The sequence below is a fragment of the Acidovorax sp. GW821-FHT10E04 genome (assembly GCF_059415185.1).
In genome coordinates this window covers 390,601-504,214 of record NZ_JBWKMT010000003.1, presented here as the reverse complement: position 1 = coordinate 504,214, position 113,614 = coordinate 390,601, and the positions used below count along the sequence as shown (strand labels likewise).

Below are 113,614 nucleotides of genomic sequence, written 5' to 3'. Positions count from 1 at the left end.
GAGCTGGCGGGCGAGCTGTCGGTGGCATTCATGTACGTGCTGGAGCGCCTGGGGCCGGAGGAGCGCGCGGCCTTTTTGCTGCGCCAGGTGTTCGACTACGACTACCCCGAGATCGCCGCGCAGCTGGGCAAGAGCGAGGCCAGCTGCCGCCAGATGGTGCACCGTGCCAGCGAGCGCGTGCAGCAGGCGCGCACCCGGTTCGAGGTGCCGCAGGCCGTGCACCACCAGCTGCTGCAGCGCTTCATGCGGGCCGCCCAAAGCGGCGACCGCAACGCCATCGAGGCGCTGCTCAGCGAAGACGCGCAGCTGATTGGCGACGGCGGCGGCAAGGTGCCATCCTTTCCCAAGCCGCTGGTGGGGCCGTTCCGCATCGCCAACCTGTACTGGGCGCAGTTCCGCCGCCTGGGCGCGTTGGTGGTCTACCGCATGGCGCTCCTCAACGGCGAACCCGGCCTGCTGCGCTACGTGGACGGCCGCATCGAATCGGCGCAGGCGTTCGTGACGGACGGCGAGCGCATTGTGGCCATCTATGCCGTGCGCAACCCGGACAAGTTGGCGGGCATCCCGGACACGCTGGGGTGACGTGCTGAGGTTTTTTCGGGGCACCGTGTCACAGCGGCAGACCCGGCCACGTCTAACCAGTATGAAAGGCAGCAGCAGCAGCAACACCACCGCAGCCTTCATGCCCGACGTTTTTACCCCGGACCATTGCCATTCACATCCAAGGACCCGCCATGCCATCGACCACCCAACACACCGCCCGCCTGCCCTATCACAAGCTGTCTTCCAAGGCCTTCATGGGCCTGGTGAGCCTGTCGGAAACCCTCAAGAAGGGACCACTGGGCGCGCGCCTGGCCGAACTCGTCTTCCTGCGCGTCTCACAGATCAACGGCTGCGCGTACTGCATGGACATGCACTGGACCTACCTGGTCAAGGACGGCATGGAGCCGCGCCACCTGAACGCCGTGGCCGGCTGGCGCGAGGCGCCGTTCTTCGGCGAGCGTGAACGCGCCGCCCTGCGCTGGGCCGAGATCATCACCGCCACGCCCCACAGCGATGCGAGCGACGAGGAATTCGCGAAGCTGCAGGCGGTGTTCAACGAGACCGAAATCTCCGAACTGGGCTTTGCGATTGCCGTGATCAACGCCTGGAACCTGGTGAACGCCGGGATGCGCGCCCCGATCCCGGAAGCGGGCTGAAGCGTCCTCCCACGCGCCGCAGGGGCGGGCCTGGCGCGCGGGAGAGGGTTTCGGCCCCCACAACCCCTCTCCCGTGCGCAACTGCGGATTGACGCCGCAGTCCCGGTCGCTCAAACTCAAGTGTTTCCATGGGTAACTGGTGTCGCAAAGATGCCTTACCGGCCTTCCCGTGCGCTTCCACCCGCTTTTGAGACCACCGCCATGAACTTCCTGCACCGAACCGCGATGGCCCTGATGGCGAGCCTCGTCGGCGCCACCTGCGCCGCGCAGGCTCCCGCTGCGTCCATCACCACGACACGCCAGAGCGAGCGCATCACCTGGACCGCCAACGAACCCCACGGCGCGGGCAAGTTGCGGCTGGCACGCCCCGACGGCACCGTCAGCGACATGGCGTTCCCACGCGCCCCGATCGTGCTCGAGCCCCAGCGGGCGGGCCTGGCCGACGGACGCTATTTCTATGAGCTGAGCCTGGATCCCCCGCTCGTCATGGACCCCGCGCTGGCCCAGGCCACCCTGCACCAGCGCATCGTTTCCGGCTCCTTTGTCGTGGCCCAGGGCCAGCTGGTGGTCGGCGGCGCCGAGTCCAGCGCGCCCGTACCGCGCCCCAAGTCGGCGGCCACCACGTTCTCCACCAAGGACCAGTTGCTTGCGGACGACCTGATCGTGCAGGGCAGCGTGTGCGCGGGCCTCGACTGCGTCAACAACGAGAACTTCGGTTTTGACACGGTGCGGCTCAAGGGAGCCAATCCCATCATCCATTTCCAGGACACGAGCAATAGCCCGTTTCCCACCAACGACTGGCGGATCAAGGCCAACGACACCGCCTCGGGCGGCGCCTCCTACCTCGCCATCGAGGATGCGACCTCCGGCAACCAGGTCTTCACCGTCAGTGCCGGGGCCCCCACCAACAGCCTCTACGTCAGCTCCGGCGGCGACCTGGGCCTGCGCACCGCCACGCCGGTGCTGGACGTGCACGCCCTGACGGGCGACACGCCCGGGGTCCGCCTGGAACAGACCTCGGCGGGCGGCTTCACGGCGCAGACCTGGGACATCGCTTCCAACGAGGCCAACTTCTTCGTGCGCGACCTCACAGGCGGCTCGCGCCTGCCGCTGCGCATCCGCCCTGGAGCGCCCACCAGCAGCCTGGACATTGCCGCATCGGGCAACGTCGGCCTGGGCACCGCATCGCCGTCCGCCGCGCTGCATGTGCTGCGCAACGACGGCACCGCCCAGGTCCTGGTGCAGGAGACCAACAGCACAGCCGCCCCGCGCACCCTGCTGAACCTGGCCAACAACGGCCCCGCCACGCTGCGCTTCACCACGGCACCGGCCACCGGCTGGGACATGACCTCCGGCACGGCCCTCACCCTGGCCACACAGGGCGCGGGCACACCGCAGTTCACGCTGGCCGCCAACGGCAACCTGGCCATCACCGGCACGCTGAGCACCGGCTCCAGCCGCACGCTCAAGACGGGCATCGAACCCGTCAACGGCACCACCCTGCTGGAAAAAGTGCTGAGCCTGCCGCTCTACCACTGGCGCTACAAGTCCAGCCCCGCGCAGGAGCGCCACGTCGGCCCCATGGCCGAGGACTTCCGCAAGATCTTCCAGCTCGGGCAGGACGACAGGAGCCTGGCCCCCGGCGACCTCGCGGGCGTGACCCTGGGCGCCGTGCAGGCGCTGGCCCGCAAGGTGACCGAACGCGAAGCCGACATCGCAGCCATCAGGGCCCGCATCTCCCTGCTGGAAGCGCAGATGGCGGCCCCCGCCAAGCCCGCGCGCTAAGAGGGTGCCAGCCATGCCACACCACCCCAACGCCTTCCTGGACAGGCCGCAGCCGCGCGCCACGGCCTTGCTGATGATGGCCACCGCGCTCGCAGCGTTGCTGCTGTGCCAGAGCGTGCAGGCACAACCACCAGGCGACGCCGCGATCACGTCCCGCTTGCAGGCCCAGCGGCTGGAATGGACCCCCGCCGCGCCCCATGGCCGCGCCGTGCTGCGCATCGCGCGCGACGGCGGCATGCCCCAGGACTTCGCGCTGCGCAGCCCGCTGGTGTTCTCGCTGCAGGACACCCCCCTGCCCGACGGGCACTACACCTACGAGCTGACGCTCGCCCCCACCACCAGCGCCGTGCGGCACGACGACGCCACGGCGGCCCTGGTCCCGTCCGCACCCTCGGGGGCCGGCGGTGCCATGCTCAGCGGCAGCGTGTCCGTGGCGGGCGGCGCTTTCGTGCTGCCACCGCAGGTGCCGCCCCGGGGCGAGGTCGGCGCGGCAGACAGCGGCAGCGACAGCGCCACCACGCCCTCCACCCGCTCCACCCTGGCCAGCGCAAGCACGCGCATGGTGGCCAAGGACCAGCTGGTCAGCGACGACCACATCATCCAGGGCAGCGTCTGCGCGGGATTTGACTGCGCCATCAACGAGGGCTTTGGCGACGACACCCTGCGGCTGAAGGAAAACAACCTGCGCATCGGGTTTCAGGACACCCGCGTTGCACCGTTTCCCAGCAATGACTGGACGCTGGTCGCCAATGACAGTGCCAGCGGCGGAGCCAGCTTCATGGGCATCGAGGATGTCACGGGTGCCAAGTTCCCCGTGCGCTGGCTGGCCGGAGCGCCGGCCAACAGCCTGTACGTGAGCCCGCAGGGTCGCGTGGGGATACGCACGGCCGTGCCCGTGCTGGACCTGCATGTGGTGTCCACCGACACACCGGGGTTGCGGCAGGAGCAGAGCAACGTCAGCGGCTTCACGGCCCAGACCTGGGACATTGCCGGCAACGAGGCCAATTTCTTCGTGCGCGACGTCACGGGCGGCTCGCGCCTGCCCCTGCGCATTCGCCCCGGGGCTCCACACTCCAGCCTCGACATCGCCGGCAATGGCAACGTCGGCATGGGGACTCCGCGCCCCATGGCATCCCTGACCCTGCGGCGCGCCGACGGCTCCGGCAGCCTGCTGGTCGACAACACGGCGGGCGCTGCCCTGGCCCCGCGCGTGCAGATGGAACTGCAGAACAACGGCGCCATCGCCGCGCGCCTTGCGCACGGCACCGGCACGGCGTACTGGACCCAGCATGCCACCGCCACCGCCATGGGCCTGGCCCCCAGCGGCAGCGGCAGCAACGCGCTGTCGGTGCAGTCGAATGGCGGCCTGATGGTGGCCGGCACGCTCAGCCAGGGCTCCAGCCGCACGCTCAAGCACGACATCACCGCTGCACCGGTCCACGCGATCCTGGGCGAGGTGGCGCAACTGCCGCTGTATGCGTGGCGCTACCTGAGCGACCTCAACGCCAGCCTGCACCTGGGCCCCATGGCCGAAGACGTGCACCACCGCTTCAAGGTGGGCGAAAGCCCCCGTACGCTCGCGCCCAGCGATGTCGCCGGCCTCGCGGCCGCCACGGTCCAGGCCCTGCACCAGAAGCTGGCCGCCAAGGATGAGGAACTCCTGGCCCTGGCGGAACGCCTTTCGGCCCTGGAGCAGCAGCTTGCGCGCAAGCGCGGAGGCGCGCGATGATGGCCCGTGCAGCGCGGGCTGCAGCCACCTGGTGCCGGCACCTCCTCGCGGGAGCGGGCGCCGCCGGCCTGCTGCTGTGGGGTGCAGCAGCAGGCGCCCAGAGCATCAACGTCACACCTTCCACCATTCCCGTGCCGGTGCAGGGCGTGCCCTACAGCGTGACCTTCGTGGGCAGCAATGGTGTGGCGCCGTACCAGTTCCTGGTCAGCACCGGCATGCTGCCCGCCGGCCTGAGCCTGTCGGCCGGGGGCGCCCTCACGGGCACCCCCACCACCGCAGCGGCGTACAGCTTCACCATCACGGTGTCCGACTTCCTGGGCCGCGAGCTGGACCTGACAGGCACGGGCGCCGTGACCAGTGCGCTGGTCATCACCCCGCCACCCGGACTCGTCGTCAACACGCCATACAGCGGACAGATCCAGGTGACGGGCGGAACAGGCCCCTACACCTTTGTCATCAACTCGGGCGCCTTGCCACCGGGCATGTCGCTCAGCGCCAGCGGCATGCTGACCGGCACACCCACCACCCTGGGCAACTACATCCTGGTCATCCGGGTCACGGATGCCAACGGCCTGTCCTCCGTCATCACGCTGAACATCAGCGTCGCGGCCACTGCCACGATTCCGGTCAACGACCCCTGGATGCTGGCCCTCGCTGCACTGGGATTGGGCTGGCTGGGACGGCGGCAACTTCAGCAGCGGCAGCGGTACTGACACACGGGCACGGCCGTACGGGCAGCCAAGCGCGCCTGCGCCTGCTGCCCGACAAGGTCGGGTTGCCTGGGCTTCCTGCGCCAGCAGCGACACAGCACCGGCCGTCCCGCGTCACGGCCAGACCCATGCATGGCGGCTCCTGGGCCACAAGGCCGCCAAGCTGCTCCAAAGTGCGTCAGGTGTAGCCTGCCTGACAGACCCTGGCGCAACACCGCCCTACAGTGGCGTCTCCCATCCCCACAAAAAGCCGGAGACACCACCATGCTCAACATCCCTTCCCTGCAAGACAGCGTCAGCCCCGAAGAATGGCAGCTGCGCTGCGACCTGGCTGCCTGCTACCGGCTCGTGGCGCTGTACGGCTGGAGCGACCTGGTCTTCACGCACATCAGCGCCAAGCTGCCCGAGTCGGTGTCCGGCCCGGAGCACCACTTCCTCATCAACCCCTACGGCCTCATGTTCGACGAGATCACCGCGTCGAGCCTCATCAAGGTGGACATGCAGTGCAACAAGCTGCACGACTCGCCCTTTCCCGTGAACCCGGCGGGCTTCGTGATCCACAGCGCCGTGCACGAGGCCCGGCCCGAGGCGGGGTGCGTGCTGCACACCCACACGCGCGCCGGCGTGGCCGTGAGCGCGCAACAGGGCGGCGTGCTGCCCATCAGCCAGCAGAGCACCTTCGTGCTGGGCTCGCTGGCGTACCACGAGTACGAGGGCGTGGCCTTTCGCGACGAGGAAAAGCCGCGCCTGCAGGCCGACCTGGGCGAGGCCAACTTCCTCATGCTGCGCAACCACGGCCTGCTCACCGTGGGCAGGACGATCGCCGATGCCTTCCTGTCGATGTACACCTTCGAGAACACCTGCCGCATCCAGATCGACGCGCAGGCCGGCGGCGCGCTGACCTCGGTGAACCCGCAGATCGTGAGCGGCGTGGCCCAGGCCATGCGGGTGCAGACAGGCGGGCTGGGCGGTGCGTTTGCATGGCCCGCGCTGCTGCGCAAGGTGCAGCGCGACATGCCCGGCCACGACGTCTGAGGCGCCGTGGCGCGAGGGGGCGCGGGGCCGTGCCCCCGTGCCAGCAGAAAGACGGTGCAGCGCATAGCATCGGAGGGTTCCCACTTTTCACGAGGATCCGTCCATGAAGCTCTACTACTCCCCCGGCGCCTGCTCGCTCTCCCCGCACATCGCACTGCACGAGGCCGGCCTGGCCTACACGCCCGTGCTGGCCAGCACCAAGACGCACAAGCTGCAGGACGGCTCCGACTACTACGGCATCAACCCGCTGGGCTATGTGCCGATGCTGGAACTGGACGACGGCACGCGGCTGCGCGAAGGCCCCGCCATCGTGCAATACATCGCCGACCAGGTGCCACTCAAGATGCTGGCCCCCCAGAACGGCACGCTGCAGCGCTACCGCCTGCAGGAATGGCTCACCTTCATCGGCATGGAACTGCACCGCGGCTTCACCCCGCTCTTCAATCCTGCCACGCCCGAGGAATACAAGGTGATGGCGCGCGACAGACTGCTGCAGCGTCTGCAGTGGGTGGACGGCCAGCTCGCCGGCAAGCAGTACGTCATGGGCGACCACTTCACCGTGGCCGACGGCTACCTGTTCACCGTGCAAGGCTGGCACAAGCCCACCAGCATCGATATCTCCGGCCTGGCCAACCTGCAGGCCTACGCCGCCCGCGTGGCGGCCCGCCCCGCCGTGCAGGCCGCCATGAAGGTGGAAGGCCTGCTGAAATAGGGACACCCCCCTGAGGCGCTGCGCGCCTTCCCCCCAACTCCCGCTACGCGGGCAGGGGGACAACGCCCTCGCTGCGGGGCGGCCCTTGCCCGGCGTTCCTGGCCTAGGCCGCGCCAGTATCGATTGGGAGCGCCTAGCGCGGCGCACGGCCAAAATTCCAGATGCGCTAGAGCGGCTTCTGCCGCCACGCCACCAGCGCCCCCAACCACAGCGCGCAGGCCGAGAACACCAGCCCGCGCGCGAGGCCTCCCGGGCCATCGGCGATCCAGCCCACCACCGTGGGCCCCACGATCTGCCCGGCGGCGAACACGATGGTGAAGGCGCTGATGCCGCTGGCCCACAGCACCTGTGGCAGGTTGTGCCGCACCAGGGCGGTGGTCGATGCCACCACCGACAGGAACACGCCGCCAAACAGCAGGCCCGAGGCCAGCACCACCGGCCAGGCCGACGTCAGCGCGGGCAGCACGGTGGCCACGCCCAGCAGCCCGTTGAGCAGGCCCAGCGCCTGGCCGCCACGGCTGCGGTCCAGCAGCCCCGCCCAGATGCGCGACGACAGCACCACCGCCAGCCCCAGCAGCGCATAGAACCAGGTCACCGCCGTGCCGCTGGCGCCTTGCTCGCGCAGCAGCGCCACGACGAAGGTCATGTAGCCGATGTAGCCCACGCCGAACAGGCCGTAGCCCAGCAGCGCGGGCGCCAGCGCACGCCAGCGCACCCGGGCGGGCGGCGGCACCACATTGAAGGCCCGGGGGGCATCCGCGGGCACCGCCAGCCCGCGCAGCACACGCGCGGGCCACCACAGGGCCGCAGTCGCGGCCATGCAGGCCAGCGCCAGCGCCCACCAGGCCCACGTCCAGGCATGCGGGGACGGCGCCGCCGCCAGCACGGCGGGCACGAGCACGGCCGACAGGCTGATGCCGCAGCCCGTGCCCCCGTAGTACAGCCCCAGCAGCAGGCCGCTGCGCCCCGGCTCCTGCGCCCCCAGGCGCGCGGCGAGCAGGCCGCCGGCAATGAACACGAGCGCGCTCGCCCCGCCGGCCAGCAGGCGCTGCAGCAGGAGCGGCACCGCCTCGGTGAAAAAACCGCTGAGCCCCATGAACACGGTGGCCAGCACCGCGCCGGCCAGCAGCACGGCCCCCGGTGCGGCACGCCGCAGCAGCCAGGGCGTGGCCAGCGCGCCGACCAGGTAGCCCAGCGCATTCACGGTGTTCATCGCGCCCGCGAGGGTGTAGGACCAGCCCAGGTCCTCCCGCATGGGCGGCAGCAGCAGCGCGTACGCAAAGCGCGTGATGCCGAGCGACACCGCCGCCCCCATCGACAGCGCCACGGCCAGCCACAGCGCGGGCACGGGGCGGGGGGAAGGATGGCGGGGCGGCATGGCGTTTGATTCTGCCCCAGGCCGCGCCAGCGCGCCGCGGCCCCCCGCACACCGCCGGCCAGCCCCGGATAGCACAAAACCAGAGCCCTTGTTGACGCATGTGCGCTGCACGTTTTGCGCGGCAGCATTAACCTTCCGGGGTTGATCGATTGTGTGCAACCCGTTTTTGAAAGCCCCGCATGCCTTTTCTGTCCGACCCCGTCCAAGCCGGTGACCTGCAGCTGGCCAACCGCATCGCCATGGCACCGCTCACGCGCAACCGCTCGCCCAACGCGGTGCCCACCGACCTCGTGGCCACCTACTACACGCAGCGCGCCAGCGCCGGCCTGCTGATTTCCGAGGCCACCGCCATCAGCCACCAGGGACAGGGCTACGCCGACGTGCCCGGCCTGTATGCGCCCGAGCAGATCGCCGGCTGGAAGAAGGTCACTTCGTCCGTGCACGCGGCGGGCGGCAAGATCGTGGTGCAGCTGTGGCATGTGGGCCGTGTCTCGCACACCGACCTGCAGCCGGGCCATGCCGCGCCCGTGGCCCCGTCGGCGATCCAGGCCAAGACCAAGACCGTGCTCATCAAGGACGGCGTGCCCACGTTCACCCAGACCTCGGAGCCCCGCGCGCTCGAGATCGCCGAGATCCCCGGCATCGTGGCCGACTACCGCCGTGCCGCCCGCGCTGCCATCGAGGCCGGCTTCGACGGCGTGGAGGTGCACGCCGCCAACGGCTACCTGATCGACCAGTTCCTCAAGACCAGCGCCAACCACCGCACCGACGCCTATGGCGGCAGCATCGAGAACCGCGCCCGGCTGCTGGTCGAAGTGGTCACCGCCATCACGCAGGAAATCGGTGCCGGCCGCACGGGCATCCGCCTGTCGCCCGTGACGCCCGCCAACGACGTGGTGGACGCGGACCCGCAGCCCCTGTTTGACTACGTGGTGCGCCAGCTCGGCCCGCTGGGCCTTTCCTACATCCACGTGATCGAGGGTGCGACCGGCGGCCCGCGCGAACTGCCCGACCGCCCCTTCGACTACGCGGCCCTGAAGGCGGCCTACCGCGCGGCCGGCGGCCAGGGCGCGTGGATGGTGAACAACGCCTACGACAAGGCGCTGGCGGAAACCGCGCTCGCGAACGGCGCGGACATCGTGGCCTTTGGCCGGCCGTTCATCGCCAACCCCGACCTCGTGCAGCGCCTGGAGCGCGGCGCGCCCCTGAACGAGGTCAACCGCGCCACGCTGTACGGCGGCGGCGCGGAGGGCTACACCGACTACCCCGCCCTGTCGGCCTGAGGCGGGCGCGACGTCAGCCCAGCCCGATCGGGCTGGGCGCCCGCATCACGATGCGCGTGAACAGGCGATCGTAGGCGGGGTCCCGCGCCTGGCCGGGCGCCAGCGGGTTGGTATTGCCGGCAAACGCCGCATCGATCGCGGCCCAGTCGCCAGGCTGCAGGCATGCCTGGGCTGCTGGCAAGACCACGGTTTCCTCCAGGCGCATGTGCTCCAGGTAGAAAGCGACATAGCGCCGCAGGGCCTCGGAAAAGGTGTCGCGGCGCGCCTCGCCCATCAGCTCCCAGCCCAGCAGCAGATGCTGCAGCTCGCGCACGGCGGCCTCGCCGCCCGCGTGTTCGCGCTCCAGTTGCGCGATGGCGCCGGCCGCCTCCGGCGAACGCTCGGCCACCTTCGGGAACAGCCATTGCGATTCCTTCGGGTGGTGCTGGCGTTCGGGGAATTCGTCGATGTAGAACAGCATGGCCCGCATCACGTCGAAGAACGCGGCGGGCTCGTCGCCCGGCCCCTGGTCCAGCATCAGGCGCAAGGAATGCAGCACGGCCGCAAGCGACGCATGCTCTTCGTGGATGGTCCGCAGGCTGATCGACGGCATGGCAGTGCTCCCCAGGTCACAAGGCCTCCAGATTGCCATGCAGGCGCCCGCCCGCGCATGACGCAGGTCAACAAACCGTCGGGGACCGGGTGCGCATCGCGCGGCCGGTGCGCCTGCGGCCGCCGCACGCCGGGCATGAAAAAGCCCTGCATGCGCATCCGCCCGCAGGGCCCATTCCGGGTGTGATGGCGCGCGGGCGCCACCGGTTCAATCCATCATCAGCGCGCGAGCAGTGCCCTGGAAGGCTCCCCGGCAAGCGCCTGGTGCTGCGGCGCCTCCACGGGTGCGTGGTGGGCAGCGTGGAGCATGGCGTCGGCCAGGCGGAACTGCTGCACCACCTGCGACAGGCGCGCGGCCTGTTCGCGCATGGACTCGGCCGCCGCCGCGGATTCCTCCACCAGCGCCGCGTTCTGCTGCGTCATGCGGTCGATCTCGCCCACCGACTGGTTCACCTGGCCGATGCCGGCCGACTGCTCCGACGCCGCCGCCGTGATCTCGCCGATGATGTCGCCCACGCGCTGCACGCTGGCCACGATTTCCTTCATGGCCGTGCCCGCATCCTCCACGTGGCGCACGCCCCCGTCCACGGCCGTCACGCTGCTCTGGATCAGGCCCTTGATGTCGCTGGCCGCCGCCGCCGAGCGCTGGGCCAGGCTGCGCACCTCGCTGGCCACCACGGCAAAGCCCCGCCCCTGCTCACCGGCGCGCGCGGCTTCCACGGCGGCGTTCAGCGCGAGGATGTTGGTCTGGAAGGCGATGGAATCGATCAGGCCGATGATGTCGCCGATCTTGCGGCTGGAGGCCGAAATCTCCTGCATGCTGGAGACGGCCTGCTGCACCACCGAGCCGCCGCGCGTCGCGGTGCTGGAGGCCGATGCCGCCAGCTGGTTGGCCATCTGCGACGACGACGCGGTCTGCTGCACCGTCGAGGTGAGCTGCGAGAGCGAAGCCACCGCTTCCTGGGCATTGCTCGCCGTCTGCTCGGTGCGTTGCGAGAGGTCCTGGTTGCCCATGGCGATCTCCTGGCTGGCCGTGGCGATGTTGCCGCTGGCGTCCCGCACCTGCGCCACGAGCGCGCCCAGGCCCTGCTGCATGTCGCGCAGCGCGCGCTGCAGGTCGGCCACTTCGTCCTTGCCTTCGGCGGCAATGTTCTGGGACAGGTCCCCCCCGGCAATGGCCTGCGCCATGCGGCGCGCCTCTTCAAGCGGGTGGCAGATCGAGTTCATGTTCATCAGCGTGGTGGGCACCACCACCACCACGGTGATCACCACGGCCAGGACGAAGAGCCACTTGGTCTCGCTGGACACCCGGCCCTGCTGTTCGACCGACTTGGCCACTTCGGCCCGCAGCACGGTATCGAGCTCTCCCACCAGCTTGTCGGCCTGGTCGAACTCGGCCACGGCCTTGCCGCTCATGCGGTTGGCAATCGTGGCGGTGTCGTAGCCGCTGGCTTCCAGCTGCCGGGCCACATGGGCAAACAGCTCGCGGTAGCTGTCCAGCCTGGCGATGATGTTGCGCACCACCACGTTGTCCGCGTCGTCCTCGCCCTCCAGGAACTTCGCGGCGATCTTCTTGGCCTTGTCCTGGCTGGCCAGCCACTTGTCGTGCGCGGCCTTCACGGCTTCCGGCTTCTCGTAGCCAATGATCATGTCCTTCTCGTACTGGCGGACGGAGCCCATCTCGCCGCGCAGCTCCGCCATGTAGCCCACCTTGGCGAAGGAGTTGTCCATGAAGTTCTGGCTCATGTCATGGATGCGGAACATGCCCAGCATGCCCGCGCCGCCCAGCAGGCCCAGCAGGCCCAGCACCACCGCGATGGCCCCCAGCATGCGCATTCGGATGGTGAACTGCCGCATGAACGAGAAGAGATTCATGATGTGTCGTCCTTTTATGGGTATGGAGGGGCCGCGCCTGCATTCGAAGCCGCCGGCCTGCAACAAAGCGTTGCAGTTTGCCAGACATCGATGACCGCACTGTACGTATTTATCACATGCGCCAGCGCTTCAGTAAGAGGGCATTCGCCATCACGCTGACCGAGCTCAAGGCCATGGCCGCCCCTGCCACCACGGGGCTCAGGTAGCCCATCGCCGCCAGAGGAATCCCGGCCACGTTGTACGCGAACGCCCAGAACAGGTTCTGGCGGATCTTCATCACCGTGCGGTGGGAGATGTCGAGCGCCGCGGCCACCAGCATCGGGTCGCCCCGCATCAGCGTGATGCCCGCCGCATGCATGGCCACGTCCGTGCCGTTGCCCATGGCCATGCCCACATCGGCCGCCGCCAGCGCCGGGGCGTCGTTCACGCCGTCGCCCACCATCGCGACAATACGGCCCCCGCGCCGCGCCGCTGCGCCGGGTCGCTGCCCTCCGGGAGGGACTTCTTCGCTACCCCGTTGCAACGCAGCCACCCTGGCGGCCTTGTCACCCGGCAATACCTCGGCCATCACCTCACCCGCGTCGGGGTCCAGCCCCAGGCGCCGGGCCATGGCCTCGGCCGCTCCCCGGTTGTCGCCCGAGATCATCACGGTGCGGATGCCACGCGCCTTCAGCGCCGCCAGCGCCGCGCGCGCGCCGGGCTTGGGCTCGTCGCCAAAGGCCATCAAGGCACGCAAGACATAGCGTGCGCCGCTCGCCCCTTCGGTCGCACGCTGGGCCACGGCCGACACGGTGGCGCCCTCGTCCTGCAGCGCCCGGGCGCGCGCCGCCAGGGGGCCCATCTCCACGCCCAGCTCCTGCATCCAGCGCAGGCTGCCCACCAGGTAGCGCTGCCCGGCCACATCGCCCTCGGTGCCGCGACCGGGCACGGCGCGCACATCCTGCACCGCCGCCACGCGGACCTGCCGCTCGCCCGCGGCCGCCACCACGGCGCGTGCAAGCGGGTGTTCGCTGCCGCTTTGCACCGCCACCACCGCGGCCATCACGGCCGCGTCGTCCAGGCCGGGCACCACCTCGAACGCCGTCAGCCGGGGCTGGCCCACGGTCAGCGTGCCCGTCTTGTCGAAGGCCACCGTGTCCACCTTGTGGGCCAGCTCCAGCGCCTGCGCGTCCTTGATCAAAATGCCGTTCCTGGCCGCCACCCCCGTGCCCGCCATGATGGCCGCCGGCGTGGCCAGGCCCAGCGCACAGGGGCAGGCGATCACCATCACGGCCACGGCGTGGATCAGCGCGGCCTCGATGCCCACGCCCATCCACAGCCAGCCCAGCAGCGTGGCCAGCGCCACCACCAGCACCACGGGCACGAACACGGCCGACACCTGGTCCACCAGCCGCTGGATGGGCGCCTTGGCCGCCTGGGCGTCTTCCACCAGCCGGATGATCTGGGACAGCACCGTCTCGGCCCCCACCGCGGTCACGGCCATCACGATGCGGCCGTCGCCGTTGATCGATCCCCCCGTCAGCGCCGCGCCCACATCACGCGCCACCGGCAGGGGCTCGCCGGTCAGCATGGATTCGTCCACCTGCGTGTGGCCCTCGTGCACCGTGCCGTCCACCGGGATGCGCTCGCCCGGCCGCACCACCAGCTGGTCGCCCACCAGCACCTCGGCCACGGGAACGTCCACCTCGCCCTCCCTGCCCAGGAGGTGCACCAGGTCCGGCCGCAGGGCATGCAGCGCGCGGATGGCGGCCGTGGTCTGGCGCTTGGCGCGCGCCTCCAGCCACTTGCCCAGCAGCACCAGCGTGACCACCACGGCAGAGGCTTCGAAGTACAGGTGCGGCGCATGGCCTTCATGGGCCGTGAGCCACAGCCACACCGACAGGCCCCAGCCCGCGCTGGTGCCCAGGGCCACCAGCAGGTCCATGTTGCCCGCCAGGGCCTTCACCGCATGCCAGCCCGCCTTGTAGAAGCGCGCGCCCAGGACGAACTGCACCGGCGTGGCCAGCGCGAACTGCACCCAGGCCGGAAGCATCCAGTGCAGGCCGAACAGCTCCCCCAGCATGGGCAGCACCAGCGGGGCCGACAGCAGCAGGCCGATGCCCACCGGCAGAAAGCCCGCCCAGGGCGACAGATCCTCGGGCGCCTCGGCCGGCCCCGCGGCGCGCGGCTCATAGCCCGCATTGCGCACGGCGCGGCGCAGCAGCGCCTCCATGGCCTCGGCGTCGGCGGTGGCCGCGCCCGGTGCCCAGGCCACGCGGGCCGACTCGGTGGCGAGATTCACGGTGGCATCCTGCACGCCGGGCACCTTGCGCAGCGCCCGCTCCACGCGCGCCACGCAGCTGGCACAGGTCATGCCGCCGATGCCCAGATCCAGGGGCGGGAAAGCCATGGGCGTGGCGGAAGGACCGGCGGGAGAGGGAAGGTGTTGTATGGCCATGGGGAGCACGGTACACCTTGACATGATGGCAAGGTCAAGCACTTCGGCAGGCCCCGGCCCGGCACGCTGCCGATCACCCGCCGCCGACAGCCCACACGGCGCCTTGTCCGATACGCAGCCCCACGGGCTGGTGATCGAATGGCCGCATGACGACACGCCCCACGCCCCACGCTCCTCCCCCCGCCGCTGCCGCGGCTGCGGCGCCGCAGCCGCGCACTGGCCAGGCCCCCGCGCCCCTGGACCGCGCGGCATTCCGCGAGCGGTTCCTGCAGGACTTCCAGGACCCGCGCTTCGCCAGCGAGGCGGCCGACGCCATCGACCGCATCGAGGCCATCGCCTGGCGCAACTACGACGAGGGCCGCAAGGCGCCGCGCACCCGCAAGGCCGGCCCGGGCCATGCCGACCCGGACTACGACCTGTCGGTGGACTGGATCGAGGCCAAGGAGCGCATCGACGCCGCACGCACCCGCTGGGCCGACAAGGCATCGCCGCCCCGTGCGCTGCTGGTGTGCGGATCGGCCCGCAACGACGGCACCTGCCCCGGCGAAATCTCCAAGAGCTGGCGCCTGCTGCACACGGCGCGCGAGGCCCTGGCGGACGCCGGGGTCGAGGTGGACACGCTGGACCTGAGCCGCGTCACCTCGGACTACGGGCGCCACATCCACCCCTGCAAGGGCTGTGTCTCCACCGCCATGCCGCTGTGCCACTTTCCGTGCAGCTGCTACCCCAACCACGCCATGCGCCAGACCGGCGACTGGATGAACGAGATCTACGAGCGCTGGACCGCCGCGCACGGCGTGATGATCCTCACCCCCGTGTACTGGTACCAGGCACCGAGCCCCCTCAAGCTCATGATCGACCGCCTGGTGTGCGCCGACGGCGGCAACCCCGACCCCACCAGCACCCACGGCAAGAAGGCCGCCGAAGCCAAGGCGCTGGAACTGGCGGGCTGGGACTACCCCAAGCACCTGGCCGGGCGCGCCTATGCGCTGGCGGTGCATGGCGACGTGGCCGGCATTGAGAGCACGCGCCGGGGCCTGTCGGACTGGCTGGACTGGATGGGCTTCATCGACGCCGGCCCCGCCGCGCGGCTGGACCGCTACATCGGCTACTACAAAAGCTACGCCGACAGCCATGCCGCGCTGGACCGGGACACCGCCGTGCAGGACGAGGTGCGCGGCGCCGCCCAGGCGCTGGCCGTGGCCATCACCGCGCTGCGCGCCGGCCGCCTGGTGCAGCCCGACGCAGGCGTGCGCAGGCCACGGCCCAAATAGGATTCGATCAAAATTCCGCCATGGCGCTTGTCCATATTGTGCAAGCAGCTATATTTTCAATAGCAAACAGAGGGGAATTCCCCGGGGGGCTTGACCTTGCCATGATGTGAAGGTTTACGCTGCAGGTGTTCAAGCACTTTATCGGCACAGGAGCCCGCCATGACATCCACTTCCCCGATCTCTTCCCCGTCGCCTTCTCCTTCTTCTTCTTCTTCCACGCAGCTCTTCACCGTGCAGGGCATGACCTGCGGCCACTGCGAGCGTGCCGTCACGCAGGCCGTGCGAGGGGTGGACCCGGATGCCACCGTGCGCATCAACCGCGGCACGGGGCGCGTGGAAGTGGGCAACACCGACGCGGACCGCGCGGCCCTGGCCAGCGCCATCGCCGAAGAAGGCTACGCGGTCGCGCCATGACGGCCACCCCCGGCGCACCGGCCCGCCACCGCGCAGAGCCCGCGCTGCCGGGCCGGCCGCTGTCCATCGGAGAAGCGGCGCGCAGCGCGGGCATCTCCGCCCGCATGGTGCGCCACTACGAGTCGCTGGGCCTGCTGTCCGCCGTGGCCCGCACCGACAGCGGCTACCGCCAGTACACCGAGGCGGACGTGCACACGCTGCACTTCATCCGCCGCAGCCGCGACCTGGGCTTCTCGATGGAGGAGATCGCCGAGCTGCTCGCCCTGTGGCACGACCGCAGCCGCGCCAGCAGCCAGGTCAAGCGCATCGCCCAGGCGCACATCGACGACCTGAGCGAGCGCATCGCCGCCATGCAGGCCATGCAGCGCACGCTGAAAACGCTGGTGTCGTGCTGCCAGGGCAATGACCGGCCGGACTGCCCGATCCTCGACGACCTGGCGGCAGCGCCCGGCACACCGCCCGCCCCCAGGCCCGCGCGCCCGGATTGAGGCACAGCCCTCGCGGCGAGGCGCTCGTTCAGGCCTTGGACGCCCGGGCGGCGGGCGCAGCCCTGCCCTTGGCCACGGCAGGGGTGCCGGCCTTGCGCGCCGCACGCTTCGCAGCCGGCGGCGGGGGTACGTCCGCGCGGCGCAGCACCCCCTGGCACAGCGTTTCGATGCACTGCCCCGCCACCTGCTCGGCCGTGTACTCGCCGCCGGGCTGGTACCAGCGCCCGATCCAGCTGAGCGCGCCCGCGATCACGAAGGCCGTCATCTTCGGGTCGCAAGGCTGCAGCGATCCTTCCTCCACCCCCTCGGCCACGAGGCGGCGGAATTCCTGGTCGATGGCGGACTTCAGGCGGCGCAGCTCCTTGCGGCTCTCCGGCGGCAGCTGCTCGTCGCCCACGCGGATCAGGCACTTGCCGAAGTCCATGGTGACGATGCGCGCATACACCTGCATGCAGGTCATGAGCTGGTCGATGGCCTTGCCCCCGGCCGCGCGCGATGCATCGATGCCCTCGAGCATCATTTCGAGGCCCTTGCTCACGCACTGCAGCAGGATCTCGTCCTTGTTCTTCACGTAGTAGTACAGCGTGGGCTTGGTCACGTTCAGCCGTGCGGCGATGTCGTCGAGCGAGGTGGCATGAAACCCGCGTTCGTTGAACAGCTGCGCGGCCGCCTGCAGCACGGCATTGCGCTTGGCCTCGCGCTGCTGTTCGCGGTGGGACGCGGGCGCCCAGGGAGACGCAGGCGGGCGGTCGGCACTGCGGGGGGGCGACACGGTGGGGCTGGGCATGGCGGGCTGGTTCCTCGGGAAAGTACGGATGCTGGTTTGGCGCGGGGCCTTCCAGAATCTACTCACGAGTAAACAGTTTACGCACAAGTAGGAAATTTCTGCAGGCCCGCAGGAATTTTCTGGTCAGCACAAACCCGCATTAGAAAGCCAATGGAGACACACCCACCCGGCATTCCCCCCGCCAGCGCGCCGCCCCTGCTGCAGGTCGATGGTGTCACGCTGGCCTTCGGCGGGGTCAAGGCGCTCACCGGCGTGGGCTTTGGCGTGCAGGCCGGCTCCATCACCGCCGTGATCGGGCCCAACGGCGCGGGCAAGACCTCGCTGTTCAACACCATCTCGGGCTTCTACCTCCCGGGCAGCGGCGCCATCCGTTTCAAGGGCCAGGACATCACGCGGGTGCCGGCACCGCAGCGCGCCAGGCTGGGCCTGGGGCGCAGCTTCCAGAACATCGCGCTGTTTCGCGGCATGACGGTGCTCGACAACATCAAGCTCGGGCGGCATGCGCACCTCAAGACCAATGTGCTCGACGCGCTGCTCTACGTGGGCCGCGCGCGCCGCGAAGAGGCCGCCCTGCGTGCCGACATCGAGGAGCGCATCATCGACTTCCTGGAGATCGACCACATCCGCCACGCGCCCGTCTCAGCCCTGCCCTACGGCCTGCAGAAGCGCGTGGAGATGGCCCGTGCCCTGGCCATGCAGCCCGAGGTACTGATGCTCGACGAGCCCGTGGCCGGCATGAACCGCGAGGAGACCGAGGACATGGCGCGCTTCATCCTCGACGTGCGCGCCGAGTGGGGCGTCACCGTGCTCATGGTCGAGCACGACATGGGCATGGTCATGGACCTGTCGGACCACGTGGTGGTGCTCAACTTCGGCCAGGTCATCGCCCAGGGCACGCCGGGGGAGGTGCAGGCCAACCCCGAGGTGATCCGCGCCTACCTGGGCTCGGGCGACGTGGGCGACCTGCGTGCCCGGTTCCAGGCCGCTGCCACCGCCGCGCCAATGCAGGGGGCCCCGGCATGATGGACTGGGCCTACCTCTTCGAAATCAGCCTCACCGGCATCTCCGGCGGTGGCCTCTATGCGCTGGCGGCGCTGGCCTTCGTGATGGTCTACAAGGCCACGCGCGTGGTGAACATCGCCATCGGCGAGATGCTCATGGTCGGCGCCTACCTGTTCTTCACCTTCGCCGCCACCTTCGCGCTGCCGCTGTGGCTGGCCATTCCGGCGGCGGTGCTCGGCTCGGGCCTCTTGGGCGCGGTGATCGAGCGCACCATGATCCGCCCGCTGCTGGGCGAGCCGCCGATCTCCGTCTTCATGGTCACCGTGGGCCTGGCCTCGGTGCTCGTGGGCCTGGTGGAAATGATCTGGACGGCCGACCAGCGCCGCCTGCCCGAGTTCATGCCCACCAAGCCCATCATGATCGGCGAGGCCTTCCTTGCGCCCAAGGTGTTCTGGGGCGCGGTGATCGCCGTGGCCTTCATCGCGGCCGTGCTGCTGGTGTTCCGTTTCTGGCGCGGCGGGGTGGCCCTGCGCGCCACGGCCAGCGACCAGGCCGCCGCCTACTCGGTGGGCATCAACGTGCCGCGCGTGTTCTCGCTGGCCTGGGTGGCCTCGGCCATGATCGCCGCGATCTCCGGGATCATCGTCGGGTCGATTGGCGGCATCTCGTCGAGCATGGGCGTGTTCGGCCTGTCGGTGCTGGTGGTGGTCATCGTGGGCGGGCTCGACAGCGTGCTCGGCGCCCTCGTCGGCGGCCTGCTCATCGGCCTCATCGAAGCGCTGGCTGGCGCCTACCTGGGCGGCGAGTACAAGCTGCTGGCCACCTTCATCGTGCTCGTGGCCGTGCTGCTGGTGCGGCCCTATGGCCTGTTCGGCACGCACGAAATAGAACGTCTGTAAGGCACGCCATGCGCATCGGAACCCTCAAGGAATCCTACGTCGCCGACGCGGCGCTGTTCGACTCGCGCACGCAGAAGGTGTGGCTCGCCGTGGTCGCCGCGCTGCTGCTGCTGTTCCCCTTCATGGCCAGCGACTACTGGCTGTACCTGGCCTGCCTGGTCAGCATCAACGTCGCCAGCGCCACCGGCCTGAACATCCTCACGGGCTACACGGGCCTGGTGAGCCTGGGGCAGGCGGCCTTCATGGGCCTCGGGGCCTACACCGTGGCCGTGCTGGAGACGCGCGCGGGCACGCCCTTCGTGCTCAACCTGCTGGCCGGCGGCTTCGTGGCCATGCTGGGTGGCATCGTCGTGGGCATCCCCTCGCTGCGTGTCAAGGGCCTGTACCTGGCCATCGCCACCATCGCGGCGTCGTTCATCGCGCACTTCATCTTCGCCAACTGGAAGTTCACGGGCGGCACCGGAGGCCTCAGCGTGCCACCGGCCAAGCTGTTCGGGCTGCCACTCGACACCTCGTTCCGCCTGTACTGGGTGATCGTGCCGGTCACCGTGCTCATGCTGCTGGGCGCGGCCAACCTGTTTCGCACGCGCGTGGGCCGCGCCTTCATCGCCATCCGCGACCGCGACATCTCGGCCGAGGTGCTGGGCATACCGCTGCTGCGCTACAAGCTGCTGTCGTTCGGGCTGTCCTCGTTCTACGCGGGCGTGGCAGGCGGCCTGTGGGCCTACTTCTTTCGCGTGGTCACGCCCGAGAGCTTTCCGCTGCTGATGTCCATCTTCTTCCTGGCGGCCATCATCGTCGGCGGCATGGGCTCCATCCTGGGCGGCATCCTGGGCGCGGTGTTCATGACCATGGTGCCCGAGCTGCTCAAGCTGGTGGTCGCCCTGCTGCCCGGCGGCAACGAGCTCACGGTGTTCCTCTCGCCCGTACGCACCGTGATCTTTGGCCTGCTGATCATCGGATTTCTGGTGTTCGAGCCACAGGGGCTCGCAGAAGTGTGGCGGCGCATTCGCCGCTTTTTCCATCTGTGGCCGTTCCGCAATTGAGAGAGCCGCCACAGCCCATAAAACCATGAAGGAGACAAGCACCATGCCCACCACCACCACCAACGCATCCCCCATGTCACAGCGCCGCCGCACCCTGCTGCTCGCTGCGGGCGCCACGCTGGCCGCACCGCTCACCGCCACTGCGCAGGCCAGCGGCGAAGACATCGTCATCGGCGGCTCCATCCCGCTCACCGGCGTGTTCGCGTTCGCGGGCGTGGGCATCAACGCCGGCATCGGCGACTACGTGAAGATGGTCAACGACGCGGGTGGCATCAAGGGCCGCAAGCTCAAGTACGTGCCCGAGGACACGGGCTACAAGGTCGACGTCTCGGTGGCCGCGTACAAGAAGATCACCAGCCAGAACAAGGTGAACCTCTACTACGGCGACTCCACGGGCTTTGCCAAGACCATCAACCCCGAGCTCGACCGCGCGGGCACCACGCTGATGGCCGGTGCCTCGTTCGCCAGCGAGCTCAACGATCCGAAGAAGTACCCGAACCAGTTCCTCGTGGGCCCGGACTACACCGAGATGTTCGGCATCCTGCTCAAGCACATCGCCAAGGAAAAGCCCGGTGCCAAGGTGGCCTTCGTGTACTCCGATTCGGAATTCGGCCGCGACCCGATCGACAAGAGCGAGGCCACCGCCAAGGCGCTCGGCCTGTCGGTGCCCGTCAAGATCATGACGCCCGCGGGCAGCGTGGACGTCTCGGGCGAGGTCATCAAGCTGCGCCGCGCCGCGCCCGACTACACCATCTTCCACGGCTACATCCTCGCGCCCATCCCCGAGTTCATCACCCAGGGCAAGCAGCAGGGCATGGCCAGCAAGTGGATGGGCACCTTCTGGACCATGGACAGCTCCACCGTGATGAAGATGGGCGAGGCCGCCGACGGCTTCATGGGCGTGATGCCCTACCGCTACTACTACGACACCGAGAAGGCGCCCATGCTGGAGAAGATCCGCGCGCTGCGCCCCGAGTACCAGAGCACGGCCTACATCCAGGGCTTTCTCGCCGCCATGCTGTTCACCGAATCGGCCAAGCGCTGCCTGGACGCGGGCAAGCCCCTCGACGGCAAGAACCTCAAGGCCGCGCTCAATTCCATCAAGGACTTCGACACCGGCGGCCTGATCGGCGTGCCGATCACCATCAGCGGCAACTCCATCCCCGTGGGGCGCGTGTACCGCGCGGACATGAAGGCACAGAAGATGGTCGCGGCCTCCGACTGGATCAAGCTCTGATGCGGTACATCCCCCTGAGCGGCCGCGCCGCTTCCCCCTTCTCTCGCACCGCTGCGCGTTGCGGGAAGGGGGACGGCACCCTCGCTGCGGGGCGGCCCTTGCTCGGTGCCCCGCGCGCAGGTCATGCGATCGCCCACACCGCCGGCCAAACACGTGCAACGACGTTTTGGCAATGCCCATGACAGACACCGGTCCAACCAACGTCCTCGAAGTCAACAACATCGAGGTCATCTACAACAAGGTCGTACAGGCCCTGCGCGGCCTGTCGCTGGCCGTGCCGCGCGGCCAGATCGTGGCGCTGCTGGGCAGCAACGGCGCGGGCAAGTCCACCACGCTCAAGGCCATCTCGGGCCTGCTGGCGCTCGAAGACGGCACGGTGGAGTCGGGCAGCATCCGCTTCAACAGCCAGCCCACCGCGGGCCTGGCACCGCAGCAGCTGGTGCGCAGCGGCCTCTCGCACGTGATGGAGGGCCGCCGCGTGTTCGAGGACCTCACGGTCGAAGAGAACCTGGTGGCCGCGACCTATGCGCTCACGGGCCGCGCCGATGCGAAGCCCGACTTCGACAGCGTCTACAGCTACTTCCCGCGCCTGCACGAGCGCCGCAAGGGCCTGGCCGGGTATCTCTCGGGTGGCGAGCAGCAAATGCTGGCCATCGGCCGCGCGCTCATCGCCCAGCCCCAGCTGATCCTGCTCGACGAGCCTTCGCTGGGCCTGTCGCCGAAGCTGGTGGAAGACATCTTCACCATCATCGCGCGCATCAACGCCGAGCGCGGCACCTCCATGCTGCTGGTGGAGCAGAACGCCACCGTGGCACTCGCGGTCGCCCACCAGGGCTACATCATGGAGAACGGCAAGATCGTGATCGACGGCACGGCCGAGCGCCTGGCCAACGACCCCGACGTGCGCGAGTTCTACCTGGGCATGGGGGGTGGTGGCGAAGCAAAAAGCTTCAAGGACATCAAGCACTACAAGCGCCGCAAGAGATGGCTGTCATGAACCTCCCCGAACTCACCCTGCCCCAGATGCTGCGCGAGCGCGCGCGAGCCGAACCGGGCCGCGTGGCCATCCGGCAAAAGGACTTCGGCATCTGGAAGCCCTTCACCTGGGCCCGCTACCACGAGCGCGCCTGCCACTTCGGCCTGGGCCTGCGCGCGCTCGGCCTGCCGGCGGGCGGGCATGTGGGCGTGATTTCCGAGAACCGCACGGAATGGGTGCTCGCGCAGATGGGCGCGGGCCTGGTCGGTGCGGTCACCGTGGGCGTCTACCCCACCAGCCCCAGCAACGAGGTGGCCTACGTGGTCGGCCATGCCGACATCGAGGTCATGGTCTGCGAAGACCAGGAGCAGACTGACAAGCTGCTCGCGGCCCTGCCCGAGCTGCCGCGCCTGAAAAAGATCATCGTCATCGAGACCAAGGGCCTGCGCAGCTTCGCACCCGAGGTGCGCGCGCTGATCGCCACCTTTGCCGAGGTGGAGGCGCTGGGCGCCGCATCCGGCCAGCAGGCGCTGGTGGACGAGGCCCTGGCGCGCCAGGCGCTCGACGACGTGGGCCTCATGATCTACACCTCGGGCTCCACCGGCAAGCCCAAGGGCGCGATGATCAGCTACCGCAACATCCGCGGCGTGGTGCCCGGCATCGTCGACCGGCTGCAGCTCGACGCGGCCACCACGCACCTGTCCTACCTGCCGCTGTGCCACGTGGCCGAGCAGATGCTCACCAGCTTCGTTCCGGTGTACATCGGCTCGCAGGTGAACTTCGGCGAGTCCATCCGCACCGTGCAGGAAGACCTGCGCGAGGTGGCGCCCACCATGTTCCTGGGCGTGCCGCGCATCTGGGAGAAGATGCACGCCGCCATCCACATCAAGCTGCAGGAGACCGGGGGCCTGCGCCGCCGGCTGTTCCACCGTGCGGTCGCCGCCTGCCAGCCGCTGGCCGAGAAGCCGCGCAGCGCCTGGAGCCTGGGCGAGCGCCTGGCCTTCGCCGCCAGCTACTGGCTGGTGTTCCGCGCGCTGCAGAACTTCATCGGCCTGCGCGAGGCGCGCGTGGCGCTCACCGGGGCCGCGCCCATACCGCCCGACGTGGTGCGCTTCTTTCGCGTGCTCGGCCTGCCGCTGGTGGAGGTCTACGGCCTGACCGAATCCACCGGCATGGTCACGGGCCACCGGCTGGACAACGTGGTGGTCGGCACCGTGGGCGTGCCCATCCTGGGCGTGGAGCACCGCATGGCCGACAACGGCGAGCTGCAGCTGCGCGGCGACATGGTGTTCGCGGGCTACTACAAGAACCCCGAGGCCACGGCCGCGAGCATCATCGATGGCTGGCTGCACACCGGCGACGTGGTGCGCGAGGAGCAGGGCCAGATCAAGATCGTGGACCGGCTCAAGGACATCATGATCACCGCCGGCGGCAAGAACCTCACGCCCTCGGAGATCGAGAACACCATGAAGGGCAGCCCCTTCATCAAGGAATGCATCATCGTCGCCGAGGGCCGCAAGTTCGTGGGTGCGCTGGTGATGATCGACTACGAGACCGTGGGCAAGTGGGCCGAGGCCCGGCGCCTGGCGTTCACGCATTTCCGCTCGCTGGTGGAAATGCCCGAGGTGCGCGAGCTCATCGACGCCGAGATCCGCCGGGGCAACGAGCGCCTGGCCCAGGTCTCGCAGATCCGCCAGTTCCACCTGCTCACCAAGGAGCTGGACCACGACGACGGCGAGGTCACCGCCACCATGAAGGTGCGCCGCTCGAGCATCTACAAGACCTACGCTGCCGAGATCGAGGCGCTGTACCGGTAGAGAGAAGAAAAAAGGCAGGTCGCGCAGGGGGCCGTTGCGGGTTTCGTTTGCCATCCTGCTCTCAGCAATGCTATCAATATAGAAGCGTCTTGCGCTTATTCAGCAAGCGCTGGAAGGTATTTTGACCATGAACTCGTCTACCACCGTGCAAGCACCGCCCGCACAACCCCCCCTGCTGCTCGAACGAGATGGCCCCATCGCCACCCTGCGCTTCAACCGTCCCGAGGCACTCAACGCCATCGATGTGCCCATGGCGCAGGCCTTTCTCGCCAGCGTGCAAGCCATTGCCGCCGACCCCACGGTGCGCGCCGTGGTGCTGCGCGGCAACGGCAAGGGCTTCATGGCCGGGGGTGATCTGGCCACGCTGCGGGCCACGCCCGTGCAGGGCGCCATCGACATCCTCACGCCGCTGAACCAGGCCCTGCCGCTGCTGGCGCAGATGAACGCCCCCGTCATCGCCCAGGTGCACGGCGTGGCCGCGGGCGCGGGCCTGAGCCTGCTGCTGATGGCCGACTATGTGCTCGTGGCAGAGGGCACGCGCTTCAACCTGGCCTACATCAACCTGGGCACCAGCTGCGACGTGGGTGCCTCCTGGGCGCTGCCGCGCCTGGTGGGCATGCGCCAGGCGCTGGAGATCGCGCTGCTGGGCGAGGCCTTCACCGCCGAGGATGCGCTGCGCCTCGGCCTGGTCAACCGCGTGGTGCCGGCTGCAGAGCTCGACGCCGCCACCACCGCCATCGCCGAGCGCCTGGCCGCAGGCCCCACCCTGGCCTACGGCGCCATGAAGCGCCTGATGCGCGAGTCGATGGACCGTACCCTGCCCGAGCAACTGGCCGCCGAGGCGCGGGCCTTCGTGCACTGCGCGGGCACGCAGGACTTCCAGGCCGGGGTGGACGCCTTCCACGCGCGCCAGGCACCGCAGTTCACGGGCCGCTGACCTTCCTTTTTCCATCCCGCCTTCCACCTCCCCTTCGCCGAAACTTCCCATGAGCCTTCAAGACGTCTACGTCCTCTCCACCGCCCGCACCGCCATCGGCACCTTTGGCGGCAGCCTCAAGGACGTGCCCAACACCGATCTCGCCACCACTGCCGTGAGGGCCGCCATCGCGCGCAGTGGCCTGCCCGCCGATGCCATCGGCCATGTGGTGATGGGCAACGTGATCCCCACCGACACCAAGGACGCCTACCTGGCCCGCGTGGCCGCCATCGACGCCGGCTGCCCCATCGAGACGCCGGCCTTCAACGTCAACCGCCTGTGCGGCTCGGGCCTGCAGGCCATCATCTCGGCGGCCCAGGCCATCGGTTACGGGGATTGCGACATCGCCATCGGCGGCGGCAGCGAATCCATGAGCCGCGGCCCCTACTTCGACACCGCCGCGCGCTACGGCGCGCGCATGGGCGACGCCAAGAGCATCGACTACATGCTCGGCATCCTGCACGACCCGTGGCAGAAGATGCACATGGGCATCACCGCCGAGAACGTGGCCGAGCGCTACCGCATCGGCCGCGAGATGCAGGACCAACTCGCCGTGCAGAGCCAGCAGCGCGCGGCGCATGCCATCGCGGCGGGCTACTTCCGCGAGCAGCTCGTGCCGGTGGAGATCGCCACGCGCAAGGGCACGGTGGTCTTCGACACCGACGAGCATGTGCGCGCCAACACCACGCTGGAGGTGCTGGCCGGCATGAAGCCCGCGTTCAGGAAGGACGGTTTGGTCACCGCCGGCAATGCCTCGGGCATCAACGACGGCGCCGCCGCCGTGGTGCTGGCCTCGGGCGCACGCGTGTCGGCCCTGGGCCTCACACCCCTGGCCCGCCTGGTGGGCTACGCCCATGCGGGCGTGGAGCCGGCCTACATGGGCATCGGCCCCGTGCCGGCCACGCGCAAGGTCCTGCAGCGCACCGGCCTCACCGTGCAGGACATGGACGTGATCGAGGCCAACGAGGCCTTCGCCGCCCAGGCCTGTGCGGTGATCCAGGAGCTGGGCCTGGACCCGTCCAAGGTCAATCCCAACGGCTCGGGCATTTCGCTGGGCCACCCGGTGGGCGCCACGGGCGCCATCATCACCACCAAGGCCATCGCCGAGCTGCACCGCACCGGCGGACGCTATGCGCTGGTGACCATGTGCATCGGCGGCGGCCAGGGCATCGCGGCGGTGTTCGAGCGGGTGTGAGGGCGGCGCCGTCCCCGCGCTGCCGCCATTCAGGAGTTTTGCCTCCAGCGCTTTCCCATCCACCATCGATTGCTACCAAATAAATAGCAACTGAGTCCCGTGGATCCTGTGAATACGCTTCGCCCTTGCGTGGCGCGGCGCCTGGGCAAGGAGCGAGCCCGGCGCAGTCCCGGGGGCCACTTCGGCTTCCGAGGCCTGTGCCGATCGCGTCAGTATGATCGCGCTGGACAGCGCTCTCCAGCCGGAGCGCCCCGCGTTACTCTCCAGCGATCCCCATGAAAAAACTCTTTCGCATTGCGGCACTGCTTTTCTCCCTGATTCCTTTTGCCAGCAGCGCCGTCGCGGCCCGCCCGGTGTCCAGCATCATCGTGATGCCTTGGGACCTCAGCCAGAACAAGAATCTTCCCGGCGAACTCAAGTCCAAGGGATTCAGCCACGCCACGGTGTACCTGAACTGGTCCGACATCGAGCGCAGCAAAGGCCTGTACGAGTTCAGCCACTACCATGGCCACATGGATGCCCTTGTCAACGGCGGGCTGTCGCTCCTGCTGGTCATCGACATGGGGGGACGGCCCTACAAGGACGAGAGCGGCAAGCTGGTGCCCAACATGTCCACGGTCCCGCAGTGGATCACTGCCGCACATCCCGATGCCGTCATGCGGAATTTCTCGGGCGACCCGAGCTGGCAACCGGATTTCACGGACGACAGGATCAGAAAGCCCGCGCACGCTTTCATCGCGCAAACGGTCGATCATTTTTCCAGGCGCTACCCCGCAAAGGTGCTCGGCTATGCCCTCGGCCTCCAGGAGGAACACGAAATAAAGTATGGGCAGATGGGCTACCAGTGGCGGGACTACAAGGAGTCCACACAGAATGACTTCGCCAGGAAGCACAACAACGCCCGTCAGCCTGTCATCAACTACAACAACAACATTGCCGCAGGGGTGCCCAAAGCGGAACCTCTTTTGCATGCCCACAAGGAGTTTCGGGAAAACCGGCTCCAGGAAGCCACCTGCGCATACACCAAGGTGATCCGGGACAAGGGGGCGCAGGCGATCGGATATTTCGCCGAGACATTCACGTCGCATGACGCCATCTATGCCACCGGCATCGTTGAAAAACTGGCTGGGTGCATCGACATAGCCGTCATCGATTTCAACTTCTACGATGGCTACAGCCTGGTGCCGGATGCAGACGTCCTGCCCACGCTTGCCAACTACATGGGCTCGCTGGGCTACAGGAAAATCATGGTGGGTGCCTACGGTGAGCGATGGGAGGCCGAAAAAAGATCGCGGGAACTGATGCCTGTCATCCAACGCTCCGTCACCCAATCGCTGACGCAGGCCAATGTGATGGGCTACGAGATCGGAGGGTTCGCGCACCAGGCAGGCGGCGGCTCCCTCTCCGCCCTTGACATGGACAAGCTCAATGCCCCATCTGGCCACATAGCGGCAACCAGCACGGCCCCCCGGATCAAGATTGGCATCCTGGGCTCCACGACCAACTTTCACGTCTGGCACGGGGAAAGAAGCGCAGGCAGAAACACCCACCGTGATGCGCTGTTCGCGTCCTACAAGATCCTGAGCAGCGAGCCCGGGATGGATGTGCATGTCATCGGCGAAAAGAACCTTCTGCAGGACGATCCCCTCATCCAGCGCCTGGATGCCATCCTCGTCCCGCACCAGGCTGCCCTGCCACAGAGCATCAAATCCAAGCTGACCACCTACTGGAAAAACGGCGGGTCGCTCATCCAGGACATGCGCCTGGGTGAATTCGACGAAAACGGCAAGCCCACCTTTGACTGGATGCATGAGGTGTTTGGGATTGCCGATATAGAGTGGAAGAAAAACGGGGGCATTTTTTTGATTGATGGGGCCATCTACCGCCTCAAGCCCTCGCGCCGTCTCTATGCGAGCTATGCCGCCATTACCCCCAAGAATGGCTTCAAGGTACTGGCTACAGAGCTGCTGCGAAATGACAAGGGCATCATGGTCCGCGGTGAACGCACCCTGGCGTTCGGCTTTCTTCCCCAGCTTGTCGAAGACCACACTCGCGATGCGTGGAGAAAGTTGTTCGTGAAAGAGATCATGAACACACTGCCGTCTCGCAAGACTGCAGCCGCCGAACGGCAATGAGCGGGACGGGGGAAGATCCTTGTCTTCCAAAAGCACAGAGGGCGCGTTTACTAAGAGTAGGCCGGATGGCTTGCCGCGCAGGCAGCTGAACAGCCCGAGGTCCCTCCATCGATCAGTCTGTGCCGCGCATCTGCATGCGCCATGTAAAAGGTTTCAGGCACAGGGTTCGAATCAAGGTCAGTTCGCCCCCATGGGTATTCTCATGGGTTGAGATCAACTTATTCAGACATCTTTTCTGGCAGTGGTATCTGCTGAGCACATCCACACAGGCTCGATACACATGCACTGAAAAGTATGAAATATTCAATGAATCATTTTCCAATTTTCCTTTCAGTTGTGTACGTAGTACGAAACCACGAACAGCATCTTGAAGGAATTTTGCTGTCCACAACAGCACAATTGTCATCCCTCGTCAGCGACTACGAAATCATAGTCATTGACAAAGCATCTGATGACCAGAGCCTTGTGGTACTCAAAAAATTAACAAGCCAGTCCGGTCTCCCTAATCTACAGGTTTATGCACTCATCAAGGAGGTTGACAACGATACGGCTGCCTGGGTCGGCTTGGAAAATGCCCTTGGAGATTTCATCGCTATTATTGACCCCTTGAAGGATGATATTTCCTTTCTTCCAGAAATGCTGGACAAGGCCGTAAATGGCGCTGATGTAGTTTTTGCCAGCAACGCAAAAAAGGCGAAGCAGGGGATTTTATATGAACTAGCTTATGCGGCCTTCAATAGATTTTACAAGATTTTCAATGGAATTCACCTAGAAAAAGAAGCTCCCCAATATCGCCTGCTGAGCAGACGTGTGGTGAATTTCATTCACCAGCACCCACAACCGGCCATCACCTACCGACATTTGCCTGCCACGGGCGGATTTACTCGCGCAAATATGGAATACAGCAGCGAGCCACACACCCCGCAAGTAAAGAGAGTAGGTGAAAGCATTAATCGGGGAATCAGGCTGCTCGTTTCCACAACGCGCGCGCCCATGCGGCTTGTTACTTTCCTCTCGCTATTTGGTGCCATCGCGAATCTGATCTATTCGATATATGTCGTCGCGATCGGCATCTTCAAAACCAATGTTGCACCCGGCTGGGTGAGCCTTTCCTTACAACAATCGGGAATGTTTTTCCTTATTTCACTGGTATTGTTGGTCCTGGGGGAGTACATATTGCACATGGCAAGCCTTTCCAATGAAGGTCCGCTCTACCATGTAGGACAGGAATTCACCAGCGCTCACATGACACGCCGCGAAAAACTAAACATCGAGGAAGCCGCTTCCCCGCAAGCCCCATCCCCTCGCACAACTGAAAAACAACTGGTGCGGTGATGGATTTCACCCAGAATTGCGATGCTGCGATCATCGGAGGCGGTTTCTACGGCTCGGCGATAGCCATCTACCTGGCCCGTCAGCGGGGCTTCAAGCGAATTGTCCTGATTGAAAAGGAGACTGAACTCCTGACACGTGCGTCCTATCACAACCAGGCACGGGTTCACAATGGTTATCACTATCCACGAAGTTTTACGACCGCCTTCCGTAGCCGGGTTAATTTTCCACGTTTCGTGCAAGATTGGCCTCAGGCCATCACGCGGGATTTCACGAAGTTATACGCCATAGCTCGCAGTAATTCCAAAGTCAATTCAAAACAATTTGAACGCTTCTGCCAGGAGATTGGCGCGACCACAACCCGTGTGGACGGGCCGCTGAGACATCTTTTCAATCCCAAACTTATCGAGGATGTTTTCCTGGTCGAGGAATATGCTTTCGATGCCATGCAGTTGGCTCGGTGGGCTCAACGCGAGCTGAGCGAATGTGGCGTCCACGTGCTCCTGGAAACAAGTGCCACACTCGTAAACAGATCAACCACCGGTGGGATGAAAATATCTCTGGAGAGCACTCATGAGAAAAAACAGACCATCTACAGCAAGTATCTTTTCAATTGCACTTACAGCGGCCTCAATCAACTGAAAGGTGATTACCCCGGCAGCCACACCAAACTGAAGCATGAAATAACTGAACTGGCGCTCATAGAAATGCCTTCAGAAATTAAAAAAATAGGGATTACCGTCATGGATGGCCCCTTCTTTTCGGTGATGCCTTTTCCATCGCAAGGATTGCACACCCTCTCGCATGTTCGATACACGCCGCATTTCAGCTGGGAAGACAAGCAGGATTCAGATCCCTATCAACAGCTTGCCAACTATGATGGTGCTACGCGATTCGACCGCATGATCCGAGACGTAGCCAGGTATATTCCGATAGTCCAGAAATCCAAGCACGTTAGATCATTCTTCGAAGTTAAAACCGTACTAAAGAAGAATGAAAATGATGACGGCAGGCCCATTCTCTTTGAAAAATACGCCGAATTGCCGGGATGTTATTCCATACTAGGCGGAAAAATAGACAATATCTATGACGCACTGGAAAAACTAGACTCTGAAAATCTCTCGATACCCCAAGGCATTTCATGAAAACAGCACTGATTGGCTTCTCTGGATTTGTGGGCAGCACATTGCTCAAGCAATTTTCATTTGATGAGCTCTATAGATCAAAAAATATTCAGGATATTCCAGGAAAAAGATTCGACGTGGTCGTTTGTTCCGCGGCTCCTGCACAAAAATGGATAGCCAATCGCGAGCCTGAAGCCGACAAGAAAATAGTAGATGCCCTCATCCATCATCTCAATGCAATTGAGTGCGGGAAGTTTATTTTGATCAGCACCGTGGATGTTTTCAAAAAACCTGTGGAGGTGACCGAAGAGACCACGGTCGATGAAGAAGGTTTACATGCCTACGGATTGCATAGGCGTTATCTCGAGAAATTCGTCCAGTCCCGGTTTCCCGAGCATCTCATAGTTAGACTACCGGGATTGGTAGGCCCTGGACTGCGAAAGAACATCGTTTACGATTTTCACAACAGTAACAACCTCAAATCCATTGATAGCCGGAATATTTTTCAGTTTTATCCGATGGTCAACCTATGGAGCGACATAGAAATCGCCCTGGCGGCTGAATTGAAATTGGTTCATCTCACGGCAGAACCGGTACGTGTTGAAGAGGTGGCACGCCAAGGCTTCGGCATGCCCTTCCAGAATCATTTGGAGGGCATTCCCGTTAAATATGACATGAGGACTTGCCACGCGTCCCTTTTCGGAAGCCATGGTAGCTATCAATACAGCTGCCGCGAGACCCTTCAGGCGATTCGCTCCTACGCACAATCCGAGCCTTCTTCATCGATCTCCAATCCACGCGTGGCTTCATGAGAATATCTTTTTCCAATATTGCGTGGGACACCGCCGAAGACGAAGCGGTGGCCCAGGTCCTCCATGAGCAAGGCGTGGATGCCATCGACATAGCTCCAGCGAAATATTTTCCCCACAATGACACAGTGACTGACAAGGAGATCGCCACCGTCAGGGATTGGTGGGGTGCGCGCGGCATCACCATCGTAGGGATGCAGGCGCTCATGTTTGGCACTACGGGGCTGAACATGTTTGGCGCCGATGAGTCCCGGAGCGCGATGCTCAGCCACCTCGCTTCCATATGCAGGATAGGAAGCTGCTTGGGTGCCACCAAACTGGTCTTCGGCTCTCCCCGGAACAGAGACCGATCAGGATTGGAAGTCAATGAAGCAACAGATCGTGCCGTTTCCTTCTTTCGCACATTGGGAGATATTGCGCAGACCCATGGCGTTGAAATTTGTCTCGAACCGAACCCTCCATCCTATGGGGCCAACTTCATGATAGACAGCACTGAAACAGCGCACGTCGTCAATATTGTTTCGCATCCTGCCATCCGCATGCAGCTGGATACCGGGGCTATGTTCATCAACGGCGAATGCGCTCCCGAGGTGATCGCGCAAAACGCCCATTTGATTGGCCACATTCACGCAAGCGAACCACAATTGTCACCCTTGGGCGACCCGGGAACAGATCATCGTGGCATCAGGGAAGCGCTGATGAACTACTTGCCCAAACACATCCTGACGATAGAAATGCTTGCGACCAGCAATGAGCCGCATCTAGCGGCTATCCAGCGTGCATTGGCCTTTGCAAAAAGCACTTACCAAGTTCAACAAGGCTCTATTTGATGAAATGGGTCATTCTTTTGATGGGTATTGCGGCCAATGCCTCAGCGAGCGTATTGATTAAACTTGCAATGCTGCCTCCCCGAAAATTCCCTTCGCTTTCAGACCCGATGGCAGCATTTACCAACTGGCCATTCTGGCTTGGTCTTGGTCTATACGGTGGAGCATTTCTACTATATGCCGCGGCGCTTGCAAGATTTCCTCTGAATGTTGCCCATCCCATATTAACCAGCGGGGCTGTCGCCACCGTGGCAGTACTCTCAGCCATAGTTTTCAAGGAACCTTTTCATTGGATGACCGTGGCGGGAATATTTTTGGTGATTGCTGGCGTATTCCTTATCTCCTCACGCATTACATGACAACCATGCCAACCATGTCCGACATTGCTCCTGAAGCAAGAGCCTCTTGGCAGATTCCCGACTTTGATGCGCCTCTCTGGTTGGGTCGTGAGCACCCTTGGTGCGTTGTGGTTCCCGTCATCAATGAAGGGGAACGCATTCAGAAGCTGTTGCAGCGCATGCAGGCGTGCGACATTTCGAAGCTGGCTGACATCATCATCGTGGATGGTGGAAGCAGCGACGGTTCCACCAATCCCGCCACCTTGAAGAACCTTGATGTCAGTGGTTTGCTTGTCAAGAAAGGGCCTGGAAAGCTCAGTGCGCAACTACGCTGTGCCTATGCCTTTGCCCTCGACCACGGATATCAGGGAATTGTCACCATCGACGGCAATGACAAAGATGATCCAGAGGCCATTCCGCGCTTCATCCAAGCCCTTCAAAAGGGGGTCGATTTTGTTCAGGCTTCCCGTTTCATTTCAGGCGGAATCGCGGAAAACACGCCGGCGTCTCGATATTTTGCCATTCGATTTATCCACGCCCCCGTTTTAAGCATTGCTTCTGGCTTTCACTGGACAGATACAACCCAGGGCTTCCGGGCCTACAGCAGACAAATGCTCCTGGACAGAAAAATATCTCCCTTCAGGGAAATTTTTTCTGCTTACGAGCTTTTGGCCTATCTCTCGTACAAAGCGCCAAAAGAAGGCTACAAGTGCTTGGAAATTCCCACAACAAGAAGATACCCTGCAGGTGAAGTGCCCACGAAAATAAGCAGCTTCAGAGGAAATATCTCGGTACTTTCAACACTTTTTCGCGCCTGCCTGGGAAAGTATGACGCATAAGGCGCATTGAGCATAAATGAAAAGATTAGTTTATTCCGAGTCCGGAAATAATGGATTCAACTATATTCTCGGCTTCTTGTTCCTGCTGTGCACGATACTAGGGACAAGGTATCAGTATTTTCTTCTCAGGCAGAAGGAATGGGGAGATGAATCAGAAACCATCGTAGCAGCCAAGATGATGGCAGCCGGAAAATATCTGTATTCAGAGATATTTAACCATCATGGCCCCCTTACATTTCTATCCGGCGTGGCCATGGAATCCATGGGGGATTTTGGAGTGCGCGGCCATCGGGTTCCCATCGCCCTTTTACAACTCATCAGTCTCTGCGCAATATACTATTCACCCATATTAAAAAATAATACAACACGCATATTTTCCGTTGTTTATGCGTTTTCATTCATAATTTTTCTCATACCCCTATTCCTGGGGCACATGTATACGTATCAAGCAATTGTCGGACCGCTCATTCTAACAATACTGTTCCTATACACATTTCCTTCAATCATTGATCGAAATCTGTTGACCATGAACAGGGTCTTCGTCGGGTCTTTGCTTCTTTCTTGTCTTCCGTTCCTGGCTGTTACCTACATTCCCATTGCCATTATTCTATTTTTCTCCTCATTGGTGAGGCCATATATATTAACATCAGTAGGTGGAATAATTTCAGGCACGGTGTTGAATCTACTTTTTCTGAATTTCTACGGCTCAGCGAAGGGATATTTAGCATTCCACTTCTATCTAAATTCGGAAATACTTCCGATTTATATAGGAACGCCTTCAATCCTCTCAATCATCCTGTCCGCCTGGGAAAAATTGACAAGTTATCCTCTCACCATCCTGAGCTTGGCAATTACATCCGCAGGAATCTTCAGTCTTTCCCGGCATGAAAATAAAATACCCTGGCGGTCAGGACTTCTAGTCGCTGGCGTTGGCAGCCTGCTAGTCCGGGGCGCTGACTTTCACGGCTTGGCTTACTATTATTTATTTGTTGCCATTTCCATTCTGCCGATGTTAGGGAATGTACAGGGATACACACTTTCCCTGAAATACGTCACCCTAGTCATCTGTCTATTTTTCATTGCCAAATCTTCGCTACTCCTTCCAGGAGCGCGGCAAGAATTCAAGGAAAATAGATTACCGACTGAAACCGAATTTTCATTGCTCGTGAAAAAATATACCAACAAAGACGACAAAATAATCGCCTATTCATTCCAGAATTTTCAATACATAGCCTCTGAAAGACTCCCGGCTTCGGGGCATTTTTTCTACCTACCTTGGCAGGAAAAATACAATGAAAACCCCATATTCGGGATCAAGATCGATGCCTGCAAGGAAATATCAGAATACCTTCCCAAAGTCATGCTGATTGACCAATGGAAAGTATGGAGCCTATACCCGTGGGAGGCATATGGAGGTTGTATTCAAAATATACTGGATAATTTCTACAACAAAACCCCCGACCGCCCATACTATATTAGGAAAGATATTCCAGCAGAAGAAGTTCTTCCGAGGGGAAGTAGATGACTCTATTCATTGAACAGGCTATCCAATTTCAGAATTATCGATATCGATTTTCAGGTTCATGCCCCAACTGGTCGGGGGCAGACCAGGGAAGAAATGGCGAAAAATTTTGTGCGGAAGTTCGGCAGTCTGGCGTCCGCAAAACCTCGGGGACACAGATGAAGGGGAACTGAATCCATCCCCTACCACTCAGCAAGTGGCTCAACTCCCGTTTACTCTTTCCTCTTCAATGGCCCAGTGCGTATTCCACCGCCCGTGCCAGGGCAGCTCCCATCAACTGGCTTTCTGCCATTGTGAAGTGGCCTGAATCGACATAGAGCTGAATGTTACTACGCTTGACATAACAATATTGGACATCGAAGAGATCGCTCGAATTATCGAATATGGTCACGCCCCATAATCCATGGACTGAGCGTTCTATCAGGGCATCATATTCGCGCCGCTCCCATTCGACGGTCTGCCTCGGCCTCGCGCAATCTGCTGACTGCGCGTGCCAAGCAGGCCGCAATTCGTTACTTAGGCCATCACCGTGGACAGCATGGGATATATGGGAACGGATTTGACCAAAACCACCTTTTTTTTTCTGCAACAAGCGCTGCGTAGCCCGACGCAAGCTATTTTCATATGCCTGTGCGGCAGTTTCCGCAGACTGATCCTCCTCCACACTGCGCAGGTTGTCCTGAGGCAGATACCTCATGTAGGCTGTGGACAAGATTTCCGGGTCGGATCGATATCGAGTGGCCCTGCGGACCGGGGCACCGAGGGGCTTTGCAGGCCATGGAATCCAAGCCAGGCCAACGCGCCCTTACCTAGTATCAGGATGGCCAGCAAACACTAGCAGGGGCCAATGCCACAGATACAACGTACGGATAGCTGAGTCTTCCGATGTACACCATCACTGGATGCGAAAGGAGTTTCCGGTTAAACCATGCATCCGATACATCCCCTACCATCAACACGGCGGCCAGCACCACTACGGTATAGATCTCGGGAAACCTGCCTGGATTTATAGGCAAAAATTGCATGGCAACCAGCAAAACCATACCGAGCCATGCCAACGCGCCACGGCCACGCTGGCGGGACCACCAACCGCAGGGCCCGCGCCAACTGCCTGCGTACGACTCTATTAGATGCACGCCAGCGCCCGCCCGATGACAACTCCCCCAGTCGTCCAAAAGGCAGAAAAAAGGCGGCCGGGGGGCTTCTACTGGTAAGAACGAGGTGCCGGCAAGAGATGCCGGCAGCCATCCCACACATACCAGCACCAGCGAACGCCGGATACGGTGGGCCCACAGCAAAACCAACGGCCACGGCAGGTAGAACTACTCTTCCACCCCCAAAGACCAAAGGTGCAGTAGCAGCTTGAGCTTGCTCGCTACATCCCAATAGCCCGATTCCAGATAGAAATAGATATTGGCGCAAAATATCGAGCTGAAAAACACAGACTTGCTCATCAGCCAATATTCGGACGGATACATACACCAGGGGCCGGCGATGAGGTAAAACAGCAGCACCAGCAGCAGGGCCGGAAAATGCGGTTGATCCGGCACACATAAAACTCGCGGACGGAAAATCTTCTCTGCACAAACTCACGGTACCAAATGGGAGTGATGACGTAGCCGGAAATAACAAAAAACAGATCGACGCCTACAAATCCATGGGCAAACACGCCTGAGAGGCGTGTACTGCAAGAGCCATCAATACGGCAATGGCCTGGGTGCCATGGATATCCGGGCCATATCTGAAATTGTTTTCCACCCCCCCGTCGTCCCTCCAAACAGTGCCAGCAATTGGCTGTCACTCAACACAAAAATCTCCGTGCCCTCCCTCAAAACGGCGCCGATGCTGGATCTTCGTCTGCTGGTGCATCGACCGGACCCGTCACTGCAGTGCTTCCCTCTGGAGGGGATGACGCAGCGGTAGCCGCCGCGCCGGCCACCCCACTTTCCGCCTCGCCCCCCAGCGCCTCGATCAGGTCCGGAATCAGCTTGACCAGCTCGCCCGTGGCGATCGCCACGTCGGTGTCAAAGCCACCGTCGTCGGCCTTGGAGCCTTCGAACACTGTGTCCAGGAACGAGACCTTCTTGATCTGAAGCCCCTCGGTGAGCATGAAGCTCACGCGGTCGTCCCAGGTGAGTGCGAGCTTGGTGGGCAGCTTGCCGGCGTCGATGTGGGCCTGCACCTCTTCGATGTCCAGCGGGTGGCGGGCATAGCGCACCACGGCCTTTTCCTCGGTGGCGCTCTTGAGCTCGCATTCGCGGTCCACGGTGAAGCCCACGGGCGGCTCCTGTTCCTTGAGCCAGTGGGACATGGCCGCTTGCGGGCTGGTCTGGGTGTTGATGAGCGACACCGACAGGCCGGGCAGCGATTCGACCAGCAGCGTGACGACTTCGTCCGCACGGCCCTGGCTGGAGGTGTCCAGCACCAGCAGGCGCGATGCCGTATCGATCCACACCCACATGGAACCCTGCTTGGTGAACGCCATGGGCAGCAGGTCCAGCTTGGCCTCGTCCTTGAGTTCCTTGCTTTCCTTCTTGCCAGGCTTGCGGCCGGTTTCCTGCTCGATGCGTTCTGCCTTTTCCTTCACGCGGCGTGCCAGCACGCTGCCGGGCAGCACCTTGGACTCGACCATGAAGCGCAGGATCCATTGGCCCCCGACCGACTCGGCCAGCGGACCGTGCTGTTCGCCACGCGGCGGCACCCAGCCCAGGGACTTTTCCTGCGTGGCGCCGCATTCGATGAAGGGCGCCTTGGCCAGGGCCTCTTCCACTTGTGTCAATTCGACCTGCCATTGCGGCGCAATGCGGTACACGATCATGTTCTTGAACACGGAAAACCTTTTCTTTTCTGGGACGGAATGCGCCATTGTCGGTGGTTCTGCGGGAGAGTTTTCCTGCCGTCCATCCCTGGCGGTCCGCGCACCCGCGAGCGGATGAACAGGCACGATCACAGCCGGCAGACGCCGTGGAACGGGCCTTGCCGTGCCACAGGCGCCGTCCCCCTTCACGAGACATGCGCGGGGTGTTTCTTTTGGAAACTTTACACAGCCTCACCCAACCGGTATGGCGGCGATACATGCGGGGCGGACACTGGCCCTCAATCGCCGGAACGGTCGTCCTGGCGAGTTCCCAACCCTGTGAAAGGACTCACACCATGGTTTTCAGATTCCAACACCGCCTGGCCGCCACCGCTGTTCTCGCTGCACTGGCCCTGCCGGTCCTGGCCCAGCAACCTCCAGCCGCCCCGCCTGCAACGGGTGCCACCGCAACCACCGAAGGCCGCCACAAGGCAGGGGGTGACCGCCACGAGCACCATGCGCGCCACCAGGCCCACATGGCCAAGCGCATGGCCGCCCTGAAGGACCAGCTCAAGCTGAGCGCCGCCCAGGAACCCGCCTGGACGGCCTTCAGCACCGCGATGCAGCCTGGGGAACGCACTGCCCGCCTGGACCGCAAGGACATGGACAAGCTCACCACGCCCGAACGCATCGACCGCATGCGGGCCCTGCGCGCCCAGCACGCCGCCGAGGCCGACCGCCGGGGCGAGGCCACCAAGACCTTCTACGCCGCCCTGACGCCAGACCAGCAGAAGACCTTCGATGCGCAGGCGCACCGCGGCCACCAGCGCATGCGCGACCACCACCACGGCGGCGGCGGCATGCGCGGCGGCGAGGGCCATCCATCGCCCGCCGCACCGGCGAAGTAACGCCCCACCCAACCCCCACCGCCCCCGCACGCCCTGCGGGGCGGCGGCCCTGGGGACGGGTCTCCGGCGTGCAGCCGGCGCTGCCTTTTACTTTTTCTTCCCGTGCTCCCCAAGCCCGGGGTCCTGACTGGACCCCGGGCTTTGTGCTTTGCGGCCACGCAGGCGGTCGCCTTGGACGGCGTTTGTGGATAACCCTGGGGGCAGTTGTGGCACAACCTGCTGGTTATCCACAGAAGAAGGCGCTGCGCCGAAGTTGTTGTCTGTGAGCCCCGGACTTTGCGCCGCCCGCCGCACAGAGTTTGCGGCCACGCAACCCCGCGCCAGCATTGGAAAAAAACCCCTTGTCCACAAAAAATGGGGTGCTCTACTACTACTGCTATTTATATATAGAACCATAAAAGAATAACCAGAACCTCTTTTTCGTGCCCCCAACGCCCGTGGGGCCGAGCCCCCGGCACCGGTCCACACGGCGGCTCGCGATGAGGCGGCCGGCGCCGAGCGGACAGGGCTCCGCGCCAGCCCGCAGGTTCCTTACCGCCACCGCCTGGGGGGCCTTTATATTTCTCATTTGCTATCAATTGAGTAGCTGTTGGCGCTTCTTCCATCAGCGCTTCATGCCATTTCAATGCCAATCCTCTCTGTGGGAATGTTCAGTGCGTAAAACTGGGGATAGTTTTGGCACAACCGCCTGGTTATCCACAGAAAAAGGCCGTGGCCGTGTTTTGTCCCCTTTCGCGCGACATCGGAAAGAGGGATCGGTGCACAGGGTTGGGCGGCGTGCAAGTGCGCGCCACGGCGAGGGAAAAGGCAGTTGTCCACATCCTGGGCCGCCTTCTACTACTACGACTATGTATTTATAGAAAACATAAGAAGAAGACAGGGGAGAACTTCCCGCGCCGGGCACGCGGTGCCGCGGCAACACCTTGTGGGGCCTTGCGGACGGACCGGTGCACGCAAAGGAGGGCGAAGGCAGGGGCGCGGCGATCCGCCGCGGGTGGGGACTGAATCCCGAAGACGGGCCGGCGGAAGCTCGCTACGCGGCGCAGGACCGCAGGAAGGCCCCCAGAACGTCCGCGGAGAGGGGTCGGCTGAAGAGGTAGCCCTGGTAGTGCAGGCAGCCCGCGCGGGCCAGCAGCTCGCGTTGCTCGGGGGTTTCCACCCCTTCGGCGATGACTTCCAGGCCCAGGCTGCGCGACAGGCCGATGATGGTGTCCACGATGGCCGCGTCGTTGGGGTCGGTCAGCAGGTCGCGCACAAAGCTCTGGTCGATCTTGAGCTGGTCCAGCGGCATGCGCTTCAGGTAGCTCAGGCTGGAATAGCCGGTGCCGAAGTCGTCCAGCGAGAAGCCCACGCCATAGGAGCGCAGCGCGGCCATCGTGGCGATGGTGGTTTCCATGTCTTCCACCAGCAGGCTTTCGGTCAGCTCCAGCTTGAGCAGATGCGCCGGCGCGCCGGTGATGGCCAGCACGCGGGCCACGTCGTCCACGAAGCTGGCGTGGCGGAACTGGCGCGAGCTCACGTTCACCGCCATGGTCAGGTGGGCCAGGGCCGGGTCGTCCTGCCAGCTGGCCAGCAGCTTGCAGGCCGTGTGCAGCACCCAGCGGCCCAGGGGCAGGATGAGGCCCGTCTCCTCGGCCAGCGGGATGAACTGCGCGGGCGGCACCATGCCGCGCTGCGGGTGGGCCCAGCGCACGAGCGCCTCCACCCCCACGCAGCGGCCGGACAGGTGCATCTGCGGCTGGAAGTGCAGCAGGAATTCCTCCTGCGCGAGCGCGGCGCGCAGGTCGGTCTCCAGCCCGGCGCGGGCGGTCACCACGGCCTGCATGTCGGGGTCGAAGAAGCGCAGCGTGTTGCGCCCCGCCGTCTTGGCCTGGTACATGGCCAGGTCCGCCTGCTTGAGCAGCTCGCCCACGCTGGTCTGCTCGCCCGTGAACGGCGCGATGCCGATGCTGGGCGTGCTGCGGTACTGGTACCCTGCCAGCGCGTAGGGCACGGCCAGCATGGTGAGGATCTTCTCGCCCACGCTGCGTGCGTGCAGGGCCAGTTCGTGTGGCCTGGGGCTGAGCTCCTCGAGCATCACCACGAACTCGTCGCCGCCCAGCCGGGCCACCGTGTCCACGCTGCGCACGCAGGTGTTCAGGCGCTGCGCCACCTGTTGCAGCAGCAGGTCGCCCTGGTCGTGGCCCAGGGTGTCGTTCAGGGTCTTGAAGTTGTCCAGGTCGATGAACAGCAGCGCACCGCCCTGCAGGCGCCGGTGGGCGTTGGCCAGCGCATGGCCCATGCGGTCCATCAGCAGCATGCGGTTGGGCAGGCCGGTGAGCGCGTCGTAGAACGCCAGGCGCTGGATCTCGCGCTCGTTGGCCTTGCGCTGGCGGATGTCGGTGTTGATGGCCAGGATGGACTGCGGCTGGCCGCTGTCGCCGCGCACCAGGGTCCAGCGGCCCTCGACCTCGATGGTGCTGCCGTCGCGGTGGCGCTGCACGATCTCGCCCGTCCACTCGCCCTGCTCCAGCACCGTGCGCGTGGCGTGGCGGAAATGGGTGGGGTCGTCGTAGAGCAGCGTTTCGATGGACTGGCCCAGCGCCTGCAGCTGCGACCAGCCATACAGGCGCTCGGCGCTTTTGTTCCAGAAGATGATGCGGTGCTCCAGGTCGCGCACCAGGATCGCGTCCTGCGCCTTGTCCAGCAGCGAGGCCTGGTGGCGGATGCGGGCATCCGCCAGCTGCCGGTCGATCTCGGACGAGGCGCGCGCGGCAAAGATCTGCAGCGTGGAGGTGATGAAGTCCGTCTCGGCGATGGGCTGGCGGAACAGCACGAACACGATGCCCACCACCTCGCCATCGGCATTGCACAGCTGCTGGCCCGCATAGCCCTGCGCGCCCACATGGCGCAGCATGGGCGCCTCGGGGTGCAGCTGCTGCACCTTCTCGGTCACCACATACGCGCGCTGCGACAGCAGCATGAGGCTGGGCGTGCCTTCCAGGGTGTATTCGTCGTTGGGCAGCATCTGGCCATCGAGCACCGCCGCGAGCGTGACCACCCGCGGGGCCTGCCCCTCCACCGGTGGCAGCAGCCGCACCACGCAGCCGCCCTGGGCCCCCAGCGCATCGGCCATGTTGCGCACCAGCTGCACGAAAAACTCCGTGCCCGTGCTCGCCGACACGGCGGCCGCCACCTTGAGCACCGAGGCCTGCAGCCGCTGCTGCGCCTTCTGCGCGCGCAGGCTGGTGATGCCAAAGGCCAGGTCGTTGGAGAGCTCCTGCAGCAGGGCCGCCTCTTCGGGGCTGATCTGCAGGATGTCCGGCGCATACAGGTACAGCAGGCCGAAGGTGCGATCGCGGTCGCGCAGCGGCAGGCAGATCACGCCGTGAAAGCCGTTGTCCAGCATGCGCTCGGTCCAGTCGGCAAAATCGCCCTCGGCGCGGATGTCCTGCACGATCACCGGCTTGCCCGAGCGCACGGCCATGCCCGCGGGACCCCGGCCGTAGCGGTCCTCGGCCGACCAGGACAGGTGCAGGTTCTCCAGGTAGTTCTGGTTGTGGCCCGCGTGGGCCACGGGCTGGATGGACTTGCGTTCGTCGTCCAGCGCGAAGCCCACCCATCCCATGCGGTAGCCGCCGATGTCCACGGCGATGTGGCAGATCGCCTGCAGCAGCGCGGTCTCGGACGTGGCGCGCACGAGGGTTTCGTTGCAGGCGCTCAAGAGGCGCTGCGCGCGGCCCATGCGGGCCAGTTCGCGTTCGGTGCGCAGGCGCTCGGTCACGTCGGTGGCCAGCACCTGGCGCGCGGGGCGGCCGTTGAAGCTGATGCTGCCCGCCGTGATTTCCACGTCCATGAACGTGCCGTCCTTCTTGACGTGGCGGCTGATGACCGGCTTGTTGCGCTGGTCCATCGCAATCGCGTTGATGGTGGCCCGGATGCTGGCGCGGCGCTCCGCCGGCCACAGGTCCGTCATGTCCATCCCCAGCAGCTCGGCTTCGGCATAGCCGTAGTGCGTCTCCATCGACTGGTTCACGGCCTGCAGGCGCAGCGTTTCCCTGTCGTACACCCACATCGGATGGGGGTGCTCGTCGAACAGCATGCGGTACTGCTGCTCCGATGCCCGCAGCTGCCCCGCCACATGCCGCAGCTGCACCATCGCGCCCAGGGATTCGGTGAGGATCTCCAGGTGCGCGACGTCGCGCCGCGAAAACGCGTGGGCCTTGTCCGAAACGACCTTGAGCGAGCCCACCACGCCCTCGGCGGTGCGCAGCGGCACCGCCATCACGGAGCGCACGCCGTGCCGGTGGGGCAGCGAAACCATGTCCCAGCCCTCGGCCTCGGTGTCATTGCACACCACGGTGCGCCCTTCGCGCAGGGCGGGCCACAGCAGGCTCTGGTCGGCCGCCAGCATGTGGCCCACGGGCCGCACGTGGTCGCCCGCCGATGCCTGCGCCACCAGCTGGCGGCCCTGCAACAGCTCCACCAGCGCCCCGCGCGCCAGCGTCTGGCGCAGCACGGTGTCGGCCACGAGCTGGAGCACCTCGGGCAGGGGCATGTCCAGCGACGAGATGCGCTGCTGCACCTGCAGCAGCTCCGCATGGTTCTGCGCATCGCGCTGGGCATCGAGTTCGGTCAGCTTCTGCGCGCTGATGTCGGTCATGCCGCCCACCATGCGCACGGCCTTGCCTTCGGCGTCGCGGATCAGGAAGCCCCGGTCCAGCACCCAGGCATAGCTGCCGTCCTGGCGCCGGAAGCGGTATTCGGCGGACCAGTGGTTGTCCGTGCCGCCAATGGCCGCGTGGAGGCCCCGGAGGATTTCCTCGCTGTCTTCGGGATGCAGCCGCAGCGTCCACGAGGTGCTGTCGGGCGGCAGCTGGTCGAGCGGCACGCCGAACAGGTTCTGCATGCCTTCGTTCCACCACATGAGGTCGGTGTCCAGGTTCCAGTCCCAGACGGCATCGGCCGTGGCGCGCGAGACGAGGTGAAAGCGCTCCTCGCTTTCACGGCGCGCCTCCTGGGCCAGGTGCTGGGCCGTGATGTCCTGGAAGGCCCCCTGGATGCGGACGATGCGTCCCCCGGCATCGCGCGCCGCCTGCCCGGCGGTGCGCACCCAGAAGCGCCTGCCGCCCGGCATGTCCACCTCGGCTTCCACGTCAAAGGGCGTGCCGTGGTGCCGGCAGTCATCGAACGCCTTTTGCATCTGCGGCCGGTAGGGCGGCGTGTACAGCTGCAGGACCTGCGCCAGCTCGCCCACGCGGTGGTGGAGCCCATAGGCGGCCGCGATCTCCTGCGACCACACGAGCTGCATCCCGGGCAGTTCGACCGTCCAGCCGCCCACGCGGGCGATCCGCCCCGCCACGCGCTGTGCCTCGCCCTGCGCGACCATCTCGGCATGCATCTGGTCGCGCTCCCGCACGAGCTGGGCCAGCAGCCTTTTCTGGCGGCGCAGCTCCAGCTGCACCATGGCCTGGCCCGCGAGGATCGTGAGGGCCTCGATCTGCCCTTCCTCCAGCGTGCGGGGCACGGTGTCCACCACCGCGAGGGTGCCCAGGGTGAACCCCTCGGGCGTCACCAGCGGCACGCAGGCGTAGAAGCGGACATGGGGTTCGCCCAGCACCAGGGGATTGCTGGCGAACACGGGGTGGAGCGTGACGTCGGGCACCACCACCGGTTCGCGGCCGCCGTCCAGTGCCTGGGCACAGAACGCGATGGCGCGCTCGGTCTGCTGGAAGGGAATGCCGACCGCCGCCTTGAACCACTGGCGCTCGCTGTCGAGAAAATTGACCACGGCGATGGGGCAGCCGCACACCCGTGCGGCCAGCGTGGCCAGCTGGTCGAAGCCTTCTTCCGCGGGGGTGTCGAGGATCGCGTAGGACTGCAGTGCCGTGAGCCGCGCTGCCTCTTCGGGTGCGTGGGCTGGCGGCATGGTCAGGCCGCTGTGGCGTTGGCTGTGCCCGCTGGCGCGCACCCCAGTTCCAGCGCCCGGGGGGCCTGGAGCTTGTTGCGCAAGAACTGGAACAGCGTCGTCGTCAAAGGGGTCGGGCGGCAAGAAAAGAACCGGACGGGGTGCGGGCAGAAGAAGCACGCGCTCGCGCTGCCCCCTGAAACGTGAATCCTACACCGCAGAGCGCCGGACCGAGCGGTCACCACCATGCGGGTTTGCCCCAGAACGCCGCCAGTCGCCCCGGCAACCTTCGCGCAGCGCCATGCTTGCTAGGCTGCGTGCCATGCAGATATCCGAACTCGCGCAACGCACCTCGGTTTCCGTCCACGCCCTGCGCCACTATGAGCGGCTGGGGCTCCTGCAGCCGCGCCGGCGGGCCAATGGCTACCGCGACTATCCACCGCGCATGCAGCGCGAGGTCGTGTTCATCGCCATGTCGCGCCAGCTTGGCTTCACCCTGCCGCAGATCGCCCTGCGCCTGGGCGCCTACCGGGCAGGCACCCTGCGCACCGAGACCATGGTGCAGGCCCTGCAGGAGCGCGCGCAGGCGCTGGACGAGCAGATCGATGCGCTGCGGGCCCAGAAGCAGCGCGTGCTGGAGCACCAGGCCTGGCTGCAGGCGCAGCAGGCAAGGCCGCGTGCCGCCGCGTCGGCGCCACCGGCGCCCTGGCCGCGCGTGCGGCCCCTCGCCACGCCACCCCCATCGGCCCGCACCCGTCCATCCACCACCTCCGCAAGGAAAGCACCATGACCTCTTTGTCCGCACATTCCGCCGCCGCGCCCATGGACCATCTTCGGTCCCTGGTGCTGGCCATGCCCATGGCGCGCACGCTGGGCCTGCGCTTCGTGCGCGCCGAGCCGGGCGCGGTGGAGGTGGAGATTCCGGTGAGCGACGCCTTCTGCTTTCGCCCCGGCCAGCTGCAGGCCACCGCCGTGTTTGCCGTGGCCGACTTCGCCGCCGTGGGCGCGGCCGGCAGCGTGCTGCCGCCGGGCTGGGTGAATGCCACGGTGGACGCCACCGTGAAACTCGTGGCCCCCGCACGGGGCGTGTGCCTGCGGGCGCGCGGGCGCGTCATCGACGCGGCGCGGCTGCTCACGGTGTGCGCGTCCGATGTGTTCGCTGTGGATGCGGATGGCAAGGAAACGCTGTGCGCCACCCTGCTGGCCACGGCCCGCAACATCGACGCCACCGTGGCGCCACGGTAGCTGCCGTGGCCCGCTGCAGAGAGAGCGCCGGGCCGGCGGGTCGGTCAGGCGCGTGCGCGCCGCGCGCGCACGGCGGCGGCCAGGCCTTCCAGCACCGGCACCGTCTGCGCGAAGCTGATGCAGGCATCGGTCACCGACACGCCGGGCGCGAGCGGCTGGCCGGGCACGATGTCCTGGCGGCCTTCCTGCAGGTGGCTCTCGATCATGAGGCCGGTGATGCGCCGGTCGCCCGCGGCGATCTGCCGGGCGACGTCGTCCGCCACGGTGATCTGGCGCTGGTGCTGCTTGCTGCTGTTGGCGTGGCTCACGTCGATCATCACCTGCTCGCGCAGGCCCGCCGCCTGGAGCATGGCACAGGCGGCATCCACATCGGCCGCGCTGTAGTTGGGCTGCTTGCCGCCGCGCAGGATCACGTGGCAGTCCTGGTTGCCGCGCGTCTCGAAGATCGCGGCCTGGCCCATCTTGGTCATGCCCATGAAGGCGTGCGACGCCTGCGCGGCCTGGATGGCGTCGCTGGCCACCTTCACGCCGCCGTCGGTGCCGTTCTTGAAGCCCACGGGGCACGAGAGGCCGCTGGCCAGCTGGCGGTGGCTCTGGCTCTCGGTGGTGCGCGCGCCGATGGCGCCCCAGCTCACCAGGTCGCTGATGAACTGCGGCGAGAGCAGGTCCAGGAACTCGGTGCCCACCGGCAGGCCCGTGGCCAGCACGTCCAGCAGCAGCTGGCGCGCCAGCTCCAGCCCCTCGTTGATGGCGAAGCTGCCATCCAGGCGGGGGTCGTTGATGTAGCCCTTCCAGCCCACGGTGGTGCGGGGTTTTTCAAAGTAGACGCGCATCACGACCAGCAGGTCGGCCTGCAGCGCGTCGGCCTGGATCTTCAGCTGGCGCGCGTAGTCCATCGCCTGGTCGTGGTCGTGGATGGAGCAGGGGCCCACCACCACGATGAGCCGGTCGTCCTGGCCGTGCAGCACGCGCGAGATGGCGGCACGGCTGGTTTCCACCAGGGTCTGCGCGGCGTCGGGCGTGGGCAGCCACTCCTGCAGCAGCGCAGGCGTGATGAGCGGGCGCACGGCCTTGATGCGCGTGTCGTCGATGCGTGTCGTGTCGTGGGTGGAGATCGGGGTGGCGGAGCGGTGTGCGTGGGTCATGGTGGCCCTGATTGTCGCGCGGGCGGGGCCATCGGCTGGCCGACGATGTGGTCACACTGCCTGCAACTGGCGCGTCCCGGGCGAGGGACGCCGAGCAAGGGCCGCCCCGCAGCAAGGGCGTCGTCCCCCTCAGGGGGAAGGCGCCGAAGGCGACTCAGGGGGAGCCGCTACGGCCGCCGGAACGCCGCATTCTGCCGCGACCAGTGCCGCGACTGCAGCTGGTCGAGCCGCACCGTGCCGCCGGTGGACGGCGCGTGCACGAAGCGCCCTTCCCCCACGTAGATGCCCGCATGGTTGGGCTGACGGCCCGTGCCGAACACCACGAGGTCTCCGGCGCGCAGCTCGCTGCCGTCGATGGGGTAGCCCCAGTTGTTGAGCTGCGCCACCGTGCGGGGTGGCGGGGTGCCCACCTGGTTGCGGTACACATAGCCGATCAGCCCGCTGCAATCAAAGCCCGCATCGGGCGTGTTGCCGCCGTAGCGGTACGGCGTGCCCACCAGGCCGAGCGCGTGGATGGCGATGTCGTGCGCCTGCTCCGCGGTCAGGGGTGGGGTGGTGCGTACCGGGGCTGACGAAGAAGGCGACGGGGGCCGCGAGGTGCCGCAGCCGCCCAGCGCCAGCAGGGCGGCGGTGCAGGCGGCCAAGGCCAGTCTGTGAAAAACAACGCGCATGGCCCGAAGGGTAACGGATAGGCCCCGGCGCCTGCGCGGACTCCGTCCATGGCCTGGGGCTATTGGCCAAAATGCCGCCAGCGCTTGGTGGTAAAGCGCTGGCAGCTATCTTTTTTACAACAGCGGCGGGGTCACACCGCCGCCGTGGCGGCCACGCCCTGGCGCCGCTCGGCCAGCCGGTTGGCCACGCTCACGATGGCCAACACCGACGCCGTCACGATGTTGTGGCTCATGCCCGCGCCGAAGGTGGAGCCGGCCACGCCCTCCATCGCGGCCTCCACGATGGCCAGCGCCTGGGCGTGGGCTCCCGTGCCGGTGGCGCGCTCTTCGTAGTGGTCCACGCGCAGCGGCAGGCCCAGCGCATCCACCGTGGCGGCGATCGGCCCGTTGCCCTGGCCGCGCAAATGCTGGCGCATGCCGTCGATGGTGACGTCGAGCTCGATGCCCTGCCCGTCTTCATCGAGCCGGTGGCTGTGGCAGATGATGGCCGCCTGGGCCGGGGCGCGCAGGTAGGTGGCCTGGAACAGGTCCCACAGTGCCTCGCCGCTCATCTCGCCTTCGCTCGCGTCCGTCTGGCGCTGCACCACGGCGCTGAATTCGACCTGCATGCGGCGCGGCATCACCACGCCGTGTTCGCGCTCCAGCAAGAACGCGATGCCGCCCTTGCCCGACTGGCTGTTCACGCGGATCACGCTGTCGTACGTGCGGCCCAGGTCCGCGGGGTCGATGGGCAAGTACGGCACTTCCCACAGCGCGTTCGGGTCCTGCGCCGCAAAGCCCTTCTTGATCGCATCCTGGTGCGAGCCCGAGAACGCGGTGAACACCAGGTCGCCCGCGTAGGGGTGGCGCGGGTGCACCGGCAGCGAGGTGCATTCCTCCGCGATGCGCGCCACCGAGGTGATGTCCGAGAAGTCGAGGTTCGGGTGCACGCCCTGCGTGTACATGTTGAGCGCCAAGGTCACGATGTCCACGTTGCCGCAGCGCTCGCCGTTGCCGAAGAGGCAGCCTTCCACGCGGTCGGCGCCGGCCATCATCGCCAGCTCCGCCGCGGCCACGCCGGTGCCGCGGTCGTTGTGCGGGTGCACCGAGAGCACGATGTGCTCGCGGGGGGCGAGGCGCCGGTCCATCCATTCGATCTGGTCGGCGAACACGTTGGGCGTGGCGTTCTCCACCGTGGTGGGCAGGTTGATGATGATGGGGCGGCCGGGGCCCGCGTTCCAGGCCGCGATGGCGGTCTGGCAGGCCTTGAGCGACACGTCGAGCTCGGTGGCGCTGAAGGTCTCGGGCGAGTACTGCAGCGTCCACGCTGTGGCGGGCTGCGCGTCGGTGAGCTGCTTGAGGTAGCCCACATGGTGCGCGATGAGCTGCATCACCTGCGTCACGTTCATGCCGAACACGATGCGCCGCCAGGCAGGCGCCGTGGCGTTGTACAGGTGCACGATGGCGCGGGGCGCGCCCTTCACGGCCTCCACCGTGCGCGCGATCAGGTCCTCGCGCGACTGGGTCATGACCATGATGGTCACGTCATCGGGGATGAGGTTTTCGTCGATGAGGCGGCGCACGAAGTCGAAATCGGTCTGCGACGCGGCCGGAAAGCCGACCTCGATCTCCTTGAAGCCGATGCGCACCAGCTCCTGGAAGAGCTTCATCTTGCGCTCGCCGTTCATCGGCTCGAACAGCGCCTGGTTGCCGTCGCGCAGGTCGGTGGAGAGCCACACGGGCGCGCGGGTGATGCTGCGGGTGGGCCACTGGCGGTCGGTCAACGCGACCGGGGCGATGGGCTGGTACTTGGTGGCGGGCTTGGCAATCATGAGAGGCTCCACGAACGGTGTGTGCGGTGCGCTGAAAAGAAGAATGCGCGGTGCACGGGTCAGACGAAATGAATGAAGAAAACAAAACGTGTGACATCCCCTGCAGCCCTTTGCGTGTGCAAAGGCTGGTTCGCGGGCCGGGGTCAGGGGGAGATCAGGTGTTGCGCTGAGCGGATCAGGCAACGGTGGCGAACGCAGGCAGACCCCGGCCAGGCACTAGTAGGCCTAGCGATAGGGTGGGTAGGAGCATGCTGCGTTGCATAGAGGCCTGAAGATAGCACAGGCTTGCTGCGCTGCGCAAGGCTTTGATGAAAAGTGCCGCCAGCGCTTGATGGATAAGCGCTGATAGCTATAAAAACAGTAGTAAAGGCGGCTGGTAGGATGGCGCCTTTCGCTTTGCCCCCCTCCCCTCTCGCTTCGCCAGGAGACCCTCTCATGCCCTACATGCTGCTCATCATGGAACCCCACGGCCAGCGGGCCGAGCGCGGGCTGGCGGGAGGCCAGGAGGCGTATGCCCGCATGCTGCGCTTTGGCGAGGGCCTGAAGGCCCGGGGCCTGCTGCGCGCCACCGAGTCGCTGGCGTCCACCGACCAGGCCGTGCGCCTGCAGGTGCGCGAAGGGCAGTCCCGGCTGGTGGATGGGCCGTTCGCCGAGACGAAGGAAATGGTGGGCGGCTTCTTCCTGCTCGACTGCGCCACGCGCGACGAGGCCGTGGCCATCGCCCGCGAATGCCCGGCCGCCGAATGGGCCACCATCGAGGTGCGCGAGGTGGCGCCGTGCTACCACGGGGCATCGTGACCTGGGCGGCTAGGCGCGGCGCGTGGTGCCTTCCTGCAGCAGTGCCTGAAACTGCTCCACCGGCATCGGCCGCGCAAACAGGTAGCCCTGCAGCACGTCGCAGCCCTGGTGCACCAGGTAGTCGGCCTGTTCCGGCGTTTCCACCCCTTCGGCCGTGATCTGCAGCCCCAGGCCATGGGCCAGGGCCACGATGGCGTTGACGATGGTGCGGCTGTGTTCGTGGCCGGGCAGGTCCTTGACGAAGCTGCGGTCGATCTTGAGGCGGCGCATCGGCAGCTGCCGCAGGTAGGCCAGCGACGAATAGCCGGTGCCGAAGTCGTCGATGGCCAGGTGGATGCCCAGCTGGCTCAGGCGGTGCAGCGTGTGCGCGCCCGCTTCCATGTTGTCCATGAGCACGGTTTCCGTGAGCTCGATCTCCAGCAGGTGGGCGGGCAGGCCTTCCTCGCGCAGGATGTCCATCACGCGTTCGAGGAACTGCGCATCGCCCAGCTGCCGCGCCGAGATGTTGACCGATACCCGCAGGGGCCCGCCGGCCTGCCACCGGGCGGCATCGCGGCAGGCGGTGCGCATCACCCAGTAGCCCAGCGGGACGATGAGGCCGCAGTCCTCCGCCACCATCACGGCCTCCAGCGGCGGGACATGGCCCAGCTCCGGGTGCGACCAGCGCAGCAGCGCCTCCGCGCCCACCAGCGCCTTGCCGGCGGCGGCGAACAGGGGCTGATAGTGCAGCGCGATGCCCTCGCCCTGGTCGAGCGCGGCGCGCAGCGCATGCTCGATGGCCTGGCGGCGGACCACCGCCAGGTTCATCGACGCGTCAAACCGCACGCACCGGTTCTTGCCCATGTCCTTGGCCCGGTACATGGCCGTGTCGGCGTTGCTCACGAGGCTGTCCATGTCCGCCGCATCGTCTGGAAAGATGGCGATCCCGGCGCTGCAGGTCATGGTCACCTGCTGGCCCACTTCGGTGAAGGTGGGGCGAAAGACGCCCACGATGCGCTGGCCGTAGGTGTTCAGTGCCGCGTCGTCCATGTCCAGCCGCAGGATCACGGCGAACTCGTCGCCGCCCAGGCGCGAGATCGCGTCGGCGGCGCGCACCACGGACTGCAGGCGCCGGGCCACCTGGCGCAGGAGGCCGTCCCCGGCCGCGTGCCCGAAGGTGTCGTTGAGGGTCTTGAAGTTGTCCAGGTCGATGTAGACCAGGGCGACGCGGGAGCCCAGGCCACGCGCGCGCTCGATCTCGGCGGCCAGGCGTTCGTTGAACGCGTGCCGGTTTCCGGTGCCGGTGACCGCGTCGGTGTGGGCGAGCGTGTGCAGGCGGTTTTCGGCGTTGCGCACGGCCGCCTGGCTGCGCAGCACCATCGCGGCCGCCAGGGCCATCACGCACCCCGCGATCAGCAGCGCGCTGACGAAGCGGATGGCCAGGCGGGCGTACACCGCGCTCATGGACTTGCGAAAGTACAGCGTGCCCGACACCACGCCGCCCATCTCCACGGGCCGTGCGATCTCCAGCACGCGCAGCCCCGCGCGCTCGGCCACACCGGCCATGCCCGCGGCCGGCAGCGTGGCGGGAAAAGCCTGGTCCGCGTCGCGTGCGTAGTGGGCCAGCAGCCGGCCCTGCCGGTCGTAGACGTCCGCGCCCAGCACCATCGGCGACGCCTTCAGCGCCCCCAGCATCTCGCTGGCCGTGTGCGCATCCTGGAACATCACCGCGGCCGAGATGTTGTCGGCCACGATCGCCGCCTCCACCCGGCTGTCCTGCAGCATGGACTGCCGCGTGCTCCAGTAGTCCACGCCCGTGAGCGCCAGCACCACCGTCAGCAGCGCCAGGCCCGCGGCCAGGAGGCCGGTGGCCACGAGCCGCGACGACGGCAGGGGCTGCGCGGCCCCCGGCTCCTGCGCGGGGGCCTGCGGCATGGCGGGCGCCTTCGTTTTTTCCTGATTCTTCTTCGTCATCATCGTCATCATCTGGCCGCCCTGGCCAGCCGCAGCAGTCGGGAACTCACGGACAGGCCCGCGCGCGCGGTGGCATCGGTGTTGATGGCGAACACGATGCGGTTCTTCTGCTGGCCGAGCGTGATCATGATGTCGGGGCTGCCTGCGGCGTCCTCATCGGCCACCGTCAGGATGCCGTGGGCGGGCGGCAGGGCCCGCAGCGCGCGCAGCACCGGCTCGATGTCGGCGCCGTGCAGGATGAGCACGCGGCAATGGCGCAGCTCGGCCAGTTCCAGCAGCCTCACCCGGATGGGCCGCCCCTTGCGGGCGGGCTTGCCCTCCAGGGCCGTCAGGGCGCGCTTGAGCGGACTGAAGGGAGAGATGCACAGGGGCCAGTCGCCGTCGGTGGCCAGGTCGCTGTCGGGCCATTCGATGAACTGGATGAAGTTGAAGATGTAGGCGGCCTTGAGATCGGGTTCCTCCACGGGGTTGGTGGCATGCGCCAGGCCCCCCGCCCAGCACAGCACGCACAGCCCGGCCCACAGCAGGTTGCGCAGGCGCAGGGCGTGGGACATGGCTCAGAACCCGTAGGTGAGCTTGACGCGGTAGGTCCGTCCATCCTGCCGGATCGAGTCTTCGCGGATTTCGTAGGAGGCGGGGTCCGCGTGGCGGCGGTTGAAGACGTTGTACACGCCCACCGACACATCCACGTCCCCCAGGCGCTTCGTATAGACGAGGTTGGCCAGGACGTGCGCAGGCAGGCGCGCGTTCGCGAGCGTCCTGCGCGCGCCCACGCCAATGGCCTCGACGGCATACTGCCCCGGCCTGCCCTGCCCCGGCGCCGCGAGCGCCAGCGTGTCCGACCACTGCAGCTTGAGCAGGTGCCGGGGGGAGTTGGTCAGCGTCTCGGGTGCGCCCGCGTCGCGCGCCTTCTGCCACCCGTAGGCCACGCGCAGGCGCGACCCTCCTTGCCAGCGCTGCTCCACCTCGGTCTCCATGCCATGCACGCGCACGCCCCGCGCGTTGCTGAACCTGAGCCTGTCCGGGATGCCCGCGTCCCCCAGCGAGATCAGGTCGGTCACCTCGGACCTGAACGCCGTCAACAGCATGCGCGTGGTGCCGGTGGGGGCGTGTTCCAGCGCCAGCTCCGTGGTGCGCACCTTTTCGAGCCGCAGGCCCGCCAGATCGACGATGCCGCCGGGCAGGTCCACCCGGTAGTCGCGCTCGTAGGCGTTGGGCGGCCGGTAGGCCGTGCCATGCAGCAGCTTGACGGCCGTGGCCGGGTTCCACCAGTACACCAGGCCCAGCCGGGGATGGAAGCTGCCGTCGCTGCCCGACTGCTTGCCCCACCGCAGGCCCGCGTGCAGGGTGAGCGTGGGCGCCAGCGCGAACTCGTCCTGGACATAGATGCCCAGCGCGTTCCCCGTGCGGCGGGTATCCAGGTATTGCACGGGCGGATCCACGTCGGCATTGAGCTGCCGGATGCGGGTGTCGCGCCGGTAGTCGACGCCCCACGCGAGCTTGTGGCGTGCAAGGGCCGTGCTCACCCACTGCCATTCCGTGCCCCACCATTGGCCGGTGCCCACGTCGCGGTTGAGCGTGGGCGGCGGATAGTCGTACGCGTAGTCGCCCACGAAGCGGTAGTGCCCGGCGTGGACGCGCCCGGTGAACGCGAGGGAGGGCTGCAGCTGGCTCGCATACTCGGCCGCGACGCGGGTGGTGGTGTCGATGGACCGCGAGCGCGGGTCATTGAAGGTCTGCGAGAACGCCGCGGTGGGCGTGCCCTTGCTGCGCTCGCCGTGCGCCAGGGTGAGGCTCAGGCCGTCGCGCTGCATCCGCGCGAACAGCTGGGTGCTGCGGTCGAAATCCAGGCGCTGCGCGACGCCCTGGTTGCTGGCCGGCGTGTCGAACGCGGCGAAGTACTGGTCCGCGCCCCGGCTGCTCGCGCGCGTCAGCGCGATCAGCCAGTCCCCGCCCTGTGCGTCCACGGTTCCCACCGAGAAGCGGGCCTTGGCGCTGCCGTGGCTGCCGGCCGCCACGCTCAGCTGCGGGCCGGCCAGCTGGCGGCCGTCGCGCGTGATGACGTTGACCACGCCGAAGAACGCATTGGGTCCATAGACGGCGGAGCCCGGCCCCGGCACGAACTCCACGCGGTCCACCAGGTCCAGGTCCAGCGGGAAGTCGGTGCCGATGGTGGCCTGGTCGTAGAGGTTGTCATTGAAGCGCACGCCATTGACCAGCAGCAGCACGCGGGTGTTGTAGTCGCCCGGCGTGGCGAAGCCGCGCGTGCCCAGGTAGTGGTAGGAGCGGTCGTACGACACATACAGCCCGCGCATGCTGCCCAGCACCTCGGCCAGCGTGCGGTAGCCGAAGAGCCGGATGTCGTCGGCGGTCACCACGCTCACCAGGGCGGGTGCTTCCAGGGTGGTCTGCGTGTACCGGCTGGCGGTCCGGACTTCCATCTGCACGAGCTGTTCCAGCGGCAGATGGGCGATGTCCGCCTGCGCGATGGCGTGGGAGAGTCCGCTGCAAAGGAGGGCCAGCGCCATGCGCTGTGGCCACTGTGCCGGGCGATGGTCCGATCCTCTTGTCATGGGCGTTGCACCCGCTGTGGCGGTGGCTCCTGTGTGCGAGACCAAGCGTTCCGGAGGTTCGTGGTTCGGTGGGGCGAGTGTTTACAAATTGTATCCACCAGCAGGCCCGGCAGGCCCCCGGGGGGATCGGTGATGACCCTAGGAAAAATGTAAAAGGTGGCCGCAGCAGCCGCAGCAGCCGGTGGGCCGGCTGGGGCTCAGTCCCCCGCCGCCGAATCCCCGCGGTGGGCGAAGGCCAGGCCCACGCGGCGGTACAGGCGGCGCCAGCCGAACAGGTAGACCACCACCAGGGCCGCCGCGACCGCGAGCCAGGGGCTCTGGGGGCTGGCGAACACAAACCGCCACGCCCAGTACAGTTCGGAAAAGCCCATGAGCGCGAACGTCCCCAGCCCGATCCACGCGCCTTCCGCCCGCCAGGCAGCCACCGAGACGAACGCGTGGCCCACCCAGGCCGCCAGGCCCAGCAGCAGGTGGGTGGCCCAGGCCAGCACCGGCCGCTGCTCGAACCAGCCCGCCAGTCCGGTGAGGGTGGGCGGCGTGCCGGACCGGGCGGTCACGGCGGCCTGCACCAGGAACGCGGCCAGCACGCCCTGGTGCTGCAGACGGCGGGCGGCGGTGCCCTGCCCCTTCAGCGCGGAATCGACCACGTGGCGTGCCAGCCAGCCGCCCACGCCGCCGGCGCGGGGGGTGCCGTCTGCGGCATCCCCGTCATCGCGGGGCAGGCGCGCGGCGGCTTCCCGGGCCTGGTCGTGCAGGGCCTGGGGCACATGTTCCATGGCGCTGGCGCTGCGGCGCACCGCGTGGGCGCAGACCGCCACGGTGCGCAGCGCGGGCGGGATCTGCTCCAGCCGCCAGCCGCCCTCCTGCACATGCGCGATGCAGGCTTCCTCGCTGAGCATGTCGGGAGGGATCTGGCCGAAATCCTTCACGCCCTGGCGCAGCGCCGCCGCATAGCGCGCGGGGGTCATGAGGCGCTTGGGCACGAAGCGCACCGTGTCCTCGTCGGCCGCCAGGGCGGCATCGACCATGGCGTGGGTGATGCGTTCGCGCGGCACATCGGCCAGGGTGCGCGGGTGCGACTGCAGCCGTGCGATCAGCGTGGCGTCATCGGCCGCCTGGGCCTGGCCCTGCGCCAGGCCTTGCAGCCAGCGCGTGTCCTCGGCGGCATCCCACTGCGCGGCGTAGGGCGACTGCAGCGAGAGCACCGTGGAGGCCTCGAGCGCCGCTTCCTGCGTGCGGCGCAGGGCGCGCAAGGCGCTGGCCAGGATGTAGCGCGCATGCTCTTCGTGGCGCACGCGGCCGAGGCCCAGGCGGGCGTCGGCCATCGCGCCTTCAGGGTCGCCCGCCCACAGCCGAGCCCAGGCGCGCTGCACGTGCCAGTGGCTGGCCTCGCGGGGTTCGCCGTCCCGGCGGGCCTGGTCCAGGTCGTCCGCGATGAGCCGGGTGGTGACGTCCTCGCGCAGCGCGGGCGGTACGGCGAGGAACATGTCCCAGCGGTCCTGCAGCGCGGCCACGCACACGTCGGTGGTGCGCCGCGCCGCAGGGATCTTGTCCAGTGACAGGCCGTTGGCGCGCGCCGAGGCCAGGCACAGCGCGGGCGTGAGCATGTCGGCGGGAATGTGCTCGATCAGGCAGCCGTAGTCGTGCCGCACGGCGCGCTCGGCCAGCGCGGGCGTGATCTTGCGCGGGTCGATGTAGCTGATGTTGTAGATGTCGGCCTGCAGGGCGGCCTGCTCCACCGCATCGGTGCGCAGCCAGTGCGCCAGGTCCTTGAGCGGCGCCTGGGCGCGCACCGCCTTGAGCGCGAGCTCGGGCGTGAGCAGGCAGCCCCACACGTCGCACAGGCTGTTGTGGTCCCAGGTGGCGGGGATGCGGCTGTTGCGCTCGTCGCGCCAGTCCCATTCGGGCTGGCCGGCATACAGGCTGCGTGCCAGGGCCAGGGCTTCGGCGGTCATGCATTCGGGCGGGATGCCGGCCGCCTCGCGCAGGCCCCGGCGCACCAGCGATTCGAGCCGTGCGGTTGTCCGCCAGGCCGCAGGCACGTATTCCAGCGCCGCCACGTTCGCATCCAGGGCGGCATCCACCACCGCATCGTCCAGCCACTGCGCGGGCACATGGGCGATCGCATGGCGGTCGTTGCACACGGCGTGCAGCCATTCATCACGTGTCCGGGGCGGCTGCGTGGCCGGCGCGCCCTCGGGGGGCCGGCTGTCCAGCGCCGGGCCGTCGCTGTCCGGGCCTTCGGGCTCGCCGCCGTGGCCGGGCGGTTCCGTGGCGGGGCCGGCGCCGCGCGCGCGCTGCGCCAGCTGCAGCGCGTCGATGCTGGGCGCGGCCATGAGCCACAGTTCCCACCACACATCGCCGTCGCCCGAGTCCGAATGCTTGTACAGCGTGAGCCACTGTTCGCGCGCCTCGTGCAGCGCGCCGCCGTCGCCCGGCAGGGGCTTGGCCAGCGCCACGGGCCAGGCCTGCGTGTAGTCGCCCTGGCGGCGCCAGGGGACGGCGTGCTCCGGGTTCGGGTCGGCGGCGCCAAAACGCGCGCTCAGCTGCTGCACCATCGCCACGCGGGCTTCGTCCACCGCGCGGTTGAGGTCGGTGCACAGGAATTCGTAGGGGCCGTTGTGCGATTCGCTCAGGTAGGCGCGCATCACCCGCCGCACGACCACGGTGCGGCCGGCCTGCACCTGGCCGGGGTCCTGCTCCCCGTCGTCATCGTCATCTTCATCGTCGCCGTCCACGGGTTCGTCGGGCGCGAGTTCATCGCCCGCCGCCAGGCGGTGCAGCCGGGCCTCGGCGTCGGCCAGCAGGTCCACGGCCAGCGGCACGATGCCGTCGAGCGTCTTGAGGTTTTCCAGGTGGTCGGTGAGCGGCGCGTGGAAGAACGGCCCGGGGGGCCAGCAGTTCTCGCGCACGCCGCTGCGCCACAGGGGCGTGCCCCCGGCGTCGAGCAGGGCCACCTGCTGGCCGTCGTAGTGCGCGCGCCAGGCGACGGCGCCCTCGCCGTCGATAAAGGCCAGTTGCCCGTCGCGGGTCAGAAACGGCACCAGCGGCGTGTCCGGCGGGTGCCCCACCAGCCAGCCATCGCCATCGGTCAGCGGCTCCAGCAGGTGGTCGGGCGCGGGCACGAAACGGCCGTCCGGGTGCAGCAGGCCCCAGTGCGCCGGGGCCGCTGTGGTGGCATCGGCCGCGCCCTTGCGCACGGCGGCGGCGGTGCGCACGACGGCAAAGCCGCTTTCCGCCGAGAAATCCGTGCCGTAGCTCAGCGGCGGGGCCGCAAGGGGTTTGCCGTCGGCCGTGAGAAAGCCCGTGCCGTCATAGCTGTTGGCGGCCACGCCGCAGGCCATGCGCCGCGAGAGGTGGCGCCCGCCTTTCACGACCACCTTGCCGCGCGCGTTGAGGTAGCCATGGCCGTTGTCCCAGGCATGGGGTTCGTCGAAGAAGGCCAGGCCCTCGGCATTGAAGGCATCGATGCGCGGGTAGCGGGGCTCCAGCACCCAGCGGCCTTGTGCGTCGATGAGGCCGTAGGTGTCGCCGTCCAGCGAGGCGGCCGTGGCGGTGGATTCGCCAAACGGCCGCGCGTCGCGAAAGCGGGGCTCGATCACCCAGCGCCCCGTGCGGTCCACGAAGCCCTGGGTGCGCTGGTTGCTGGCCTTCTTCCACAGCGTGGCGCGCGCCAGGCCATTGGCGCCGAAGGGGCTCAGCTCATGGAACACCTCGTCGCAGGTGGTGTGGCCGGTGCGGTCGATGATGCGCCAGGCATCCTGGCCCACCTGCACCGCGCACAAACCGTTGCGAAACGGCTGGGCGTTGTCGAATGCGGGAGGGATGGCCACCGTCCCCGCCAGGTCCATGAACCCCCAGCGCCCGCCGTCGCAGAAGCGGGCCAGCCCGTCCTCGGAAAAACTGCGCGCGTTCTGCAGCGTGGGCGGCACGCGCCACCGGCCCTCGCCGTCGATGTAGCCCCACGGGCCGTGGGCCGCGCGGGCTGCGCCGATCCAGCCGCCGCGCCCGTCGGCCCAGAAGCGCAGCACCTCGCCCAGGCCTTCGGCGGGGACCACGGCCCGGCCCGGGTGGACGATGACCAGCGCGAGGGCCTGGTGGCCGGGCATGAGCGGGATGCTGGCCAGCCAGGGGGGTGTTGGTTCGGTGTCGTTGTGGCTGGTCATTGCGGTCGGGTCCCTCGCGCGGCATCCTACCGAGGCAGATCGCTATGGCCGGTAACCATTTGCACGGCTTGGCGGATACGCCACAGCGGGCGGCGCTGCGGGCGTGTGGCGCAGGCCGGGCCGCGCCCCACCCTCTTTTTCTAAGTAAAAACCCTGAACCAGCCACCAAGCTGTCGATCTGCCACGGGTTCGTCCGTCGTGCTGGTGAAGGCCACGGATCGCGCCATGGCCCGCCCCCCTGACACCCCGAGGAGAACCCCATGCGATTCATGATCATCGTGAAAGCCACCGCAGAATCCGAGCGCGGCGACATGCCCACCGAACCCCTGATGGCCGCCATGGCCCGCTACCACGAAGAGCTGGCCCGGGCGGGCGTGCTGCTGGACGGCAGCGGCCTCAAGCCCAGCGCGCAGGGCTGGCGCGTGCGCTACGGCGCGGCCGGGGCGCGCACCACCATCACCGACGGTCCCTTCACCGAGACCAAGGAGCTCATCGCCGGCTACACGCTGATCCAGGTGCGCGACCGCGACGAGGCGCTGGAATGGACGCGCCGCTTCCCCAACCCGCGCGGCGAGGGCCTGGAGGCCGAGATTGAGGTGCGCCCGCTCTACGAGATGGAGGACTTCGCCGCCGTGGAGGGCGTCGAGCACTTCCGCGACCTGGAAGCCCGCCGCTGAACCGCTGCCCCTGCCTGGAGACCATCGCCATGATCAAGACCATCGCCCTCGTGCTGCTCGCCGCCCTGGCGCTGCTGCTGGCGTTTGCCGCCACCCGCCCCGACAGCTTCCGCGTGGAGCGCAGCCGCGTGATCCCCGCGCCGCCAGAACGTGTGTACGGGCTCATCCACGACCTGCGCCAGTTCAACACCTGGAACCCGTATGAACGCAAGGACCCCGCCGCCAAGGGCCAGTACAGCGCCACCACCGCAGGCCCCGGCGCGCGCTATGCGTGGCAGGGCGACAAGGTGGGCTCCGGCAGCATGGAGATCGTCGACGCCACGGCCCCCGCGCGGGTTGCGATGAAGCTCGACTTTGTGGCCCCGTTCGAGGCCCACAACCAGGTGGAATTCACGCTCCAGCCCGAGGGCTCCGGCGCCACCCGCGTCACCTGGGCCATGCAGGGCCCCGTGCCGTACGTCGCCAAGATCGCCCACCTGTTCTTCAACATGGACCGCATGGTCGGCCAGGACTTCGAGGACGGCCTGGCCAACCTGCAGGCCGTGGCGCAAAAACCAGCGACCTGAACCGCGCACCTTTGCCAAACCTTCTGTTTCCCTTTACCTTCCCACCCCTTCAGGAGCCTTTCATGCACAAGCAAATCTTCGTGAACCTGCCCATCGAGAACATGGCCCGCTCGCAGGCGTTCTTCCGCGCGCTGGGCTACGAGTTCAACCCCGAGTTCACCAACGAACAGGGCGCCTGCCTGGTGGTGGGCGAGAACCTGTTCGTGATGCTGCTGGTCAGGGACTTCTACCAGACCTTCACCAGCAAGACGATCGCCGACGCACGCACCACCTCGGAGGTGCTGGTGTGCTTCTCGTGCGACAGCCGCGAGGAGGTCGATGCCCTCGTCGCCAAGGCCGTGGCGGCCGGCGGCATCTCGCCGCGCCCGGTGCAGGACCTGGGCTTCATGTATTCGCGCAGCTTCGACGACCTGGACGGCCACAGCTGGGAGTTCGTGCACATGGTGGATGCCAGCAAGGCGCTGGGCTGAGCTTTCACCGAGGCCACCGATGCACAACCCCCGCAGTCCCGATGCCGATGCCAGCGCCGATGCCCTGCACCGCACCATCGATTCGGTGTGGCGCATCGAGGCCGCGCGCATCATCGCCAGCGTGGCGCGCATGACGCGCGACGTGGGCCGGGCCGAGGAGCTGGCGCAGGACGCGCTGGTGGCCGCGCTGGAGCACTGGCCCGCCACCGGCCTGCCCGCGAACCCGGGGGCATGGCTCATGACCACGGCCAAGCGCCGCGCCATCGACCACCTGCGCCAGCAGGCGGTGCATGCGCGCGAGCACGAGGCGCTGGGCAAGGACCTGCAGGCGCTCGAAGCCCAGTACGCCCCCGACGTGGTGGACGCCCTGGTCGCTGCGCAGCAGGACGACATCGGCGACGACCTGCTGCGCCTGATCTTCACCGCCTGCCACCCCGTGCTGCCCACCGAGGCGCGCGTGGCGCTCACGCTGCGGCTGCTGGGCGGCCTCACCACGGCCGAGATCGCACGGGCGTTCCTGGTGCCCGAGCCCACCGTCGCGCAGCGCATCGTGCGGGCCAAGCGCAGCCTGTCGGCCGCCCACGTGCCCTTCGAGGTGCCGGGCGCGGCCGAGCGCGCGCCGCGCCTGGCGTCGGTGCTCGAAGTCATCTACCTCGTCTTCAACGAAGGTTACGCGGCCACGGCGGGCGACGACTGGATGCGCCCTGCCCTGTGCGGCGAAGCCCAGCGCCTGGTGCGCGTGCTGGCCAGCCTGGTGCCCGACGAGCCCGAGGTGCAGGGGCTGGTGGCGCTGCTGGAAATCCAGGCCTCGCGCCTGCCCGCGCGCACCGATGGCGAGGGCAAACCCGTGCTGCTCATGGACCAGGACCGCGCGCGGTGGGACCGGCTGCTGGTGCGCCGGGGCCTGGCCGCGCTCGACAAGGCCGAGGAGCTGGCGCGCGCGGGCCATGCCTGGGGCCCCTACGCGCTGCAGGGCGCGATCGCCGCCTGCCATGCCCGCGCGCGGCGCGCCCAGGACACCGACTGGGCCCACATCGTGGCGCTGTACGACGCGCTCGCGCAGGTGGCGCCCTCGCCCGTCGTGGCGCTGAACCGCGCCGTGGCGGTGGGCATGGCCGAAGGCCCGGCGGCGGCGCTGCGGCTGGTGGACGAGATCGCGGCGGACCCCGTGCTGGCCCAGTACCACTGGCTGCCCAGCGTGCGCGGCGACCTGCTGGCCAAGCTGGGCCGCGTGGCCGAGGCGCGCGCCGAGTTCGAGCGCGCGGCGGGCCTCACGCGCAACGCGCAGGAAAAGGCGCTGCTGCTGGCGCGCGCGGGCGGCTGAACGGCGCTTGCACCCCGGGGACGGGCACCGCGCGCGGCGGCCGCGTGATTTTGTCCCGCGCTTTCGCCAAAATGGTGCCTCGTTCCGTTTTGCCGCCCACCGCCCTGCCATGACGCACCCAGACCCCGTGTTCCCGCTGGACGGCGGCTGTACCTGCCGCCATGTCCGCTACCGCATGCTCACCGCGCCGCTTTTCGTGCACTGCTGCCATTGCCGCTGGTGCCAGCGGGAAAGCGGGGCGTCGTTCGCCTTGAACGCCATGATCGAGGCCGACAGGCTGGCGCTGCGGGTGGGCGAGGTCGACCTGGTGGACACCCCGTCCGAAAGCGGCTTTGGCCAGAAGATCGCGCGCTGCCCGCACTGCCGCGTGGCGGTGTGGAGCCACTACTCCGGCGCGGGCCCGCTCGTCGCCTTCGTGCGCGTGGGCACGCTGGACGCGCCGGACCACCTGCCGCCCGACATCCACATCTACACCGCGTCGAAGCAGCCCTGGGTGGTGCTTGCGCCCGGCACGCCCGCCGTGGCGCAGTATTACGACCGGGACGCCCACTGGCCCCCGGGCAGCCTGGCCCGCCGCCAGGCCCTGCTGCCCCGCATCAACGCCTACCGCGAGGCCCTGGGCCTGGACTGAGCGCGCAGCGCGCCGGCCGGTCAGCGCCGCTTTTTCCTGGTGCGGGTGTGGTGCTTCGTGGACGGCTTGGGCGCCAGGCCCAGCGCGCCGCGCGCGAGGGTGTCGGCCTGACCATTGCGGTGGCGCGGAATCCAGCGCACCGCCACATCGCCCACGGCCTGCATCAGCCCGCGCACCTCGTCGAACAGCAAGGCCAGCCGCGCGATGGGCGCGGCGCGCGCACCACCGGGGGCGAGCTGCTCCACCAACACGCTGTTGTCGCTGTACACCCGCACGCCAGCGGTTGCAGCGGTGCCCTGGGCCTGCAGCCAGCGCAGCGCCAGGGCCAGCGCCCTCAGCTCGGCCTCGTTGTTGCAGCCGGTGAAGGTGGTGGCCTCGGACAGCTGCTGCGCCACCGTGCCATCGGGCGCGTGCACCACCGCGCCCAGCCCCATGCGCCCCGGGTTGGGCACGGCGCTGCCGTCGCAATGGATCACCCAGGGGGCGGCGTTGTCGTCAGGCACGGAAAACGCGCGGCAGATACCGGCGCGGCGCGGCCGCGCGGGGCGATGTCACTTGTAGAAAGCCTCGACCTTGCCCTTGAGCTTGATCATCAGCGGGTGGCCCTTGCGGTCCACCGTCTTGCCCGCGGGCACCTTCACCCAGCCTTCGCTGACGCAGTATTCCTCGACATCCGTGCGGTCCTTGCCGTTGAAGCGGATGCCGATGTCGTGCTGGAACACCGCGGCCACATGGTGCGGGCTGCGCGGGTCCACGCTCAGGTGGTCGGGGAGTGGGGGGCGGCCGGCGGCGGCAGCGGCTGGGGTGGTGTCGGTCATGCGGTGGTCTGGTTGAAAAGCGAAAGCGCGGATTTTCCGGGATTTGGCCGAGGACCCGGATCAGGTGCCCCCTGGGGCACGGCTGGAACATGAATGAAAATGCCTTCTAGCGCACTGTGGATAAGCGCAGCAGGCTATCGAATATGTAGCAAACGCATTCAGGGCGTGGCGTGCCGCGCGAGCAGCGCGCCCACCGCGGGTTTGGCGCAGCGCTGCACCAGCTGCAGCAGTGCATGGCTGGGTTCGGCCACCCGCCAGCGCGTGCGCAGGTCGTGCTGGATGCGCGCGAGCAGCGCGGCGGCCATTTCGGCATCGGCCAGCGCCCGGTGGGCCTGGCCGGTGCGTGGCAGGCCGTGGTAGTCCACCAGCGTCCCCAGTTTGTGGCTGGGCGCCTGGGGGTACAGGCGGCGCGACAGCAGCACCGTGCAGGCAAACGGGTGCGGCGCAGCCACGCCGGCCAGCGCCAGTTCGGCCTGCCAGAACTTGCTGTCGAACGACGCGTTGTGCGCCACCATGGGCGCGTCGCCCACGAAGCGCGCGGCATCGGCCATGACGCCTGCGGCCTCAGGGGCCGCGTTCACCATGGCGTTGGTGATGCCGGTGAGCTGGGTGATGAACGGCGGAATCCACGCGCCGGTTTTCAGGAGGCTCTGGAAGCGGTCCACTACCTGGCCTTTTTCCAGCAGCACGATGGCGATCTCGGTCGCGCGCGCGCCCTGGCCGGGCGAGACGCCGGTGGTTTCAAAGTCGATGACGGCGATGGGGGGCATGGGTGTTCCGAGGGGCAAGGCCGTGCGTCAGCGGCCCCCATTGCGGGCCGCAGCGGGTTGTGCCGGCGGGCCTGCAGGATAAACCGAACCCCGTGCCGGGCCCCGGGGGTGGTCGGCTGGGAACGGCTACGCAGTGAAGGTGTAGTCCACCGGCACGCGGTGTTCGTAGACCGTCTGGCTCGACGCATTCTTCATCAGCAGCCGCAGGCCCGTGAGCGCGCAGGGGTCGATGAGGGTGAAGTGCCTGTGCACGGTCCCCGCGCCGTCCAGCCGGCCCGTGGTGCCCTCGTAGGTCATGTTGGCCTGCGTGTCGGGAATGACCCAGATGTCCAGGCCTTCCTCCGCCTGGATGTCGTATTCGACCTCGACATCGATGCGGGTGCCGGCCTTGACCGTGGCGGGGGACGCAATGGACAGACGGATGTCGGTGATCCGCGATCCCTTGCCATCGTTCCTTTGCGCCTCGTCCAGCACCGCTTCCTCGTAGGTGAAGTCCACGGCGATGGCCTGGTTGAACACCTCCACGAAGTCCCGGTTCTTGACCACGATGAACAACTCGCGCACGGTCCCCGCCTGCGTGAGGTGCACCGAACGGCTCACACGCCCGGAGCCCGGGTTCAGCATGTCGTGCGAGCCTTCGTAGAGGGAGTCGTAGGTGGTGTCCAGGATCTTCACCCACGCATACAGCGGCTCGCGCGGCGCGCCGTAGCGGTAGTCCAGGGTCACGGTGATCGGCGTGTTGGCCTGCAGCACGCTGCCCGAGGGGGGCGCGATGGAGACCGCGGTGATGCGCAGGTCGGTGCGGGTGTTGTCCTGGCGCCCCGAACGCCGCAGGGCGTAGAAGACCAGCCCGATGGCCACCAGCCCCGCGACGGTGATGTAGACGTTCTCCATGACGGATTCCTCTCCCTGGATGGCTTTCGCACCGTGTTGTTGTGCTGGATGAAGGTGGCGCTGCGCTCCCGGGCAAATTATGGCGGGGTGCCGGCCAGTCCCCGGGGATGCTCCAGGAAGAACCGCAGCATCTCCCGCGTGGCCGATACCCCCCGGGGGTCGGTGTGGCTGCCCTGCGCATGCCCGCCCGCCCAGGCATGGCCGCCGCCATGCAGCACCCAGTGCTCCGCCACCGGCGCGCCTGCGAGGCCATACACCGTGCGCGTGTAGCCCTGGCCACCGGCCGACTGGCCCTGGTGCGTGCCCAGCTCCACGGTGCCCGGGGCGCTGGCCCGCGCCGCCTGCACCAGCTGCTCGCCGTTGCGGGCGTGCACGGTGGTGTCGGCATCGCCGTGGAATACGATCAGGGGCGCCGCCGCAACAGCCCCCGGAGCCGGGGTGCCCGCCGCCGGCCTGGCGCCATGCTTCATGGCCGACAGCGCCCCCATCACGTTGTGTGCCGCGCCGGCCTGCAGGCCCGAGTGCACGCCCACGGCCGCAAACACGTCGGGGTACTCGCGGCCCAGCAGCGCGGCCATGGCGCCGCCGGCCGACAGGCCCGCCACGTAGACGCGCCGCGCATCCACGGGGTGGCGCGCCATCACGTCCTGCACCATCGCCACCAGCAGAGCGAGTTCGCCGCCGCCCCGGCGCTGGTCTTCGGGGCGGAACCAGTTCCAGCAGCCGTTGGGGTTGGCGCTGTGGGGCTGTGCGGGGTACAGCACCAGCGCGTTGGCCGGGGCGGCGGCGGCGTTCATCCCGGTGCCGGTGGCGAAGTCCACGGGGTTCTGCGTGCAGCCGTGCAGCATCAGCACCAGGGGCATGGGCGTGCCGGCCCCCGCGCCGGGCGGCACGTACAGGTGGTAGTGGTGCGGGTTGTGCGGGGCACCAGGGTGGCTGAAGGCGACTGCGGTGAAGCTGTCCGGGGGCTCGGCGGCGTGCGGCGCGGCGGCCGCCGGGCGTGCACCCGGCCCGGACGGTGGGGCGGGCCGGGCCGCGCCCGGGGGGGCTTGCACGGTGCCGCGCTCGACCACCACCGCGTCCTCCACGTCCTGCGCCGCGCTGCTGCGCCACGGGGTTCCCGTGCGAAAGGCGAAGGGGGCTGCCGGTGCCTGCACCGGGGCGGGGCCCGCGCGTTCCGGCGGCGGCGCGGCGGGCCCCGGCGCCGTGGCCGAAGCGCTGCCCAGCGCCTGCTGGATGGCCCGCGTGGCATCCGCCAGCTGGCCGCTGCGCACCAGGTGGGTGGCCTGACCCATCAGCTGCTTGAGTTTGAGGTTCCAGTCCATGGGGTTCTTTCGTGGTGGTGGTTGCGGTGGTGCGCCGCGCTCAGCCAATGCGCCCTGCCAGGGCGGCCTTGACCGGGGCGCTGGCGTGAAACGCGCCCAGCACCGTGATGGAGGCAATCGTGGCCTGCGCCAGGGTGGGCGGCACGTCGTCGTCGATGCTGACCAGGCCGAGCACGCGGATCTCGAGCACCTGGCCCGCTGCCTGCACGGCTTGCAGCTCGGCGCGGCCAAACCGCTGCAGGCCCAGCACAAGCATCTTGCGGGCCACCACCTGCCGCACGGCGTCGCCCTGGGCGGCCAGCTGCTGGCGGATGGCCGTGCGGATGAAGTCGGTGCGGTTGGCATAAAACCCTTCCGACACCAGCAGGTCGATGTGGCCCAGGTCGACAAAGCCCAGGTTGATCGTGATCTTTTCGGAATCGGGAATCTTGCCGCGCACGGCCAGGGACGAAGCGGGAGCTGGGGTCATGGGGCCCTCCGTGGCCGGTGGTGTGGATGATTTCCATCCATATGGATGGTATATGGATGGAAAATTTTTTGCTTCAAGGGCCACGCGCAAAAGAAAAGAGCCCGAAGGCTCTTTGCGCATGGGTGCGAGCGGTGCCGGTGCCGGCGGCGCTCAGCCCGCCCCGCGGCTGCCCGCCGGGCCGCTGCTGCCGGCGGCGCCCCGGCGCGACTGCGCCTGGTTGCTGCTGCCCAGGTGCGTGTCGCGGTCGCCCCGGCTTTCGGGGGTGCGGCGGCCCTGGTTGATCTGGGTGGTGGGCTTGTCGCCCGTGCTGTTGTGGGCCTGGGCGACCTTGCCCGAGCCCTCGGTGTTGTCATTGCCGCCCGATGGGTCTTCCTCGCGGCGGTTTTCCTTGCTGCTCATGGAACCTCCTGGAATGGATGGTGAAGAAAAGGCGTGGCGGTGCCGTTCACGGCAGCGTCAGTTCCTTGTGCTCGCCCAGCTGGCGCGGGGGCTGGCCGGTGACGGCCGCCTTGGCCATCTTGAACAGCTGCACCATCTTGCTTTCGTCCACGTCCCAGTATTCGGCATGGCGGATGCGCACGGCCAGCAGGGCCAGCTCCGGATCGGTGTGGCCGCCCGGAAACCATGCCTGGGCCGCGGTCGACCACAAGGCTTCCTTTTGCGCCAGATCGTCCACGAAACGCGCCTGGCCCGAGAGCGAGACATAGCTGTCCGCGCCGGGGTCGGCGTACGAGACGTTCACCTCGCCATCGGTGAGGAGGCGCTCGTACAGTTCGCCGGACTTGGGGATGAAGAAATAAAGCTCCGCCTGTTCGTCCATGCGGCGGTTCTGCGTGGTCAGCGGGTGGGCATGCAGCATGCCGCTGGCGGTGCGGTGGGTCAGCATCCCGAAGCGGATGTCCTTGATGAGCTTCCACAAGGTGTCGTGGGCGGGGGTGTCGTGGGGCATGGGCTCTCCGTGCGGTGGTGAATGGGGGAAGGGGTCGGTGCTTCCATTCACTCTAGGCAGGGTGGCGCGCGCACCGTGTCGGCCCGCCGCCCGCCGGGGCGTGGGTGTTTATCTGACACCGCCGCGCCCCGTGCCCTGTATCGCGGGCGGGGGCCCGGGGCCGGGCCCGATCAGGCCTTTTTCAGGAACTCTGACTTGAGCAGCATGCTGCCCAGCTCCGTCTTGCAGTCCACGTTGTGGCCGTCGGCGCCATCGACGAGGCGGATGCCCTTGATCTTGGTGCCCTTCTTGAGCGTGGATGAGGACCCCTTGACCTTGAGGTCCTTCACCAGGATCACCGCGTCGCCATCGGCCAGCGGGTTGCCGTGGGCGTCCAGCACGGCGCCGCCGCCCTCGGGCGCGTCGGCCTCGGCGGATTCGGCTGCCTGGGGCCATTCGAAGGCGCAGTCAGGGCAGATGTAGTGGTTGCCGTCGGGGTAGGTGTTCTCCAGGCCGCATTGGGGGCAGGCGGGGATGGCATTCGTCATGGGGTTCTCGCTGGGGATGGCAAATGGGGAGGAAGGGAGGGGCAGCACGCGCATGGGACGGGTCCAGCCCCCGGCCCGTGCCGCCGTGGCGCCCGCTGGTGGGGACGGCGCCGCAGGCGACTCGGGGGGCATCCTACAGGGGCGCGCGTTGCTCCAGCGCAAAGGGCGGCAGGCCCTTGAGCAGGCGCTGGCCGTAGCTCGTGCGCATGAGGCGCTTGTCGTAGCAGTAGACATGCGCCTGGTCGTCCTCGGTGCGGATGGCGCGGCCCACCCACTGCGCCAGGCGGATGGCGGTGGCGGGCACCACCAGTTCGCTGAACGGGTCGCGGCCCACGGCGCGCAGCCATTCGGCGCGGGCCTCTCCCACGGGGTCGTCGGGCGGGGCAAAGGGCAGCTTGGTGATGAACACCGACTCGCACAGCCGCCCGGGCAGATCCAGCCCTTCGCCGAACGACTGCATGCCGAAGATGACCGAGGGCTCGCCGTTCTCCACCCGTTCGCGGTGGCGCTTGAGCAGCTGCGTGCGCGGCAGCGCGTTCTGCACCAGCACCACGCCGCGCATGGCGGTGGGCAAGGCGTCCACGGCCTGGCGCATCTGCTCGCGCGAGGTGAACAGCACCAGCGCGCCGTACTCCACGCGCGCGATGTCGTGCAGCAGCGCATCCACCATCTCGGCCGTGAACTGCGCGGCGTTCTTGGGGTCGGCGCGCGTCTCGGCGGCGATCAGCGTGCCCTGGGCGGCGTAGTTGAAGGGGCTGGGCACCTCCAGCGTGGTCGCGGCCTCGTCGCCGTGCAGCCCGGCCTCGCGCAGGAAGAAATCGAAATTGCCGCAGCTGTTGAGCGTGGCCGACGTGAGCACCGCGCCGCGCACCGCGTTCCACAGGTGGTTGCGCAGCGTGGTGCCCGGCAGGATGGGGCTGGCGTGTGCCTTGACCACGATGAAATCGCCATCGACCTCCAGCGTGAACCACTTGGCCGCAGGCACGAAGCTGCGGTCTGCGCCCTGGGGGGCCTCCTGCAGCAGCAGCTGCGCGGTAGCGTGCAGCTCTTCCAGGCGCGGCGCCAGCATGCCGATCTGCGCATACAGGGTGGACAGGCGCTTGGCCTCCTCGGGCTTGTCGCGCATTTCGGCGCGCAGGGCCTTGCTGATGGCGCGCAGGGCTTCGAGGAAGCCGTCGGCGCTGGCGGCCAGCAGCCCCAGCGGCGCGGTGAGCGGCTCGGGCAGCTCGCCGCGCGGCACCCGCACCCGGGCCGGGCCCCAGGTGTCCTTCTGGCTCTTGAGCGCGGGGCCGTACACGTCCATCACGATGCGCGCGAGGTCCTGCAGTGTCTGCCGCAGCTGGGCCGCGTGGCGCGGGATGTCGGCGATCTCCTCCACCTCCAGCAGTGCGCCGATGCGCAGGCCCCGGCTGGAGAGCCGGTCGATCCACGCCAGGCGCGACAGGTCCATGCTGCAGGCGAACTGGTCGAGCGCCGTGGCGGGCAGGTGGTGGGCCTCGTCCAGCACCAGGAGGCAGTTGTCCAGCTCGGGCAGCACGCGCGCGCCCAGCGACGACAGCAGCAGGTCATGGTTGGCCACGATCACCTGCGCGCCCACCAGCTCCTTGCGCTTGTCGTAGTAGGTGCACTGGCTGAAGGCGGGGCAGTGCTTGCCCGTGCACGACGCGCCCTCGGCCGCCACGGGGCTCCACACCTCGGGCTCGGGCGGGGTCTCCAGGCTGTCGCGGTCGCCGTCCCAGGCGCCCTTGGCCAGCGTCTGCGCCATGGCGCCGTAGAACTGGATGCGCGCCTCGGTTTCCTGCCGGGGGCGCTTGGCGCGGGCGGCGGCCTCCTCCTCGGCGAACAGGTCGTCTTCATCGGACGCCTCGGCCTCGCCCGTGCCCGCCAGCCGGTCGAGCTTGAGCTTGCACACATAGCGCCCGCGCCCCTTGGCCAGCGCGAACTTGAAGGGCTGGGGCATCAGCGCGGCCAGCGCCGGCAGGTCCTTGTTGACCAGCTGCTCCTGCAGCGCCACGGTGGCGGTGGAGATCAGCACCCGCGTGCCGCGCGACAGCGCCAGCGCGATGGCGGGCGCGCAGTAGGCCAGCGACTTGCCCACGCCCGTGCCGGCCTGGATGACGGCGATGGAGCGCTTGGGCGCCGCCTCACCGCCCTCCTCGTCCACCTTGCCCAGCGTGGCGCTGCTGAACGTGCGTGCCACCTGCTCGGCCATGCGCCGCTGGCCGTCGCGGCTGCGAAACCCGGGCGTGGCCTGCACCACCGCATCGAAAGATTCAAGGGCCTGCGCGGCCCACACCTGTTGAGACATACAGTAGTGTCGCATGGGTTGGCGCCTGCGCCTTCGCGGCCAGCGGCCGCTTCACCCGGCGGACAGATGGCGCCGGGGACTACACGGCGGCTCCAGGGGCTTTCCTACGATGAAGCCCTGTACCGCAGGAGAGATCACATGCCCACCGCCAGCACCCCGGACCACCCCAGCGCCGCCCCCACCGGCCAGCCCAGCGTCAACACCACCACGCCCCAGTCGCCCGCCACCGCCGGCCGGCGTACCCCACAGGCCGCGCCGCCGCCCGAAAGCGCCGACAAGCCCAAGCTGCCGCACGAGCGCGATGAATCGGTGGACATGACCCACGGCCAGCCCGATGCCCAGGTGGAGCAGGCCTACCGGGACGTGCAGCGGGGCCTGCAGGACACGGACCGGGGCCCGCCAGCGGACAAGGCCTATCAGAAGCAAAAGCAGTAGATGCTCTGCTTTTCATAGCTGCTGGCGCACATGGTTCATGCGGTGGACGCCAATCTGATTGATCCGCGAAATGTGGCGGTGGTCCCAAGCGCCGTGGGCGGCAGGCGCTACGCCACCCCGATCCGGTGAAACCAGCGCGGCAGATGGCCGGCGCCATCATCGGCGATTCGAGCACGCCATGGCATGCGCTCCAGAATCTCCTGCCGCAGGGTGCTCAAGGTCCGGGACGACTACAACCGCCACGCCGGCTGCCTGTGCGGCGCACGCTCCGTTCTCGCTGTCTTCAAACGCCAGGCATTGGGCTGGCTCTACCTCCAGCCGTGCAGCGGCCAGCCGGTACAGCGCCGGGTCGGTCTTGCTCCGCTCCACCTCGTTGCAGCCCGCCAGGGCCTGGAAGTGGTGCAGCACCTCCATGCGGCCCAGGCGGTGCTCGATCTCGTCGCGCCGTGACGATGACGCCACCATGATCGATTCCGGCAAGGCCCGGCCCACTACCTGTAGATAACCCGCCTCGGCCGGCAGGAGGCTGTGCGCCCGCGCTGCATTGATGCAGGCCCGCAGAGCCATGCGCTCCGAGTCGATGACAAGCCGTCCATGTCGAAGACGGGGGCGGAGAACCGGCGGGCGCCGTATCGCCCCGTCAGTGGGCAAAGATGCTCTGCATTCAATAGCATGTGGCGCGTTTCATCCAGGCGCTGCGGCCATTTTGGCTTGAGTTTCGGGGGACCAGACACTCCCTCGTCACGCTGCAAATGAATGAAGGTAGCTTGAGCAAATTGGGCGCAATTTGATGATATTGAGAAAACAATATCACAAAATTTAACAACTGAATGCGCCATCGATTGCTACGCTCCGCCCCTCTTTGGTGAATGGTCGCCAAACGGAGATTTGCACTATTGGCGCTGGATGCCGGAGCTGGCGTAGATCAGTACCGGTATCCCCCACGGCGCGCGGTGTGAAGAAAATAAGAGAGGGTCCTCATGCGCGCGCCGATCACAGGGTGCGCAGTGGTTGGCTGCGTGCGACTGCTGTGCTTCGTTTTCGTTTTCCTGCTCTCCCACACTGCCTGGGCCGACGAGGCGCTGGGCCTGTCATGGTTGCAGGGGCAGGTTCAACCCAGCGGGGGTCTGGCGAGCGAGACAGGTTCTGTTGCGCTGCCCGTGCAAAGCCGCTCGGAAGCCGCCGCCACCTTGCGTGCTTGGAGCAGGCCGGTGCCGCCGGTGATGCTGGATGCGATCGCTGCGGCGAGTGACGACACCGTCGAGGTACTGGCCCGGAAGTCCCTGACAAAACAGCTCCAATCGGCCAGCACGGCCCATCTTGACGCCCTTGCGCCCAAGCAGAACGCGGATGGCGGATTTGGCGCCACGGTGGGCTATGCCAGCAATGTGCAGGACACGGCGTGGGCCGTTGCCGCATTCACGGCGTCACGCGCTTCGTATCCCGAAACCGCCGATCAGGCGCTGGCTTGGCTGCTGGCCGCGCAGCAGGTGGACGGCCGATGGGCCCTCGCCACCGATGGCGATGCGCTTCTCTCCACGGCGCAGGCCGTACAGGCGCTCCACCCCTATCGCCAGACCTCTGCGGTGGCATCGGCACTGTCGAACGCGCGCACCTGGCTGCTCGCCGAACGCGGCGCTGCCCCGTCGTGGGGCGGGTCCCTGCGCAATGCGCAGGCCCTGCTGGCGGTGCTCCCGGGGCTGTCCACGGCAGCCGCCGTGCAGCCCGCCGTAGATTCGCTCAAGGCCGCCCAGCGCGCGGATGGCAGTTGGGATGGTGACCCGTACGTCACGGCCCTGGCGCTGCGCGCGCTCTGGATCGCGGGCCAGCCCACCACGAATCCCGATCTGGCCAGCGTGCAAGGCCTTTTGGTGAGCGACACCACGGGCCAGCCGCTGGCGGGGGTGTCAGTGCGGTTGACCGGCAGTGCCCAGCCCGCCGTGACCAATGCCCAGGGGCGTTTCGAGTTTCTGCAGTTGGCTGCCGGCACCCACAATCTGGCGATCGAGGTCGCTGGATACCTTTCGCTGTCCGCGGACCTGGGGCTGCTCAAGGGCCAGCAGCTGGATCTGGGCACCATCCGCCTGAAGGCGCTCACGGTCGGCAATGCGAGCACCGTCACCATTTCAGGCGTTGCCAAGTTCACCAACGACGGGGTGAGTTTCCAGAACGCCGCCAACGCCACCATTTCGGTCGGCAGCTCGACCACGCAGACCAACGCCCATGGTGAGTACGTCCTCGAAGGTATTGCGCCCGGTGCGATGGGCCTGAAGGCAAGCTATTCGTCCTATCAAGGGGTCGAGGCCAGTTTCAGTGCCTTGGCGGGGCAGCAGGTGCGGTTCGACCCGGTTTTCCGCCGCAGCACCGCGCAAAGCACGCTCAAGGTGGTTGTAAGCAACCAGGCAACAGGCGCGGCGATTGCAATGGCCAGTGTGTCACTCAATGGCCTGATCCGCAGCACCAACGCCCAAGGTGAGGTTGCCTTCGACGCTGGCGTGGTGGCAGGAGACAACACCGTCACGGTGTCTGCCAGCGGCTTTGCAACGCGCATCATCACCATGAACGTGCAAGGCCATCACTCCATCGTCCTGCCTGTCACGTTGACCGCAAACAACATCGGTCCCGATCAAACGGTGCTGCAAGGCATTGTTTCGGATGCCTCCACACGGCTGCCTCTGCAGGGGGTGTCCGTGGTCGTGGATGGCACCGGCCGCACAGCCACCACGGATGCTGCCGGGCGCTACACCATTGGTGGTGTGCCGGATATTGCTGGCTCACGCACCGTTTCCATGGAGAAAGCGGGCTATCAACGTTTTGAACAAGCCATCACGCTCGTGCAAAACGGCACACACCAGTTCGACGTGCCGCTGCACCCCAGCGTCGACCCTCAGCAACCCATCGCCATCCAGGCCACCGTCACTGACAGAGCCACCCACCAGCCCATTGCAGGTGCCACGGTGACCCTTTCGGGCAGCAACCCGCAGGTGCTGCAGACCAATGCCCAGGGTGTGGCGGAAATCTCGGGCCTCAACGCGGGGGCTACCCAGGTGCAGGTGTCTGCGCCCGGGTATGACAACGTGGCCTTTGCGGTGGATCTGGCGGCGGGAACGCGGTACGTGCTGCCGGTGGAAATGACCCCTAAGGTGCAAGGGCAAGACCGCATATACGGGGTGGTGCTCGATGCCCAGAGCCAACGCCCGGTGCCAGGGGCCAAGGTGGTCCTGGCGGGGGTCAGCCTGCTGGAGACCACCTCGGGGGTCGATGGCCGCTATGAATTTGCCAACATCACTGCGGGCCGCTGGAACCTCGCGGCAAACGCCCCCGGCTACCAGGGCAGCAGCAGCGGCTTTGACATCGCCACGAGCACCGCCATCAACCTGCCGCTGAAGCCGGACTATGGCCTGGAGGCCAGCAACACCCTGCGAGCCGTGGCAGTGGGGCATCCGAACTACCCCACGACCTCTGCGGGACCTGTTGGATACCTCTTCATATTTGGCGAGCAAGGCACCACGGGCCAGGTTGTGAGCAACGACGGCGCCATCAACTACAGCTTTGTTGTTGGTGCCAGCGGCGTAGCGGAACTCATGGTGCCCAACAACCAGTTTCTGCACGAGGCGGGCAAGGTAGTGGACAAGGCGCTGCAGGTGTACGCCAGCAAAGGGGTGAGCGCGTATTTCCTGAACCGCGAGATGTACACCACGGACATGTCGTACCTGCTTGACGTCACGGCGTTGGGCCTGGAATACCGCATCGTCGACTGGAACCATGCGTACAGCGTCATCCAGTTTTCACTGACCGCCGTGGAGGACGGCACGGTGGCCACCGTCACGCCTGCCAGCAGCCTGACGACGGGGCAGCCTGCGAATGTTCCCTTTGACGTGACCCTGCAAAAAGGCCAGTCCGTGATCTACACCGCCTACTCCGGCAATGAAATCACGGGCACCCGCATACAAACCAACAAACCCGTGGCGGTATTTGCGGGAGGGCAATGCGCCAACGTGCCACTCCATGCTGGCTACTGCGACCACTTGTTCACCCAGTTGCCGCCTGTGAAGCACTGGTCCGCTGAGTATGTGGCGCCCAAAACAGCCAACACCGGCACAGCGGGCAACCTTGTTCGCATCGTGGCCAACACCGCTGCCACCCAAGTGCGGGTGAACGGTGCGCTGGTGGCCACCCTGAATGCGGGGGAGTTCCATGAGGTGACTGACGCGGAGAGCCTTCACATCGTAGCCTCCGCTCCCGTGCTGGTGGGACAGTTCCTGAAGGGGTCCACGATCACGACCGGAGGAGTGCTGGGGGACCCAGCTTTTACCTACGTGGGCGGGATCGATCAAACCCTTTCTGACTACGTGTTCACGGCGCCGACCAACCTTTCGCCCTACAAGGAAAACTACCTGAACATCGCAATTCCGACCCCTGCGATGAACAGCCTCCAGCTCAATGGCCTGCCTGTGGATGTGTCTGGTTTCACAACCTTGGGTATTAGCGGCTACAGCGTGGGCCATGTCGCGATACCTACCGGCCCAGGGCGCATCAAGGCGGCCAAGCCGTTTCTGGCCACCATTGCTGGCTTCAGCCGAGACGACAGCTACCTCACCATCATCGGGGCCAAGTACTCCGCCGGGGCGTCACCCGACGACATCGTTGCGCGTGTCAGTGCCAGCACGGACAAGCCCTCTTACGCCGCCAATGCCGCGGTGCAGTTGGGCGCCTCCGTGCTCAACCTCGGCACGACATCGGCGGCGTTGACGCTCGTGCTGCGCATCCATGACGCCATCGGGGTCGAAGTTGCGCGATTTGCCCCGCACGAACTGGGTGACGTGGTTGCGGGCGCAACGTTGCCGCACAAGCAGCCATGGAACACCGCGCGCTACCCGGCCGGAACCTACACACTGGTCGCCACACTCCTGAACACCCAGGGCGAAACAGTGGACGTGGGCAGCACATTGTTCGCCATCGTTGCAGATGCACCGCAGGGCGCCGGCAAGGCTGCGCTGACCGTGGCGGTGGACAAGGCTCAATACGCACCCAATGACCGCGTACGCATCAGCAACCTGGCCCGCAATCTCACGGTAAATGCGCCAGTGGACAACGCCCGTGTGCGCATTACCGTGCGCAACCCCAACAATGCCGTGGTCTACACCCACACCCACCTGCTGGGCCAACTGCAAGCCAACGGTCTTCGGTCCACAGACACCCAGCAAACGCTTCGAACCGCGATGGAGGGAATCTACACGGTGGAGGCCCTGCTGATCGGCAGCGGCAACAACCTCAAATCGGCAACTGCACTGCCCACAAGCCAGGCCAAGGCGTATGACGTGGATGTGGACCTGGCAACGGCGACGGTTACCTACGTGGTGCGGGCCAATGCGCCAGGGGGGCCTGGAGGCCCCGGTGGCCCAGGCACACCCGGCGTCACCAATTCCATCCCCGTCAACCAGCCGTGGTTTCTGTGGCTCGCCGGCGTATTGCTGGCGGTGGTTGCCGCGTATCGCCTGCGGGCTAGCTCCTGCCAGCCTGGCCTCGCATACCGCCAAGGTGGGGGGGCGCAATGACGCAGTTGCGAAACCCCGTTGCCGCCACCGGGCTTTTGATACCGGCCACCACTGTCACTCCCCCTTTGAGAGAGAACGACCCCATGCGCCCATTGCAGGCCCCCGGGCACCAGCACACCCGCAGTCACCCAACCCAGCCCACTCAGCAGGACCGCCCGGTGGGCTGGTTCAAACGCGCGGTGGTCTGGCTGCTCACGGCCTCGGTGCTCAACACCGTGGGACTGCCCCTCGTCCACGCGCAAATGGCGCAGCGCAACCAGCTGGCGGTGCAGCAGCGCCAGCAAAGCGGTGCGCCAGCCGAGCAATACGCTGACACCCTGGAGCAACTGGCCAGAGCGCTGAATCCCGAATCTGGCACCCCCGGCATCGCCGCCACCGTCACTGACGCAGCCTCGAGCCTGCCCGCCGTGCAAACGCTGGACCGCCAGGCCCAGGCGCTCCAGCAAGAATGGGAATCCCTGCGCAACACCTGGCAAAACGCAGGCGTTGAAGGCAGCGTTCTTGACCGCCAGCTCGCCCAGGAAGCCGCCTTTGCAGACAAGCACGAACAGCTGGTCAAGCGCCTCCAGGCCGTGCAGGAAGGCAGCAGCAATGGCAAGGCCGCGGCCTTGCAGGTGCTCAAGGAATTCATCGACACAGAGGCCCCCGGCAAAACCCACCTGCCCCTCAACCTGAACAAGCTGCCCTGGCAGGCAGAGCGAGCCCGCCCCCAAGCGCCCATCCAGATGGATGGCCCTGAGGCAGAGCAGCCTCCATCCGCCGCCAAGGCCGCCACCGTGCAAAGCGCTAAAGCCGCCAGCGCCCCCAGCGCAGCCGACCTGGCCCCCACGCTGGATGCCCCCCACACCGACGCCATCAAGGCCCTGGCCCAAACCCTGGGCCACAACCCCCACAAGATCTACCAGTGGGTGCACGACAACATCCACTACGTGCCCACCCAAGGCAGCGTACAAGGCGCGCAAGACACGCTCGACAAAAAATCCGGCAACGCCGTGGACACCGCCAGCCTGCTGGTGGCCCTGCTGCGCGCCAGCGGCATCCCTGCGCGGTATGTGGCCGGCACCGTAGACATCCCCACCGCCCAGGCCCTCAACTGGGTGGGCGGCGTCCGCACCGTAGACGCCGCCCAGCAAATCTGGGGCCAAGGCGGGGTCAGCAATGTAGCCCTGGTATCGGGCGGGCAAATCAAGGCCCTGCGCATCGAACACACCTGGGTCGAAGCCCTCATCCAATACCAGCCCGGCCGAGGCACGCGCCACACCCCAGGCCAAAGCACCCCCGACACCTGGGTGCCCCTGGACGGCAGCTTCAAGCAATACACCTTCAAAGAAGGCATGGACCTGCAAAGTGCCGTACCGCTGGACGCCCAGGCCCTGTTGAACGCAGCCCAGCAAGGCGCAGAAACCAACCCGGCAGAAGGCTGGGTGAGAAACCTCAACACCAGCGCCCTGCAAAGCCAGCTGGGCAGCTACCAGGCCCGCCTTAAAACCTACATCGACAGCCAAAACGCAGGCCAAAGCACAGTAGGTGACGTCCTGGGCGCGCGGCAAGCCACCATCGACCCGCTGCCCTACCTGGCAGGCACCCTGCCCTACAACATCAAGACGCGCAGCCAAACCCACAGCGACCTGCCCACGTCCAGCAAAACGCACTTCAAATACGAAATCTACGCAGACGCCCGCAGCGCCGCGTGGGGAGACAACCCCCTGCTGAGCTGGCAAACCCCCACCGCAGCCATCGCCGGCAAAAAAATCACCCTGGCCTGGGTGGCAGCCAGCGCCGCTGACGAAGCCGCCATCGCAGCCCTCATCCCCAAGCCCGCCCCCGGCCAACAGTTGGACCCCAGCCAACTGCCCAGGGGGCTATCGAGCAGCATCAACCTCAAGCCCCAAATCTCGGTGGACGGCACCGTCGTAGCCACCGGCCCCGGCATGCGCGCAGGCAGCGAACCCGTAGGCCAAGGCGGCTTCACCCGCTATGGCAGCCAGGACTGGGACGAAACCCAAGACCAGCTCATCGCAGGCCAGCAAACGGCATTGGGCCTGAGCATCCAGGGCATCAACCAAGCCCAGCTGGAAACGCTGAGAGCCCGGATGAAGGTGAACAAGCAGAAGCTGGAACAAGCGCAGGCCGCTCCTGAAGCGCAGCGGGCGGCCATCTTGCAAGGCATGACTGGCGAAAATTTGACGGGGGATCTGCTGACAGGAACGATGTGGAGTTACTTCGCCAGCCTGCAGAGCCACGGCGCAATCGCCAGCGCCCAGGCCCAAACGATCGACCGGCCCGCCTTGAGCTACGGCCTGTTCCACGCCCAAGTCAAACCCAACAAGCTGTACGGCATCGTCACCACGGGCATCAGCTTCCAGGGGCTGAACATGGACATCGGGCACCTGCGGCACATCCGGTGGGTCAAGAACGACGACCCCAGTGCCGCGATCAACAACAAACCCGAACTCACCGCTAACGGCAAAACTGCAGCGCAAAACCGGTGGATTGCGTACAACAAGCTGCGGGGGCAATACAGCAGCGCCATGGAGCACGCGGTGCCCGAGCAGTTGTGGGTGGACGCGACGCAGTGCCAATACACCGACGAGCTAGGCCAAATCCAAAACCCCAACAAAGCAGACTGCGCACAAGCGGTCTCGGCAGTGAAAGCCATTGCCATCGCCCAGGCAGAAGGCCAGCGGATCTACACCATCAACCAAAGCAACGCAGCCACGGCATTGGCAAAGCTACCAGTGGGCGGCACAGTGGGGCAAGAGATTCAATCAGCCATCCAGGCGGGCAAGGAAGTGACCTTCCACGAGCGCGGAATCAACGCGCATGGGTTCTCGGGGTATGGGTACATCATTACCGACCCGGAGACGGGGGCTGGGGCTTACATGATTGAGGGTAGGGGGAATGGAGGGATATTGCTTGGACTAGCTCTTGGTCTTGTGTCGGGAATTGCGATCATCGTTGCTGGGCCTCTGCTTGCGGCGATAGTGGGAGCAATTGGGTTTGTGATTGGTGTGTATTTGGCTATGTATGAAGATAACAAATACAATCTAAATTTTTCTGGCGCAAGGCTTATAGGTTTAATGGCTGGGATCATACTTTCTGTAATTTTTGGCGGATATGTTGCTATTTCTTTTCCGATTATATTTATTGGTGGGGCGGCTTGGCTGTTGTTGACGGTGGCTCGCTTGCTTGTCATTGAGGTTTTTACTTGATTTATTAATATGAAAGATTCCAAAGATAATATTAGAATAAAAAAAAATATGAAAATTACAGGATGGTTCCTGGTGCTGGAAGGAGCTGTGGTGACATTCTTGTGGATAGCAAATTATTTCTTTAAATGGTTTTGAGGCGATCTCCAAACCGCTGCGCAAAATTCTCCAATCGCGAGTATGCAGAATGCTCTTATTTTGATAGCTGCTCGCGTTTGTCCCAATTGCGCTAGAGCCTGATTTGTTTGTGAATCCTGTGGCCACTCATTTGCCCTCGCCTGCTCGCTTCAGGCGCGGTGGCGTTGGCACAAACGCCCGCAGGTATACACCATCAACCAAAGCAACGCAGCCACGGCCTTGCCCAAGCTGCCAGTGGGCGGTACGGTGGGGCAGGAGATTCAATCAGCCATCCAGGCGGGCAAAGAGGTGACGGTGCACGAGCACCAGATCAACGCGCATGGATGGACAGGGTATGGCTATGTGATTACTGATCCTGAAACTGGAGCAGGTGGATACATTATTGAAGGGAAGGGGAATGGGGGGGCGTTGATCTACGGGATCGCAGCTTTTGTCTTTGCGATAGCTGCCCTATTTATATTGGCGTGGTTGGGACCTTTTGCAATTCTCGGATACGGTTGGATGCTGATGGCAGCTTTTGCTTCGGCTGGAGCATATTTGGATGCGATCGGCGCGCAGGTCAATTGGTCTGCAATTTCTAATTGGATTGGTTTAACCTTGGCGGTAATTGGTCTTGCGGCTGCTATTCCAGCATTGGGTGTCCTGCTGGTGGGTAATGTTGCGATTGCTGCTGGAATAATTGGATTGATTTCCGCTATATATTCTGTGTTGAGTTGAATGAAATGTTTAAGATAATTTGCAAGGCATTTCATGAATACCGTGAAAGAAAACTAACAGTGGGGAGTTTTCTTGTTGGTTTGTATTTTTTGGCGCTGACAATTTTTTTTGTATATCAAGTTGGGCGCTATTTCTGATCGGCTTTGGTGTGCAAATCAGCCCGGTTGTGCAGACTTTGAGGGTGGTGGGCGCGAGATACAGAGCCTTGGGAAGGACTGAGTGGCTTCATTTACTCAGTGAAAACCCTCTATTCACCAAATGCAAGACGATCTTCTTTTGATAGCTGTTTGCGCTTTTCCTGCTTGCGCTAAAGACTTGATTTGGAATGAATCCTGCGGTTGCTTATTGGTCGTCGTCTGCGCGCTCCAAGGGCGTTGGCTTCGACACAAGCGCCCGCAGATGCCAATCCCCGCTGCTCATCCCATTTCAGCCCTGCGGAGGCGACAGCCAAAACGCAGGCCAAAGCACCGTAGGCGACGTCCTGGGCACCCGGCAAGCCACCATCGACCCGCTGCCCTACCTGGCAGGCACCTTGCCCTACAGCATCAAAGCGCAGTTCAAATACGAAAACCGCTGGATTGCGTACAAAAAGGTGCGGGGCCAGTACAGCAGCGCCATGGAACATGCCGTGCCTGAGCAATTCTGGGTGGACAAAACGCAATGCCGGTACACGGACGACCAGGGGCAAACCCAGAACCCCACCAAAGCAGACTGCGCGCAAGCAGTCTCAGCCGTCAAAGCCATTGCTATCGCCCAGGCAGAAGGCCAGCGGATCTACACCATCAACCAGCGCAACGCAGCCACGGCATTGCCCAAACTGCCGGTGGGCGGTACGGTGGGGCAGAAGATTGCTTCGGCCATCCAGGCTGGCAAGGAAGTGACATTCCATGAGCGGCAAATCAATGCGCATGGGTTCTCGGGGTATGGGTATGTCATCACGGACCCGGAGACGGGAGCTGGGGCCTACATGATTGAGGGCCGGGGTAATGGGGGGTGGATGGATTTGGTGAATTGGGTGAAAGATAATCCTGGGTGGTCCGCAATTGCGGCCTTGGCTTTGGGGATAGTGGCAGGGGTTGGTGGATGGTTTGGTGCAATTCTATTGCTGATGTCTTTTGTTATTTCTGCTATTTCTATTTATCATGACATGATCGCGATCGCGAATGCAGAATGTGGAGTCCTTGGCTTGCAAGCATTGTTTGGGGCGCTAACAGCTATTGTTTTTGGGATCGGTCTGCTTGGAGGTGCAGTGGGCGCTGCGATTGCATTGGCAATAGCCGGATCTCTCATTTCGGCCCTTTATGCTGACGTGGCGAGTGCCATTAAAAAAATTCCTGGTGTCTGCTGATGATAGTTTTATCGATGGTTATATGGATTTTGACTTGTGCCTATGTTTGGTATTTCAATATCTATGATTTTGCATATTATTTAATTACGGCTTTTGTGTTCTTTGTGCCATGTGTTGATTTGATTGAAATCGTCGGGAGGGCCTTGGGGAAGGGGCGGGTGAGAAAAATGTGGGCCATCAATGGATTGGGTCTGATCTTCGGATTGTGGATATCTGCAGGAATTGCGTTGACCTCCTTTAGGATTAATGATGGAGCACATTTTTCTGATGTGATTTATTTGCCGTGGACGCTTGGATTTTTCATTGCCTTTTATTTTCTTGTGAATTTTTTTCTATTTTCTCGAAAATTGGTGTTGTGGGGCTGCAAAGGATGGCCTGCATAACTCCATGCGGTCTGTGATGGAGCGGGCTCGGGTGATTTGCACTACCTCCGGCTCGCAACGGTTATGTAGGCCGCCTTAAAGATATTTTTCAAACACCGCCTCGTGACCACGGGCATCACCTTCCAGGGCCTGAACATGGACATCGGGCACCTGCGGCACACCCGGTGGGTGAAGAACGACGACCCCAGTGCCCCGATCAACAACAAACCTGAGCTGACCCAAAACGGTAAAACCGCAGCGCAAAACCGGTGGATTGCGTACAACAAGATGCGGGGCCAGTACAGCAGCGCCATGGAGCACGCGGTGCCTGAGCAAGCTTGGGTAGACATTACCCAATGCCGCTATACCGAGCAGAACGGACAAATCAAGAACCCGACGCTGGCGGACTGCGCGCAAGCGGTCTCAGCCGTCAAGGCCATTGCCATCGCGCAAAGCCAAGGGCAAAAGATCTACACCATCAACCAGAGCAATGCAGCGACAGCGTTACCCAATTTGACAATTGGAGGTGATGTAGGCGCAGAAATCCGCAATGCCATCCAGGCAGGCAAGGAAGTGACATTCCACGAAAGCCAGATCAATGCCCACGGATTCACGGGATACGGATACATCATCACTGACCCGGAGACGGGGGCTGGGGCTTACATGATTGAAGGGAGGGGAAATGGGGCGATGCTTTTTATCGCGATAGCGTTGCTTTCGTTTGCATTCCCACCCCTTTGGTTTGTTATGGCTGTGAGCGTCTACTCCATCGCCACATTTGCTTCTCTCGCTGTACTAGTTGCTGCAATGATCTATGGTGTCCTGAGTTATATAAAGACTTTGGATAAGATACTGAGTCAAGAGAACTTGTCTCAGGATGAGAAGGATGGGGTCATAAAGACTATATCAGCGTTGGTTGTGTTCTCGAATATATTAGGCGGGATAAAAGGCGCCACAGAAAAAGGTGCTGCGTGGGCGGCGGCCGGCCTTGCGATACTGTCGGCAGTCTTGCAACAAGCTGTAGGCTATTTGGTTGTTGCTATAGATTTGCTTCGTGAGGCAAAAAATGAAACTATCACATAATATGAAGATTGAAATCTTTTCTGGAATTGTAATTATTTCAGATATTTTATTTTCGTCGTTTGTGTTTTTGTGTGGTGCTGTTTTTTTTTATTTTTGAAGATTCGGTGTCTCATTACTTTTTTCTTGTTGGAATAGTGGGGTTGTTGGTTGGTTTTTTATATTTCTATGCGTTGGCGATAGTTGCAAAAAAAATGTCAATTATTGAGGGTTTTCTAAAAAATACAGTTTCAAAAAGGCTTTGCCTATTTTGTTGGGTGTTGAAGGTTGCGGGAAGGTGGGCCTGAGCCCTGAACGTGGTATGGGATGCCTTTCATTACCGTGTCGGTGGCCTTAAATCAGACGTGCAACACACTCCCGTATCCAGGCGGCCTCAAATCCGAAGTGCGACACCTTCGATAATTGAGGCCGAGATGAATCAGAAAAGCTATGCACAGTTGAGTGATGCCTATAGTCCTGAGCCTGAGCATCCAGGGCATCAGCCAGACCCAACTGCAAACGCTCAAAACGCGCATGGAGGCCACAAAACAAAAGCTGGAGCAAGCACAGGCGGCCCCTGAAAGCCAAAGAGCAACGATCCTGCAAGGCCTGACAGGTGACCACCTCACCGGAGACCTGCTCACCGCCACTGTATGGGGCTACTTCGCAGCACTGCAAAGCCACGGCGCCATCGCCAGCGCCCAGGCGCAGATGGTGGACCGCCCAGCGCTCAGCTACGGCCTGTTCCATGCCCAGGTACGCCCCAACAAGCTGTACGGCATCGTCACCACGGGCATTACCTTCCAGGGGCTGAGCATGGACATCGGGCACCTGCGGCACACCCGGTGGGTCAAGAACGACGACCCCAGTGCCGCGATCAACAACAAACCCGAACTCACTACAACGGAAAAACTGCAGCCCAAAACCGCTGGATTGCGTACAACAAGAGCGGGGGCAGTACAGCAGCGCCATGGAGCACGCGGTGCCCGAACAGTTCTGGGTGGACAAGAGCCAATGCCGGTGCACCGCCGTTGCGCAAACGGGGCGCCGCCAGCGTTGAGTCTGCGCCGGTTCCGGCTTGGTCGCTGAGGCGGCGGCTTGTGAAATGCCCGCCGTGGGCTGTCTGCGGTGTGCAGGCTGCTGACTTTGGAAACTGCGCCAGAACTCCGAGGGAAGCAGGGTCCCCCTGACACATCACCCGCCAAAATGGCTTGAAACGCCGATGTACCGGGCGCTAGCAGCTATCAAAGGAGATATATATCCTCATCCTCGCTCGCGCAGCGCCCGCTCGATGCGGTCGCGCCGCACCGTGGTCTTGGGCACCTTGAACGGGAACCACGTGCGCACATCCTCTTCCAGGCCGATGCCGTGCATGTAGTTGTAGATGGCCTTCTTGAGCGCGCCGCCCAGCGCATCGTGGTCCACGCCCGTGGGGTCGATGAAGGCCACGTCGTTCTTGGCGAAGTCGCCCGGCGGCAGCGGCGCGAGGGTCACGCCGTACTCCTCGGGGTTCTTGCCCACGGGCGAGTGCACGGTGCAGGCAAAGCGGTGGAAGAACCCGCTCTGGATGCAGCCGTTGGCGAACAGCTGGCGCACGTATTCGAGCGCGTCCACCGTGTCCTGCACGGTCTGGGTGGGAAAGCCGTACATCAGGTACGCATGCACCAGGATGCCCGCGTCGGTGAAGGCCCGCGTCACGCGCGCCACCTGGTCCACCGACACGCCTTTTTTCATGAGGGTGAGCAGCCGGTCGGACGCGACTTCGAGCCCGCCCGAGATGGCGATGCAGCCGCTGTCGGCCATCAGCCCGGCCAGGTCGGGCGTGAAGGTTTTCTCGAACCGCACATTGCCCCACCAGCTGATGCCCGCGTTGCGCGCGATCAGCTCGGTGGCCAGTGCTTTCAGCGCCTTGGGGGGCGCGGCTTCGTCCACGAAGTGAAAGCCCGTCTGCCCCGTCTCGCGCACGATGGCCTCGATGCGGTCGGCCAGCACCTCGGCGCTCGCGCCCTCGTAGCGGCTGATGTAGTCCAGGCTCACGTCGCAGAAGCTGCACTTCTTCCAGTAGCAGCCGTGCGCCACCGTGAGCTTGTTCCAGCGCCCGTCGCTCCACAGCCGGTGCATGGGGTTGAGCATGTCCAGCAGCGACAGGTAGCGGTCCAGCGGCAGGCCGTCCCAGGTGGGCGTGCCCACCTCGGCGAAGGCCACGTCTGCTTCCATCATGTTGATGTACTGGACGGTGCCCTCGTCGTTGCGCACGAAGGTGCGCACCAGCCGCTGGCGGCCGCGTTCGCCGCGCACATGTTCGAGCAGCGCCAGCAGCGGGCGCTCGCCGGCGTCCAGCGTCACGTAGTCGACATGGTCGAACACGCGCGGGTCGGCCAGCTCGCGCAGTTCGGTGTTCACGAAGCCGCCGCCCAGCACCGTCACCACCTGCGGATGGCGCGCCTTGATGGTCTGCGCGATGCGGAACGCCGCGTACACGGAGCCCGGGAAAGGCACCGACAGCAGCACCACCGTGGGCTGGTGGCGTTCGATGGCCTCGTGCGTGAGCTGCGCCAGCAGGTCGTCCACCAGCGTGGGCGGTGCGGCCAGGGCCGTGGCCAGCGGGTCGAACGTGGGCTGGCTGCCCGCCAGCGATTCGGCATAGCGCACGAATTCGAAGCGCTCGTCCACCGCGTCGCGCAGCACATCGGCCAGGTCGTTCAGGTACAGCGTGGCCAGGTGCTTGGCCTTGTCGTGCAGGCCCAGGGCGCCGAACGCCCAGCCCAGCGGGTCGCCGCCTTCGTCGTCCACATACACATCCAGCGTGGCGAAGCGTGGGCCCTCGGGCAGGTAGTTGCGGCCCGCGATGCGGTGGGCCAGCGTGCTGTCGCGCCCCTGCAGGAAGGCAATGGCCGGGCCGATGGTGGCCAGGTAGCGGTCCTGCTGCGCGGCAAAGGACTGCACGGCGGGGCTTTGTTTCTTGGCGGGCAGCGCGTCCACCTTGGCGGCCACGGCCCTCAGGCCCTCGGGCGAGAGCAGCCGCAGCACGAGCGCCAGCGCCAGGTCCTCCTGGAACGCGAGGACGCCGCGCGAGCGCAGGAAGCCCGTGAGGTAGGCGGTGGACGGATAGGGCGTGTTCAGCTGCGTCATCGGGGGGATGACGGCGAGCACGCGGCACGGGGAAGAGGCCATGGAGCGTGGGGGTGGTGACCGCCGATTATCCCGGCACCGCGATGGTGTCCCTGGCGGTGTGGCTACTGCGGCGGCGGCGCGGGCCGGCTCAGCGGCGGGTGGGCAGCCCGCCGCGCGCCTGTGCCAGCGCGTCCTGGGCCTGCCGGCGCGCGCGCTTGACCTGGTACATCATCTGGTCGGCCACGCGCAGGGCGTCCTCGGCCCTGCAGGTCTGGTCCGGCGCCATGGTGACCGCGCCCACGCTGGCGCCGGCGTAGTCCAGCGATGCGCCCGGCAGGTCGAAGCGGCCCTGCGTGGCCTGGGCGATGCGCAGGCTCAGCGCATCCTGCGCGGTGTGCAGGGCGTCGCCGGCGTGTGCGCTCAGGCTGATCACCACGAACTCGTCGCCGCCCAGGCGCGCGGCCAGGTCCTCGGCGCGCAGCACGCCCCGCAGGCGCTGCGCGACGGCCACGAGGAACTGGTCGCCCACCTCGTGGCCGTGGGTGTCGTTGATGGCCTTGAAGCCGTCGAGGTCGATGAACGCGATCTGCACGCCCATCTGCCGGCGCCGGCCCTGCGCCAGCATCCGTTCCAGCGCCTCCATGAGCGCGCGGCGGTTGGGCAGCCCCGTGAGCTGGTCGGTGGCGGCCACGGCGGCCAGCTGTTCGTTGGCGGCCAGCAGTTTGTGGATGAGCTGCTCGCGCTCCACCTGCTGGCCGATGAGATAGGCGAACAGCGTGAGGATGCGTTCGGCCTCGGGCGTGCGCGGGCGGGCGTGGGTGCTGGCCGCGCACAGCGTGCCGTACAGCGCGCCGTTGCCGACGCGCACGGGCTGGCTCGCGTAGGTGCGGATGCCCAGGCCGCGCGCGGCCTGCGAATCGCCCCAGCAGGCGGGAACGTCGTCGGTGAAGGTGCGGCCCTCTTCCAGCGCGCGCTTGCACAGCGTGTCGTTCCAGGGCACGACCAGGCCCTCGGGGATCTGCATGGCGCTGGAGTTGCGCGCGTACAGCACGTGCTGCACGCCCTGTGCCTCGTCGATGGCGGTGAGGTAGGTGGACTCCAGCCCCGTCACCGCCTCCAGCATTTCCAGAAGCGGCCGCGTCAGCTCTTCGACGGAGTGGGCCGTGGAGACCGACTGGGACAGTTGCTCAAGAAGTTCACTCATAGACAAACATGGCTCGAATAGTGATGCGATACGCGCCGCCCGCGCGCCCTGGGGCCTGCCGGACTTCCGGACCGGATCAGGCTGCAGGCTCCGTCAGCGGCGGGGCCTGGTAGTTGTTCTTCACCCGCACGTAGTGTTCGGCCGAGTAGCGCAGGTACGCCATCTCCGCGTCCGTCAGCGCGCGCTGGCGCACCGCCGGGCGGCCCATGTAGAGGTAGCCGCTTTCCAGCACCTTGCCGGGCGAGACCAGGCTGCCCGCGCCCAGCATCACGCGGTCGCCCACCACGGCGTCGTCCATCACGATCGAGCCCATGCCGATCAGGCATTCGTCGCCGATGCGGCAGCCGTGCAGGATCACCGAGTGGCCGATGGTCACATGGCTGCCGATGAGGAGCGGCGAGCCCTCGGGCTTGCTGGCGTTGCGGTGCGAGACATGGCCCATGGCCAGGTCCTGCACGTTGCTGCACTCCCCCACCACGATGCGGTTCACGTCGCCGCGCAGCACGGCGTTGCACCACACCGAGGCGTCGCGGCCCAGGGTCACGTCGCCGATCACCTGGGCGGAGTCGTGGATGAAGACGCCGCTGCCCAGGCACGGGGCGGTATCGAGGTAGGGGGCAAGGGGCATGGGGTGGGAAGGAATGAGGGTGGTGGTGAAGAGAAAGAAGCCGGAATGCGCCGGGGCGCACGCAGCCGCCAAGCGTAGCGCCAAGCGGGGCTCAGCGCCGGAAGACGGGCCCGATGACCTCGATCTTGTTGGTCCAGACATAGCCCGCGAAGCCCCGGGGCACCTGGGCCAGCTGCGCGGGCGTGTCGATGCCCGAGGTGCCGGCGTCGCCCGCGCCGTAGGGGCCCAGCAGGATGATCTCGCTGCCCGCCTGCTGAAGCCGCTGCTGCAGCAGGTTCGGCCAGCCCCAGAGCCAGGGCGCGACGTTCAGAGGCACCATCACGGTGGTCTGGCGGCAGGCCTCGGGCACGATGCCGGCCCAGCCCAGGGCGATGTAGCGGCCCAGGCACTGCGCCAGCCCCTGGCGCGACCAGGTCCTGACGGGTGCCCCGCCCTGGGCCGCGAGCGCCCCGACGGCGCGCAGGGTGGGCTCGTCGCCCCCGTACGCGCCCCAGATGGCCTGCCGCCAGGCGGGCTGTCCGGCCACCAGCGCGGCGAGCATGTCGCCCTCGCGCGCCTCCCGGCTCTTGAAATTGACGAGAAAGCGCTGGCCGGGCATGGCCGTGAAGACCTCGGAGAGCTCGGGCATCAGCCCCACGCCCTTGCCGCGCAGGGGGTAGGTCCGGCCCCCGTCGGCGGTGTAGCCGTAGCCCACATCCAGCGTGCGCAGGTAGGACATCGCGTGGCTGCGCGTGGTGCCCCGGCCTTCGGTGCGGCAGTCCAGCGTCCAGTCGTGCAGCACGGCCAGGCGGCCGTCGGTGGTGGGGTGCACGTCCAGCTCCACGATGTCCGCGCCATGGGCGAATGCCGCCTGCATGGAGCGCACCGTGTTCTCGATGTAGTCGTGCGTGGGCGGCTCGATGCGCCGGGCGGTGCAGGTGTCCCGCTCCAGCCCCTCGCGGTGGTAGGTCTGGTGCACGCCCCGGTGCGCGATCAGGCGCGCTTTGGCGCCTTCGGGCGGCGCTGCGCGCCAGGAGGCGTTGAAAACCCAGACCGCCGCGGTGGCGATGCCCAGGCCGATGAGGAGGGAGTGGCGTTTGCGCATGGGAGGCGTGCCCGGGGAGGGGCTGGCGGTCGTGCGGCGAGCATTTTGCCCGGGCCGGGGTTCCCCGGCCTACGGCGCGCCGACCGCGTAGAACCCGAGGAACATCTCCACCGCATCGGCCAGCACCTGCTGCTGCACGGCAGGCGCCAGCGGCGGCTGACCCATGGCCAGCTGGGGCCAGAAGGCAAAGGACTTGACCATGCCGTGCAGCTGGTGGGCCGCGTACTGCGGGTCCACCCCCGCGCGCAGGGCGCCGTCCTGCTGGGCCGCGCGGATCCAGCGCGGCAGGCCTTCTTCCTTTTCGGACAGGCGCGCCACCATGGCCTGGGCGCGCTCGGGCGTGTGCATCATCTCGGCCATCGCCACGCGCGAGAGGTCGATGAAGCTCGCGTCGTTCAGCAGCTCCATCTTCTGCTCCAGCACCGCGAGCAGCTGCGCGCGCAGCGGTCGCCCCGCGTCATAGGCCACGTCGGGCAACGAATGGCTGCGCTCCCACAGGTGGTCCAGGATGGCGCCGAACAGCTCGTCCTTGCTGGGAAAGTGGTTGTACACCGTGCGCTTGGACACCTCGGCCGCCGCGGCCACGCGGTCCATGCTGGTGCCGTTGAAGCCATGTTCGCGGAATTCGCCGATGGCGGCCTGCACGATGGCCTCGCGCTTGCGGTCGGTCAGGCGGGTGGGGGCGATCACGGTGGCGGGCTCGGTCATTCCCCTATTTTACACCGGGTAGTTTACTTTTTTGAAAAGTGAACTACACTGTGCAGTGCACTTTTCGGAAAAGCATCCATGCTCCGCCGCACGCCCCGAATCCTTCTCATCCTCACCGTTGTCACCGCCATGGCCTACAGCATCCTTTCCTGCACCTCCTTGCCGGCAAGCTCCCATGAGCAGTCGCCCCAGCACGTCGATGGCAAGTTCCGCAACGCGGCGCCGCGCCAGGCCCCGGGTTTTGCCAAGACCCTGGGCATCATGTGGCGCTTCATGACGGACAAGCCCGCCGACGCGGTGCCGGCCCAGCCGCCCCAGGTGCTGCCGCTCACGCAGGCCGACCTGCTGGGCGCCCCCGACCTGAGCCTGTGGCGCCTGGGCCACTCGACCATGCTGCTCAAGCTGCAGGGCCAGTTCTGGCTGACCGATCCGGTGTTCTCCGAACGCGCCTCGCCGTTTTCCTTCATGGGCCCCAAGCGCTTCCATGCGCCGCCCATCGCCATCGACGAGCTGCCGCCCATCACCGGCGTGGTGCTCTCGCACGACCACTACGACCACCTGGACTTCGATGCCATCCGGCAGCTCGCCCCCAAGGTGGCGCATTTCGTCACGCCGCTGGGCGTGGGCGACCGCCTTGTCGCCTGGGGCGTGCCCGCCGCCAAGGTGCTGCAGTTCGACTGGTGGCAGGGCACCACCATCGCCGGCGTGAAGCTGGTGGCCACGCCCGCACAGCACTTCTCGGGCCGCAGCCTGTCGGACGGCAACCGCACGCTGTGGGCGTCGTGGGTGCTGGTGGCGGGGGACACGCGCATCTTCTTCAGCGGCGACACGGGCTACTTCGACGGCTTCAAGGCCATCGGCGAGCGCTTCGGCCCGTTCGACCTGACGATGGTGGAAACCGGCGCCTACGACGCCCAGTGGCCCGACGTGCACATGCAGCCCGAGGAAAGCCTGCAGGCCCACCTGGACGTGAAGGGCCGCCACCTGATGCCCATCCACAACGGCACGTTCGACCTGGCGCTGCACGCGTGGACGGACCCGTTCGACCGCATCACCGCCCTGGCCGGGAAAGCCGGCGTGCCGCTGGTGGCGCCGGTGATGGGCGAGCGGCTGGACATCCGGCAGCCCGCGCTCTCGCAGCAATGGTGGAAAAGGTAGGGGGATACCGCCAGCGCGGCGGTCGCTCGCCGGTCAGAGCCCCTTGCGGTGACTTCTGGAAGCTAACCGCGCCACTACCCGCGCGGCGGCCACGATCTCGGGCTCGCCGTAGCCCGCGTAGCCAAACAGCCAGCCTCTACGGTTCGATTCCATCGCATAGCGCGACAAGGGTGCCAGCATCACCCCGGCGGCGAGTGCGCTGCGGCTCAAGGCCTCGTCGTTGCTGCCGGGCGCGCATTCCAGCAGCAGGTGCATGCCCCGGTCGCTGGGCGCCAGCTGCAGCGCGCCGCCGCTGGCCTGGGCCAGCGCGTCGATCAGCACCTGCTGGCGCTCCTGGTACAGCTCGCGCATCTGCCGCAGGTGGCGCAGCAGGTGGCCTTCGGCGATGAAGCGCGCCAGCACCGCCTGGGCGTCGCCCGGCGCGTGCCGGTCGGTGATGGCGCGGGCCACGGCAAAGGCTTCCACCAGCGCGGGTGGCACGACCACGAAGCCCAGGCGCAGGCCGGGGTGCAGGGTCTTGGAGAACGTGCCCACGTACAGCACGCGCTCCGAGCCCGGCAGGCTGCACAGGGCGGGCACGCGCTGGGCCTTGCCGTCGTGCTTGCCGTACTGGAATTCACCGTCGTAGTCGTCCTCCACCACCCAGGCGTCGTGCGTGCGCGCCCACTGCAGCAGGGCCTGGCGCCGCGCCAGTGGCATGCACACCCCGGTGGGGAACTGGTGCGTGGGCGTGACCACGGCCATGCGCGCGCCGGGCCACTGCGCGGCGCCTTCGGCGATGCGCAGGCCCTGCGCATCCAGCGCTACCGGCCGCGCCAGCACGCCGTGGCCCAGCAGGCTGGCGCGGATGCCGGGGTAGCCCGGGTCTTCCACCAGCACCTCGTCGCCCGCGTCCAGCAGCAGCCGCGCGATCAGATCGATGCCCTGCTGCGAGCCCGAGCACACCACCACCTGCGCCGCATCGCAGCGGATGCCGCGCGACGCCCACAGCCACAGCGCGATGGCCTGGCGCAGCTGGGGGTCGCCCGCAGGGTCCAGGTACTGCGCGCGGGCGCTGCGCTGGCCGGGGCTGGCCTGGCGCGCCAGGCGGTCCCACAGCGCGAACGGAAAGGTGTCCACCTCGGGCGCGCCGATGCGAAATGCCCGCGCCGCCACATGCGGAGGCCGCCAGCGCGCGGCCGTCTCGGCAATGAGCTGCCCGCGCTTCGACAGCCCGCGCGGCGGCGCCACCAGGCCCTGCGCGGGCGCCACGCCCGCGGCCTGCGACACGTAGGTGCCGTCGCCCACGCGCGCCTCCACATACCCTTCGGCCTGCAGGCGCTGCACGGCCCAGAGCACCGTGTTGCGCGACACGCCCAGGCCCGCCGCGTGCTCGCGCGACGGCGGCAGGCGCGTGCCCGCGGGCAGGCGGCCGTGCTCGATGGCGCCGCGCAACTGCTCATAGACCTGCTGGCGCAGCAGGCCCTGGCGCGGGCCCGGAGCACCCGTGGCGGCGGCGACGGTCTTCGAATTGGCTCTGGCAACCGGCATGAATTGGCCCCTTCGTTGTGGCAATGCAGCCATAAACTGAAGAACCATTTTAGAAACCATCCGGGTCGCCTGCGAGGCCCGGTCCCCCAAGAAAGATCCTATGGCCGAGCACACCGCCACCATCGCCTGGTCCCGTGGCAGCGACGACTTTCTGGACAAGCGCTACCACCGCGCGCACACCTGGCAATTCGATGGCGGCGCCGTGGTGGCCGGGTCGTCGTCGCCGCATGTGGTGCCGCTGCCCTACTCCGACGCTTCGGCCGTGGACCCCGAAGAAGCCTACGTGGCCGCGCTGTCGAGCTGCCACATGCTGTGGTTCCTGGACTTCGCCTGCCGCGCCGGATGGCGCGTGGACAGCTACACCGATGCCGCCGTGGGCACCATGGCCAAGGATGCCGAAGGCCGCCTGGTGGTTGCGCACGTGCAGCTGCGGCCCGTGACGCGCTTCGACGCGGCGCACGCGCCCAGCAGCGCGGTGCTGGCCGACCTGCACCACCAGGCGCACGCGGCGTGCTTTTTGGCCAACTCGGTCAAGACGCCGATCGACTGCGCGCCCGTGCTGGACGTGGAAGGACCACTGACATGACCATTGCCAACCGCCAGTTCCAGGTGACCGACCGAGCCGTTCTGCACGGCCTGGTGCGGGACCAGCCCCTGGCCACCCTGGTCGTCTCGCACGAGGGCGCCCTGCACGTCAACCACGTGCCGCTGTACCTGGACCCCACGCGCGGCCCACACGGCACGCTGGTGGGCCACGTGGGCCGCGGCAACGGCGTGTGGCCGCTGCTGCCGCAGCAGGCGGTGGCCGTGTTCCATGGCCCGCAGGCCTACGTGTCGCCGTCGTGGTACCCGTCCAAGGCCGTCGATGGCAAACAGGTGCCCACCTGGAACTACGCCACGGTGCACGCCCACGGCACGCTCAGCGCGGTGGACGGCGACCCCGAGCGCCTGCGCGCGATCCTGCACACGCTGACCGAGGCCCACGAGGCGCACCGCCCGCACCCCTGGCACGTGGACGATGCGCCCGCCGACTACCTGCACAAGCTGCTGGGCGCCATCGTGGGCGTGGAGCTGGCGGTGGAACGCTGGGAAGGCGTCTGGAAGGTGAGCCAGAACCGCACGGACACGGACCGCGCCGGCGTCGTCGAGGGGCTGACGGCGCAAGGCACGCCGCAAGCGCTGGCCATGGCGGCGCTGGTGGAACGAGGGCCGGGCATCTAGCCAGTGATTGCTGCGATATTCATAGCTTGAAGCGCTTGATAGTAGGACGACAGAGCCTGTTTGGACCTTTAAAACCGCAGCATCAACCCGTACCGGTCGGGCTGCGCCTGTCGCAGCCATGCGCCGCGTTTCGACAGGCTCAGCGTGAACGGTGCTGGTGAGTGCCGAGTGGTGGTGGCACGACGTGGCGTGCGGCCAGACACCGCCCATGGCAACCCTTCAGCATCAGCCCTCCAGCATCTCCACGCGCAGCGACACCACCGGCCCGGCCACGGCGGGGTGCGCGGCCAGCGCGTGCATGGCCAGGTCCACCGTGGACTGGGCCGCCACGTCGGTGAGCACCAGCACCTGGGGATGGCCGGCGCTGGATGCCGCCTTGTCGGCCTGCAGTGTTTTTTCGGCCGCCAGCTCCACGCGCAGCACCGGCACGTGCTGCGCCGCCAGCCAGGCGCCCACGGCCTCGATCTGCTGGGCCGTGTGCACGGGCACCCGCAGGTAGTGGCGCGTGCGCACGGCGGCGCGCGGCAGCACGGCCTGGTCGTTGCTGATGGCGCTGGCATGAAAGCCCAGGTGCGGCACCCGCTGCGCCGCGTGGGTGCCATGAAGCCGCGCCACGTCCACCAGGTCGGCGATCACGGCCGACGCGGTCTGCTCGGAGCCCGCGCCCGCGCCGTAGTACATCGTCACGCCCGACGCATCGCCCTTGACCATGATGCCGTTCATCGAGCCATTGACATGCGCCAGCAGGTGCGTGGCGGGCACCAGCGCGGGCTGCACGCGCAGCTCCACGCCGTCGGCACCATCGCCGTTGACTCCATTGCCGTGCTCGCGGCGCCGCGCCACCCCCAGCAGCTTGATGCGAAAGCCCAGCTGCTCCGCGCAGGCCACGTCCAGGCCCTGCAGCGCGGTGATGCCCTCCACCTGCGCGTCGGCGAACCGCAGCGGCATGCCGAACGCATTGGCGGCCAGCAGCGTGATCTTGTGCGCGGCGTCGATGCCCTCGATGTCGAAGGTCGGGTCCGCTTCGGCGTAGCCCAGCGCCTGCGCCTGGGCGAGCGCCTCGGCAAAGCCCACGCCCTCGTCGCGCATCTTGCTCAGGATGAAGTTGGTGGTGCCGTTGATGATGCCGGCCACCCATTCGATACGGTTGGCCGTGAGGCCCTCGCGCAGCGCTTTCACGATGGGGATGCTCACGGCCACCGCGCCTTCGTACGCCACGGCCACGCCGTGCTGGCGCGCGGCGGCGAAGATCTCGTTGCCATGCTCGGCCAGCAGCGCCTTGTTGGCCGTGACCACATGCTTGCCCGCGCGGATGGCGGCCAGCACCCATTCACGCGCCGGGCCGGTGCCGCCGGCGGCCTCCACCAGCACGTCCACATCGGGGTGCGTGGCGACCTGCATGGGGTCGTTGGTCAGGGCCACGTCCTTGCCCACCACGCTCATGGCGCGGGCCAGGCTGCGGGCGCAGACCACCACCATCTTGATGCCCCGCCCCGCGCGGCCCGCGATGAGCGCCTGGTTGCGCGCCAGCACGCGGAAGGTGCCCGCGCCCACGGTGCCAATGCCGATCATGCCCACGCGCAGGGGGCGCATGGCCGCGGCGGAAGGCTCGAACGACGGGGCTTCTAGGGACTGGACGGGATCGCGGAACATGGGCTTCTCCAAACGACTGCAAAACAAACAAACAAAAAAACCCAGCTGCCAGAGCTGGGTTTCAGTCAATTCGTCTTGGGGGAGAAGAGAGAGCGATCACCAGGTGGCTGCCGAAACGGCCACCTGCGCGTGCTCAGGTGGCCGCGGTGGTAATGGTGGTAATCATTCGTGCACCCATCGCCCGCGTGAATGCGGACAGCATCATGCACATGCCCTGGAAGGCCGTGGCGCGTGCGGTGAAGGGGATGGCGGTGTACGACATGAAGGATGCAGTGTACCCGAGGCCCTTGGGCCGCCGTCAAGCCCATGCCGCGCCTGGTGCCGCGGGCAGGCGTCCGGGCAGCCCGCGACAGGGTGATTTTGCTATTGAATCAATAGCTTTTGGCGCTTCATGGATAAGCGCCAGGCGCCGATTTCTTTCTCATCGCCATCTCGCCAGCACCTGCGGCCTGCGCCCGCAGTCCCAGCTGCGCCATCAGCTCCATCGCGCCGGCCGGGGCCCGCTCCTTCGCGCCGTTGATGAAATACACGAACACATCGCGCGGCCGTTCGCCGCGGGTCCAGGCGCGCACGCCCTCGGCCCATTGCGCAATCGCCTCGGGCGTGTAGCCGGTGGGCACGTCGGCCTGGCTGCGCATCAGCCGCAGGTAGGCGAAGTCCGCCTCGGCATCGGCGATGGCCGGGAATTTCTCGGAATCGGTGTGCACCGGCACGCAGCCGTACCGGCGGGCCAGCGCGATGAAGGCCGGGGTGGCAAAGCTCTCGTGCCGCACGTCGAGCACATGGCGCAGGCGGCGGCCATCGACCTGTTGGGGCAGCAGCGCGAGGAAGGCCTCGAAGTCCCCCGGCTCGAACACCTTGGTGGGCATGAACTGCCAGACGATGGGGCCGAGCTTGTCCTTCAGTTCCGAGATGCCGCTTTCCACAAACCGCATGACCGAGTCGCCCGCCTGCGCCAGCACGCGGCGGTTCGTCGCGAAGCGGTTGGCCTTGAGCGAGAACATGAAGCCCTCGGGCGTCTCGCCGTGCCACTTGGCAAACGTGGGCGGCTTGAAGGTGCTGTAGTAGGTGCCGTTGACCTCGATGGCGCTGAGCTGGCGGCTGGCGTACTGCAGCTCCTTGCTGTGCGCGAGGCCCGCGGGGTAGAAGTTGTCGCACCAGGGCTCGAAGGTCCAGCCGCCGATGCCGATGCGGATGTGCTGGCTGCGGGTGCTACTGCTGTTTGCGGTGGTTTCCACGGCGTTCCCTGTCTGACAGTCCACGGGGTGGCCACTTTAGCAGCGCGACCGAGGCTGCGGCAACGCCCCGGACCGCCCGACGCCGCAGGGGCATACGGTGCGCCTGACTTATGCGGAGGTTTCCCGCGACCCCGGCACTTCCACGCGCGCCTCCAGCCCCGCACCATCCTCGCGCGGCCCCAGCACCAGCCGGCCGCCCAGCGCCTGGGCCAGTTCGTTCGCAATGGCCAGGCCCAGCCCCGTGCCGCCGGTGCCGCGGTTGCGCGAGTCTTCCAGCCGCACGTAGGGCTGCAGCACGGCGGCCAGTTCGGCGGCCGGGATGCCCGGCCCCCGGTCCAGCACCCGCACCAGCCATGGGCCCTGGTGCCCGGCCTCCAGGCTCAGCTCGGCCGCGCCGGCGAACTTGAGCGCGTTGTCCACCAGGTTGCATACCAGCCGGCGCAGGGCCTGCGGGCGCGTGTCGCAGGTGCCCTCTGCGGCGTGCAGCAGCGTCACGGGCAGGCCCGCATCGGCGTAGTCGAATGCAATGCTCTGCAGCAGCGCGCGCAGGTCCACGCGCTGCAGGGGCTCCCGGGCGGCCTGGGACGAGCGCGCGTAGGCAATGCCTTCTTCCACCAGCGACTGCATCTCGGCCAGGTCCGCGTGCAGCTTGCCCTGCAGCGCGGTATCGTCCAGCAGGTCGGCGCGCAGGCGCAGGCGGGTGATGGGCGTCTGCAGGTCGTGCGAGACGGCGGCCAGGATGCGCATACGCTCCTCCAGGTGCGCCTGGATGCGCTGCTGCATGCGGTTGAAGGCCTGGGCGGCGCGCTGCACTTCGCGCGGGCCGTCCTCGGCCAGGGGCACGGCGGGGCGGTCGGCACCCAGCGCGTCGGCCGCGTCGGCCAGCGTGCGCAGGGGCCGCGTGGCCGCGCGCACGGCCCAGGCGCACAGGCCCGCCAGCAGCGCCAGCTGCAGCGCCAGCGCGCCCAGCACCCAGGGCGAGACCTGCAGCCGGGGCTCGTCCATGTCCACGGCCAGCGGCGTGCCGTCGCTCAACTGGAGCTGCAGGCGCAGCTCGGTGCCGGGCACGCGGGGGTCGATCACCCGCACCGTCTGGCCGGGGGGCAGCGTGGCGCCCACGGCGCCCGCGATCAGGCGGGCCAGGTCGGACGGGTCCTCGGGCGCATCCAGCGGCGCGGTCAGCGCGAACCGGTAGTTGCGGCGCGCCAGCCGGTCCACCCACTGCGCGCGCTCTGCGGCCGGCAGGCGCTCCAGCATGGCCACGGAGCTGGCCACGTCGCTCGCCAGGTACGACACCATGGCGCGGCGCATGGTCATGCCGCGCTCGGTGAGCGCGAGCACGAAGGTCAGCGCATGCGCCAGCGCCAGGCCCAGCGCCAGCACCAGCAGGATGCGCCCGAACAGCGAGCGGGGCCACCCGCGCAGCGTCATGCGGCGGCCTCGTTGGAGGTTGCCGTGGGCAACACGTCGGCGCAGAACACATAGCCCTCGTTGCGCACTGTCTTGATGTAGCGCGAGCCCCGGGCACCATCCCCGAGCCGCTGGCGCACGCGGCTGACCAAGAGGTCGATGGAGCGGTCGAACACATCGGCGTCGCGCCCCTGCGTGAGCTGCAGCAGCTGGTCGCGCGTGAGGATGCGCTGCGGGTGGTCCAGCAGCACGCGCAGCAGCCGGTATTCGGCGCCCGACAGCGCCACCACCGCGCCCGTGGCATCGAGCAGGTGGCGCGCCGTGGTGTCCAGCCGCCAGTCGCCGAACGCCAGCTGCCGCGCGGGCTCGGCCGCCGCCAGGTTGGGCGGCAGCATGCGTGTGCGCCGCAGCACGGCGTGGATGCGCGCCAGCAGCTCGCGCGCGGCGAAGGGCTTGGTCAGGTAGTCGTCCGCGCCCAGCTCCAGGCCCAGGATGCGGTCGGCCTCGTCGCTGCGCGCGGTGAGCATGATGATGGGCAGCGGCGGCGCGCCGGGGCTGCGCAGCTCGCGGCACAGCGTGATGCCGTCGGTGCCGGGCAGCATCAGGTCCAGCACCAAGAGGTCGATGCGCTGCGTGGCCAGCACCTCGCGCATCTGCCGCCCATCGGCCGCCACGCTCACCTGCAGGCCCTGGCGTTGCAGGTATTCGGCCGCCAGCTCGCGGATGCCGGCGTCGTCATCGACGATCAGGACGTGGTCTTCGGTGGGCGTGCTCATGGGCCGTGATTCTCCGGGGTTTGCCCTGCGCGTGGCGGCGGCGCGGCGGGCCGTATGTATCTGAACTTGTCTGGCGGCGCTGCGGACACGCACGCATACCAAAAGGCCTTGCCAGGAAATATCACCGATACGTCCGCTGGCTTCAATGCAGTCTTCCTGAACTTCACGAGGACCGTGCCATGAAGATGAACCCCTGGACAACCACCACGGCCGGGCTGCTGGCCCTGTGCCTGGCCCAATCCGCTGGCGCCCAGCAATCCCTGGCCGCCGCGCCTGCCAAGGCCCCGCTGGGCCGCTGGATCACCGAAAGCGGCAACCTGGAGGTGGACATTGCGCCCTGCGCCGGCGAGACCCTGTGCGGCAAGGTGGTGCGCGTGCTGGGCAACCGCTCCATGAGCGCGCCGGGTACCGAGATGGCGGCGGCCGACGCGCGGCCCGCGCTGGGCATGACCCTGCTGTCGGGCCTGCGCCCCAGCGATGGCGGCAACACCGAATACCAGGGCGAGATCTACAACCGCGAGAACGCCAAGACCTACCGCGCCACCCTCACCCCCGCCGAGCCGGACCAGCTGCTGGTGCGCGCCTACGTGGGCATCCCGCTCTTTGGCAAGACGCAGGTGTGGCGCCGCCCGGGCGCAGAGCACGGGGGCGTGCAATGACCATGGCCGCCACCTCGCCCTGGCTGGCCGTGGCCGCCGGCATGCTCACCGTGGGCGCGCCCTGCGTGCTGCCCATGCTGCCGGTGGTGCTGGGCGCGTCGGTCGCGGGTGGCACGGCGCGGCGCACGCGTCCGCTGTTCATCGCGCTGGGCTTTGCGCTCTCGTTCGCGGCCGTGGCGCTGCTGTTCAGCAGCTTCGCGCAGGTGCTGGGCGTGTCGCCCGGGGGCTTGCGCCGGTTCGCCGCCGTGATGCTGCTGGTGTTTGGCGTGCTCACGGTGTGGCCCCGGTCCTTCCAGTGGCTCAGCCAACAGGCGGGTGGCGTGCTCAACCGCGTGGCCAGCCTGGGGCTGGGCTCATCGGCCGGCAACTGGGGCGGGCTGCTGCTGGGCCTGAGCCTGGGCGCGGTGTGGACGCCCTGCGCCGGGCCGGTGCTGGCCTCCATCCTCACGCTCATCGCCACCGAGCCGCCCGGGGTCAGCACGGCGGTGCTGCTGCTCGCGTATTCCACCGGCGCCGCAGTGCCCATGCTGGCCATTGCCTACGGTGGCCAGGCAGCGGCCGGCCATGTGCGCCGCATCTCGCGCCATGCGCACCGCGTGCAGCAGGCCTTTGGCGTGGTGGTCATCGCCGTGGCGCTGGCCATGCTGCTGGAGGTGGATGGGCAGGTCACCGCCTGGCTGTCGCAGTTCTATCCCTCGGGTTCTGGCGGGCTGTAAGCGGCCCGCAGCAAGGAGTTTTCACCATGACATCGCGCCTTTCTTCACCATTCTCTTTTCAACGCCGCACATTCCTGGCGTCCGCAGCTTCTGTAGCCGCAGCGGTGGCGGCACCCGCCCTCACCCACGCAGCGGGGCCCGCCATCCAGGCCGCCACGCTGCCCGACTTTGGCGCGGCGCCCGAGTTCACCGGCATCGAGCGCTGGCTCAACTCCGAACCCCTCACCCTGGCCCAGCTGCGCGGCCGCGTGGTGCTGGTGGACTTCTGGACGTATGCGTGCATCAACTGCATCCGCACCCTCCCCCACGTGAACCGCTGGGCCGAGCTGTACACGCCCCAGGGCCTCACGGTGGTGGGCGTGCACACGCCGGAGTTTCCGTTCGAGCGCACCACCAGCAACGTCGAGGTGGCCATGCGCCGCCACGGCGTGAAGCACCCCGTGGCGCAAGACAACCGCTACGGCACCTGGAAGGCCTACAGCAACCAGTACTGGCCCGCGGCCTACCTCATCGATGCGCAGGGACACATTCGCTACAAGCACTTTGGCGAAGGCGAGTACGACCGCACCGAGGCCGTGATCCGCGCGCTGCTGGCGGCGCGGGGATAGCCCGCCCGCCCCTTCCTGTTCCGTCGTTTCTCTGCCCGATCCCACCCACCTTTTGCAGGACTTTCGCACCATGCCGTTCCCCCGCCTCCAATTTGCCCTGGTCACGCTCGCCGCTGCCGCAGCAGCCCTGTGCATGGCCTCCGCCAGCCATGCGCAGGCACCGCAACTGCCACCACCCGACGCCACCCACCCCGCCACGCTGCAGCTGATGCAGGGCTTTCCGCCGCCGCCCGACAAGATCGTGCGCCTGGCCAACATCCTCAAGTACCCCAACGTGCGCTGGGCCGCGCACCACCTGCGCGAGCTGGGGCCCACGGCGTCCGTGTGGCGCGGTGCCGGGGCGCCCAGCGCGCTGGCCGCCGCATCCCGAGCGCTGGACGACGCGCTGCCCGTGCCCGACGGCAAGGGCGGCACCACCACGCTGGCCGACTGGCAAAAGGCCACCTACACCGACGGCCTGCTGGTGCTGCACCGGGGCCAGGTGGTGTACGAGCGCCACCACACCGGCATGCAACCGCACCAGCCGCATGTGCTGTGGTCCATGAGCAAATCGCTCACCGGCCTGCTGGTGACCGAGCTCATCCAGGAAGGCGTGATCGACCCGAAAGCACCGATCCCCCGCTACCTGCCCGAGCTGGCCACCAGCGCCTGGACCGATGCCACCGTGCAGCAGACGCTGGACATGACCACCGGCGTGCAATACGCCGAGAACTTTGCCGACCCTGCGTCCGGCGTCTTCCATTACCTGGCCGCCGCAGGCCTGCAGCCCGCGCCGCCCGGCAGCAGCGCCGCCAAAAGCATGGCCGAGTTCCTGCCCACGCTGAAGAAGGAGGGCGAGCACGGCGCCGCGTTCGCGTACAAGTCGGTGGACACGGAAGTGCTGGGCTGGCTGCTGCAGCGCGTCACCGGCAAGAGCTACGCCACGCTGCTGTCCGAGCGCATCTGGTCGCGCCTGGGCGCGCAGGAGGATGCCTATGTGTTTGCAGACGCCAACGGCGGCCAGTCCACCAGCGTGGGCGTGAACGCCACGCTGCGCGACCTGGGCCGCCTGGGCGAAATGCTGCGCGCCAACGGCCGCTACAACGGCCAGCAGATCATCTCGCCCGCCACGATCGCCGAGCTGCGCAAGGGCGCCGACCCCGCGAAATTCAGCAAGGCCCCCGGCACCGCCATGCGCGCGGGCTACTCGTACCACAACCAGTGGTGGGTGCCGCACGATGCGGACGGTACGCTGGAGGCCAAGGGCCTGATGGGCCAGCACATCCACATCAACCCGGCGGCGGAGCTGGTGGTGGTGAAGCTGTCCACACACCCGGTGCCCAACACCGCCTTCACGCATGCGGCGGACCGGCAGGCGTTTGCCGCGCTGGCCGCGGCGGCGCGGGGGCGCTGAGGGGCAGGCGGACAAAAAGAAGACCGTGCCGGGGCGCGGTGTCCTGGCCCGTCCCGTTGGCTACTTCACCAGCGTGGCGGTCAGCGTGATCTCGGGCACCGCGGCCAGTGCCTTCGACAGCGGGCAATTGGCCTTGGCATCGGCCGCCAGTTTCTGGAAGGCCGCATCGTCCAGCCCGGGCACCTTGGCGGTGAGCGTGAGCGCGATGCGGTCGATCACAAAACCTTCGCCCTCCTTGGACAGGCGCACGCTGGCGGTGGTGTCCACCGCTTCGGTGGCGATGCCCGCCTTGTCGGCGGCGAACGAAAACGCCATGGTGAAGCAGGCCGCATGCGCCGCCCCCAGGATCTCCTCGGGGTTGGTGCCCTTGCGGTCGTCGCCAAAGCGGCTGGCAAAGCCATAGGGGTACTTGTCCAGCGCGCCGGTCTCGGTGCTGATCTGGCCCTGGCCGGCCTTGCCGGCCCCTTCCCAGTGAACGCTGGCTTTCTTTTCAGGCATGGCGTGGCTCCTTTTCTGGCATGCAATGGTGGGGTGGTGAACACTCGGGTGAAACCCGGGCCTGGAATCACACCACAGCCGCGCCGCCGCTGGTGTGGGACAACGCCGCATCGTCCCGCACCGCATGCAAGGAGCCCGCACGCACCATGCGGATCGCATCGAACGGGCACCGCACCGCGCACAAGGCACACCCGGTGCAGGCCGCCGCATCATGCAGCCGGGACCGCTTGGGGCCCCAGGCTTGCGGGCCCTGCACCTGCAGCGACAGCACATGCGGCGCGCACACGGCCACACACCAGCCGCAGCCCGTGCAGCGGGCAGTGTCGATGGCGGGCAAGGCCTTGCGGGGGGCGTTCATGTGGTGGCCTGGACAGTGCGAGGGGATGGCAGGGCTGGACGAAGCCCGCGGCTGCCATGGCGCAGCTTAGCGCGCCGCATCCGGCCGGTCGAGCACCGCCATGGCGCGCACGTGGTCAACGCCCCGCGCTGGCGATACAGTGCGCCCATGCACCACAGCGGCAGTACCACCAGCAACAGCGGCAACACCACCACCACCGTCACCCGGCACCTTCTGATCCGGGGGCATGTGCAGGGCGTGGGCTACCGCTGGTCCCTGGTGCAGGCCGCCCTGCAGCGCGGTGTGCAGGGCTGGGTGCGCAACCGCCGCGACGGCAGCGTGGAAGCCCTGGCCACCGGCCCCGCCGATGCCGTGCAGTCCCTCATCGACTGGGCCCGCCACGGCCCGCCGCAGGCGCGGGTGGACGCGGTGGACGTGGGCACCGTGGCCGAGCCCGCCGAGCCCGTGGCGGGCTTTGTCCAAAGGGAGACGGTGTAGCGGTAGCGCGCGGGCTGGCGCTGCGGCGGCCCGCCGTGCGCCCTCCGGCAAATAGCGTGGCCTGGCGGCAGGCAGCCCCGGGTGCCCGCCGCTCAACCCCTGCGCTGCAGATCCCGCGCCCCGTAGGCGCAGTACCCCGGCTTGGGGCTCTTCTTCTGCGGATGCAGCCGGCACGTCTCGGGCCGCTTGTCGTACACCGTGCACAGGCGTGTTTTGGGGTCGAGAAAGTTACAGTCCCCACTGGCCCGCCGCGCCATCGTGAAGATCGCGTTCTTGTGGTTGAAGTGGTCGATCAGCCGTGCCTTGAGCAGCCGCCTGGCAAGGTGCCGCAGCTCTTCATGCTCGGCCTCGAACGGGTCCACCAGCTCCAGCCGCACCAGGTCTGCCAGCTGCACTTCGAGCGGCATCGTGCAGCAGTTGGCCGCGCAGGTGTCGCACAGGCCTGGGCGATAGCGGGTCCAGGTGTCGAGGCGGTCAACGTCGACGATGGAAATGGGGGAGCGCATGGGGTTGCGATTGTGCCTGGGTGGCCGGCCGCCGATGTGGCGCTGCCCACGCAGTCATCGCGGCCACCCGCTGGCGCTGGGCGCAATGACGCCCATGGCCATGGTCCCCAAAAGCTGTCGCCGCATGTGGCGCTTGGCCTACGCCAGTGTGGCGCGGTGGCGAAGACCATGGGGTTCTGGACGTATCCACCCCTACCCCTAACTACAGGAGACCACCATGACCCATCCCCAAGACCCCACCCGCGACATGAACCTGGACCCCATCACCAAGGAGCCGGGCGCCCACCCCATCGGCACGGGCATCGGTGCCGCAGGCGGCGCCGTCACGGGCGCAGCCGCTGGCTCCATCGGCGGCCCCATCGGCTCCGCCGTGGGCGCAGTGGTCGGCGCCGTCGTCGGGGGCCTGGCCGGCAAGGGCGCGGCCGAAGCGGTCAACCCCACGGATGAAGACGCCTACTGGCGCGACGCGTATGGCCGGGAGCCGTACTACTCGGATGCCTATACCTACGACGACTATGCGCCTGCGTACCGCCACGGCTATCGAAGCGTGATCGACGGACGCCACCGCGACTGGAACGACGCCCGCGACCATCTGCAGACGCGCTGGGACACCGACCGGGAGAGCAGCCGCTTGAACTGGAAGGATGCGGAACCTGCGGCCAAGGCGGCTTGGGAAAGGGCGGATCGGATTTGGAAGCAGACGAAGCAGGAATAGGCAGCCCGGGCGTGCTGTAGCCCGATAGGCTGCCTGTCAAGCGCAGCCATTGGACACTGCGCTTGGCTGACTGGCTGACTGGTCAGCCAACCACGTCAACGACTTTTCCGGTTGAATCCTGGATCGTCGTTTTCTCTATCCGCCACTCCACCTGCGGCAACAGCGGCAGCACATAGCGGCCTTCGCGCGGCTGCAGTGTCTGTACGAACTGCTGCACCGTGGCATTGGTCAGACGCAGGATGGCGGCGCTCTCTTCCTCGCCCTGCCATTCCACTGCATTGCTGCCTTGGTTGCCTGAAGGCTCCAGCAGTAGTTGCCACCGGTGCCCCGCCACACGCAGCGTGCGGCCAAACCGCAGGCGCAGCGGCAACAGGGCCACCAGTTCATCCACCTGGCGGGCGCCCAAAGTCACCAGAGTCAGCGGCTTGCGCAGCCGCCGCTTGGTCTGATGGAGGTCCAGCACATCGGTAAACAGGTACCCGCTCGACGAGCCGTCCCGTCGCACGCCCTCGTCCACCTGCTGCTTCACCGTGGGGTCGCCCAGCAGCGAGGCGCGGTCCAGGTCCGTTACCCACAGCGGCATGTGCGGCAGCAGCACATCGAGCAAACTGCGTGTGTGCCATTGTTTGGCCGCGCGCTCCTCGTCCAGCGTCAGTCCCACTACCTGCAAAAAGGCGACTGAGCCATTGGGCGTGGCCAGCGGCTCGGCCAGCTCCGGGTCGGTCACAAAGCCCATGGAGCAGATCAGCGTGGCCTGCCCCAGTGCAATGGGACCGTTGGCTGTCATCCAATCACCGTCGTTGAAGACGTTGCCGCTCTGGAACACATAGCGTGCCAAGTTCTGCAAAAAATTCAGCGCCCATGTCGGGGGCTCGGCATCGACCGCTGCGTTGGGCGCTATCGCCAGCCGAAACGTCAGCTCGAAACCATAGCCGCTCACCTCCGGGTCATTGGACTCCTTGGCGTACAACTCGCTGAACCCATACGTCACAAAATGCCAGTGCGGCATCGGGTCCGTGCGCCGCCAGGCGCTGATGCCATCCAGCGGGTCAGGCCCGCCCAGCATGTGCGAGATCAGCGTGCCAAAGTGCTTGGACCCCTGGCCGGGGTAGAGTTGGTCCAGGCGGGCGGAGATGGCGTCCCAGCCGGGGGAAGGGGCGTCGTTGTCGTCGATGGTGGATGAGGTCATGTCTGTGGAAAGCACAGGGACGAGCTGATTTCAGTTGAAGCTTGCGCGAAAAGTAATGGGGTCCAATGAACAGTGCTGTTCAAGCGCTCCGACCAGCGCAAACAAGCGTGGCATCTTTCTAAATTCGAAAAGGCGATACAGATGAAACTGATCTTTGGCGTGGCTCGAAAGTGCAAGTTCGCCCCTCGATACAAAGAACGGCGTGTCCTTCCCGAATGTCGTGGTCTTCACTTCAACGAATCGCTCACGCCCATCAGTCTCATACGACAGCACATCAAACCCTAGCCCATCTCCCTTGGTGCGAGAGACGTGCTCCACGCGGTCCGCGAGCTTTGGTTCGCCTAGCAGGTTTAGTCGCCAGTGCTCGTACTGGATGACAAATTCCTCTCCCGCCAGGCCGAGCGAATGGTTCCGTGCTTCCCGTTCCAAATAGTCTCTTTTGACGCTCGCAAAGGTCGGTGGCGTTTGGGTCTCTGTGACCCGATGTTGTCTGGTCGGCGCTTGCGCTTTGACATGCGAGAAATCTGATTGCAACGGAACGACTGCCGGCAGTTGAACTGCAACCAATGCCGCTTGATCAAGAGAGGGGTTTACTCCTATTTGCTCTTCCAATACCGCGAGCAGGAGCGCTTGGAAGTTCGAACGTGGCTGATAGCCTCGAATGTACGGAAACCCAAGCGCAAGCATGGCCGCGCTGATGTTTCCGTGTTTGAACTCTATCGATCCATCTGAGCGGCTATTGATTTTTGATTGAAGGGCGCGGCGGTGCGCAGTCTTGCTGTAACTCTGTCCCGCAAGTTCCAACGTCAACATGTGAAGGTAGTCTGCAACGATGGCCTCAACTTCTTCTCTCGACCACTCCATTCGCGTCTCCTTCTCATAGCGTACTCCTGATAGATAGCAGGGCACAGTGCGTGCTCATTGGAGCACTGTCAACATTTCTGCGACTACAGAAAACTCCTCGTCCTCGCCAACTTCCAAGACGATAGCTTCAAATCCCGGGTTGTCCGTTTCTGGCCATAGCTCGACGCGTGTATGGCGCCACGTCCCGTCTGGCTCCATGACCTTCTCACTTGAGTACCGTTTGATGGTGTAGCTGCCACCTGTTTCGGGATCATCAATGCTGCGGTGCTGAACGACCACAATCTTGCCGTTGCGGGTACCTCCCGGTGCTGCTCGGAAAAGACACCAAGCACCGTTAGGTATCCGCTTGTTCATGGACTCACCTACCACCTGGGCTACGGAAAAGCCAGGCTGGTAAGGAATCCAATCCGGCAACTCGACCCACTCCTGAGCACCTTCTTCCAGCGACTGCGCTTCAGAGAATGAACCCGCTGCAAATCGCAGTTCGATCAGCGGCGCTGCGTTTTTTCCCACCGCGCGCTCAGTAGCGGTCACAATTCGCAATGGGATGACATTGCTGGCTGTAGCTTTCGCAGAGACGATACTGTCTGCTTGCTCGACAACTTGCGGCGCAACCATTCCGCGCAGGCGCGAACGCAGGTACTCTGCCAAAAGATGGTCAGTGCAGTAAACGAAGCACCCGCGCATACCACGAGTCATCAGCGTGCGGTAGGTGTTCTTGATGATGCGGCTTGCCATCTCCTTGGCCGCAACCGGGTCGCGCTTCATGAGGCTCTTCAAACCCTTGATGGATTTGTCAGACCGGGCGCGGCCGTTGGCATCGGGCTGGATTTCGCCATGCCGGTACACGAGGTCTGGGCCGATGATCACACCCACGTAGTCCAGCTCCAAACCCTGGCAGGTGTGGATGCAGCCGACCTGTTCCACAGAGCCTGGCGTCACTATCCACAGGCTACCGTCTTCGCTGAGATTCCAGCGGCGCTGATAGCCGTATTCAGGGATGTCGATGTCAAACGCCTGTGGATCGGTTTTGCTGGGCCAGCCCCAGCAGTAGCCAGCCACCACCCTGGCCTTGTTGGCTGCCTGGTTCTTCTTGCGGATCAGCTCATGCAGTTCGGCTGGGCTGTCGACCACGCGAAAGTCGTATTCGGTGGTGTCGAGTATTTGGTTGGCGGTAGGGCGTATGGCCAGGGTGTCGTCAATCCAAGCCACGTAGCCGTCGGAGCCGCTGCAGCGGAACTGCGACGCCAGATTCAGTTCGGTAACTTGCGCATCCAGCGCGACGGACCACTTGTGCAATTCGCCGGTGTGGCCAATGTCCGAGATGGTGACGCGTTGATCGTCGTCGATAAAAAAGACGCTGCAGCGTGCGGAGGTGATGATCTCCTTGATCTGATTCTCGCCCAGGTTGCCATACAGGCCGGACTTCTCGTTGAGGCGATGGGCCTCGTCCACGATCAGCACGTCGAAGCTGTCTGCGGCGGGATCGGTGAATCCACCGGATCCACTGAATAGATTGCTGATGCGGCTCTTCTTGAATGTGCCTGCCAACTTGGCTTCAAATACTGCGCGCGGGGCCGCGTTCTTGGATACATAGCGCGCGTTTCTACCCCTTGAGATCAGCGCAGCCAGCAGATTGATGGCAACGACTGATTTGCCGGTGCCTGGCCCGCCTTGCACGATAACGACCTGCTTTGGCCCGCTAACCGCCTTCGCCTCCGCCTCAAGCACGCTTTCGTAGACTAACTTCTGATCGTCGATCAGCACGAACTCGTTCTTGCCCTGCAGCATTCCGACCACGGCGTCTGCCAGCATCTTCGATGGCTGAATGCGCCCATGCTCAATGCGGTAGAGCAAGTTCTTGCTATCCCCATGCCGTACATGCTGACGGATGAAAGCCTGCAGCCGGTCCTTTTCGGGTTTGAGGAACAGGGGCGCCTTGTCGATGTGGGGCGTGTAGCTTGGATGGTCGATCACCCCGTCGCGCCGTGGATAGTTGTGCAGGTACGCGCAAGGTTGCAGCGTCATCCCATCATCCAGCACGGCGGTATTGAAGTCATTGAGCAGTGCGGCATAGGACCATGCTTGGTACGAGGGATGTGCACCCTCGGTGTCGCCTGCCCGCCCGCCCCGGCGCGCCCAGATGATTCCGTCCTTTTCGCTTACGCGTGCTTCAGACCACTGCTTGAGCTCGACAATGATCACCTTGGGTTGGTGGTGTTCGTCCAGGCCGGTGATCAAAAAGTCGATGCGTTTGGCAGTCTGTGGTACTTGGTACTCAATGGCCACGCCCGCATCGTCGGGTATCTCGTCGTCGTACAGCACTTTCGCCATGTGTGAAAGCGAATGGGTCCAAGACCGCAGTTCGGCGGGGCCAACGTTTTGGCCAGTGGCATGTTTGTAGTGCTGCGAGACAACGTCTTCAATGTTGTCAGCGAAAGCGTGCTGGAGAAATTCGCGCTTATTTGCTTGGTAGATGATCACCCGCGGTGCACTCCCCTGTACTCGGAATCGACTGTTCTCGCTGCGTCTTGGCGAGGAATGCTGTGGGCCGAGGTATTGTGGTGCACGGAAGCCCAACGACTACAGTTCGTTGTACTTACGATTGCTGCCTCGGGCTTGGCTTTCCGGGTATTTCCGCCCATTGATCTCTATCTTTGCATTCGCTGCATCGATCAGATCAACATCCAGCGCCGCAGCCATCTGCACCAGATACAGCAATACATCGGCCATCTCATGGGAAACAGCCTGCTTTTTGTCTGCTGAGAGGTTGCGGCTTTGCTCCTCAGTCAACCACTGAAAGTGCTCCAGCAGTTCGCCCGCCTCCACGACCAATGCTGAGGCGAGGTTCTTGGGCGAATGGAACTGGGCCCAGTCACGCTGCTGCGCAAACTTTTGCAGTCGTTGGGCCAATTGTTGGAGCGCAGGGTCTTGAGACATCTCAAAGACGTTCAATGGGTGTTCGCCAACTCAAACGTCGATGTTGCCAGCCCGCAGCGCATTCGTCTCAATGAAGTCCCGCCGCGGCTCCACCTCATCCCCCATCAGCATCGTGAACACCCGGTCCGCTTCGATCGCATCGTCAATCTGCACCCGCAGCAACCGCCGCACGTTCGGGTCCATCGTGGTTTCCCACAGCTGCTCGGGGTTCATCTCGCCCAGGCCCTTGTAGCGCTGGCGGGATGTGCTGCGTTCGGCTTCGCTGATCAGCCACTTCATGGCCTGGCGGAAGTCGCCGACTTTTTCTTCCTTCTGCTTCTCGCCCTCGCCGCGCAGGGCCTTGGCGCCCTCGCCCAGCAGGCCGCGGAAGGTTTCGGCGGCTTCGGCCAGGGCGGCGTAGTCGGCGCCGTGCACGAAGTCTTGCGTAATGACGCTGCTCTTGATGTTGCCGTGGTGGCGGCGGCTGATGCGCAGCAGGGGCTTGTCGGTGCGCACGTCGAATTCACCGGCCACTTCGGCGGGGGCGCCGGTGGTGTTCAGTTCGCGCAGCTTGGCCTGCAGGGCCACGGCGCTGGCTTCGGCGTCGGCCACGGTGTCGAGCTTGAGGCTCACGCCGTCGGCAATCGCGCGCAGGGCCTCGGCGTCCATGAAGTTGCCCAGGCGGGCAATCACGCTTTCAGCGATCTGGTGCTTGCGCGCCAGTTCGGCCAGGGTGTCGCCAGCCAGCGTTTGCGGGTTGGCGCCGCCGGTGGTCACGCTGGCGTGGTTCAGCGCGATGCGCAGCAAAAAGCCGTCGAGCGCGGGCGCGTCCTTCAGGTACAGCTCTTCCTTGCCGGCCTTCACCTTGTACAGCGGCGGCTGGGCGATGTAGATGTGGCCGCGCTCCACCAGTTCGGGCATCTGGCGGTAGAAGAAGGTCAGCAGCAGGGTGCGGATGTGGGCGCCGTCCACGTCGGCGTCGGTCATGATGATGATGCGGTGGTAGCGCAGCTTGGCCACGTCGAAGTCGTCGCCACCCGTCGTGCCGCCGGCCTTGCCGATGCCGGTGCCCAGGGCGGTGATCAGCGTCAGGATTTCGTTGCTGGTCAGCAGCTTTTCGTAGCGGGCTTTTTCCACGTTCAGGATCTTGCCGCGCAGGGGCAGGATGGCCTGGAACTTGCGGTCGCGGCCTTGCTTGGCAGAGCCGCCGGCGGAGTCACCCTCCACGATGTAGATCTCGCACAGCGCGGGGTCTTTTTCCTGGCAGTCGGCCAGTTTGCCGGGCAGGCCCATGCCGTCGAGCACGCCCTTGCGGCGGGTCATTTCGCGGGCCTTGCGGGCGGCTTCGCGGGCGCGGGCGGCTTCCACGATCTTGCCGCAGATGATCTTGGCGTCGGCCGGGCGCTCCTGCAGGTAGTCGGTGAGCAGCTTGCCCACGATGTCTTCCACGGGGGCGCGCACTTCGCTCGATACCAGCTTGTCCTTGGTCTGGCTGCTGAACTTGGGCTCGGGCACCTTCACGCTCAGCACGCAGCACAGGCCTTCGCGCATGTCGTCGCCGGTGACTTCGACCTTGGCCTTCTTGGCGAACTCGTTTTCTTCGATGTACTTGTTGATGACGCGGGTCATCGCGGCGCGCAGGCCGGTGAGGTGGGTGCCGCCGTCACGCTGGGGGATGTTGTTGGTGAAGCACAGCACTTGCTCGCTGTACGCGCTGTTCCACTGCATGGCCACTTCAACGCCAATGTGCGTGCCGGGGATGCCGCCATACGTCTCGGCCGGGCGTTCACCGGCTGCGTAGAACGAGGTGGGGTGCAGGACGGTCTTGCCCTTGTTGATGAACTCCACGAAGCCGCGCACGCCACCGGCGCCCGAGAAGTCGTCTTCCTTGCCGCTGCGCTCGTCTTTGAGGCGAATGCGCACGCCGTTGTTCAGGAACGAGAGTTCGCGCAGGCGCTTGGCCAGGATCTCGTAGTGGAACTCGTTGTTCTCCTTGAAGATCTCGGTGTCGGGCAAGAAGTGCACTTCGGTGCCGCGCTTGTCGGTGTCGTCCAGCACCTGCATGGGCGAGACTTCCACGCCGTCCACCGTCTGCACGATGCGGTTCTGCACGAAGCCCTTGCTGAATTCCAGCGCGTGCACCTTGCCTTCGCGGCGCACGGTCAGGCGCAGCATCTTGCTGAGCGCGTTCACGCAGCTCACGCCCACGCCGTGCAGGCCCCCGGAGACCTTGTAGCTGTTCTGGTTGAACTTGCCGCCCGCGTGCAGTTCGGTCAGCGCGATCTCGGCGGCCGAGCGCTTGGGCTCGTGCTTGTCGTCCATCTTCACGCCGGTCGGAATGCCCCGGCCGTTGTCGGTCACGCTGATGGAGTTGTCGGAATGGATGGTGACGACGATGTCGTCGCAGTGCCCGGCCAGGGCTTCGTCGATGGAGTTGTCCACCACCTCGAACACCAGGTGGTGCAGGCCGGTGCCGTCGCTCGTGTCGCCGATGTACATGCCGGGGCGCTTGCGCACGGCCTCCAGGCCTTCCAGGATGGTGATGGCGCCTTCGCCGTAGCTTTCGCTGGCGCCAGCCTGGTTGGTGTCGATCTTGGCGAGGGTGGGCTCAACATGGCCGGAGACGCCGGTGGCTTCGGGCTCGGAGGGGATGTTGTCAGCGGTCATGGTGGGCCTTGGGATCCGTGGAAACCGGGGTTTCCAATGTGT

Annotated in this window: 99 protein-coding genes and 1 pseudogene (1 of these 100 cut by a window edge); 53 read left to right on the top strand and 47 right to left on the bottom strand. The window is 66.2% G+C overall.

The window, feature by feature from the left end; genetic code table 11:
• The 7 genes from AC07OC_RS11645 to gstA form a co-directional block, all read left to right on the top strand.
• On the top strand, positions 1–582 hold the 3' portion of the coding sequence (locus AC07OC_RS11645; RefSeq protein WP_492806756.1) for an RNA polymerase sigma-70 factor. The gene continues 330 nt to the left of window position 1, outside the view; only the last 582 of its 912 coding nucleotides appear in the window; its start codon lies beyond the left edge, outside the window; it ends in the stop codon at positions 580–582.
• Between the two features lie 152 nt (positions 583–734).
• A complete protein-coding gene (locus tag AC07OC_RS11640) occupies positions 735–1,199 on the top strand; it encodes a carboxymuconolactone decarboxylase family protein (RefSeq protein WP_218296414.1) in 465 nt (154 codons plus the stop codon).
• Between the two features lie 201 nt (positions 1,200–1,400).
• A complete protein-coding gene (locus AC07OC_RS11635; protein ID WP_492806755.1) occupies positions 1,401–2,984 on the top strand; it encodes a tail fiber domain-containing protein in 1,584 nt (527 codons plus the stop codon).
• A gap of 13 nt (positions 2,985–2,997) precedes the next feature.
• Positions 2,998–4,713, top strand: coding sequence for a tail fiber domain-containing protein (locus AC07OC_RS11630; RefSeq protein ID WP_494601218.1), 1,716 nt, complete (start codon positions 2,998–3,000; stop codon positions 4,711–4,713).
• Entirely contained in the window at positions 4,710–5,426 is a 717-nt protein-coding gene (locus AC07OC_RS11625; RefSeq protein ID WP_218339290.1) for an Ig domain-containing protein, read from the top strand. Before AC07OC_RS11630 ends, AC07OC_RS11625 begins: the two co-directional genes overlap by 4 nt.
• Before the next feature lie 261 nt (positions 5,427–5,687).
• A complete protein-coding gene (locus AC07OC_RS11620) occupies positions 5,688–6,458 on the top strand; it encodes a class II aldolase/adducin family protein (RefSeq protein ID WP_218296410.1) in 771 nt (256 codons plus the stop codon).
• Positions 6,459–6,561: 103 nt separating this feature from the next.
• Positions 6,562–7,170, top strand: coding sequence for a glutathione transferase GstA (gene gstA / locus AC07OC_RS11615; RefSeq protein WP_218296409.1), 609 nt, complete (start codon positions 6,562–6,564; stop codon positions 7,168–7,170).
• 166 nt (positions 7,171–7,336) lie between these two features.
• On the opposite strand, the gene AC07OC_RS11610 is transcribed toward gstA, so the two are convergent.
• Positions 7,337–8,548 (bottom strand): YbfB/YjiJ family MFS transporter, encoded by a 1,212-nt coding sequence (locus tag AC07OC_RS11610; protein ID WP_494601215.1) that lies wholly within the window; start codon positions 8,546–8,548, stop codon positions 7,337–7,339.
• Positions 8,549–8,727: 179 nt separating this feature from the next.
• Between AC07OC_RS11610 and AC07OC_RS11605 the strand changes: the two genes are divergently transcribed.
• Positions 8,728–9,831 (top strand): alkene reductase, encoded by a 1,104-nt coding sequence (locus AC07OC_RS11605; protein ID WP_218296407.1) that lies wholly within the window; start codon positions 8,728–8,730, stop codon positions 9,829–9,831.
• A 13-nt stretch (positions 9,832–9,844) separates the two neighbouring features.
• On the opposite strand, the gene AC07OC_RS11600 is transcribed toward AC07OC_RS11605, so the two are convergent.
• The 3 genes from AC07OC_RS11600 to AC07OC_RS11590 all read right to left on the bottom strand — a co-directional run bounded on the left by AC07OC_RS11600 (position 9,845) and on the right by AC07OC_RS11590 (position 14,686).
• Entirely contained in the window at positions 9,845–10,423 is a 579-nt protein-coding gene (locus AC07OC_RS11600; protein ID WP_218296406.1) for a hemerythrin domain-containing protein, read from the bottom strand.
• Positions 10,424–10,641: 218 nt separating this feature from the next.
• Positions 10,642–12,297 (bottom strand): methyl-accepting chemotaxis protein, encoded by a 1,656-nt coding sequence (locus tag AC07OC_RS11595; protein WP_494601213.1) that lies wholly within the window; start codon positions 12,295–12,297, stop codon positions 10,642–10,644.
• 112 nt (positions 12,298–12,409) lie between these two features.
• Entirely contained in the window at positions 12,410–14,686 is a 2,277-nt protein-coding gene (locus AC07OC_RS11590; protein WP_218296404.1) for a heavy metal translocating P-type ATPase, read from the bottom strand.
• A 194-nt stretch (positions 14,687–14,880) separates the two neighbouring features.
• Here AC07OC_RS11590 and AC07OC_RS11585 point away from each other — a divergent pair, with 194 nt between their 5' ends.
• The 3 genes from AC07OC_RS11585 (at position 14,881) to cueR (ending at position 16,910) form a co-directional block, all read left to right on the top strand.
• On the top strand, positions 14,881–16,008 hold the full coding sequence (locus AC07OC_RS11585) for a flavodoxin family protein (RefSeq protein ID WP_494601211.1): 1,128 nt from the start codon (positions 14,881–14,883) through the stop codon (positions 16,006–16,008).
• Positions 16,009–16,248: 240 nt separating this feature from the next.
• Positions 16,249–16,422 carry a heavy-metal-associated domain-containing protein gene (locus AC07OC_RS11580; RefSeq protein ID WP_370627765.1) on the top strand — a complete coding sequence of 58 codons (174 nt, stop codon included), beginning with the start codon at positions 16,249–16,251 and terminating at the stop codon, positions 16,420–16,422.
• Positions 16,419–16,910, top strand: a complete 492-nt coding sequence (gene cueR, locus AC07OC_RS11575) for a Cu(I)-responsive transcriptional regulator (protein WP_304505091.1) — start codon at positions 16,419–16,421, stop codon at positions 16,908–16,910. Before AC07OC_RS11580 ends, cueR begins: the two co-directional genes overlap by 4 nt.
• A 28-nt stretch (positions 16,911–16,938) precedes the next feature.
• Here cueR and AC07OC_RS11570 read toward each other — a convergent pair whose 3' ends face one another.
• Complete coding sequence (locus AC07OC_RS11570) at positions 16,939–17,697, bottom strand: TetR/AcrR family transcriptional regulator (RefSeq protein WP_218339295.1); 759 nt, start codon at positions 17,695–17,697, stop codon at positions 16,939–16,941.
• A gap of 150 nt (positions 17,698–17,847) precedes the next feature.
• Here AC07OC_RS11570 and AC07OC_RS11565 point away from each other — a divergent pair, with 150 nt between their 5' ends.
• The 16 genes from AC07OC_RS11565 (at position 17,848) to AC07OC_RS11490 (ending at position 35,774) form a co-directional block, all read left to right on the top strand.
• On the top strand, positions 17,848–18,720 hold the full coding sequence (locus tag AC07OC_RS11565; protein ID WP_218339296.1) for an ABC transporter ATP-binding protein: 873 nt from the start codon (positions 17,848–17,850) through the stop codon (positions 18,718–18,720).
• Positions 18,717–19,598: a branched-chain amino acid ABC transporter permease gene (locus tag AC07OC_RS11560; RefSeq protein ID WP_218296399.1), complete on the top strand. Its 882-nt coding sequence runs from the start codon at positions 18,717–18,719 to the stop codon at positions 19,596–19,598. The genes AC07OC_RS11565 and AC07OC_RS11560 overlap by 4 nt, the downstream gene beginning before the upstream one ends.
• An 8-nt stretch (positions 19,599–19,606) precedes the next feature.
• A complete protein-coding gene (locus AC07OC_RS11555) occupies positions 19,607–20,644 on the top strand; it encodes a branched-chain amino acid ABC transporter permease (protein WP_218339297.1) in 1,038 nt (345 codons plus the stop codon).
• A 43-nt stretch (positions 20,645–20,687) separates the two neighbouring features.
• The gene (locus AC07OC_RS11550; protein WP_218339298.1) at positions 20,688–21,881 is read left to right on the top strand and encodes an ABC transporter substrate-binding protein; all 1,194 of its coding nucleotides are present in this window, start codon (positions 20,688–20,690) and stop codon (positions 21,879–21,881) included.
• Between the two features lie 178 nt (positions 21,882–22,059).
• On the top strand, positions 22,060–22,878 hold the full coding sequence (locus tag AC07OC_RS11545; RefSeq protein WP_218339299.1) for an ABC transporter ATP-binding protein: 819 nt from the start codon (positions 22,060–22,062) through the stop codon (positions 22,876–22,878).
• Positions 22,875–24,674, top strand: coding sequence for an AMP-dependent synthetase/ligase (locus tag AC07OC_RS11540; RefSeq protein WP_218339300.1), 1,800 nt, complete (start codon positions 22,875–22,877; stop codon positions 24,672–24,674). The genes AC07OC_RS11545 and AC07OC_RS11540 overlap by 4 nt, the downstream gene beginning before the upstream one ends.
• A 127-nt stretch (positions 24,675–24,801) precedes the next feature.
• On the top strand, positions 24,802–25,611 hold the full coding sequence (locus AC07OC_RS11535; protein ID WP_218296394.1) for an enoyl-CoA hydratase/isomerase family protein: 810 nt from the start codon (positions 24,802–24,804) through the stop codon (positions 25,609–25,611).
• Between the two features lie 49 nt (positions 25,612–25,660).
• Entirely contained in the window at positions 25,661–26,845 is a 1,185-nt protein-coding gene (locus AC07OC_RS11530) for an acetyl-CoA C-acyltransferase family protein (RefSeq protein ID WP_218339301.1), read from the top strand.
• Between the two features lie 275 nt (positions 26,846–27,120).
• Positions 27,121–28,980, top strand: coding sequence for a hypothetical protein (locus AC07OC_RS11525; protein WP_218339302.1), 1,860 nt, complete (start codon positions 27,121–27,123; stop codon positions 28,978–28,980).
• A 306-nt stretch (positions 28,981–29,286) separates the two neighbouring features.
• On the top strand, positions 29,287–30,315 hold the full coding sequence (locus AC07OC_RS11520; RefSeq protein ID WP_218339303.1) for a glycosyltransferase: 1,029 nt from the start codon (positions 29,287–29,289) through the stop codon (positions 30,313–30,315).
• Positions 30,315–31,457, top strand: a complete 1,143-nt coding sequence (locus AC07OC_RS11515) for an FAD-dependent oxidoreductase (protein ID WP_218339304.1) — start codon at positions 30,315–30,317, stop codon at positions 31,455–31,457. The genes AC07OC_RS11520 and AC07OC_RS11515 overlap by 1 nt, the downstream gene beginning before the upstream one ends.
• Positions 31,454–32,248, top strand: coding sequence for an NAD-dependent epimerase/dehydratase family protein (locus tag AC07OC_RS11510; protein WP_218339305.1), 795 nt, complete (start codon positions 31,454–31,456; stop codon positions 32,246–32,248). Before AC07OC_RS11515 ends, AC07OC_RS11510 begins: the two co-directional genes overlap by 4 nt.
• The gene (locus AC07OC_RS11505; RefSeq protein ID WP_218339306.1) at positions 32,245–33,075 is read left to right on the top strand and encodes a sugar phosphate isomerase/epimerase family protein; all 831 of its coding nucleotides are present in this window, start codon (positions 32,245–32,247) and stop codon (positions 33,073–33,075) included. The genes AC07OC_RS11510 and AC07OC_RS11505 overlap by 4 nt, the downstream gene beginning before the upstream one ends.
• The gene (locus AC07OC_RS11500) at positions 33,075–33,431 is read left to right on the top strand and encodes a DMT family transporter (RefSeq protein ID WP_218339307.1); all 357 of its coding nucleotides are present in this window, start codon (positions 33,075–33,077) and stop codon (positions 33,429–33,431) included. The genes AC07OC_RS11505 and AC07OC_RS11500 overlap by 1 nt, the downstream gene beginning before the upstream one ends.
• Positions 33,432–33,436: 5 nt before the next feature.
• Positions 33,437–34,249 (top strand): glycosyltransferase family 2 protein, encoded by an 813-nt coding sequence (locus AC07OC_RS11495; protein ID WP_218339308.1) that lies wholly within the window; start codon positions 33,437–33,439, stop codon positions 34,247–34,249.
• A 16-nt stretch (positions 34,250–34,265) separates the two neighbouring features.
• Entirely contained in the window at positions 34,266–35,774 is a 1,509-nt protein-coding gene (locus tag AC07OC_RS11490) for a hypothetical protein (protein WP_218339309.1), read from the top strand.
• A 223-nt stretch (positions 35,775–35,997) separates the two neighbouring features.
• On the opposite strand, the gene AC07OC_RS11485 is transcribed toward AC07OC_RS11490, so the two are convergent.
• From AC07OC_RS11485 to AC07OC_RS11470, 4 genes are all read right to left on the bottom strand, one after another.
• Positions 35,998–36,483: an SGNH hydrolase domain-containing protein gene (locus AC07OC_RS11485; protein WP_218339310.1), complete on the bottom strand. Its 486-nt coding sequence runs from the start codon at positions 36,481–36,483 to the stop codon at positions 35,998–36,000.
• Positions 36,484–37,093: 610 nt separating this feature from the next.
• Positions 37,094–37,321, bottom strand: a complete 228-nt coding sequence (locus AC07OC_RS11480; protein WP_218339311.1) for a hypothetical protein — start codon at positions 37,319–37,321, stop codon at positions 37,094–37,096.
• Positions 37,225–37,572, bottom strand: coding sequence for an acyltransferase family protein (locus tag AC07OC_RS11475; protein WP_370627747.1), 348 nt, complete (start codon positions 37,570–37,572; stop codon positions 37,225–37,227). The genes AC07OC_RS11480 and AC07OC_RS11475 overlap by 97 nt, the downstream gene beginning before the upstream one ends.
• A gap of 27 nt (positions 37,573–37,599) precedes the next feature.
• Positions 37,600–38,601 carry a recombination-associated protein RdgC gene (locus AC07OC_RS11470; protein WP_218339312.1) on the bottom strand — a complete coding sequence of 334 codons (1,002 nt, stop codon included), beginning with the start codon at positions 38,599–38,601 and terminating at the stop codon, positions 37,600–37,602.
• 323 nt (positions 38,602–38,924) lie between these two features.
• On the opposite strand from AC07OC_RS11470, the gene AC07OC_RS11465 reads away from it, so the two are divergent.
• Positions 38,925–39,476: a Spy/CpxP family protein refolding chaperone gene (locus tag AC07OC_RS11465; RefSeq protein WP_218339313.1), complete on the top strand. Its 552-nt coding sequence runs from the start codon at positions 38,925–38,927 to the stop codon at positions 39,474–39,476.
• Positions 39,477–40,509: 1,033 nt separating this feature from the next.
• Here the strand turns inward: AC07OC_RS11465 and AC07OC_RS11460 are convergent.
• Positions 40,510–45,384: an EAL domain-containing protein gene (locus tag AC07OC_RS11460; RefSeq protein WP_218339314.1), complete on the bottom strand. Its 4,875-nt coding sequence runs from the start codon at positions 45,382–45,384 to the stop codon at positions 40,510–40,512.
• Between the two features lie 301 nt (positions 45,385–45,685).
• Here AC07OC_RS11460 and AC07OC_RS11455 point away from each other — a divergent pair, with 301 nt between their 5' ends.
• Both AC07OC_RS11455 and AC07OC_RS11450 read left to right on the top strand, forming a co-directional pair.
• On the top strand, positions 45,686–46,153 hold the full coding sequence (locus AC07OC_RS11455) for a MerR family DNA-binding transcriptional regulator (RefSeq protein ID WP_218339315.1): 468 nt from the start codon (positions 45,686–45,688) through the stop codon (positions 46,151–46,153).
• Positions 46,150–46,608, top strand: coding sequence for a PaaI family thioesterase (locus tag AC07OC_RS11450; protein WP_370627748.1), 459 nt, complete (start codon positions 46,150–46,152; stop codon positions 46,606–46,608). Before AC07OC_RS11455 ends, AC07OC_RS11450 begins: the two co-directional genes overlap by 4 nt.
• Positions 46,609–46,652: 44 nt before the next feature.
• Here the strand turns inward: AC07OC_RS11450 and AC07OC_RS11445 are convergent, their stop codons facing one another.
• The 3 genes from AC07OC_RS11445 to leuA all read right to left on the bottom strand — a co-directional run bounded on the left by AC07OC_RS11445 (position 46,653) and on the right by leuA (position 50,235).
• Positions 46,653–47,753: a 3-deoxy-7-phosphoheptulonate synthase gene (locus AC07OC_RS11445; protein WP_218339316.1), complete on the bottom strand. Its 1,101-nt coding sequence runs from the start codon at positions 47,751–47,753 to the stop codon at positions 46,653–46,655.
• 167 nt (positions 47,754–47,920) lie between these two features.
• The gene (locus AC07OC_RS11440; RefSeq protein ID WP_218339317.1) at positions 47,921–48,424 is read right to left on the bottom strand and encodes a C40 family peptidase; all 504 of its coding nucleotides are present in this window, start codon (positions 48,422–48,424) and stop codon (positions 47,921–47,923) included.
• Positions 48,425–48,555: 131 nt separating this feature from the next.
• Positions 48,556–50,235 carry a 2-isopropylmalate synthase gene (gene leuA, locus AC07OC_RS11435; RefSeq protein WP_218339318.1) on the bottom strand — a complete coding sequence of 560 codons (1,680 nt, stop codon included), beginning with the start codon at positions 50,233–50,235 and terminating at the stop codon, positions 48,556–48,558.
• A 435-nt stretch (positions 50,236–50,670) separates the two neighbouring features.
• Here leuA and AC07OC_RS11430 point away from each other — a divergent pair, with 435 nt between their 5' ends.
• Positions 50,671–51,033, top strand: a complete 363-nt coding sequence (locus tag AC07OC_RS11430; protein ID WP_218296384.1) for a YciI family protein — start codon at positions 50,671–50,673, stop codon at positions 51,031–51,033.
• A gap of 9 nt (positions 51,034–51,042) precedes the next feature.
• On the opposite strand, the gene AC07OC_RS11425 is transcribed toward AC07OC_RS11430, so the two are convergent.
• From AC07OC_RS11425 to AC07OC_RS11410, 4 genes are all read right to left on the bottom strand, one after another.
• Complete coding sequence (locus AC07OC_RS11425) at positions 51,043–52,986, bottom strand: putative bifunctional diguanylate cyclase/phosphodiesterase (protein ID WP_255590943.1); 1,944 nt, start codon at positions 52,984–52,986, stop codon at positions 51,043–51,045.
• A gap of 8 nt (positions 52,987–52,994) precedes the next feature.
• A complete protein-coding gene (locus AC07OC_RS11420) occupies positions 52,995–53,540 on the bottom strand; it encodes a YfiR family protein (RefSeq protein WP_218296383.1) in 546 nt (181 codons plus the stop codon).
• Positions 53,541–53,543: 3 nt separating this feature from the next.
• The gene (locus tag AC07OC_RS11415) at positions 53,544–55,559 is read right to left on the bottom strand and encodes a TonB-dependent receptor plug domain-containing protein (RefSeq protein ID WP_255590944.1); all 2,016 of its coding nucleotides are present in this window, start codon (positions 55,557–55,559) and stop codon (positions 53,544–53,546) included.
• Between the two features lie 197 nt (positions 55,560–55,756).
• Positions 55,757–59,725 carry a WG repeat-containing protein gene (locus AC07OC_RS11410; RefSeq protein WP_494601200.1) on the bottom strand — a complete coding sequence of 1,323 codons (3,969 nt, stop codon included), beginning with the start codon at positions 59,723–59,725 and terminating at the stop codon, positions 55,757–55,759.
• Positions 59,726–59,985: 260 nt separating this feature from the next.
• On the opposite strand from AC07OC_RS11410, the gene AC07OC_RS11405 reads away from it, so the two are divergent.
• From AC07OC_RS11405 to AC07OC_RS11385, 5 genes are all read left to right on the top strand, one after another.
• Entirely contained in the window at positions 59,986–60,402 is a 417-nt protein-coding gene (locus tag AC07OC_RS11405) for a YciI family protein (RefSeq protein ID WP_218339320.1), read from the top strand.
• 29 nt (positions 60,403–60,431) lie between these two features.
• Positions 60,432–60,968: an SRPBCC family protein gene (locus AC07OC_RS11400; RefSeq protein ID WP_494601198.1), complete on the top strand. Its 537-nt coding sequence runs from the start codon at positions 60,432–60,434 to the stop codon at positions 60,966–60,968.
• Positions 60,969–61,030: 62 nt separating this feature from the next.
• Complete coding sequence (locus AC07OC_RS11395) at positions 61,031–61,438, top strand: VOC family protein (RefSeq protein WP_494601196.1); 408 nt, start codon at positions 61,031–61,033, stop codon at positions 61,436–61,438.
• A gap of 19 nt (positions 61,439–61,457) precedes the next feature.
• Positions 61,458–62,762: an RNA polymerase sigma factor gene (locus AC07OC_RS11390; protein ID WP_218339323.1), complete on the top strand. Its 1,305-nt coding sequence runs from the start codon at positions 61,458–61,460 to the stop codon at positions 62,760–62,762.
• A 109-nt stretch (positions 62,763–62,871) separates the two neighbouring features.
• On the top strand, positions 62,872–63,393 hold the full coding sequence (locus AC07OC_RS11385) for a GFA family protein (protein WP_218296376.1): 522 nt from the start codon (positions 62,872–62,874) through the stop codon (positions 63,391–63,393).
• 20 nt (positions 63,394–63,413) lie between these two features.
• Here AC07OC_RS11385 and AC07OC_RS11380 read toward each other — a convergent pair whose 3' ends face one another.
• The 10 genes from AC07OC_RS11380 to dinG all read right to left on the bottom strand — a co-directional run bounded on the left by AC07OC_RS11380 (position 63,414) and on the right by dinG (position 71,453).
• Positions 63,414–63,896, bottom strand: a complete 483-nt coding sequence (locus AC07OC_RS11380; RefSeq protein ID WP_370627749.1) for a reverse transcriptase-like protein — start codon at positions 63,894–63,896, stop codon at positions 63,414–63,416.
• Positions 63,897–63,944: 48 nt separating this feature from the next.
• Positions 63,945–64,211, bottom strand: a complete 267-nt coding sequence (locus AC07OC_RS11375) for a DUF3297 family protein (protein WP_218296375.1) — start codon at positions 64,209–64,211, stop codon at positions 63,945–63,947.
• Between the two features lie 158 nt (positions 64,212–64,369).
• Positions 64,370–64,981: a 3'-5' exonuclease gene (locus AC07OC_RS11370; RefSeq protein ID WP_494601193.1), complete on the bottom strand. Its 612-nt coding sequence runs from the start codon at positions 64,979–64,981 to the stop codon at positions 64,370–64,372.
• A gap of 126 nt (positions 64,982–65,107) precedes the next feature.
• Positions 65,108–65,875, bottom strand: coding sequence for a hypothetical protein (locus tag AC07OC_RS11365; RefSeq protein WP_492806730.1), 768 nt, complete (start codon positions 65,873–65,875; stop codon positions 65,108–65,110).
• A gap of 77 nt (positions 65,876–65,952) precedes the next feature.
• Positions 65,953–67,200 (bottom strand): extracellular catalytic domain type 1 short-chain-length polyhydroxyalkanoate depolymerase, encoded by a 1,248-nt coding sequence (locus AC07OC_RS11360; protein WP_494601190.1) that lies wholly within the window; start codon positions 67,198–67,200, stop codon positions 65,953–65,955.
• 40 nt (positions 67,201–67,240) lie between these two features.
• The gene (locus AC07OC_RS11355) at positions 67,241–67,669 is read right to left on the bottom strand and encodes a CopG family transcriptional regulator (RefSeq protein WP_218296371.1); all 429 of its coding nucleotides are present in this window, start codon (positions 67,667–67,669) and stop codon (positions 67,241–67,243) included.
• 150 nt (positions 67,670–67,819) lie between these two features.
• Positions 67,820–68,068, bottom strand: coding sequence for a hypothetical protein (locus AC07OC_RS11350; RefSeq protein ID WP_218296370.1), 249 nt, complete (start codon positions 68,066–68,068; stop codon positions 67,820–67,822).
• A gap of 46 nt (positions 68,069–68,114) precedes the next feature.
• Positions 68,115–68,618, bottom strand: a complete 504-nt coding sequence (locus tag AC07OC_RS11345) for a pyridoxamine 5'-phosphate oxidase family protein (RefSeq protein ID WP_218296369.1) — start codon at positions 68,616–68,618, stop codon at positions 68,115–68,117.
• Between the two features lie 170 nt (positions 68,619–68,788).
• Positions 68,789–69,145, bottom strand: a complete 357-nt coding sequence (locus tag AC07OC_RS11340; RefSeq protein ID WP_218296368.1) for a zinc ribbon domain-containing protein YjdM — start codon at positions 69,143–69,145, stop codon at positions 68,789–68,791.
• A gap of 133 nt (positions 69,146–69,278) precedes the next feature.
• The gene (dinG, locus tag AC07OC_RS11335; RefSeq protein WP_218339327.1) at positions 69,279–71,453 is read right to left on the bottom strand and encodes an ATP-dependent DNA helicase DinG; all 2,175 of its coding nucleotides are present in this window, start codon (positions 71,451–71,453) and stop codon (positions 69,279–69,281) included.
• A 138-nt stretch (positions 71,454–71,591) separates the two neighbouring features.
• On the opposite strand from dinG, the gene AC07OC_RS11330 reads away from it, so the two are divergent.
• Complete coding sequence (locus AC07OC_RS11330; RefSeq protein ID WP_218296367.1) at positions 71,592–71,888, top strand: hypothetical protein; 297 nt, start codon at positions 71,592–71,594, stop codon at positions 71,886–71,888.
• Between the two features lie 156 nt (positions 71,889–72,044).
• On the opposite strand, the gene AC07OC_RS11325 is transcribed toward AC07OC_RS11330, so the two are convergent.
• On the bottom strand, positions 72,045–72,353 hold the full coding sequence (locus tag AC07OC_RS11325; RefSeq protein WP_255590952.1) for an HAD family hydrolase: 309 nt from the start codon (positions 72,351–72,353) through the stop codon (positions 72,045–72,047).
• A 515-nt stretch (positions 72,354–72,868) separates the two neighbouring features.
• Between AC07OC_RS11325 and AC07OC_RS11320 the strand changes: the two genes are divergently transcribed.
• The 7 genes from AC07OC_RS11320 to AC07OC_RS11290 all read left to right on the top strand — a co-directional run bounded on the left by AC07OC_RS11320 (position 72,869) and on the right by AC07OC_RS11290 (position 85,368).
• Positions 72,869–77,446 carry a carboxypeptidase regulatory-like domain-containing protein gene (locus tag AC07OC_RS11320; RefSeq protein WP_494601187.1) on the top strand — a complete coding sequence of 1,526 codons (4,578 nt, stop codon included), beginning with the start codon at positions 72,869–72,871 and terminating at the stop codon, positions 77,444–77,446.
• 83 nt (positions 77,447–77,529) lie between these two features.
• A complete protein-coding gene (locus tag AC07OC_RS11315) occupies positions 77,530–80,658 on the top strand; it encodes a transglutaminase-like domain-containing protein (RefSeq protein WP_494601185.1) in 3,129 nt (1,042 codons plus the stop codon).
• Between the two features lie 354 nt (positions 80,659–81,012).
• The gene (locus AC07OC_RS11310; RefSeq protein ID WP_494601183.1) at positions 81,013–81,510 is read left to right on the top strand and encodes a hypothetical protein; all 498 of its coding nucleotides are present in this window, start codon (positions 81,013–81,015) and stop codon (positions 81,508–81,510) included.
• Positions 81,511–81,835: 325 nt separating this feature from the next.
• Positions 81,836–82,858, top strand: a complete 1,023-nt coding sequence (locus tag AC07OC_RS11305; protein ID WP_494601181.1) for a hypothetical protein — start codon at positions 81,836–81,838, stop codon at positions 82,856–82,858.
• A complete protein-coding gene (locus AC07OC_RS11300; protein WP_494601179.1) occupies positions 82,858–83,241 on the top strand; it encodes a hypothetical protein in 384 nt (127 codons plus the stop codon). Before AC07OC_RS11305 ends, AC07OC_RS11300 begins: the two co-directional genes overlap by 1 nt.
• Before the next feature lie 102 nt (positions 83,242–83,343).
• Positions 83,344–84,303, top strand: a complete 960-nt coding sequence (locus AC07OC_RS11295; RefSeq protein ID WP_494601177.1) for a hypothetical protein — start codon at positions 83,344–83,346, stop codon at positions 84,301–84,303.
• Positions 84,304–84,744: 441 nt separating this feature from the next.
• A complete protein-coding gene (locus tag AC07OC_RS11290; protein ID WP_494601175.1) occupies positions 84,745–85,368 on the top strand; it encodes a hypothetical protein in 624 nt (207 codons plus the stop codon).
• 174 nt (positions 85,369–85,542) lie between these two features.
• Here AC07OC_RS11290 and AC07OC_RS11285 read toward each other — a convergent pair whose 3' ends face one another.
• The 5 genes from AC07OC_RS11285 to AC07OC_RS11265 form a co-directional block, all read right to left on the bottom strand.
• Positions 85,543–87,453: a B12-binding domain-containing radical SAM protein gene (locus tag AC07OC_RS11285; protein ID WP_494601173.1), complete on the bottom strand. Its 1,911-nt coding sequence runs from the start codon at positions 87,451–87,453 to the stop codon at positions 85,543–85,545.
• Positions 87,454–87,541: 88 nt separating this feature from the next.
• Entirely contained in the window at positions 87,542–88,597 is a 1,056-nt protein-coding gene (locus AC07OC_RS11280) for a sensor domain-containing diguanylate cyclase (protein WP_369640929.1), read from the bottom strand.
• Positions 88,598–88,673: 76 nt separating this feature from the next.
• Positions 88,674–89,225 carry a gamma carbonic anhydrase family protein gene (locus AC07OC_RS11275; RefSeq protein ID WP_218296359.1) on the bottom strand — a complete coding sequence of 184 codons (552 nt, stop codon included), beginning with the start codon at positions 89,223–89,225 and terminating at the stop codon, positions 88,674–88,676.
• Positions 89,226–89,316: 91 nt separating this feature from the next.
• Positions 89,317–90,309 carry a glycerophosphodiester phosphodiesterase family protein gene (locus tag AC07OC_RS11270; RefSeq protein WP_218339335.1) on the bottom strand — a complete coding sequence of 331 codons (993 nt, stop codon included), beginning with the start codon at positions 90,307–90,309 and terminating at the stop codon, positions 89,317–89,319.
• 69 nt (positions 90,310–90,378) lie between these two features.
• Positions 90,379–91,017, bottom strand: coding sequence for a TetR/AcrR family transcriptional regulator (locus AC07OC_RS11265; RefSeq protein WP_218296357.1), 639 nt, complete (start codon positions 91,015–91,017; stop codon positions 90,379–90,381).
• Between the two features lie 129 nt (positions 91,018–91,146).
• On the opposite strand from AC07OC_RS11265, the gene AC07OC_RS11260 reads away from it, so the two are divergent.
• Positions 91,147–92,175, top strand: coding sequence for an MBL fold metallo-hydrolase (locus AC07OC_RS11260; protein WP_494601431.1), 1,029 nt, complete (start codon positions 91,147–91,149; stop codon positions 92,173–92,175).
• A 33-nt stretch (positions 92,176–92,208) separates the two neighbouring features.
• Here AC07OC_RS11260 and pdxR read toward each other — a convergent pair whose 3' ends face one another.
• The gene (pdxR, locus tag AC07OC_RS11255; protein WP_494601170.1) at positions 92,209–93,705 is read right to left on the bottom strand and encodes a MocR-like pyridoxine biosynthesis transcription factor PdxR; all 1,497 of its coding nucleotides are present in this window, start codon (positions 93,703–93,705) and stop codon (positions 92,209–92,211) included.
• 100 nt (positions 93,706–93,805) lie between these two features.
• Between pdxR and AC07OC_RS11250 the strand changes: the two genes are divergently transcribed.
• Together AC07OC_RS11250 and AC07OC_RS11245 are read left to right on the top strand one after the other, a co-directional pair.
• On the top strand, positions 93,806–94,291 hold the full coding sequence (locus AC07OC_RS11250) for an OsmC family protein (RefSeq protein ID WP_494601168.1): 486 nt from the start codon (positions 93,806–93,808) through the stop codon (positions 94,289–94,291).
• Entirely contained in the window at positions 94,288–94,926 is a 639-nt protein-coding gene (locus AC07OC_RS11245; protein WP_218339339.1) for an FMN-binding negative transcriptional regulator, read from the top strand. The genes AC07OC_RS11250 and AC07OC_RS11245 overlap by 4 nt, the downstream gene beginning before the upstream one ends.
• A 225-nt stretch (positions 94,927–95,151) precedes the next feature.
• Here AC07OC_RS11245 and AC07OC_RS11240 read toward each other — a convergent pair whose 3' ends face one another.
• From AC07OC_RS11240 to AC07OC_RS11220, 5 genes are all read right to left on the bottom strand, one after another.
• Positions 95,152–96,579 (bottom strand): homoserine dehydrogenase, encoded by a 1,428-nt coding sequence (locus tag AC07OC_RS11240; RefSeq protein ID WP_492806726.1) that lies wholly within the window; start codon positions 96,577–96,579, stop codon positions 95,152–95,154.
• A gap of 133 nt (positions 96,580–96,712) precedes the next feature.
• Entirely contained in the window at positions 96,713–96,841 is a 129-nt protein-coding gene (locus AC07OC_RS11235; RefSeq protein ID WP_255590954.1) for a hypothetical protein, read from the bottom strand.
• Positions 96,842–96,968: 127 nt separating this feature from the next.
• Positions 96,969–97,817 carry a DUF72 domain-containing protein gene (locus AC07OC_RS11230; RefSeq protein ID WP_492806725.1) on the bottom strand — a complete coding sequence of 283 codons (849 nt, stop codon included), beginning with the start codon at positions 97,815–97,817 and terminating at the stop codon, positions 96,969–96,971.
• A 108-nt stretch (positions 97,818–97,925) separates the two neighbouring features.
• Entirely contained in the window at positions 97,926–99,248 is a 1,323-nt protein-coding gene (locus AC07OC_RS11225; RefSeq protein ID WP_492806724.1) for an ATP-binding protein, read from the bottom strand.
• Positions 99,245–100,003 (bottom strand): response regulator, encoded by a 759-nt coding sequence (locus tag AC07OC_RS11220; RefSeq protein WP_492806723.1) that lies wholly within the window; start codon positions 100,001–100,003, stop codon positions 99,245–99,247. The genes AC07OC_RS11225 and AC07OC_RS11220 overlap by 4 nt, the downstream gene beginning before the upstream one ends.
• 179 nt (positions 100,004–100,182) lie before the next feature.
• On the opposite strand from AC07OC_RS11220, the gene AC07OC_RS11215 reads away from it, so the two are divergent.
• The 4 genes from AC07OC_RS11215 (at position 100,183) to AC07OC_RS11200 (ending at position 103,379) form a co-directional block, all read left to right on the top strand.
• Positions 100,183–100,662: a DUF2147 domain-containing protein gene (locus tag AC07OC_RS11215; protein ID WP_218296349.1), complete on the top strand. Its 480-nt coding sequence runs from the start codon at positions 100,183–100,185 to the stop codon at positions 100,660–100,662.
• Positions 100,659–101,378 carry a cytochrome c biogenesis CcdA family protein gene (locus tag AC07OC_RS11210; RefSeq protein WP_218339344.1) on the top strand — a complete coding sequence of 240 codons (720 nt, stop codon included), beginning with the start codon at positions 100,659–100,661 and terminating at the stop codon, positions 101,376–101,378. Before AC07OC_RS11215 ends, AC07OC_RS11210 begins: the two co-directional genes overlap by 4 nt.
• A gap of 26 nt (positions 101,379–101,404) precedes the next feature.
• On the top strand, positions 101,405–101,986 hold the full coding sequence (locus AC07OC_RS11205; RefSeq protein ID WP_218339345.1) for a thioredoxin family protein: 582 nt from the start codon (positions 101,405–101,407) through the stop codon (positions 101,984–101,986).
• A 70-nt stretch (positions 101,987–102,056) separates the two neighbouring features.
• Positions 102,057–103,379 (top strand): serine hydrolase domain-containing protein, encoded by a 1,323-nt coding sequence (locus tag AC07OC_RS11200; RefSeq protein ID WP_218339346.1) that lies wholly within the window; start codon positions 102,057–102,059, stop codon positions 103,377–103,379.
• A 60-nt stretch (positions 103,380–103,439) separates the two neighbouring features.
• On the opposite strand, the gene AC07OC_RS11195 is transcribed toward AC07OC_RS11200, so the two are convergent.
• Both AC07OC_RS11195 and AC07OC_RS11190 read right to left on the bottom strand, forming a co-directional pair.
• Entirely contained in the window at positions 103,440–103,877 is a 438-nt protein-coding gene (locus AC07OC_RS11195; protein WP_218296345.1) for an OsmC family protein, read from the bottom strand.
• 67 nt (positions 103,878–103,944) lie between these two features.
• A complete protein-coding gene (locus AC07OC_RS11190; RefSeq protein ID WP_255594799.1) occupies positions 103,945–104,235 on the bottom strand; it encodes an ATP-binding protein in 291 nt (96 codons plus the stop codon).
• A 147-nt stretch (positions 104,236–104,382) separates the two neighbouring features.
• On the opposite strand from AC07OC_RS11190, the gene AC07OC_RS11185 reads away from it, so the two are divergent.
• The gene (locus AC07OC_RS11185) at positions 104,383–104,712 is read left to right on the top strand and encodes an acylphosphatase (protein ID WP_492246095.1); all 330 of its coding nucleotides are present in this window, start codon (positions 104,383–104,385) and stop codon (positions 104,710–104,712) included.
• Positions 104,713–104,804: 92 nt separating this feature from the next.
• On the opposite strand, the gene AC07OC_RS11180 is transcribed toward AC07OC_RS11185, so the two are convergent.
• The gene (locus AC07OC_RS11180) at positions 104,805–105,218 is read right to left on the bottom strand and encodes a YkgJ family cysteine cluster protein (RefSeq protein WP_369640917.1); all 414 of its coding nucleotides are present in this window, start codon (positions 105,216–105,218) and stop codon (positions 104,805–104,807) included.
• Positions 105,219–105,435: 217 nt separating this feature from the next.
• Here AC07OC_RS11180 and AC07OC_RS11175 point away from each other — a divergent pair.
• Positions 105,436–105,760 (top strand): annotated as a pseudogene (locus AC07OC_RS11175) (hypothetical protein); the annotation flags it as partial.
• A gap of 255 nt (positions 105,761–106,015) precedes the next feature.
• On the opposite strand, the gene AC07OC_RS11170 reads toward AC07OC_RS11175, so the two are convergent.
• From AC07OC_RS11170 to gyrB, 5 genes are all read right to left on the bottom strand, one after another.
• Positions 106,016–107,122: a suppressor of fused domain protein gene (locus AC07OC_RS11170; RefSeq protein WP_494601162.1), complete on the bottom strand. Its 1,107-nt coding sequence runs from the start codon at positions 107,120–107,122 to the stop codon at positions 106,016–106,018.
• A gap of 30 nt (positions 107,123–107,152) precedes the next feature.
• Entirely contained in the window at positions 107,153–107,986 is an 834-nt protein-coding gene (locus AC07OC_RS11165; RefSeq protein WP_218339351.1) for a protein NO VEIN domain-containing protein, read from the bottom strand.
• A gap of 54 nt (positions 107,987–108,040) precedes the next feature.
• Positions 108,041–110,470, bottom strand: a complete 2,430-nt coding sequence (locus AC07OC_RS11160) for a DNA/RNA helicase domain-containing protein (protein WP_494601160.1) — start codon at positions 110,468–110,470, stop codon at positions 108,041–108,043.
• Between the two features lie 99 nt (positions 110,471–110,569).
• On the bottom strand, positions 110,570–110,926 hold the full coding sequence (locus tag AC07OC_RS11155; protein ID WP_218339353.1) for a nucleotide pyrophosphohydrolase: 357 nt from the start codon (positions 110,924–110,926) through the stop codon (positions 110,570–110,572).
• 30 nt (positions 110,927–110,956) lie between these two features.
• Entirely contained in the window at positions 110,957–113,572 is a 2,616-nt protein-coding gene (gene gyrB / locus AC07OC_RS11150) for a DNA topoisomerase (ATP-hydrolyzing) subunit B (RefSeq protein WP_218339354.1), read from the bottom strand.
• Positions 113,573–113,614: the final 42 nt, after the last annotated feature.

What these genes read in the sequence shown, in the direction of transcription:
- AC07OC_RS11625 (WP_218339290.1), top strand. Translation starts at nt 4,710, where the DNA reads ATGATGGCCCGTGCAGCGCGGGCTGCAGCCACCTGGTGCCGGCACCTC.
- AC07OC_RS11560 (WP_218296399.1), top strand. Translation starts at nt 18,717, where the DNA reads ATGATGGACTGGGCCTACCTCTTCGAAATCAGCCTCACCGGCATCTCC.
- AC07OC_RS11365 (WP_492806730.1), bottom strand. Translation starts at nt 65,875, where the DNA reads ATGGAGAACGTCTACATCACCGTCGCGGGGCTGGTGGCCATCGGGCTG.
- AC07OC_RS11270 (WP_218339335.1), bottom strand. Translation starts at nt 90,309, where the DNA reads ATGCGCAAACGCCACTCCCTCCTCATCGGCCTGGGCATCGCCACCGCG.
- AC07OC_RS11355 (WP_218296371.1), bottom strand. Translation starts at nt 67,669, where the DNA reads ATGACCCCAGCTCCCGCTTCGTCCCTGGCCGTGCGCGGCAAGATTCCC.
- AC07OC_RS11600 (WP_218296406.1), bottom strand. Translation starts at nt 10,423, where the DNA reads ATGCCGTCGATCAGCCTGCGGACCATCCACGAAGAGCATGCGTCGCTT.
- AC07OC_RS11400 (WP_494601198.1), top strand. Translation starts at nt 60,432, where the DNA reads ATGATCAAGACCATCGCCCTCGTGCTGCTCGCCGCCCTGGCGCTGCTG.
- AC07OC_RS11280 (WP_369640929.1), bottom strand. Translation starts at nt 88,597, where the DNA reads ATGAGTGAACTTCTTGAGCAACTGTCCCAGTCGGTCTCCACGGCCCAC.
- gyrB (WP_218339354.1), bottom strand. Translation starts at nt 113,572, where the DNA reads ATGACCGCTGACAACATCCCCTCCGAGCCCGAAGCCACCGGCGTCTCC.
- AC07OC_RS11640 (WP_218296414.1), top strand. Translation starts at nt 735, where the DNA reads ATGCCATCGACCACCCAACACACCGCCCGCCTGCCCTATCACAAGCTG.
- gstA (WP_218296409.1), top strand. Translation starts at nt 6,562, where the DNA reads ATGAAGCTCTACTACTCCCCCGGCGCCTGCTCGCTCTCCCCGCACATC.
- AC07OC_RS11445 (WP_218339316.1), bottom strand. Translation starts at nt 47,753, where the DNA reads ATGACCCACGCACACCGCTCCGCCACCCCGATCTCCACCCACGACACG.
- AC07OC_RS11210 (WP_218339344.1), top strand. Translation starts at nt 100,659, where the DNA reads ATGACCATGGCCGCCACCTCGCCCTGGCTGGCCGTGGCCGCCGGCATG.
- AC07OC_RS11440 (WP_218339317.1), bottom strand. Translation starts at nt 48,424, where the DNA reads ATGCGCGTTGTTTTTCACAGACTGGCCTTGGCCGCCTGCACCGCCGCC.
- AC07OC_RS11540 (WP_218339300.1), top strand. Translation starts at nt 22,875, where the DNA reads ATGAACCTCCCCGAACTCACCCTGCCCCAGATGCTGCGCGAGCGCGCG.
- AC07OC_RS11455 (WP_218339315.1), top strand. Translation starts at nt 45,686, where the DNA reads ATGCAGATATCCGAACTCGCGCAACGCACCTCGGTTTCCGTCCACGCC.
- AC07OC_RS11300 (WP_494601179.1), top strand. Translation starts at nt 82,858, where the DNA reads ATGATAGTTTTATCGATGGTTATATGGATTTTGACTTGTGCCTATGTT.
- AC07OC_RS11265 (WP_218296357.1), bottom strand. Translation starts at nt 91,017, where the DNA reads ATGACCGAGCCCGCCACCGTGATCGCCCCCACCCGCCTGACCGACCGC.
- AC07OC_RS11410 (WP_494601200.1), bottom strand. Translation starts at nt 59,725, where the DNA reads ATGACCAGCCACAACGACACCGAACCAACACCCCCCTGGCTGGCCAGC.
- AC07OC_RS11405 (WP_218339320.1), top strand. Translation starts at nt 59,986, where the DNA reads ATGCGATTCATGATCATCGTGAAAGCCACCGCAGAATCCGAGCGCGGC.
- AC07OC_RS11390 (WP_218339323.1), top strand. Translation starts at nt 61,458, where the DNA reads ATGCACAACCCCCGCAGTCCCGATGCCGATGCCAGCGCCGATGCCCTG.
- AC07OC_RS11245 (WP_218339339.1), top strand. Translation starts at nt 94,288, where the DNA reads ATGACCATTGCCAACCGCCAGTTCCAGGTGACCGACCGAGCCGTTCTG.
- AC07OC_RS11595 (WP_494601213.1), bottom strand. Translation starts at nt 12,297, where the DNA reads ATGAATCTCTTCTCGTTCATGCGGCAGTTCACCATCCGAATGCGCATG.
- AC07OC_RS11415 (WP_255590944.1), bottom strand. Translation starts at nt 55,559, where the DNA reads ATGACAAGAGGATCGGACCATCGCCCGGCACAGTGGCCACAGCGCATG.
- AC07OC_RS11565 (WP_218339296.1), top strand. Translation starts at nt 17,848, where the DNA reads ATGGAGACACACCCACCCGGCATTCCCCCCGCCAGCGCGCCGCCCCTG.
- AC07OC_RS11430 (WP_218296384.1), top strand. Translation starts at nt 50,671, where the DNA reads ATGCCCTACATGCTGCTCATCATGGAACCCCACGGCCAGCGGGCCGAG.
- AC07OC_RS11395 (WP_494601196.1), top strand. Translation starts at nt 61,031, where the DNA reads ATGCACAAGCAAATCTTCGTGAACCTGCCCATCGAGAACATGGCCCGC.
- AC07OC_RS11450 (WP_370627748.1), top strand. Translation starts at nt 46,150, where the DNA reads ATGACCTCTTTGTCCGCACATTCCGCCGCCGCGCCCATGGACCATCTT.
- AC07OC_RS11530 (WP_218339301.1), top strand. Translation starts at nt 25,661, where the DNA reads ATGAGCCTTCAAGACGTCTACGTCCTCTCCACCGCCCGCACCGCCATC.
- dinG (WP_218339327.1), bottom strand. Translation starts at nt 71,453, where the DNA reads ATGTCTCAACAGGTGTGGGCCGCGCAGGCCCTTGAATCTTTCGATGCG.
- AC07OC_RS11350 (WP_218296370.1), bottom strand. Translation starts at nt 68,068, where the DNA reads ATGAGCAGCAAGGAAAACCGCCGCGAGGAAGACCCATCGGGCGGCAAT.
- AC07OC_RS11620 (WP_218296410.1), top strand. Translation starts at nt 5,688, where the DNA reads ATGCTCAACATCCCTTCCCTGCAAGACAGCGTCAGCCCCGAAGAATGG.
- AC07OC_RS11605 (WP_218296407.1), top strand. Translation starts at nt 8,728, where the DNA reads ATGCCTTTTCTGTCCGACCCCGTCCAAGCCGGTGACCTGCAGCTGGCC.
- AC07OC_RS11330 (WP_218296367.1), top strand. Translation starts at nt 71,592, where the DNA reads ATGCCCACCGCCAGCACCCCGGACCACCCCAGCGCCGCCCCCACCGGC.
- AC07OC_RS11515 (WP_218339304.1), top strand. Translation starts at nt 30,315, where the DNA reads ATGGATTTCACCCAGAATTGCGATGCTGCGATCATCGGAGGCGGTTTC.
- AC07OC_RS11325 (WP_255590952.1), bottom strand. Translation starts at nt 72,353, where the DNA reads ATGGTGGCGTCATCGTCACGGCGCGACGAGATCGAGCACCGCCTGGGC.
- AC07OC_RS11555 (WP_218339297.1), top strand. Translation starts at nt 19,607, where the DNA reads ATGCGCATCGGAACCCTCAAGGAATCCTACGTCGCCGACGCGGCGCTG.
- AC07OC_RS11545 (WP_218339299.1), top strand. Translation starts at nt 22,060, where the DNA reads ATGACAGACACCGGTCCAACCAACGTCCTCGAAGTCAACAACATCGAG.
- AC07OC_RS11235 (WP_255590954.1), bottom strand. Translation starts at nt 96,841, where the DNA reads ATGTCGTACACCGCCATCCCCTTCACCGCACGCGCCACGGCCTTCCAG.
- AC07OC_RS11315 (WP_494601185.1), top strand. Translation starts at nt 77,530, where the DNA reads ATGCGCCCATTGCAGGCCCCCGGGCACCAGCACACCCGCAGTCACCCA.
- AC07OC_RS11360 (WP_494601190.1), bottom strand. Translation starts at nt 67,200, where the DNA reads ATGGACTGGAACCTCAAACTCAAGCAGCTGATGGGTCAGGCCACCCAC.
- AC07OC_RS11285 (WP_494601173.1), bottom strand. Translation starts at nt 87,453, where the DNA reads ATGGCCTCTTCCCCGTGCCGCGTGCTCGCCGTCATCCCCCCGATGACG.
- AC07OC_RS11250 (WP_494601168.1), top strand. Translation starts at nt 93,806, where the DNA reads ATGGCCGAGCACACCGCCACCATCGCCTGGTCCCGTGGCAGCGACGAC.
- AC07OC_RS11275 (WP_218296359.1), bottom strand. Translation starts at nt 89,225, where the DNA reads ATGCCCCTTGCCCCCTACCTCGATACCGCCCCGTGCCTGGGCAGCGGC.
- AC07OC_RS11520 (WP_218339303.1), top strand. Translation starts at nt 29,287, where the DNA reads ATGAATCATTTTCCAATTTTCCTTTCAGTTGTGTACGTAGTACGAAAC.
- AC07OC_RS11185 (WP_492246095.1), top strand. Translation starts at nt 104,383, where the DNA reads ATGCACCACAGCGGCAGTACCACCAGCAACAGCGGCAACACCACCACC.
- AC07OC_RS11345 (WP_218296369.1), bottom strand. Translation starts at nt 68,618, where the DNA reads ATGCCCCACGACACCCCCGCCCACGACACCTTGTGGAAGCTCATCAAG.
- AC07OC_RS11385 (WP_218296376.1), top strand. Translation starts at nt 62,872, where the DNA reads ATGACGCACCCAGACCCCGTGTTCCCGCTGGACGGCGGCTGTACCTGC.
- AC07OC_RS11215 (WP_218296349.1), top strand. Translation starts at nt 100,183, where the DNA reads ATGAAGATGAACCCCTGGACAACCACCACGGCCGGGCTGCTGGCCCTG.
- AC07OC_RS11590 (WP_218296404.1), bottom strand. Translation starts at nt 14,686, where the DNA reads ATGGCTTTCCCGCCCCTGGATCTGGGCATCGGCGGCATGACCTGTGCC.
- AC07OC_RS11505 (WP_218339306.1), top strand. Translation starts at nt 32,245, where the DNA reads ATGAGAATATCTTTTTCCAATATTGCGTGGGACACCGCCGAAGACGAA.
- AC07OC_RS11320 (WP_494601187.1), top strand. Translation starts at nt 72,869, where the DNA reads ATGCGCGCGCCGATCACAGGGTGCGCAGTGGTTGGCTGCGTGCGACTG.
- AC07OC_RS11610 (WP_494601215.1), bottom strand. Translation starts at nt 8,548, where the DNA reads ATGCCGCCCCGCCATCCTTCCCCCCGCCCCGTGCCCGCGCTGTGGCTG.
- AC07OC_RS11260 (WP_494601431.1), top strand. Translation starts at nt 91,147, where the DNA reads ATGGCCTACAGCATCCTTTCCTGCACCTCCTTGCCGGCAAGCTCCCAT.
- AC07OC_RS11375 (WP_218296375.1), bottom strand. Translation starts at nt 64,211, where the DNA reads ATGACCGACACCACCCCAGCCGCTGCCGCCGCCGGCCGCCCCCCACTC.
- cueR (WP_304505091.1), top strand. Translation starts at nt 16,419, where the DNA reads ATGACGGCCACCCCCGGCGCACCGGCCCGCCACCGCGCAGAGCCCGCG.
- AC07OC_RS11525 (WP_218339302.1), top strand. Translation starts at nt 27,121, where the DNA reads ATGAAAAAACTCTTTCGCATTGCGGCACTGCTTTTCTCCCTGATTCCT.
- AC07OC_RS11240 (WP_492806726.1), bottom strand. Translation starts at nt 96,579, where the DNA reads ATGTTCCGCGATCCCGTCCAGTCCCTAGAAGCCCCGTCGTTCGAGCCT.
- AC07OC_RS11195 (WP_218296345.1), bottom strand. Translation starts at nt 103,877, where the DNA reads ATGCCTGAAAAGAAAGCCAGCGTTCACTGGGAAGGGGCCGGCAAGGCC.
- AC07OC_RS11465 (WP_218339313.1), top strand. Translation starts at nt 38,925, where the DNA reads ATGGTTTTCAGATTCCAACACCGCCTGGCCGCCACCGCTGTTCTCGCT.
- pdxR (WP_494601170.1), bottom strand. Translation starts at nt 93,705, where the DNA reads ATGCCGGTTGCCAGAGCCAATTCGAAGACCGTCGCCGCCGCCACGGGT.
- AC07OC_RS11490 (WP_218339309.1), top strand. Translation starts at nt 34,266, where the DNA reads ATGAAAAGATTAGTTTATTCCGAGTCCGGAAATAATGGATTCAACTAT.
- AC07OC_RS11550 (WP_218339298.1), top strand. Translation starts at nt 20,688, where the DNA reads ATGCCCACCACCACCACCAACGCATCCCCCATGTCACAGCGCCGCCGC.
- AC07OC_RS11495 (WP_218339308.1), top strand. Translation starts at nt 33,437, where the DNA reads ATGCCAACCATGTCCGACATTGCTCCTGAAGCAAGAGCCTCTTGGCAG.
- AC07OC_RS11510 (WP_218339305.1), top strand. Translation starts at nt 31,454, where the DNA reads ATGAAAACAGCACTGATTGGCTTCTCTGGATTTGTGGGCAGCACATTG.
- AC07OC_RS11585 (WP_494601211.1), top strand. Translation starts at nt 14,881, where the DNA reads ATGACGACACGCCCCACGCCCCACGCTCCTCCCCCCGCCGCTGCCGCG.
- AC07OC_RS11425 (WP_255590943.1), bottom strand. Translation starts at nt 52,986, where the DNA reads ATGACGAAGAAGAATCAGGAAAAAACGAAGGCGCCCGCCATGCCGCAG.
- AC07OC_RS11220 (WP_492806723.1), bottom strand. Translation starts at nt 100,003, where the DNA reads ATGAGCACGCCCACCGAAGACCACGTCCTGATCGTCGATGACGACGCC.
- AC07OC_RS11580 (WP_370627765.1), top strand. Translation starts at nt 16,249, where the DNA reads ATGACCTGCGGCCACTGCGAGCGTGCCGTCACGCAGGCCGTGCGAGGG.
- AC07OC_RS11500 (WP_218339307.1), top strand. Translation starts at nt 33,075, where the DNA reads ATGAAATGGGTCATTCTTTTGATGGGTATTGCGGCCAATGCCTCAGCG.
- leuA (WP_218339318.1), bottom strand. Translation starts at nt 50,235, where the DNA reads ATGATTGCCAAGCCCGCCACCAAGTACCAGCCCATCGCCCCGGTCGCG.
- AC07OC_RS11570 (WP_218339295.1), bottom strand. Translation starts at nt 17,697, where the DNA reads ATGCCCAGCCCCACCGTGTCGCCCCCCCGCAGTGCCGACCGCCCGCCT.
- AC07OC_RS11420 (WP_218296383.1), bottom strand. Translation starts at nt 53,540, where the DNA reads ATGTCCCACGCCCTGCGCCTGCGCAACCTGCTGTGGGCCGGGCTGTGC.
- AC07OC_RS11205 (WP_218339345.1), top strand. Translation starts at nt 101,405, where the DNA reads ATGACATCGCGCCTTTCTTCACCATTCTCTTTTCAACGCCGCACATTC.
- AC07OC_RS11635 (WP_492806755.1), top strand. Translation starts at nt 1,401, where the DNA reads ATGAACTTCCTGCACCGAACCGCGATGGCCCTGATGGCGAGCCTCGTC.
- AC07OC_RS11630 (WP_494601218.1), top strand. Translation starts at nt 2,998, where the DNA reads ATGCCACACCACCCCAACGCCTTCCTGGACAGGCCGCAGCCGCGCGCC.
- AC07OC_RS11290 (WP_494601175.1), top strand. Translation starts at nt 84,745, where the DNA reads ATGCCTATAGTCCTGAGCCTGAGCATCCAGGGCATCAGCCAGACCCAA.
- AC07OC_RS11165 (WP_218339351.1), bottom strand. Translation starts at nt 107,986, where the DNA reads ATGGAGTGGTCGAGAGAAGAAGTTGAGGCCATCGTTGCAGACTACCTT.
- AC07OC_RS11370 (WP_494601193.1), bottom strand. Translation starts at nt 64,981, where the DNA reads ATGCCCCCCATCGCCGTCATCGACTTTGAAACCACCGGCGTCTCGCCC.
- AC07OC_RS11535 (WP_218296394.1), top strand. Translation starts at nt 24,802, where the DNA reads ATGAACTCGTCTACCACCGTGCAAGCACCGCCCGCACAACCCCCCCTG.
- AC07OC_RS11180 (WP_369640917.1), bottom strand. Translation starts at nt 105,218, where the DNA reads ATGCGCTCCCCCATTTCCATCGTCGACGTTGACCGCCTCGACACCTGG.
- AC07OC_RS11460 (WP_218339314.1), bottom strand. Translation starts at nt 45,384, where the DNA reads ATGCCGCCAGCCCACGCACCCGAAGAGGCAGCGCGGCTCACGGCACTG.
- AC07OC_RS11340 (WP_218296368.1), bottom strand. Translation starts at nt 69,145, where the DNA reads ATGACGAATGCCATCCCCGCCTGCCCCCAATGCGGCCTGGAGAACACC.
- AC07OC_RS11170 (WP_494601162.1), bottom strand. Translation starts at nt 107,122, where the DNA reads ATGACCTCATCCACCATCGACGACAACGACGCCCCTTCCCCCGGCTGG.
- AC07OC_RS11200 (WP_218339346.1), top strand. Translation starts at nt 102,057, where the DNA reads ATGCCGTTCCCCCGCCTCCAATTTGCCCTGGTCACGCTCGCCGCTGCC.
- AC07OC_RS11305 (WP_494601181.1), top strand. Translation starts at nt 81,836, where the DNA reads ATGAATCCTGCGGTTGCTTATTGGTCGTCGTCTGCGCGCTCCAAGGGC.
- AC07OC_RS11155 (WP_218339353.1), bottom strand. Translation starts at nt 110,926, where the DNA reads ATGTCTCAAGACCCTGCGCTCCAACAATTGGCCCAACGACTGCAAAAG.
- AC07OC_RS11190 (WP_255594799.1), bottom strand. Translation starts at nt 104,235, where the DNA reads ATGAACGCCCCCCGCAAGGCCTTGCCCGCCATCGACACTGCCCGCTGC.
- AC07OC_RS11225 (WP_492806724.1), bottom strand. Translation starts at nt 99,248, where the DNA reads ATGACGCTGCGCGGGTGGCCCCGCTCGCTGTTCGGGCGCATCCTGCTG.